General features: G+C 69.7%; 72 protein-coding genes and 1 riboswitch (1 of these 73 only partly in view). Of the genes, 32 read left to right on the forward strand and 40 right to left on the reverse strand.

Annotated features, from left to right (window positions below):
- Nucleotides 1-897: the 3' portion of a saccharopine dehydrogenase family protein gene (locus tag ACFVBH_RS18285; RefSeq protein ID WP_379002646.1), read on the forward strand. Its footprint begins 345 nt before the window's first position; only the last 897 of its 1,242 coding nucleotides appear in the window; its start codon lies beyond the left edge, outside the window; its stop codon occupies nucleotides 895-897.
- Nucleotides 898-1,135: 238 nt separating this feature from the next.
- On the opposite strand, the gene ACFVBH_RS18290 is transcribed toward ACFVBH_RS18285, so the two are convergent.
- Complete coding sequence (locus tag ACFVBH_RS18290; RefSeq protein WP_379002649.1) at nucleotides 1,136-2,635, reverse strand: hypothetical protein; 1,500 nt, start codon at nucleotides 2,633-2,635, stop codon at nucleotides 1,136-1,138.
- A gap of 299 nt (nucleotides 2,636-2,934) precedes the next feature.
- Between ACFVBH_RS18290 and ACFVBH_RS18295 the strand changes: the two genes are divergently transcribed.
- The 4 genes from ACFVBH_RS18295 to ACFVBH_RS18310 all read left to right on the forward strand — a co-directional run bounded on the left by ACFVBH_RS18295 (nucleotide 2,935) and on the right by ACFVBH_RS18310 (nucleotide 5,965).
- Nucleotides 2,935-3,612 carry an ESX secretion-associated protein EspG gene (locus ACFVBH_RS18295; RefSeq protein WP_354990035.1) on the forward strand — a complete coding sequence of 226 codons (678 nt, stop codon included), beginning with the start codon at nucleotides 2,935-2,937 and terminating at the stop codon, nucleotides 3,610-3,612.
- Between the two features lie 48 nt (nucleotides 3,613-3,660).
- Nucleotides 3,661-4,512, forward strand: a complete 852-nt coding sequence (locus ACFVBH_RS18300) for a polyphosphate kinase 2 family protein (protein WP_379002651.1) — start codon at nucleotides 3,661-3,663, stop codon at nucleotides 4,510-4,512.
- 131 nt (nucleotides 4,513-4,643) lie between these two features.
- A complete protein-coding gene (locus ACFVBH_RS18305; protein ID WP_379002653.1) occupies nucleotides 4,644-5,393 on the forward strand; it encodes a DsbA family protein in 750 nt (249 codons plus the stop codon).
- Nucleotides 5,393-5,965, forward strand: a complete 573-nt coding sequence (locus tag ACFVBH_RS18310) for a vitamin K epoxide reductase family protein (RefSeq protein WP_379002840.1) — start codon at nucleotides 5,393-5,395, stop codon at nucleotides 5,963-5,965. Before ACFVBH_RS18305 ends, ACFVBH_RS18310 begins: the two co-directional genes overlap by 1 nt.
- Nucleotide 5,966: 1 nt before the next feature.
- Here ACFVBH_RS18310 and ACFVBH_RS18315 read toward each other — a convergent pair whose 3' ends face one another.
- Both ACFVBH_RS18315 and ACFVBH_RS18320 read right to left on the reverse strand, forming a co-directional pair.
- Nucleotides 5,967-7,109 (reverse strand): S1C family serine protease, encoded by a 1,143-nt coding sequence (locus tag ACFVBH_RS18315; protein WP_379002656.1) that lies wholly within the window; start codon nucleotides 7,107-7,109, stop codon nucleotides 5,967-5,969.
- Between the two features lie 110 nt (nucleotides 7,110-7,219).
- On the reverse strand, nucleotides 7,220-7,954 hold the full coding sequence (locus ACFVBH_RS18320; protein WP_354990039.1) for a ZIP family metal transporter: 735 nt from the start codon (nucleotides 7,952-7,954) through the stop codon (nucleotides 7,220-7,222).
- Nucleotides 7,955-8,061: 107 nt separating this feature from the next.
- Between ACFVBH_RS18320 and ACFVBH_RS18325 the strand changes: the two genes are divergently transcribed.
- From ACFVBH_RS18325 to ACFVBH_RS18340, 4 genes are all read left to right on the forward strand, one after another.
- Entirely contained in the window at nucleotides 8,062-9,114 is a 1,053-nt protein-coding gene (locus tag ACFVBH_RS18325; protein WP_354990040.1) for an NAD(P)-dependent alcohol dehydrogenase, read from the forward strand.
- 71 nt (nucleotides 9,115-9,185) lie between these two features.
- Entirely contained in the window at nucleotides 9,186-10,373 is a 1,188-nt protein-coding gene (locus tag ACFVBH_RS18330; protein ID WP_379002659.1) for an AI-2E family transporter, read from the forward strand.
- A gap of 146 nt (nucleotides 10,374-10,519) precedes the next feature.
- Complete coding sequence (locus ACFVBH_RS18335) at nucleotides 10,520-10,798, forward strand: hypothetical protein (protein WP_379002661.1); 279 nt, start codon at nucleotides 10,520-10,522, stop codon at nucleotides 10,796-10,798.
- A gap of 362 nt (nucleotides 10,799-11,160) precedes the next feature.
- Nucleotides 11,161-13,557 (forward strand): WD40 repeat domain-containing serine/threonine protein kinase, encoded by a 2,397-nt coding sequence (locus ACFVBH_RS18340; RefSeq protein ID WP_379002663.1) that lies wholly within the window; start codon nucleotides 11,161-11,163, stop codon nucleotides 13,555-13,557.
- Between the two features lie 182 nt (nucleotides 13,558-13,739).
- Here ACFVBH_RS18340 and ACFVBH_RS18345 read toward each other — a convergent pair whose 3' ends face one another.
- The 4 genes from ACFVBH_RS18345 to aceA all read right to left on the reverse strand — a co-directional run bounded on the left by ACFVBH_RS18345 (nucleotide 13,740) and on the right by aceA (nucleotide 19,230).
- Nucleotides 13,740-13,937, reverse strand: a complete 198-nt coding sequence (locus ACFVBH_RS18345; RefSeq protein ID WP_379002665.1) for an antitoxin — start codon at nucleotides 13,935-13,937, stop codon at nucleotides 13,740-13,742.
- A gap of 195 nt (nucleotides 13,938-14,132) precedes the next feature.
- The gene (gene metE, locus ACFVBH_RS18350; RefSeq protein WP_354990157.1) at nucleotides 14,133-16,448 is read right to left on the reverse strand and encodes a 5-methyltetrahydropteroyltriglutamate--homocysteine S-methyltransferase; all 2,316 of its coding nucleotides are present in this window, start codon (nucleotides 16,446-16,448) and stop codon (nucleotides 14,133-14,135) included.
- A 317-nt stretch (nucleotides 16,449-16,765) separates the two neighbouring features.
- On the reverse strand, nucleotides 16,766-17,650 hold the full coding sequence (locus ACFVBH_RS18355; protein WP_354990156.1) for a 3-hydroxybutyryl-CoA dehydrogenase: 885 nt from the start codon (nucleotides 17,648-17,650) through the stop codon (nucleotides 16,766-16,768).
- Nucleotides 17,651-17,940: 290 nt separating this feature from the next.
- Nucleotides 17,941-19,230: an isocitrate lyase gene (aceA, locus tag ACFVBH_RS18360; protein ID WP_379002667.1), complete on the reverse strand. Its 1,290-nt coding sequence runs from the start codon at nucleotides 19,228-19,230 to the stop codon at nucleotides 17,941-17,943.
- 473 nt (nucleotides 19,231-19,703) lie between these two features.
- Here aceA and ACFVBH_RS18365 point away from each other — a divergent pair, with 473 nt between their 5' ends.
- Nucleotides 19,704-20,834, forward strand: a complete 1,131-nt coding sequence (locus ACFVBH_RS18365) for a lipase family protein (protein WP_379002669.1) — start codon at nucleotides 19,704-19,706, stop codon at nucleotides 20,832-20,834.
- Nucleotides 20,835-20,997: 163 nt separating this feature from the next.
- Here the strand turns inward: ACFVBH_RS18365 and ACFVBH_RS18370 are convergent, their stop codons facing one another.
- The 4 genes from ACFVBH_RS18370 to ACFVBH_RS18385 form a co-directional block, all read right to left on the reverse strand.
- On the reverse strand, nucleotides 20,998-23,892 hold the full coding sequence (locus tag ACFVBH_RS18370) for a molybdopterin-dependent oxidoreductase (protein ID WP_379002672.1): 2,895 nt from the start codon (nucleotides 23,890-23,892) through the stop codon (nucleotides 20,998-21,000).
- Complete coding sequence (locus ACFVBH_RS18375; protein WP_379002675.1) at nucleotides 23,889-24,707, reverse strand: FAD binding domain-containing protein; 819 nt, start codon at nucleotides 24,705-24,707, stop codon at nucleotides 23,889-23,891. The genes ACFVBH_RS18370 and ACFVBH_RS18375 overlap by 4 nt, the downstream gene beginning before the upstream one ends.
- Nucleotides 24,708-24,908: 201 nt before the next feature.
- Nucleotides 24,909-25,142, reverse strand: a complete 234-nt coding sequence (locus tag ACFVBH_RS18380; protein ID WP_354990152.1) for a hypothetical protein — start codon at nucleotides 25,140-25,142, stop codon at nucleotides 24,909-24,911.
- A complete protein-coding gene (locus ACFVBH_RS18385; RefSeq protein ID WP_379002678.1) occupies nucleotides 25,139-25,525 on the reverse strand; it encodes a hypothetical protein in 387 nt (128 codons plus the stop codon). Before ACFVBH_RS18385 ends, ACFVBH_RS18380 begins: the two co-directional genes overlap by 4 nt.
- A 222-nt stretch (nucleotides 25,526-25,747) precedes the next feature.
- Here ACFVBH_RS18385 and ACFVBH_RS18390 point away from each other — a divergent pair, with 222 nt between their 5' ends.
- On the forward strand, nucleotides 25,748-28,381 hold the full coding sequence (locus ACFVBH_RS18390; protein ID WP_379002681.1) for a tetratricopeptide repeat protein: 2,634 nt from the start codon (nucleotides 25,748-25,750) through the stop codon (nucleotides 28,379-28,381).
- A gap of 269 nt (nucleotides 28,382-28,650) precedes the next feature.
- On the opposite strand, the gene ACFVBH_RS18395 is transcribed toward ACFVBH_RS18390, so the two are convergent.
- The 3 genes from ACFVBH_RS18395 to uraD are packed head-to-tail and all read right to left on the reverse strand — an operon-like array spanning nucleotide 28,651 to nucleotide 30,842.
- Nucleotides 28,651-30,012 (reverse strand): 8-oxoguanine deaminase, encoded by a 1,362-nt coding sequence (locus ACFVBH_RS18395; protein ID WP_379002683.1) that lies wholly within the window; start codon nucleotides 30,010-30,012, stop codon nucleotides 28,651-28,653.
- A gap of 3 nt (nucleotides 30,013-30,015) precedes the next feature.
- Nucleotides 30,016-30,336, reverse strand: coding sequence for a hydroxyisourate hydrolase (uraH, locus tag ACFVBH_RS18400; protein WP_354990148.1), 321 nt, complete (start codon nucleotides 30,334-30,336; stop codon nucleotides 30,016-30,018).
- Nucleotides 30,333-30,842: a 2-oxo-4-hydroxy-4-carboxy-5-ureidoimidazoline decarboxylase gene (gene uraD, locus ACFVBH_RS18405; RefSeq protein WP_379002687.1), complete on the reverse strand. Its 510-nt coding sequence runs from the start codon at nucleotides 30,840-30,842 to the stop codon at nucleotides 30,333-30,335. The genes uraH and uraD overlap by 4 nt, the downstream gene beginning before the upstream one ends.
- A 77-nt stretch (nucleotides 30,843-30,919) precedes the next feature.
- Between uraD and ACFVBH_RS18410 the strand changes: the two genes are divergently transcribed.
- Complete coding sequence (locus ACFVBH_RS18410) at nucleotides 30,920-31,597, forward strand: NTP transferase domain-containing protein (protein WP_379002689.1); 678 nt, start codon at nucleotides 30,920-30,922, stop codon at nucleotides 31,595-31,597.
- A 14-nt stretch (nucleotides 31,598-31,611) separates the two neighbouring features.
- Complete coding sequence (locus ACFVBH_RS18415; protein ID WP_354990145.1) at nucleotides 31,612-32,634, forward strand: XdhC family protein; 1,023 nt, start codon at nucleotides 31,612-31,614, stop codon at nucleotides 32,632-32,634.
- Between the two features lie 6 nt (nucleotides 32,635-32,640).
- Here ACFVBH_RS18415 and ACFVBH_RS18420 read toward each other — a convergent pair whose 3' ends face one another.
- From ACFVBH_RS18420 to ACFVBH_RS18445, 6 genes are all read right to left on the reverse strand, one after another.
- Nucleotides 32,641-33,741, reverse strand: coding sequence for an ABC transporter substrate-binding protein (locus ACFVBH_RS18420; protein WP_354990144.1), 1,101 nt, complete (start codon nucleotides 33,739-33,741; stop codon nucleotides 32,641-32,643).
- A gap of 123 nt (nucleotides 33,742-33,864) precedes the next feature.
- On the reverse strand, nucleotides 33,865-34,671 hold the full coding sequence (locus ACFVBH_RS18425; protein ID WP_354990143.1) for an ABC transporter permease subunit: 807 nt from the start codon (nucleotides 34,669-34,671) through the stop codon (nucleotides 33,865-33,867).
- 16 nt (nucleotides 34,672-34,687) lie between these two features.
- Nucleotides 34,688-35,458 carry an ABC transporter permease subunit gene (locus tag ACFVBH_RS18430; RefSeq protein WP_354990142.1) on the reverse strand — a complete coding sequence of 257 codons (771 nt, stop codon included), beginning with the start codon at nucleotides 35,456-35,458 and terminating at the stop codon, nucleotides 34,688-34,690.
- The gene (locus ACFVBH_RS18435) at nucleotides 35,455-36,291 is read right to left on the reverse strand and encodes an ABC transporter ATP-binding protein (RefSeq protein WP_354990141.1); all 837 of its coding nucleotides are present in this window, start codon (nucleotides 36,289-36,291) and stop codon (nucleotides 35,455-35,457) included. The genes ACFVBH_RS18430 and ACFVBH_RS18435 overlap by 4 nt, the downstream gene beginning before the upstream one ends.
- Before the next feature lie 122 nt (nucleotides 36,292-36,413).
- Nucleotides 36,414-36,821, reverse strand: coding sequence for a hypothetical protein (locus ACFVBH_RS18440; protein ID WP_354990140.1), 408 nt, complete (start codon nucleotides 36,819-36,821; stop codon nucleotides 36,414-36,416).
- Nucleotides 36,822-36,895: 74 nt separating this feature from the next.
- Nucleotides 36,896-37,840, reverse strand: a complete 945-nt coding sequence (locus ACFVBH_RS18445; protein WP_354990139.1) for a hexose kinase — start codon at nucleotides 37,838-37,840, stop codon at nucleotides 36,896-36,898.
- 386 nt (nucleotides 37,841-38,226) lie between these two features.
- Between ACFVBH_RS18445 and ACFVBH_RS18450 the strand changes: the two genes are divergently transcribed.
- On the forward strand, nucleotides 38,227-38,622 hold the full coding sequence (locus tag ACFVBH_RS18450) for a DUF4254 domain-containing protein (RefSeq protein WP_354990138.1): 396 nt from the start codon (nucleotides 38,227-38,229) through the stop codon (nucleotides 38,620-38,622).
- A 353-nt stretch (nucleotides 38,623-38,975) separates the two neighbouring features.
- Here ACFVBH_RS18450 and ACFVBH_RS18455 read toward each other — a convergent pair whose 3' ends face one another.
- Nucleotides 38,976-40,520 (reverse strand): ATP-dependent DNA ligase, encoded by a 1,545-nt coding sequence (locus ACFVBH_RS18455; protein ID WP_379002695.1) that lies wholly within the window; start codon nucleotides 40,518-40,520, stop codon nucleotides 38,976-38,978.
- A gap of 93 nt (nucleotides 40,521-40,613) precedes the next feature.
- Here ACFVBH_RS18455 and ramB point away from each other — a divergent pair, with 93 nt between their 5' ends.
- From ramB to ACFVBH_RS18500, 9 genes are all read left to right on the forward strand, one after another.
- The gene (gene ramB / locus ACFVBH_RS18460) at nucleotides 40,614-42,023 is read left to right on the forward strand and encodes an acetate metabolism transcriptional regulator RamB (protein ID WP_354990136.1); all 1,410 of its coding nucleotides are present in this window, start codon (nucleotides 40,614-40,616) and stop codon (nucleotides 42,021-42,023) included.
- Nucleotides 42,024-42,141: 118 nt separating this feature from the next.
- A complete protein-coding gene (locus ACFVBH_RS18465; RefSeq protein ID WP_379002698.1) occupies nucleotides 42,142-42,753 on the forward strand; it encodes a hypothetical protein in 612 nt (203 codons plus the stop codon).
- Between the two features lie 404 nt (nucleotides 42,754-43,157).
- Entirely contained in the window at nucleotides 43,158-44,432 is a 1,275-nt protein-coding gene (gene urtA, locus ACFVBH_RS18470; RefSeq protein ID WP_354991465.1) for an urea ABC transporter substrate-binding protein, read from the forward strand.
- A gap of 159 nt (nucleotides 44,433-44,591) precedes the next feature.
- Complete coding sequence (urtB, locus tag ACFVBH_RS18475; protein ID WP_354991464.1) at nucleotides 44,592-45,476, forward strand: urea ABC transporter permease subunit UrtB; 885 nt, start codon at nucleotides 44,592-44,594, stop codon at nucleotides 45,474-45,476.
- A complete protein-coding gene (gene urtC / locus ACFVBH_RS18480; RefSeq protein ID WP_379002701.1) occupies nucleotides 45,473-46,693 on the forward strand; it encodes an urea ABC transporter permease subunit UrtC in 1,221 nt (406 codons plus the stop codon). Before urtB ends, urtC begins: the two co-directional genes overlap by 4 nt.
- On the forward strand, nucleotides 46,690-47,532 hold the full coding sequence (gene urtD, locus ACFVBH_RS18485) for an urea ABC transporter ATP-binding protein UrtD (RefSeq protein ID WP_379002703.1): 843 nt from the start codon (nucleotides 46,690-46,692) through the stop codon (nucleotides 47,530-47,532). Before urtC ends, urtD begins: the two co-directional genes overlap by 4 nt.
- A complete protein-coding gene (gene urtE / locus ACFVBH_RS18490) occupies nucleotides 47,516-48,208 on the forward strand; it encodes an urea ABC transporter ATP-binding subunit UrtE (protein WP_354991461.1) in 693 nt (230 codons plus the stop codon). Before urtD ends, urtE begins: the two co-directional genes overlap by 17 nt.
- Before the next feature lie 14 nt (nucleotides 48,209-48,222).
- On the forward strand, nucleotides 48,223-48,909 hold the full coding sequence (locus tag ACFVBH_RS18495; protein ID WP_379002706.1) for a GntR family transcriptional regulator: 687 nt from the start codon (nucleotides 48,223-48,225) through the stop codon (nucleotides 48,907-48,909).
- Between the two features lie 282 nt (nucleotides 48,910-49,191).
- Nucleotides 49,192-49,731, forward strand: coding sequence for a carboxymuconolactone decarboxylase family protein (locus ACFVBH_RS18500; RefSeq protein ID WP_379002708.1), 540 nt, complete (start codon nucleotides 49,192-49,194; stop codon nucleotides 49,729-49,731).
- Nucleotides 49,732-49,740: 9 nt separating this feature from the next.
- Here ACFVBH_RS18500 and ACFVBH_RS18505 read toward each other — a convergent pair whose 3' ends face one another.
- Nucleotides 49,741-50,358, reverse strand: coding sequence for a GNAT family N-acetyltransferase (locus tag ACFVBH_RS18505; protein ID WP_379002710.1), 618 nt, complete (start codon nucleotides 50,356-50,358; stop codon nucleotides 49,741-49,743).
- 348 nt (nucleotides 50,359-50,706) lie between these two features.
- Nucleotides 50,707-51,642 carry a TetR/AcrR family transcriptional regulator gene (locus ACFVBH_RS18510; protein WP_379002712.1) on the reverse strand — a complete coding sequence of 312 codons (936 nt, stop codon included), beginning with the start codon at nucleotides 51,640-51,642 and terminating at the stop codon, nucleotides 50,707-50,709.
- A 123-nt stretch (nucleotides 51,643-51,765) separates the two neighbouring features.
- On the opposite strand from ACFVBH_RS18510, the gene ACFVBH_RS18515 reads away from it, so the two are divergent.
- The gene (locus ACFVBH_RS18515; RefSeq protein ID WP_379002714.1) at nucleotides 51,766-52,143 is read left to right on the forward strand and encodes a VOC family protein; all 378 of its coding nucleotides are present in this window, start codon (nucleotides 51,766-51,768) and stop codon (nucleotides 52,141-52,143) included.
- A gap of 173 nt (nucleotides 52,144-52,316) precedes the next feature.
- Nucleotides 52,317-52,829: a transglycosylase SLT domain-containing protein gene (locus ACFVBH_RS18520; protein WP_354991455.1), complete on the forward strand. Its 513-nt coding sequence runs from the start codon at nucleotides 52,317-52,319 to the stop codon at nucleotides 52,827-52,829.
- A gap of 27 nt (nucleotides 52,830-52,856) precedes the next feature.
- Here the strand turns inward: ACFVBH_RS18520 and ACFVBH_RS18525 are convergent, their stop codons facing one another.
- Nucleotides 52,857-53,705, reverse strand: a complete 849-nt coding sequence (locus ACFVBH_RS18525) for an SDR family oxidoreductase (RefSeq protein ID WP_354991454.1) — start codon at nucleotides 53,703-53,705, stop codon at nucleotides 52,857-52,859.
- A 100-nt stretch (nucleotides 53,706-53,805) separates the two neighbouring features.
- On the opposite strand from ACFVBH_RS18525, the gene ACFVBH_RS18530 reads away from it, so the two are divergent.
- Entirely contained in the window at nucleotides 53,806-54,195 is a 390-nt protein-coding gene (locus ACFVBH_RS18530) for a helix-turn-helix domain-containing protein (RefSeq protein ID WP_354991453.1), read from the forward strand.
- A gap of 152 nt (nucleotides 54,196-54,347) precedes the next feature.
- Nucleotides 54,348-54,827 carry a nucleoside deaminase gene (locus ACFVBH_RS18535; RefSeq protein ID WP_379002717.1) on the forward strand — a complete coding sequence of 160 codons (480 nt, stop codon included), beginning with the start codon at nucleotides 54,348-54,350 and terminating at the stop codon, nucleotides 54,825-54,827.
- A 142-nt stretch (nucleotides 54,828-54,969) separates the two neighbouring features.
- Here ACFVBH_RS18535 and lpdA read toward each other — a convergent pair whose 3' ends face one another.
- The gene (gene lpdA, locus ACFVBH_RS18540) at nucleotides 54,970-56,373 is read right to left on the reverse strand and encodes a dihydrolipoyl dehydrogenase (protein WP_354991053.1); all 1,404 of its coding nucleotides are present in this window, start codon (nucleotides 56,371-56,373) and stop codon (nucleotides 54,970-54,972) included.
- 131 nt (nucleotides 56,374-56,504) lie between these two features.
- Nucleotides 56,505-57,497 (reverse strand): dipeptidase, encoded by a 993-nt coding sequence (locus tag ACFVBH_RS18545; RefSeq protein ID WP_379002720.1) that lies wholly within the window; start codon nucleotides 57,495-57,497, stop codon nucleotides 56,505-56,507.
- A 122-nt stretch (nucleotides 57,498-57,619) separates the two neighbouring features.
- On the opposite strand from ACFVBH_RS18545, the gene ACFVBH_RS18550 reads away from it, so the two are divergent.
- The 3 genes from ACFVBH_RS18550 to ACFVBH_RS18560 all read left to right on the forward strand — a co-directional run bounded on the left by ACFVBH_RS18550 (nucleotide 57,620) and on the right by ACFVBH_RS18560 (nucleotide 62,097).
- On the forward strand, nucleotides 57,620-58,642 hold the full coding sequence (locus ACFVBH_RS18550; protein WP_379002722.1) for an AraC family transcriptional regulator ligand-binding domain-containing protein: 1,023 nt from the start codon (nucleotides 57,620-57,622) through the stop codon (nucleotides 58,640-58,642).
- Nucleotides 58,643-58,959: 317 nt separating this feature from the next.
- Complete coding sequence (locus tag ACFVBH_RS18555; RefSeq protein ID WP_379002724.1) at nucleotides 58,960-59,973, forward strand: NADP-dependent oxidoreductase; 1,014 nt, start codon at nucleotides 58,960-58,962, stop codon at nucleotides 59,971-59,973.
- A 66-nt stretch (nucleotides 59,974-60,039) separates the two neighbouring features.
- The gene (locus ACFVBH_RS18560; RefSeq protein WP_379002726.1) at nucleotides 60,040-62,097 is read left to right on the forward strand and encodes a prolyl oligopeptidase family protein; all 2,058 of its coding nucleotides are present in this window, start codon (nucleotides 60,040-60,042) and stop codon (nucleotides 62,095-62,097) included.
- A gap of 9 nt (nucleotides 62,098-62,106) precedes the next feature.
- Here ACFVBH_RS18560 and ACFVBH_RS18565 read toward each other — a convergent pair whose 3' ends face one another.
- The 11 genes from ACFVBH_RS18565 to ACFVBH_RS18615 form a co-directional block, all read right to left on the reverse strand.
- Nucleotides 62,107-62,982: an alpha/beta fold hydrolase gene (locus tag ACFVBH_RS18565; RefSeq protein WP_379002728.1), complete on the reverse strand. Its 876-nt coding sequence runs from the start codon at nucleotides 62,980-62,982 to the stop codon at nucleotides 62,107-62,109.
- Nucleotides 62,983-63,168: 186 nt separating this feature from the next.
- Entirely contained in the window at nucleotides 63,169-63,801 is a 633-nt protein-coding gene (locus ACFVBH_RS18570; RefSeq protein WP_354991059.1) for a TetR/AcrR family transcriptional regulator, read from the reverse strand.
- Nucleotides 63,802-64,267: 466 nt separating this feature from the next.
- Nucleotides 64,268-64,390, reverse strand: a complete 123-nt coding sequence (locus tag ACFVBH_RS18575; protein ID WP_354991060.1) for a hypothetical protein — start codon at nucleotides 64,388-64,390, stop codon at nucleotides 64,268-64,270.
- Between the two features lie 230 nt (nucleotides 64,391-64,620).
- Entirely contained in the window at nucleotides 64,621-65,235 is a 615-nt protein-coding gene (locus ACFVBH_RS18580; protein ID WP_379002730.1) for a peroxidase-related enzyme, read from the reverse strand.
- On the reverse strand, nucleotides 65,228-65,752 hold the full coding sequence (locus ACFVBH_RS18585; protein ID WP_379002732.1) for a hypothetical protein: 525 nt from the start codon (nucleotides 65,750-65,752) through the stop codon (nucleotides 65,228-65,230). The genes ACFVBH_RS18580 and ACFVBH_RS18585 overlap by 8 nt, the downstream gene beginning before the upstream one ends.
- A complete protein-coding gene (locus ACFVBH_RS18590) occupies nucleotides 65,749-66,759 on the reverse strand; it encodes a putative FMN-dependent luciferase-like monooxygenase (RefSeq protein ID WP_379002734.1) in 1,011 nt (336 codons plus the stop codon). The genes ACFVBH_RS18585 and ACFVBH_RS18590 overlap by 4 nt, the downstream gene beginning before the upstream one ends.
- The gene (locus ACFVBH_RS18595; RefSeq protein WP_354991064.1) at nucleotides 66,756-67,562 is read right to left on the reverse strand and encodes an ABC transporter ATP-binding protein; all 807 of its coding nucleotides are present in this window, start codon (nucleotides 67,560-67,562) and stop codon (nucleotides 66,756-66,758) included. The genes ACFVBH_RS18590 and ACFVBH_RS18595 overlap by 4 nt, the downstream gene beginning before the upstream one ends.
- Nucleotides 67,549-68,772 carry an ATP-binding cassette domain-containing protein gene (locus ACFVBH_RS18600; protein WP_379002737.1) on the reverse strand — a complete coding sequence of 408 codons (1,224 nt, stop codon included), beginning with the start codon at nucleotides 68,770-68,772 and terminating at the stop codon, nucleotides 67,549-67,551. The genes ACFVBH_RS18595 and ACFVBH_RS18600 overlap by 14 nt, the downstream gene beginning before the upstream one ends.
- A gap of 103 nt (nucleotides 68,773-68,875) precedes the next feature.
- Complete coding sequence (locus tag ACFVBH_RS18605; protein WP_379002739.1) at nucleotides 68,876-70,711, reverse strand: ABC transporter permease; 1,836 nt, start codon at nucleotides 70,709-70,711, stop codon at nucleotides 68,876-68,878.
- Between the two features lie 4 nt (nucleotides 70,712-70,715).
- A complete protein-coding gene (locus ACFVBH_RS18610) occupies nucleotides 70,716-71,870 on the reverse strand; it encodes an ABC transporter substrate-binding protein (protein WP_379002741.1) in 1,155 nt (384 codons plus the stop codon).
- A 34-nt stretch (nucleotides 71,871-71,904) separates the two neighbouring features.
- Nucleotides 71,905-72,020: riboswitch (SAM riboswitch) on the reverse strand.
- Between the two features lie 248 nt (nucleotides 72,021-72,268).
- Nucleotides 72,269-72,913: an HAD family hydrolase gene (locus ACFVBH_RS18615; RefSeq protein ID WP_379002743.1), complete on the reverse strand. Its 645-nt coding sequence runs from the start codon at nucleotides 72,911-72,913 to the stop codon at nucleotides 72,269-72,271.
- Nucleotides 72,914-73,025: 112 nt separating this feature from the next.
- On the opposite strand from ACFVBH_RS18615, the gene ACFVBH_RS18620 reads away from it, so the two are divergent.
- Nucleotides 73,026-73,856, forward strand: coding sequence for a GNAT family N-acetyltransferase (locus tag ACFVBH_RS18620; RefSeq protein ID WP_354991069.1), 831 nt, complete (start codon nucleotides 73,026-73,028; stop codon nucleotides 73,854-73,856).
- 369 nt (nucleotides 73,857-74,225) lie between these two features.
- Here ACFVBH_RS18620 and ACFVBH_RS18625 read toward each other — a convergent pair whose 3' ends face one another.
- The 3 genes from ACFVBH_RS18625 to ACFVBH_RS18635 all read right to left on the reverse strand — a co-directional run bounded on the left by ACFVBH_RS18625 (nucleotide 74,226) and on the right by ACFVBH_RS18635 (nucleotide 80,678).
- Complete coding sequence (locus ACFVBH_RS18625; protein ID WP_379002745.1) at nucleotides 74,226-76,451, reverse strand: elongation factor G; 2,226 nt, start codon at nucleotides 76,449-76,451, stop codon at nucleotides 74,226-74,228.
- 611 nt (nucleotides 76,452-77,062) lie between these two features.
- Entirely contained in the window at nucleotides 77,063-79,213 is a 2,151-nt protein-coding gene (locus ACFVBH_RS18630) for a TerD family protein (RefSeq protein ID WP_379002747.1), read from the reverse strand.
- 43 nt (nucleotides 79,214-79,256) lie between these two features.
- Nucleotides 79,257-80,678, reverse strand: coding sequence for an MFS transporter (locus ACFVBH_RS18635; RefSeq protein ID WP_379002749.1), 1,422 nt, complete (start codon nucleotides 80,676-80,678; stop codon nucleotides 79,257-79,259).
- A 163-nt stretch (nucleotides 80,679-80,841) separates the two neighbouring features.
- Here ACFVBH_RS18635 and ACFVBH_RS18640 point away from each other — a divergent pair, with 163 nt between their 5' ends.
- Nucleotides 80,842-81,843, forward strand: a complete 1,002-nt coding sequence (locus ACFVBH_RS18640; protein ID WP_379002751.1) for a sigma-70 family RNA polymerase sigma factor — start codon at nucleotides 80,842-80,844, stop codon at nucleotides 81,841-81,843.
- Nucleotides 81,844-81,974 lie beyond the last annotated feature (131 nt).

The raw sequence follows: 81,974 nt of genomic DNA on the forward strand, positions 1-81,974 counted from the left end.
TTCATCCGCGAATGCATCGACCGCTTCGGCGAGCGGGCCGCCGAGACCGGCGCGAAGATCGTCAATTCCTGTGGCTACGACTCGATTCCGTCGGATCTGAGCGTCTACCAGCTGTACAAGCGCAGCGTCGCGGACACCACCGGTGAGCTCACCGACGTCACGCTGGTGGCCTGGCTCAAGGGCGGAATGAGCGGCGGCACCGTGGATTCGGGCCGCGCGATGATGGAGGCGATCGCCGCGGATCCGAAGAAGGGCGCGATCATGTCGCACCCCTATTCGCTGAGCCCGGACAAGGCCATGGAGCCCGACGTCGGCCGCCAGAGCGATCAGGCGCTGGAGAAGGCTGCCAATATCGATCCGAGCCTGAGCGGCTGGGTCGCCACCTTCATCATGGGCGCGCACAACACCAAGGTGGTGCGCCGCAGCAACGGTCTGCTGGGCTGGCCGTACGGCAAGAACTTCCGCTACCGCGAGGTCATGAGCGCGGGCTCGTCCGCGACCGCCCCGCTGGTGGCGGCCGGTATGGCGGGCGGAATCGTGGCGACCATGGCCGCGGGCGCGCTGCTGTCCCGGGTCGCGGTGGGCCGCAAGGTGATCGACCGCCTGGTGCCCAAGCCCGGCACCGGCCCGAGCGAGCAGGCCCGCCGCAACGGCTGGTTCACCATGCGCACCTTCGCCAACACGACCTCGGGCGCGAAATACGTGTGCACCTTCGCCGGCAAGGGCGATCCCGGTTACCAGGCCACCGCCGTGATGCTCGGCCAGTCCGGCCTGGCGCTGGCCTTCGACACGCTCCCCGAGATCGCGGGCATCCTCACCCCCGCCTCGGCCATGGGCGACACCCTGACCGACCGCCTGCGCAAGGCCGACATCACGATCGACGTCCAGCCCGCCTGACACACAACTCGATTCGGCCGGGGCGAGAATTCGCTCCGGCCGAATCGATGGACCTGCCCGCGCACCACCGATCGATTCCGCGGCGGACCCGGCACTCCGTATGAGGCCGCCTCCAATTCTCCGGTTCCCCCGGACGCACGCGCCCCGATACCGGCGTTCCCGCCACCGCCGAGGGCTACGACCTCTATCGCGCGCCGCCGGGTTTCGGCTAGCGGTCGCCGGCTCGCCCGGCGTCGGCTCAGTTGCCGTCGCGCAGGGAGATCAGGCCGCCGAGGGTGCCCAGGTAGGCCGCGCCGTCCGGGCCGATCGCCAGGCCGGCGTAGTTGTTGTTGTAGAGCGGTCCCGCGCCGGACAGGCGCTGCCACACCAGGTTTCCGGTGTGGAAGTCCAGGGTGGTCCAGTACCAGGGGTCGGTGGATTCGGAGCCCTTGGTGTAGGTGTAGATCAGGCCGTTGGCCAGCGAGAGCTTGGGCACCACGCTGGGGGCGGCGACGGTGGTGTTGGTCCACACCTTGGTGCAACCCGACCCGTCGGGGTTGATGTCGACGCGGGCGAATCCGGGCACGGTGGTGCGGCCCCCGAGCGTGGCCTCGGGGCCGGAGTAGCCGTAGTTGTTCTCCACGATCAGCGAATTGCCCGCGCCGATAAGCGAATTCTCGGTGTTGCCCGCGCCGGTCTCGAACACCGGCACCGAGCACACCTCGCGCTGCGCGGCAGCGCGCGCGGTGCGGTACACGACCACGTTCATGGGGTCGGCGTTGTCGGTGATCGCCACGTACCCGCCGGGCAGGATCGTCGGTGTGGTGCCGGTGCCGTCGTCGGTCTGGCCGGGCTTGTGCTGTCCGCTGTTGGCGTAGGTGACGCGCCAGGTGATCTCAGGTCCGCCGCCGGGTCCCGCGTCCAGGCGCAGCAGTTCGCGATTGGTGGCGATGTAGACGTCGCCGTCCGCGCCGACTGCGAAGGAGTTCTGGATCTGCCCCTCGGTCCCGTCGCCGAGCCGGATCACCTGTATCGCACCGGTTTCCGGGTCGATGGTGCCGACCACGCCGTTGCTCTTGGCGACGAACCACAGCCTGCCCGCGGCGTCGGGCAGCACCGAGTTCAGTTGCTCGCCGGGCCGCAGCACGCCGGTCAGGTCGTAGTCCCGTTCGAGGACGAAGCCGTCGGCGGTGGCGTTCTCGGCCAGCACCAGGACGTGCCCGGTGGCCGCGCCGACGATGGCGCGATCGCGGTCGTCGAGATAGAAGTAGGCCCCGCCGCCGAAGTTGGTGAAGGCGCCCGGGCGCAGCATGGCCCCGGGTTCGCGCCCGGGCAGCGGGTATCGGCCCAGCACCCGCATTCCGGCGGGATCGATCAGGTAGACACCGGGATTCAGGCCGGGGCAGGTGGCGACGATGCGACCGGCGCGGTCGAACGCGAGTGATCCGCATTCGCTGCCCAGCAGCAGCGAGTCGACCCGGGTGTCGATGCCGAGCGGCCCGGAGCGGACGTAGGTGTCGCTCATCCAGCCGTCGTTGTGGATGCCGGAGTCGCCGTTGGCCGCGAGCCCGGGATGATGCGGCACCGCCGGCACCCCGTCGACCGGTCGCGGTGTCGCGGGTGCGCCGAGGAATTCCGGCGCTCCGCCGGGTACGCCGGGAATCGGTGCGGCCGTGCCGGTTCCGGGGAGGCCGAGCGGCGCGAGCAGTACCGCGCCGCAGGCGAGCGCGGTCGCCGCCATGTTCCTGGCTCCGAGCATCGGTCCGTACCTCCGGGTGTGCGCCTGCGGCGCGAGCGCACCCGCGGATGCGCTCGCGCGAATTTGATCGATCGACCGGTATCGGATGATCGCACACCGCGGGGCCGGGCCCTACCGTGCGGTACGTCACAGTAAGCCCCCTTACACGACGGCTCACACCCGCCCTGACCCTCCGGTAAGGTCGCCAACGGGACGGAGGGTCGGACCGCAGAAAGGGGGACGCCCGATATGTCCGCACAGGACATCGGGTCAGACTCGCTCGGCCTCGCCGCCACCGGGGGCAGGCCACGGTGAAATGGATGCTGACCCCGGACGAATTCGCGCTGGTCTGGACCCGCGAAACCCATCTGGAGCGCCGCCCCTATCCCCTCGACACCATGCCCGCGCGCACCGAGAACCCCGCCGCCGCACCGCGTTTGCGGCACCAGTACCTGCATCGCACCGATCCGGAGCTGACCGCGGCGCTCATGCTCTGCGCGCGCACCGACCACACCACCGTCACCCTCTACGGCGAGCGCACCGGCGGCCCGGACCCGCGCCGGATTCTCGCCTTCGCCGCGATCGCGCAGCAGCGCGCGGGCATTCTGGTCGCGCTGCCCGACGCGGTCTCGGTGCAGATCTGCCCGGCCGATCAGCTGGGCCCGGAATTGGTGGAGATCATCGGCTCGGCGCCGGCGGGCACCCTGGCCGCCATGAGCCAGCCGCAGAACGCGGTGCTGCGCCCGGACGAGACGGACCCGGACCGCTTGGGCGGCGACGATTTCCGGCGCAAACTGCGGGAACCGGTGGATGGGCGCGGGTTCATCACCGTCTCGGTGGAGCCGGCCAACCCGTTCTCACCGCCCACCAAGCACCGCACCTGGCTCGACTTCTCCGGTGACGGCCGCTATCTGCTCACCACCGCGACCGATCTGACGCTGACCCCGGTCTCGGACGAAGAACTGGCCGAGCAGCTGGGGCGGCTGGCCCGAGTTTGATTCGGCGCGTTGCCGACACGAACCCGCGCCGCGTGTTACGCATGACGGATGGCGAAGGAAACATCCTGGGCTAAACCGGTCAGCAAGGCGCTGCGCGCGGCCGGTGTGCGGGTCAGTGCGATCGAGACGGCCGCGACCCCGGGCTTCAAGGGCGACAAGAAGGCCGGTGAGCGGTTGCTCGCCGAGCGCACCGCGGTGCTGTCCGATCTCCAGGAACGGCTGTACGCCAACGGCAGGCACGGTGAGACGCGCAGTGTTCTGCTGGTGCTGCAGGGCATGGACACCGCCGGCAAGGGCGGCATCGTGCGGCACGTGATCGGTTCGGTCGATCCGCAAGGCGTGCAGCTGGCGGCGTTCGGGGTGCCCACCCCGGAGGAAAAGAAGCACCACTTCCTGTGGCGCATCCGCAAGCAGCTGCCGCGCGGTGGCCGCATCGGCGTCTTCGATCGTTCGCACTACGAGGATGTGCTCGTGGTCCGCGTGCACGATCTGGTGCCGCCGGAGGTGTGGGGCAAGCGCTACGACGAGATCAACAAGTTCGAGCGCAAGCTCGTCGACGACGGCACCGTCATCGTCAAGGTCGCCATGTTCGTCTCGCTGGACGAGCAGAAGAAGCGCCTCATGCAGCGGCTCGAACGGCCGGACAAGTACTGGAAGTACAGCGTCAACGACGTCACCGAGCGCGGCTACTGGCCCGCGTATCAGGAGGCGTACCAGGCCATGCTGGATCGCACCGACACCGATTACGCCCCCTGGCACGTGCTGCCCTGCGATCACAAGTGGTACGCCCGGCTCGCGGTCACCGAACTGCTCATCGACGCGCTGGGTGGCCTGAAGCTGGAGTGGCCGCCCGCGACATTCGACATCGAGGAGCAGAAGCGGCTGCTCGCGAAGGCGTGAGCCCCGAGTGATTTTTCTCCCGCGGAACGGCCCTTTCGCCGGGCCGGTCCGGCTTGTCCAGGAATCTCTCAGGTTTGCGGGCGAAGATGGGCCCGCAGAGTCGTGACTATGGAAGGCGTGTGAGGGCACAGGTGAGCAAGAAACCGGCTGATCGCAAGAATCCGCTCGCCGATGCGCAGCGGTCCGAGCGCAATCGCAAGATCATGATCCAGGTGGGCGTCGCCGCGGTGCTGGTCGGCCTCGTCGCCGCTATCGGCATCGGCCTGGCCATGCGCGATTCCAAGGACGGCTCGGACTTCAATCCCGTGGTCACCCACGACGCCGCCGCCGGTGCGGTGCCGCCGAATGTCACCGAGGGCGGCGCCATCCGGATCGGCAAGCCGGACGCCAAGGCCAAGATCCAGATCGTCGCCGATCTGCAGTGCCCGGCCTGCAAGGGCTTCGAGCAGACCAACGCGAGCGTGCTCGACGACGCGCTGAGCAGCGGTGACGCCCGGATCGAGTACAGCATCATCTCGTTCCTGGACCGCGCCTCGCAGGGCAACCAGTACTCCACCCGCGCGGCGAACGCCGCCTACGTGGTCGCCTCCGCGGACACGGCCAACTTCCAGAAGTGGCTCGAGCTCATGTTCGCCAAGCAGCCCGCCGAGGGCGCGAACGGCATGACCGACGATCAGCTCATCGCCATCGCGGCCGAGGCCGGTTACACCGATCCCGCTGTGGCGCAGGGCATCCGGGACGGCAAGTACATCGCGTACGTGAAGGACGCGACCAAGGCGGTCTTCGACACCGGCCTGGATTCCACCCCGACCGTGTACGTGAACGGCAAGAAGGTGAATCCGCAGTCGCTGAAGTCGGAGATCGAGGCCGCGGCCAAGTGATGATCTCGGCTCCGCCCCGGTCCGCCTGGCCACTGCTGCTGGGCGGACTGATCGGCTGGGGTGCGTCGGTGACGCTGCTGGTCGAGAAGTTCAAGCTGTTCACCGATTCGAGCTACGTCCCCTCCTGCAATATCGATCAGGTGGTGGCGTGCACCGCCGTCATGCAGTCCGATCAGGCCGCGGCGTTCGGGTTCCCGAATCCGATCATCGGCGTGGTCGGCTTCTCGGTGGTGGTGACCCTGGGTGTGCTGTCGGTGGCCGGCATCGGCTTCCCGCGCTGGATCTGGGGCGGGCTGTGGACCGGGCTGCTGGCGGGGATGGGTTTCATCTTCTGGCTCATCTATTCGGCGGTGTTCCAGATCCGCGCGCTGTGCCCGTGGTGCATGGTGGTGTGGGCGGTGACGCCGATGCTGCTGGTCATCGTGACCGGCCAGCTCTGGGGCAGGTCCCGGGGGCTGTTGCAGGTCGTGGTGGAGTGGCGCTGGACGGTGGCCGCGATCTATTACGCGGTGGTCATTCTGATCGTCTACATCCAGTTCCAGGACCACTGGCGGGATGTGATCTCCGGTTAGCTCAATTCGGCGGCCCGACGGCGAGTTTCACGATCACCGTCCGGGTGCCGCCGCCGGGCGCGGAGATGTCCAGTCGCACCGTGTCCTCGGGCTTGCGCAGATTGAGCGCGGCCTTGAGGGCTCCGGTGGTGTCCACCGGCTGCCCGTCGATGGCCGTGATGACCTCCCCCTCGGTGAGCCCGGCCGCGTAGGCGGGCATGCCGTAGACGGCCACCTCGATCTGCGCGCCCGGTGTCCGGCGCGCGTCGGAGGTGATGATCCCCAGGGTGGCTGTCGGCCCGATGTGCACGGTGTCCGTCGGTGTGCCGGAACGTATTTGGCGCACGATCGCCATGGCCGCGTCGATCGGCACCGCGTAGCCGTTGGGCCCCTGCCCGAGGGCCTTCTGAATTTCTCCCGAGGCCGCGGTGACGACCCCGACCACCGCGCCGTACCGGTCCACCAGCGCGCCGCCGGACTGCCCGGCGCTGACCGCGGCGGACACTTCGATCAAGCCGTGCAGCGACTTCCGGGACAGGTCCGCGGAATTGCGGGCCACGATGGCGCTGTCCAGCCCGGTGACGGCCCCGCCGACCGCGGTCGGTGACCCGGTGCCGCCCGCGTTGCCGATCGCGAGGAGTTCGTCTCCGATCCGCAGGGTGCTCGAACTGCCCAGCCGGGCCACCGGAAGTCCTGCGGCCCCGGACAATTCGATGAGCGCGATGTCGGCGCCCGAGTCGTAGCCGAGCACCACGGCGGGGTAGACCGCGCCGGTGCCGACATCGGCGACGGTCACCCTGTCCGCGCCCTTGATGACGTGGTGACTGGTGAGCACCTGTCCCTGCGCGGTCAGCACGATGCCCGAGCCCGCGGCGCTGAGCCCGTACGGGCGGACGGCCGCGGTGATGTTCACCAGCGCGGGTTCCACGGCGTTCGACACGTGTTCGGCGTCCAGCGGCGGCAGCGGCGGGCCGAGCAGGGTGGCGGTGACCGAGTCGGCGCGCAGCGGCCAGTGCGTCAGCCCGCCGTTGTAGCCCAGGAACGCGGTGAAGCCGAGAATCGCCACCAGCAGCAGGGCGAGGGTGCGGCCGCCGTTGCCTTCGGAACCGGGTCCGCGCGCGGGATAGGGGCCCGCCGGACCGGTTCGAGACATGTCGTCGTACATGCGCGCTCCCGACTGCCGTGGGCGCCCGGCCAGCGGCCGCAGGCGTTTTCCGCACCTTCTGGTGTACCAGTTCCGGCGGGGAAGCGCGTTGCAATGACGGGAGGCCGGGCTCAGCCGTGCCCGAGCGCGGCCACGCCGAACATGAATCCGACCCCGGCCAGCGTGCACAGCAGCGGCGCCTTGGAGGGTTTGCCCGCGTGCGCCTCGGGCAGGATGTCGGCGGTGGCCAGGTAGAGCAGGAAGCCGGCGAAATAGCCCAGGTACATGCCCACGAATTCGGCGGGCACCCGCACGAAGGTCCCGACGATCGCGCCGAGTACCGGGGCCAGCGCGTCGGCGGCGAGCATGAGGAAGCCGCGCCGCCGGTCGTTGCCGTAGAGCGTGGTGAGGGTGAAGGTGTTGAAGCCGTCGGCGAAGTCGTGGCAGATGACCGCGAGCGCGACGGCCGCGCCGACCGCGGCGCCCGCCTGGAATCCGATGCCGATGCTGAAGCCGTCCAGGAAGCTGTGGAACACGAGCCCGCCGGCGGCGACGAGCCCGACCGAGGCGAAGTCGTGGTGGTGCGCGCCGAATTCGTCCTCGTGGCCGGTGTGCAGCGCCACGGCCTGTTCCAGGATGTGCACGGTGAAGAAGCCGACGACCGCGGCCAGCAGCGGCACCGGGATGCCGAGCGCCTCGCGGGTGTCCTGTTCGAGCGCCTCGGGCAGCAGGTCGAAGGCGACGACGCCGAGCATGACCCCGGCTGCCAGACCCAGGACCAGGCGTTTGCGCTCGCCGATGCGGTCGGCCGCGAGCCCGCCGATGAAGGTCGAGAGCATCGACACCAGGGACAGCAGAATCGCCATCCGCCCAGCATGGGCGATAGCGATCGGCTCTATGTCCACGCCGCGCCGGATGCGACATTCCGGACGAATCCTGGTGATTGATCGCGTGCGCAGGTAGGCATGTATTCATGAGCACCGCTGCCGCCTACGCCGTCTCCGCCCCCGATGGCCGATTCGAGAAGCTGACCATCGAACGCCGCGAGCTCGGCCCCCGCGATGTCCTGATCGACGTGAAGTTCGCGGGCATCTGCCACTCCGACATCCACACCGCCCGCGACGAATGGGGCGGCGCGAAATATCCGTGCGTGCCCGGGCACGAAATCGCCGGACTCGTCGCCGGTGTCGGCTCGGCCGTCACCAAGTACCAGGTCGGCGACCGGGTCGGCGTGGGTTGCATGGTCGATTCCTGCGGGGTGTGCGAACCCTGTCTGGCCGGTGAGGAGCAGTACTGCATCCCCGGCGCGACCATGACCTACAACACCAAGGTCGCACCCGAGGTGCAGGCCGACGGCTACACCATGGGCGGCTACTCCACCCGGGTCGTGGTGACCGAGAACTTCGTGGTCGGCATCCCCGAGGGCATCGGCCTCGACGTGGCCGCGCCGCTGCTGTGCGCGGGCGTCACCCTGTTCTCGCCGCTGCGGCACTGGAACGCCGGACCGGGCAAGCGGGTCGCGATCATCGGCATGGGCGGGCTCGGGCACGTGGGTGTGAAGATCGCGGCGGCCATGGGCGCGGAGGTGACCGTGCTCTCGCATTCGCTGAGCAAGCAGGAGGACGGCAAGAAGTTCGGCGCGCACCACTACTACGCGACCAGCGAACGCGAGACCTTCCGCGGGCTGCGCGGGCGCTTCGACCTGATCCTCAACACCGTGTCGGCCGATCTGCCCATCGACGACTACCTCAAGCTGCTGGCGCTGGACGGCACGCTGGTGATCCTGGGCCTGCCCGAGAACCCTTTGGCCGTCAAGCCTTTCACCATCGCCGGCTACCGGCGCTCGCTGGCCGGATCCATGATCGGCGGCATCGCGCAGACCCAGGAGATGCTGAACTTCTGCGCCGAGCACGGCATCGGCGCGGAGATCGAACTGATCTCGGCCGATCGCATCGACGAAGCGTACGACCGGGTCGTGGCCAGCGACGTGCGGTACCGCTTCGTCATCGACGCGGCAACGATGTAGCGGTCACCCGGGGGCGCGCGAGAACACGCCGCTCCCACCGCGATCCGCTCGGCGCGGTTACCTTTGCGGGTGTGTCCGAGGAACAGGATGACCGGCCGGACGACACATCGGACCGGCGCGATGTCACGACCATGATTCCGCCGTGGCTGCCGCGGGCGTATCTGCTGGCGGCGGCCGTCGTGGCCGGGGTCGTGGTCAGCTTCTGGGCGCTGCAGAAGCTGCAGAGCCTGATCACCGTGGTGGTGGTGTCGCTGTTCCTGGCGTTCGCCATCGAGCCCGCGGTGAACTGGCTGGCGGCGCGGGGCTGGCGGCGCGCGCCCGCCACCGGGCTGGTTTTCGTGCTGGTGCTGGTGGTGCTGGTCGGATTCGTCTGGACCATGGGCGAACTCGTGGTCGATCAGGTCAGCACGCTGGTGGACAACGCGCCGCAGTACGCCGGGAATCTGGTCGACTGGGTGAATTCCACGTTCAATCAGGATCTTTCGGGGGACGACCTCACCCGGTGGGCCACCGAGGCGAGTTCCTCGCTGCAGTCCTATTCCCTCGGGCTGGCCGGTGACGTGTGGGGTATCGGCACCACCGCCCTCGGGGTGCTCTTCCAGTCCCTGGGCGTGCTGCTGTTCACCTACTACTTCGCCGCCGACGGGCCGCGCTTCCGGCACGCGGTGTGCTCGGTGCTGCCCCCGGCCCGGCAGCGGCATGTGCTGCGGGCGTGGGACATCGCGGTCGAGAAGACCGGCGGCTACCTGTATTCGCGGGCGCTGCTGGCACTGTGCTCGACGCTGGCGCACTACGCGGCCATGCGCGTGCTCGGCATCCCGGCGGCGTTCGCGCTGGCGCTGTGGGTCGGCGTCGTCTCGCAGTTCATCCCCACCGTGGGCACCTACCTCGCGGGCGCGCTGCCGGTGATCGTCGCGCTGGCGCAGAATCCGCGCACGGCGCTGTGGATTCTCGGTTTCATCGTGCTGTATCAGCAGTTCGAGAACTACGTGCTGCAGCCGCGCATCACGGCCACCACCCTGGACATGCATCCGGCGGTGGCCTTCGGGGCGGTGCTGGGCGGAGCCGCGCTGTTCGGGGCGACGGGGGCGCTGCTGGCCATACCGGTGACGGCGACCGGGCAGGCGTTCATCGGCGCCTATATCCGGCGTTACGAGGTGGAATTGCCGCCGGAGCAGCCGGAAAGGCAACGACGCGAACGTAAGTCGCTGAAGGATCGGGTCAAGTCGGTGAAGCTCCCGGGGCGCTCCGGGAAGTGAGTCGCGGCCGCGCCGGCCCGATCTCGGAAGTGTCGGCGCGGGCACACTTCATGTGTCGAACAGCGGACAGAGAATATCCGCGCTGCTCAGCAGTATTGGTGCCAACGGGAAACACCTCCCGGGACATCGCATCAGGAGCAGACCTCATGAATCTCATCGCCAAGCGCGTCGCCACCGCGGCGGCGGCCGCCCTGTTCGTTCTTCCGGTCGGCGCGGGTGTGGCCGCCGCCGCCCCCGCGCACTCCGGCGGGATCGCGAGCGCGAGCAACGACCGCGGCTACGAGTGGTACTGCGACCGCAACAGCCGCGGCTGGGACTGGGACTACTGCTGGAGCCACTACAAGGATCGCTGGCAGCGCGAGCACAACAACGGCGGCGACAAGGGCGATCACCGCGGCGGCGGCAACGGCAATCGCGGCTGGTGACACAGCCGTCTCGCACGCCGTGCGGCGTTGAGTGCGACAGCCGGGGAACCACGCCGGATCGGAACACCGCCGGTCGCGTTCCCCGCGCCCGATCGGGGTGGGCCGGGGGCGAAATCATCGATCACGGTGAGGCGGTAGCGGATCCGGGGGCAGCGTAGCCACCGGGCGCTCGACGTGGAGCACCCCCCGCTACTCGAACCCGCGCCGCGAACCGGTCGTATCTCCCTCTCGGACTACCGGCGTCACGGGCCGGCAGGACGCCGGGCACGTGACCCCGGAGCGGCCTGCGGCGTACCGTTGTCTCACGGTGCCGCGCGGGAAACGGGGAGGTGGGGCCGCAGATGCGATTGCAGCCTGGCTCGATGTTCGCTGGCTACGCCATCGAAAGACCGCTGGGCGCCGGGGGTATGGGCGTGGTCTATCTGGCCCGGCATCCGCGCCTGCAACGGTCGGTCGCGCTCAAGGTGCTCAACGACGCGTTCGCGCACGATGCCAAGGCGCGGGCGCGGTTCGAGCGCGAGGCCGCGCTCATCACCGCCCTGGATCACCCGAACATCGTGCCGATCTACGATCGCAACTCCCCGGACGACGAAATCCTGTGGATCTCCATGAAATTCGTGGAGGGCGGGGACGCGGCGTCGGTGCTCGCGCACGCGGGCGGACGGGTCACGCCCGAGCGGGCGGTGCGCATGATCGGCGACGCCGGGCGCGCGCTGGATCACGCGCACCGGCACGGCGTGCTGCACCGCGACGTGAAGCCCGCCAACCTGCTGGTCGAGCACGGCGCGGGGACCTTCGAACGCACCATGGTCACCGATTTCGGAATCGCCCGCAGCGTGGAGGATTCCGAGACCGGCTCGCGGGTGAGCGCCACCCTGGCCTACACCGCCCCCGAACGCTTCGGCGGCGGCCCGGTCGATCACCGCGCCGACCTCTACTCCCTGGGCTGCACCCTGTTCAAACTCCTCACCGGCGAGCCGCCTTTCGCGCGTTCGGACGACGCCGCCGTGATCGCCGCCCACCTGCACGCTCCCCTCCCCCGCCTCACCGATGTCCGCCCCGGCCTCCCCGGCGGCCTCGACGAGGTGCTGGCGACGGTCCTGGCCAAGAACCCCCACGACCGCTATCCCGACTGCGAGTCCTTCGCCGCCGCGGCCCGCGCGGCCGTGGACCGCTCCGGCGAAACGGTTGTCGCTCGCCACCTGCCCGACCACACCCCGAGCACCCCGCGCCGCCTCTGGCTCGGCGAAGACGCCGAAACCGCCCCCGCACCCCGCCTCCCCTCGATTCCCGCTGCGAGCGAGCACGATTCGACCCGCGACACCGGCACGCACGCGACCTCCGCGAGCGGGCGAACGGACTCGGCCGCCGACCCCGGTCCCCCGCACGCGGGCGGCTCCTTTTCTCCTGTCGCAGAGCAGAAGTCAGCCGGCACCGCCGGAATCCACCCGGACCCTCGACCGGGCGGGCACGGCGACGACGCGGGTGACGCCACCGCGAGCGAACGGGCACGCCCGGCAGCCAGGCGGGCGTACACGCAACCGGATAGCGGGGACGGTGGCCTGTTCCCCGGCGGCGCATCCGCTGAGTTCGCCGGTGACGGACATTTCGCGGGCGGCTCAGCCACTGACCGGCCTTCTCCCCGCGGCGCATCCGTCGGATCCGCCGGTGGCGGACATTCGGCCGGCAGCACAGCCGCCGGCCGCACGGCACCGCGCGGGGTACTGACCCGGCGGCGGGTACTGCTGGGCGGGGTGGCGCTCGCGCTGGGGGCGGGCGGGGCGGCCGCGGGATACGCCGTATTCGGCTCGCGGGGAGGGGATTCCGCGTCGGACGGGTCGAATCCGGTCGCGGCGGGCGGGGCCGAGGCCTTGGCGGTGCCGTCGCAGGTGCTGGCGCTGGCGTTCACGCCGGACGGGTCGGTACTGGCCACCGGGTGCAAGAACAACTCCACGCTGCTGTGGAACGTCGAGACCCGGCAGGTGGACGGCAGTCCGCTGCTGGGGCACAGCAATTCGATTCGCGGCGTGGCCTTCAGCCCGGACGGCTCACAGCTGCTCACCGGCAGCGAGGACGGTTCGGCGCGGCTGTGGAACGCAGGCACCCGCCAACCCATCGGCAATGCGCTGACCGGACATACGAGCGCGCTGCGCGGGGTGGCGTTCCATCCCGGCGGCGCCCTCATGGCGACCGGCAGCGATGACGGGACCGCCCAGGTGTGGACGGTCAACACCCGGCAACCGGCGGGCGCGCCCCTGACCGGTCACACCGGATCCGTTCGCGCCCTGGCCTTTCACCCCGCCGGTCGGCTGCTCGCGACCGGCAGCGCCGACGGCACGGCCCGCCTGTGGCTCGTGGGCACCGGCACCCTCTCCCGCGAGCCCCTCACCGGCCACAACGGCTCGATCCGCACCCTGGCCTGCTCCCCCGACGGCGCCCTGCTCGCCACGGCGGGCGACGACGCCGTGATCCGCCTGTGGGACATCGTCTCCCGCGAGCTCTCCGGCGATCCCCTGGCCGGCCACGCCGAACCGGTTCTGGCCATAGCCTTCACCGCCGACGGCTCCCTGCTGGCCAGCGGCAGCCGAGACGGCACCGTCCGCCTCTGGAACACGAAAACCCGTCAGCCCCTGGGCAATCCCCTGACCGGCCACACCGCTTCGGTTCACACCCTGGCATTCACCCCGGACGGCGCGGTCCTGGCCACCGGCAGCGCCGACGGCAAGGTCTTCCTCTGGAAGGTCGCCGACCACCGCTGACGATCGCGCATGCGTCGCCATCGCGGGCGGTCACTCACCACCGAGTGCCACGAGCGAGAAGCTCCGATCAAGGTCTGCCGCCGCAGGGCCCGAACGACACCGACTGCACCCCACCGCGGGCAGTCCAGCCACGGCCGGCTCGCCCGCGCCGGAGCGAAGCCGGGCGGCTGTATCGCGGCGACTCAGCGCTTCTCGCGCAGTGCCTTCTTCGCGGCGGCCTGTGCCGCGTTGACCTGCCCGGCGTACTTCCCCTTGGTCTGCTTGTCGACCGCGTCGCCCACCTTGTCGACGAGAGGCTCCAGCTTGTCCGCGTGCTGTCCGGCGAGCTTGGCCGCCTTGGTCGCGGCCCCCTTCAGATTGTCGAACAACGCCACAGCCACACTCCCGCCTCGAAACCGATTCCGCCCCAGGTTATCCGGCAAAACCGTCCACGAACCGACAAGTGGCGACCGCCACCCGCCGCCGCCCGGACACCCGAGCCCACGGGCAAAGCGGCGGGCCACCGGCACACCGAAACGGCGACGGCGCCGGGGTCTTCCGAGACCCCGGCGCCGTTCGCATTGATTCGTACCGTACTACTCCCCGGCCGCCGCGGCCGCTTCCGCGCGGCGGCGGACGCGGCGGGCGGCCGCGACCATGTTGCGCAGGGAAGGATCGAGCTGCCAGTGGTGGCGCGTCTTCAGGCCGCCGTCCGGGTTGGCCCAGAGGCGTTGCGGGGTAACGGCTTCCGCCGCCGCGGTGAGGGCCTCGTCCAGCTCGTCGATGTCGGGGATCCGGGCCGAGCGGCTCTCGTAGACGCCGGGGCCGACGCCGTGCGTGAGGCCGTGGCCCTCGGCGCAGTCCTCCTTGAGGGAGTTCAGCACCCATTCGATGGAGCGGGTGGCCACGATCGCGGTCACATCGGCATCGAGCTCGTCGATGGCCTGCACCACGTCCTCGCGGCTGGAATAGCCGATGTGCGTGTGGATCTGGGTCTCCGCCTTGACCCCGGAGGTGGCGAGCCGGAACGCGGCCACCGCCCAGCGCAGGTATTCCGCGCGCCCGCGGGCCCGCAGCGGCAGCAGTTCGCGGATCGAGGGCTCGTCCACCTGGATGATGGAGATGCCCGCGCGCTCGAGATCCACGACCTCGTCCCGGATGGCCAGCGCCACCTGGTCAGCGGTGTCGAACAGCGGCTGGTCCTGGCGCACGAACGAACGCGCCAGCATGGTGACCGGCCCGGTGACCATGCCCTTGACCGGCTTGTCGGTCAGCGACTGCGCGTAGGTGGACCACTCCACCGACATGGGCGCGGGCCGCGACACGTCCCCGTACACGATCGGCGGTCGCACGCACCGCGATCCGTACACCTGCACCCAGCCGAAGTGGGTGGTGGCGAAGCCGTCGAGCAGCTCCGCGAAGTACTGGATCATGTCGTTGCGCTCGTGCTCACCGTGCACGAACACGTCGAGCCCGATGTCCTCCTGCAACCGGATGGTGCCCTCGATCTCGGCCTCGATCCGCTTGCGGTACTCGTCGTAGGACAGCCGCCCCTGACCGAGTTCGTAGCGCGCCTGCCGGCCCGCGTTGGTCTGCGGGAACGAGCCCAGCGTGGTGGCCGGCACCAGGGGCAGGTTCAGCTTGGCCTGCTGGGCAGCGCGCCGCACCTCATACGGCTCGCGCTCGCGCATCTGCGGGGTGACGTTGTAGACGCGCTGCCGCACCGCGTGCTTCTGCTTGAAGTGCACCGAGGTCGGCCGCTTGCGCCACTTCTCCGAAGGCCCTTCGGTGAGCGCCTTCGCCAGCGAAACCACTTCCAGCACCTTCTGTTTCGCGAAGGCGAGGCGATCGGCGACATGCTCCTCGAGCTCGTATTCCACGAGCAGGTCGTAGGGCACGTGCAGCAGGGTGGCGCCGGTGGAGACCACCATGTCCGGGCACACCTTGGCGAGCTCGTTCAGGTATTCCAGGGTCACGCGCCGGTCCGCGCGCCACACGTTGGTGCCGCTGATGACGCCCGCGTACAGCCGCTTGCGCCCGATGCCCGGGATCTTGGCCAGGTCCTCGGGGCGGATGCGGTAGTTGGCCAGGTCGAGCCCGACGGCCTCGACCTTGGTGCGCGCCAGCGCTTCCAGGGCCTCGCCGAAATCGCCGTACTGCCCGGTGACCAATAGTCGCGGCCGCAGCGGAGCCTTGGACAGCCGGTTGTACGCCTTCTCGAACACCTCGATGGTGGACGGCGACCGGTCGCTGGTGAAGCACGGCTCGTCCAGCTGCACGCAGGTCGCGCCGCGCTTGGCGAGCAGCTCGAAGAGCTCCTCGTACACCGGCAGCAGCTTGTCCAGCAGCACCAGCTTGTCGAACTCGGTCTCGCCGGGCACGTGCCCGGTCTTGGACAGCAGCAGCAGCGACAGCGGCCCGAGCACCACCGGCCGCAATTCGATGCCGGCGGCCTTGGCGCGATCGAATTCGTCGAGCAGCGCCTCGGGGTGCAGCGAGAATTCGGTGTCGGTGTCGAGTTCGGGCTGGCGGTAGTGGTACGGCGTGTTGAACAGCCGCACCAGTTCCAGCGGCGGCACGTCGGGGTTGCCGCGCGCCATCAGGAAGTAGAAGTCGAGCGGGTGCAGCCCCTCGCGGTAAGGCTCGAAGCGTTTGGGCACCGCGCCGAACAGCAGGGCGTTGTCGAGGATGTGGTCGTAGAAGGAGAAGGTGTTGCCGGGCACCTGGGTGAGTCCGGTCGCGGCCAGTTCGAGGTACTGGCTCTCCTGGATCTCGCGTCCTACGGCGAGCAGCTCATCGCGTTCCGACGTTCCGTGCCAATAGGATTCGAGGGCACGCTTGAGTTCGCGATGCGGTCCGATACGGGGATAGCCCAGGATGCTCGATCCGAAGCCGTCGGTGACGTTGGCCATGAGCGCGCCACTCCTCCTTTAAGTCACCTGCGCGGCGCCCACCAGGAGGGGTGGACGCCGCACAGTTGCGCCCTGATGTCGGATCGACTCGCGTCGACCCGGGTGGGCCGGCCGGTGTTACCGGCCCGTATTTGCAGCCTATGCCCCTGATGGGTTCGGAAGACCCGTACCCGCGTGCCATTCAGGAGCTGTCGTTCTGATAGAACGCGAGAACCGCTCTCGCAAGTTCCGGGCAACCGCCCGGACACCGCGGAGACGGGTGTCGCTCCCGATCGCCGGTCCGCGTGCACGACGCGGGCCGGCGCTCGGCCGGGCGGCTACTTCTTGGCCGCGGCGGGCGCGTTGTACTGGTAGAAGCCGGTGCCGGCCTTCTTGCCGAGCAGGCCCGCCTCGACCATGCGCATGAGCAGCGGCGGCGCGCTGTACAGCGGCTCCTTGAACTCGGCGTACATGGAGTCGGCGATGGACTTCACGGTGTCGAGCCCGACCAGGTCGGTCAGGGCGAGCGGGCCCATCGGGTGGGCGCAGCCCAGCACCATGGCCTTGTCGACGTCTTCCTTGGTGGCGAAACCGGATTCGACCATGCGGATCGCGGACAGCAGGTACGGCACCAGCAGCGCGTTGACCACGAAGCCGGAGCGGTCGGCCGAGCGCACGACCTGCTTGCCGAGCACGTCGGAGGCGAACTGCTCGGCGCGCGCGGTGACGGCCTCGGCGGTCTTGAGCGTGGTGATCAGCTCGACCAGCGGCAGCACCGGCACCGGGTTGAAGAAGTGCATGCCCACGACCCGCTCGGGGTTGTTGGTGGCCACGGCGATCTTCATGATCGGGATGGAGGAGGTGTTGGAGGCGAGCACGGCGTTGGGGTCGGTGACGACCTTGTCGAGCTCGGCGAAGATGGCGGTCTTCACGTCCTCGTTCTCGAGCACGGCTTCCACGACCAGCTGGCGGTCGGCGAAGTCGGCGAGGTCGGAGGTGAAGCGCAGCCGCCAGGCGGTCTGCTCACGCTCCCGCTCGGTGATCTTGCCGCTGGACACGGCCCGATCGAGCGACCGCAGGATGCGGGCGCGGCCGGCGGCGGCGAGTTCACGGGTCTGCTCGTAGACGAGGACGTCGACGTGCGCCCGGGCACACACCTCCGCGATACCCGCGCCCATCTGACCGGCACCGATGATGCCGACTCGCTGAATCTTCTCGCTCACGTCGCGCTCCGTTCCGCCTCCCCGCAACTCTTGCGGGCGGGCTATGTGCCGTTGCCGGTCGGACACCCGTACATTCGCCGGGCTCTCCATCAGGCTGGGTGAAGGCGTCGGAATGATCCTGACCCTGCGCCTTCTTAAGGTCTTTCGTTTAGGACAAAACCCTCCCCGCCGGGGCTGTCGACGGGAAGGGTCTGAGCCTCGGGGCGGCGTCTCCGCCGCCCCGAGGATTGTCTTTCGAAATCAGTTGTCACTCAACGCGACAACCAAGTTCGTAAGCGCTAGTTCCAAACTCAGTGGAACTGGCCTTCTTCGGTCGAGCCCTTCAGCGCAGCGGTGCTGGTGTTGGGGTCAACGGTGGTGGCGATGGTGTCGAAGTAGCCGGCGCCGACCTCACGCTGGTGCTTGACGGCGGTGAAGCCACGCTCGGCGGCGGCCTTGAACTCGCGCTCCTGCAGGTCGACGAACGCGGTCATGCCCTCGCGGGCGTAGCCGTGCGCCAGGTCGAACATGCCGTAGTTCAGCGAGTGGAAGCCGGCCAGGGTGATGAACTGGAACTTGAAGCCCATCGCGCCGAGCTCACGCTGGAACTTCGCGATGGTCGCGTCGTCCAGGTGCGCCTTCCAGTTGAACGAAGGCGAGCAGTTGTAGGCCAGCAGCTGGTCCGGGAACTCGCTGCGGACGGCCTCGGCGAACTTGCGCGCGACCTCGAGGTCCGGCACGCCGGTCTCCATCCAGATGAGGTCGGAGTACGGGGCGTAGGCCTTGGCACGCGCGATGCAGGGCTCGATGCCGTTCTTCACGCCGAAGAAGCCCTCGGCGGTACGGGTGCCATCGAGGAACTCGCGGTCGCGCTCGTCCACATCGGAGGTGATGAGGGTGGCGGCTTCGGCATCGGTACGGGCGATGATGACCGAGGGGACACCGGCGACGTCGGCCGCGAGGCGAGCCGAGGTCAGGGTGCGGATGTGCTGCTGGGTGGGGATCAGCACCTTGCCACCGAGGTGGCCGCACTTCTTCTCGGAGGCCAGCTGGTCCTCCCAGTGCACGCCCGCGGCGCCGGCCGCGATCATGGCCTTCTGCAGCTCGTAGGCGTTCAGCGCGCCACCGAAGCCGGCCTCGGCGTCGGCGACGATCGGGGCCAGCCAGTTGGCGACCGAGGTGTCACCCTCGACCTTGGCGATCTCGTCGGCACGCAGCAGCGCGTTGTTGATGCGACGCACGACGGACGGCACCGAGTTGGCCGGGTACAGCGACTGGTCCGGGTAGGTGTGGCCGGACAGGTTCGCGTCACCGGCGACCTGCCAGCCGGACAGGTAGATGGCCTTGAGGCCGGCGCGGACCTGCTGCACCGCCTGGTTGCCGGTGAGGGCGCCCAGGGAGTTGATGTAGTCCTCGTTGTTGACCAGATCCCAGAGGATCTCGGCACCACGGCGGGCGAGGGTGTGCTCCTCGACAACGGTGCCCTGCAGCTTCACAACCTGCTCGGCGGTGTAGCTACGGGTGATGCCCTTCCAACGGGGATTGGTGTCCCAGTCGTTCTGGATCTCCGCAGCGGTCTTCGGGGTGCCGACAGTCGACATCTCTGACTCCACTTCTTCGTTCGGTCTCGGTTGCCCCGCCGGTCGAACCCTCTCGCGATGATTCGGACACTGCTGGAGCGGCAATTTGCAGGCTTGCTATGCCCGCGAGGTGTACTTCCACACGATGGCACAGGAAAAAATGTGCGTCTACCTGTTGCAAGTGTGAATCCAGGCTAGCTTTCATCACGACTTTGCTAAGCCTGCGAAATTTGCTTGTTAATTGCAGCCGTGGAATCTACTTGCGAGTAGGCCTGACGTGCAGTTTTGCATAACGCCCGTACTGTTTGGGTGACGACGGCCACCGGCACGCGACGCGCCGGGTTCCGGCGAGCTGTGAGCACCTTCACAACCGATTGTGATCTTGATGGGTGTGGGGCGGACCACCCGGGGTGTCGAAAAGGACCTAAACTGGTCGCGCGCTCAGCAAGGTGCGGCACGTCGGAACACTAGGAGAGCCCGTGCGGAAACGCTGGATGTCCACTGCGGCCGTGGCCGTCACTTCGATCGCGGCCCTGGTAGGGGGCCCGCACGCGGCCGCCGAGCCCGGCGCCGAGCCCGGGGTGATCAGCTCGATCGAGCCGCTTCGGGCCGCCGCGACCCCGCCCGGTTCGGTGAATTCGGAACGCTTCCTCTACAGCAGCACCACCGCGGGTGACGCGGCTACAACAGCCAGCGGCGCCGTCTACTTCCCGCCGGGCGACGCCCCCGAGGGCGGCTGGCCGGTCATCGCCTGGGCGCACGGCACGCTCGGCCTGGGCGACGACTGCGCGTTCTCGATCGCGGGGCCGGGTGCGCGCGAACGCGACTGGGCCTACTTGGGCACCTGGCTGAAGCAGGGCTACGCGATCGTGGCCGCCGACTACGCCGGGCTCGGCACGCCGGGCGATCACCCGTACCTGAACGGCAGGGTGGAGGCGCACAACGTGGTCGACGCGGTGAAGGCCGCGACCCGTCACTACTCCTCGCTGTCGCGCAAATGGGTGGTGGTCGGCCAGTCGCAGGGCGGCGGCGCGGCCATCACCACCGCGCGGTACGCGACCGAATTCGGCGGCCCGGAACTGGATTACCGGGGCGCGGTGGGCACCGGCGTGCCCGCTTTCATCGAGGACGTCCTGCTACCCATCGGCCCGGGCGTGCCGCCGATCAAGCTGGGCGCGCACACCACGGCCTACGTGCTCTACATCCTCAACGGGCTGCGCACCACCTACCCGGAATTGGATATCGACTCCTACCTGAACGATTCGGGCCGCTACTGGCTCGAGCGTTCCAGCCAGTCCTGCCTGACCCCGATCGGCGAGGAACTGACCGCGAACAATGTCGTCATCGGCGATCTGTTCGCCCGCCCGCTGGCGCAGATCCCGGATCTGCTGACCCTGCTCAGCAACTACATGGGCATTCCCAATACCGGCTTCGACCGACCGTTCTTCATCGGCCAGGGCCTGCTCGACACCGACATCATCATGCCCGCGACCCTGGCGTACACCACGCGGTTGCAGGCGACCGGGGAGCCGGTCACGGTGCGCACCTATCCGACCGATCACGACGGTACGGTCAACGCCTCGCTGGTGGATTCGGTGCCGTTCGTGCGCGGGCTCTTCGCCTGAGCCACCCGCGGCTCGTCCCGCCCGCTGTGCGACGCCGCCTCGGTTCTCCCCTCGGACCGCACGACCGTGGCTCTTCGCGTGGATCCACACAGCCGCAGCTCTCCGGGCTGATCGCACGGCTGCGGCTCGACAGACCGATCACACAACCGCGGATCACACAGCCTCAGAGCACCGGGTGCGACGGGGTTTCGGTGACCGCACGGACCCGGCCGGCGAGTTCCCAGACCCGATCGGCGGTCATCGGAAGTCTGTGCGGGCGTTCGCCGATGGCGTCGCGCACGGCGTTGGCGAGCGCGGGCGCGACCGGGTTGTAGGGCGATTCGCTCATCGGCTTCGCTCCGAGCGGGCCCAGCGGATCACTGGTCTCGGCGAAGTACACCTCGGTGTACGGCACATCCCCGAACTGCGGAATGTGGTAGTGCCGCAGGGTTTCGGTGGTGACGACGCCCCGCGCGGTGCGCACCTGTTCGTACAGCGCGGTGCCGATCGCCTGCGCGACACCGCCTTCCACCTGTCCCCGGCACTGCACCGGGTTGAGCACCGTGCCCGCGTCGGCGGCCTGCACCGATTGCAGGATGCGCACCTGCCCGGTGCCGGGGTGCACCGCGACGCGAAAAGCGTGCACGTTGAACGAGACCGAGCGCGGGGTGCCGCCGTGTGTGGCCGCGCCTTCCAAAGGGCCGTCGGCCAGCAGTTCGGCGGCGGGCAGGAATAGGTCCCGCACCCGGACGCCACCCGGTTCCAGCACATGTGATTCGGCGGGCAGCCCGGTGAGCGCGGAGGCCCGGGCGAGGATGCGCTCGCGCAGCAGTTCGCAGGCGGCGTGGGTGGCCCGGCCCGCCACCGTGATGCCGGTGGAGCCGAACGCGCCCGTGTCGTGCCCGGCCACGTCGGTATCCGATTGCCGGACGCGGACGTGCGCGGGTGCGACGCCGAGCACGGTGGCGGCGAGCTGGGCGTGCACGGTGGTGGTGCCGTTGCCGAATTCGGCGGTGCCGACCCGCAATTCGTAGCCGCCGTCGGGCAGCAGGGCGACGTGCGCGGTGGAGTGGTGCCCGCGCGGCGGCACGGTGGCGATCATGGCGGGGGCCATGCCCTCGCCGACGAGCCAGTCCGGACCGGGCGCGGGCACCCCGTTGCCGCGGCGCAGCGCCCGCTGGGCGAGGTCCAGGCACTGGTCGAGTCCGTAGCTGACGATCTCCAGGTCGGGTTCGGGCTCGCAGTGCCCGCCGATGAGCGGATCGCCGAGCCGCACCACGTTGCGGCGGCGGAATTCGAAGGGGTCCAAGCCGATTCGGCGAGCGAGTTCGTCCAGCGCGCATTCCACGCCGAACATGACCTGCCCGAGGCCGTAGCCGCGGAACGCGCCCGAGGGCACGTTGTTGGTGTAGACCGCGCGCCCGTCGACCCGCTTGTTCGCGCAGGCGTACAGCGCGACCGATTCGCTCAAGCCGTGGAAAAGCACGCCGGCACTGTGGTTTCCGTAGGCTCCGGCGTCGGCGATCACGTCGACGGCAAGCGCGGTGAGCAGCCCGTCCCCGTCCGCGCCCGCGGTGACCTCCACCCGCATGGGGTGTCGGCAGGTGGTGTGGAACTCGTCGGTGCGGGTGAGTTCGTACTGCACGGGCTGCCCGGTACGCAGCACGGCCAGGGCCACCAGATCCTCGGTGAACATCTCCTGCTTCGCGCCGAATCCGCCGCCGACCCTGGCCGCGAACACCCGCACCGCGTCCCGGTCCAGCCCGAGGATCCGGGCGAGTTCGTCGCGGACCAGGAACGGCACCTGCGTGCTGGTGCGCAGCACCAGCCTGCCGTCGGCGTCGAGCCAGCCGATACTGGCGTGCGTCTCCAGGTGCACGTGCTGCACCCGCTGGGTCTCCCAGACCCCCTGCACCACTTCGGCGGCCGCGCTCAGCCCGGCCGCGACGTCACCGGCCCGCCCGTGCACCTCGGCGACGATGTTGCGCCGCACATCGGCGATTCGCGATTCCGGCCCCTTGCCCGCGTGCAGCACCGGCGCACCCTCCGCCAGTGCCGCCGGGGCCTCGAAAACCGCGGGCAGCACTTCGTATTCCACCGTCAGTGCCCGGCATCCGGCCCGCGCGGCACGCAGGGAATCGGCCACCACCGCCGCCACCCGCTGCCCCGCGAACCGCACCGTGCGGTCGAGCATGACGGTGTCATCCGGGTCGTCCTCCCGAATCTGGTGCCGCGCCGTGGAATACGCGACCGCGGGCACGTCGGCGTACGTCAGCACGGCCCGCACCCCCGGCACCGCTTCGGCCGCCGCGGTGCCGATCCGCACGATCCGCGCGTGCGCGTGCGGGCTCCGCAACACCTCGAGGTGCAGCACCTCCCCCACGGGCGCCCGCCCCGACCCACTGCCCTCCGCGGCGATATCCATCGTGAACGGCTCCGCCCCGCGCACGATGCGCGGCCCGGCGGGCGCGCCGACACCGTCCCCCACCCCGCCTCCACCCCGGCCCAGACCTCCGGCAGCGCTCGATGCGTCGGTTGATGATTCGTTTGTGCACTCGGCCCGAGCATCCGGGTCGGCGGCGGGTCGACCGGCACAGCCGCCGCGTACCGCGCCGGGGGTCGACTCGCAGGCGGCGGACTCCGGCGGGGGCGAGGTGAGGGCGTCGGCGATCGAGCGGTAGCCGGTGCAGCGGCAGAGGTTGCCCTTGAGAGCCTCGGGGAGACCCTCGGGGTCCAGGGTGCCGGCGGCGGCCAGCTCGGTGGCGGTGACCAGCATGCCCGCGGTGCAGAAGCCGCATTGGAACGCCGCGTTGCCGAGGAAGCGGCGTTGCAGCTCGGAGGGCTGCTCGGTCTCGGAAAGGCCTGCCGCGGTGGTGATCTCGCGGCCTTCGGCGCGGTGCGCCGGATAGACGCAGGAGTGCACCGCGCCGCCGTCGACCAGGACGGTGCACGCGCCGCAGTCGCCGGCGTCGCAGCCCTTCTTGGGCGCGGTGTGCCCCTGTTCCCGCAGCAGGGTGCGCAGGCACTGGCCAGGCCGAGCCGCGACTTCCACGGGTGTGCCGTCGACGTGGAATCTCACGCCCTGCCCCCGCTCAGTTCGGCCACGACCTCGACCGCCAGCAGCGTACTGACGTGCCTGCGCCAGCGCGGTGCGCCGTGCGGATCGTCGTACCAGAGCCCGGGATGGATCTCGGCGAATATTGCCGCCAGTTCGCGGGCGTCCGGGAGTCGGGCGAATTCGAGGACGACGGGCCGGGTGGTGGCGGCGCTGACGGTGAGCGTGCACACGCCCGTGGCATCGAGCCTGCCCATCACCACCGCGCCGGAGCGGCCCAGCGGCGACAGCGCGACCTTCCGGAAAGCGGTGCGGGAGCGCATGTTCGATTCCGGTATCCGCACCGCGCGCAGTACCTCCCCGGGCGCGACGGTGGTCTCCCCCGGCCCGAGTACCAAGTGCGACAGCGGAATCCACTGATCCCCGTCCGGCCCCCACAGCAGTGCGGCACCGCCGAGCGCGGTGAGCGCGGCCAGCACCGCACCCGCGGGCAGTGCCAGGCACACGTTGCCGCCGACGGTCGCCGTGCGCAGTATCTTGTGCGAGGCGACCAGCGCCCCGCAGGCCTGCCCGAACAGCGGGGCGGCGGTGTATCGCGCCGGATAGTCTGCCCCGGCGAGTTCGGCGAGCGTACAGGTCGCGGCGATTTCCAGCCCCGCGTCGTCGATCGTGATCGGCGCCCAGCCGAGCGTGGTGATGTCGACGAGACGTTCCAGCCCGGGCTGCGGTTCGGAGTAGAGCCACGTGCCGCCGGCCAGCACGGCCGTGCCCGCGCCGAGTCCCGCCAGGTCGGCGCGCCCGCGCGCGACGTGTATCTCGCGGATCGTGTCCAGATCCATCGGTATCACCCGCTCTCGGCCGGGGACCGCGTCCGGTGTACCCGGGCGCGGTCTCGACTCCCACAGTAGGAGCAACGGGTTGCGCGGAGATTGCGGAACGGTTCGTGTCTGTTTCACATTCGTTACTGTTCGCGCGAACCCGGGCGGCGGGTCCGTCCCGCCGCCCGGATCCCGGCCCCCGGTCACGGGTGCACGCCCCGCTCAGCCGGTACGCCCGTGCCCGCAGAACGGCTCACAGCTGCCCGGCGTCGCCGTGGCCGGGATGCCCGTCGTGCGCGGCCCGGTCACCGTCTCGACCCCGCCGCAGGAGGTGACCACCACCAGCATGACCAGCACCCCGAACCCGAGCACCGCGGTGAACACCCCGAGGAACCAGCCCGGATGCACCCTCGGCATCGACACCACGATCAGGAACGGCCCGGTATCGAAGATCATCGCCCGACCTCCTCGACCCCGCGCCGCCGCCGGCTGGCCCGCCGGGATACACAGCGCCCCTCCGGCTTACGCGCGTCCCAGATCTCTCGACCGGGTCCCCGCAACGCGAGCAGGCACATTGCCTCGGGCACCGTGATCCCCAGCACCCGCGCGTGCAGCCCCGCCGCGTCCCATTCGAGTTCCCTTCCCGGACAGAACAATCCGGCCAGGATCAACTCCGCCAGCACGATGCCGGCCAGCGCCTGCTCCCGGGTGACCCGGAACGAGCTCGGCAGGTACGACAGCACCCACCTCCCCCGACCCGGTTCGGGAACGTCGATCCGATACGCGACCTCGTGCGCCGCGTCGCTGGTGATCAGCCAGTCGGTGGTGAAGATTGCCATTGCCTCGATCCTTTACTGCCGCCCGGACCTCGCCCCGATTCCGGTCCCGGTGATGGCTCAATGATCGCGAGGAAACCCGCGGCGAACGATCCCAGCGCCGACGGAGATTTCTTGGCTTGTCCGATGTCCTTGACCAGCCGAAATCCGCGCTGTACCAAGGAAATATTCACAGCGGCGGCCGCGGGATCTCGGGCGGTCGCCCGGCTCGGGGGAGGCACGGCGGTGGCATCGGACGAGGATTCCTGCGACCCGGGCGATGTCGGCTCCGACGCCCGCAAACAACTGCGCGGATTCCTGCTCGGTCTCGGCCTGCGCGAGCACGAGTTGCTGGAGCCGCTCGCGGACGAATTGCGTTATCGCGGTTGCCGTCCGCGCAAGGCGTGGCGGCTGGCGAACGAGCTGACCCAGCAGGAGGTGGCCGGGGAGTTCAACCGGCTCACCGGAAAACCCACCGCACCGATGAAGGCCGCGCGCATCTCGGAGTACGAATCGTGGCCGGGTCCTCGCGGCGCGGGCCGTAATCGCCCGCGCCCCACCGTCGATGTGCTGAAGAACCTGGCCGCCATCTATCGCACCACCTGGGATCGACTCGTGGATCCGGCCGATCTGCGCGCGATGCCGCCCGCCGACCGGATCGCCTTCCGGGACGCGGTGGCGCGCCGCTGCACCGCGCGCCCGGCGGGCCGGGGCCTGCCCGCAGAGATCATGCCGTTCTTCGGGCGCGCGGAGCAGCGCGCCGAGCTCCATCGGCGCATCCGCGCCCACCTGGCCGCCGATCGTCCCGCGGTGCACGTCATCAACGGCCTGGCCGGGGTGGGTAAGACCGCGCTCGCCCGCGCGGTGATCAAGGAGCGTTCCGACCTCTTCCCGGACGGGTGGATCTGGGAGGATCTGCGCGGGCACACCGAGGGCCGCGAACCGCGCACCCCGGCGGGCGTGTTGGAGCAGTTGCTACTGCGCATCGGGGTGCCGCCGGAGACGATCGAGCCCGATCAGTCCCGGCGCGCCGAGCGCTGGCGCTTCGAGACGCGTGATCGCCGGATGCTCATCGTGTTCGACAATGTGCTGAGCAGCAAGCAGGTTCGCGATCTGCTGCCGCACGCGCCGGGCTGTTTCGTCCTGATCACCAGCCGGCACAAGCTGACCGGCCTGGCGGGTTCGGTCCCGCTGCAGCTGGACGCGCTGACCCGCCCCGAGGCCGAGGAACTGCTGGTGACGCTGAGTCACCTGCCGCCGGACTACGACGTGGGCGCGGTGCACCGCATTCTGGAGACGGCGGGCCGGCTGCCGTTGGCGCTGCGGCTCATCGCCGGGCAGCTCGCGCACGGCGGACCGCACATGCTGGCCGCCGCCGATCGCGAATTCCTGCAGCTGACAGAACGACTCAAGCACGCGCCCGCGACCGAGGAGTCCCCCGCCGCCGACATCCTGGCGCGCTTCTCCGCCGAGGGCGAGACCCTGCAGGCCGCCTTCGAGCTGTCCTATCGTCGACTGCCCGAGCCGGGTCTGCGCCGCGCGGTGCGCCTGCTCGGCTGGTTCCCCGGCTCGGAGATCACCGCCGAAACCCTCGCCGCCATGGCGGATCTGACGCCGGAGGCGGCGAACACCCTGATCCGCCGCATCTTCGAGGTGGGCCTGCTGGACTCCGCCGACACTGATCCGCGCGGGCAGCGCTATCGCATCCACGACGTGACGCGGCTGTTCGCCCGGGCCCAGGCCGCGATCGAGGACGTGCCGAGCGAGCACACGGTCGCGGTGGGCCGGTTGATTCGCTACAGCGTGCGCATGGCCGGCCTGGTGGGTGCGCCCCGGCCGTTCGACCTGGCCGGCACCTTCCCGAATCCGACGCCGACCGCGCCCGGTACCGAGCCCGCCGACGCCGCCCAGGCGCGGGCCTGGCTCACCCGCGAGCGGGAGATGCTGCTCGGCTGTATTCGCGCGTCCGGTTCGGGCGCCGAGACCGGTGAGCTGGCCCGGCTGCTCGCCTCGCATCTTTCCGGTCTGGGGCACTGGTCGGACGCGCGGTGGCTGTTCGTGCGCGCGCTGGATATCGCGCGCGGCGTCGGTGACCGGATCGCCGAATGCGATGTGCTGTACGGCCTGGGCACGGTGCACCGGATGGCCTGCGACTACGACATCGCCTCCACGTGCTTCCGGGAGGCCCACACGATCGCCACCGCGGTCGATGACCCGCTGCGCATGGCCTCCGCACTCTGGGGTTTCGCCGAGGTGACCCGGCACATCGGGGAGTACCACCGCGCCCGGGACGCCTACGTGGACGTGCTCGGCATCGCCCGGAAGCTGGAGAACCTGAAGTTCGAGGGCGATTCCCTGCGCGGACTCGGCCATATCGAGCGCATGGGCGGCGATCCGGTGGTGGCGGGCGGCTACTACCGGGCGGCGCTGGCGATCGCCGATCAGATCGGCGACCGCTACAGCCGCGGTTGGTCGCTGTGGGGCCTGGGCAACGTCGAACGCGCCCGCGGCGAATTCGAGGTGGCGCGTGCGCAATTCGACGAGGCGCACGCCATCGGCGGCGAGATCGGCGACAGTCTGCTGCGCGTGGACGCGCTGCGCGGTCTCGGCCATCTCGAACTCGATCTCGGCGATCTGGACGCGGCCCAGGGCTTCTACTCCGAGTCCCTGGACATCGCCCGCCGCAACGGCGATCCGCACGGGGAGGCCGACGCCTGGCGCGCCCTGGGAACCATCGCCGCCATGGCCGGTCCCCGCCATCGCCCCCGGGCCTGCGAGTTCCTGCGCAAGGCCCTGACCCTGTACACGGACCTGGGCGTCAAACTCGCCGCCCAGGTCCGCGTGGATTTGGCGGCCCTGAACTGCCCGCCCGGCGAATGACGGGCGGCCGCCCCGCGACCATGGCTCGTCCGAATCAGCCATCCGAGGCTTGACACTCCGCCATGACACCGAGCCGACGAATCCACCTCGGCGACAGCGGAATCAGCCTTCGGCCGGCCGGGTTCGGCAGGCGGCCCCGGCGATTCGCCCGCGCCTCTTGCCGGGCCCGGCCGCACCACTATCCGCGGCGCCGCGCAGGTGAACAGCCGCGCGCACGCACAGCCCGCGCCCCGGCGATCGAGACGCCGCACGGACCGTGGCGGATCGCGTCAGCCGGCCTTCGCCACCAGCTTCGCCTGGGCGGCGGCCACGTCGCGCCCCACCGATTCCTCGTCCACCGTGCGAATCTCCCCCTCCCGCACCACGATCCGCCCGTTCACCACCAGTGCCGCCAGCGGGGGCGCGGAGCCGAGGATCAGCGCCGTCACCGGATCGTCGATGCCCGCGTGGGCCGGGCCGTCCAGGCGCCACAGGGCCAGGTCGGCTAGTTTGCCGGGTTCGAGGGAGCCGAGCTCGTGGTCGCGGCCCAGGACGCGGGCGCCGCCCCGGGTGGCCAGTTCCAGGGCGGTGCGCACGGAGATGGCGCTGGGGCCGCCGCGCAGGCGGGCGTAGAGCAGGGCGTTGCGGGGTTCCTCGACGAGGGAGCCCGCCTCGTTGCTGGCCGCGCCGTCGACGCCGAGGCCGACCGGGACGCCGGCGGTGAGCAGGTCGGCGGTGCGGGCGATGCCCGCGCCGAGGCGTCCGTTCGAGGTGGGGCAGTGCGCGACGCCGGTGCCGGTGCGCGCCAGCGTGGTGATCGCGGAATCGTCGAGGTGGATGGCGTGGGCGTACCAGACGTCGGGCCCGACCCAGCCCAGGCGTTCCAGGTACTGCGCGGGGGTGCAGCCGTGGGTCGCGAGACAGTAGTCGGCCTCGTCCAGCGTCTCGGCCACGTGGGTGTGCAGCCGCACATCGAGTTCGCGTGCGAGCGTTGCCGATTCGCGCAGCAGGTCGGCCGACACCGAGAACGGCGAACACGGCGCGAGTCCGATGCGCAGCATGGAGTCGAACGACCGGTCGTGGTACCGGGCCACCGCGTCCTGACTCGCGCGCAGGATGTCGTCGAGGTTCTCCACCACCGAGTCCGGCGGCAGTCCGCCCGCGCTGCGGCCCAGGTCCATGGACCCGCGGCAGGGGTGAAAGCGCAGGCCGACCGTCGCGGCGGCGTCGATCTCGGCGGCGAGCAGATCACCGGCGTCGCGCGGGAAGACGTAGTGATGGTCGGTCGTGGTGGTGCAGCCGGTGCGCGCGAGCGCCGCCAGCGCGCCGGTGGCCGCGACTCGGGTGGCGTCCGCGTCGATGCCCGCCCACACCGGGTAGAGCGTGTTCAGCCATTCGAACAGGGTGGAGTCGGCCGCGAGCCCGCGTGAAATCCACTGGTACAGATGGTGATGCGTGTTCACCAGGCCCGGGGTGAGCAGGCACCCGCGCCCGTCGACCCGCTCGGCGCCCGCGATCTCGGGTGCGGGTCCGGCCCCCACGGCCTCGATCCGGGTACCGCGCACGACCACGTGCCCGTCGCGGTATTCGTTCCCCACCCCGTCCACCGTGGCGACGGCGCAGCCTTCGATCACGAGCACGGATTCGGTCACGGGTCAGCTCCCCCGATAGGTCGAGTAAGCGAACGGCGACAGCAGCAGCGGAACGTGATGGTGCCGCCATTCGGCGATGGTGAACGCGATGCTCACCTCGGGATAGAACGCCGCGACGCCCTGCCCGGCGAAGTACTCCCCCGTCGCGAAGCGCAGCCGGTAGTTGCCGATGGCGAGGTCGTCGGCGAGATTCGCGATCCGCCCGTCGCGGTCGGTGACGCCGGTGCCCAATTCCTTACCGTCCCAGTCGAACAGCGTGGCCGCCACGCCCGACGCGGGCAGTCCGCTCACCGCGTCCAGCACGTGCGTGCTCAGTGAGCTCATGCCGCCACCCCCGGGGTGATGAGCCGCCGCAGCCGGATCCGATTGATCTCCGCCAATTCCGTCCGCACGATCCGCCTTTCGACCGCTGGTTCGTGGCCGAGCCGCTCGCGCAGGATCGCGAGGAGCTCGGCCGGTGTCCGCCCGGTGGCGCACACCAGATACACGTGCCCGAATCTTGCCTCGTACGCGCGATTTCCCTCGGCAATCGCGGCCCGCACGGCGGTGTCGGCGTCGCTCATAGCCGCCTGCTCGCGCGCGGAGTTCGCGTTGTCCGGGCGATCCCCGATGCGCGGGTGCCCGGCGAGCGCACGATCGATCTCGTCCTCGTCCAGCGCGTCGAGTGCCCGGTCCGCCGCGGCCAGCAGGTCCGCGAGCGTGCCGTACGGTCGCCCGTTCGCCACCGCCCGCGCCCACGCGGGCGAGGAGCAGCAGCTCAGCAGGAGGTTCTCCGCCGCCGTGTCCGGCAGCGCGTCGAAGGCGTCGAGGCCTATCCCGGTGTCCGTCATCGTGTCCAGCATCGGCCATGGCAATCGGGTCCGCCACTCGAGGGGCGAAGCGCGGCATCCGGCGCTACCCTGCCCGCATGACACCCGAACACTGCGATGGCATCGTGCTGGCCGCGGGTTCCGGTTCGCGCTTCGGTATGCCGAAAGCGCTGGCCGAGGACGGCGCGTGGCTGGCGTCCGCGGTGCGCGCGCTGCGCGCGGGCGGTTGCGAGCGGGTGTTCGTGGTGCTGGGCGCGACGGGTCCGGCGCGATACGACGACGAATCCGGCCCCGGCGCGGCGCCGCTCGTCTCGCAAACCCCCCGCATCCCCGTGCCGCCGGGCGCCCACCCGGTGTGGGCCGCGGACTGGGCCGTCGGCGTGAGCGCCTCGTTCCGCGCGGGCCTGGCCGCCGTCGCCGCGGCCGATCACCTCGGCGCGGCCGCACCGGAACACGGCTCGCGGCGGCCACGGCTCGGCACGGCGGCGTACGCCGCGATCATGCCCGTCGACACCCCCGATGTGGGCGGTGCGGTCGTGGCCCGGGTGCTGACGGCCGCGCGCGCGAGCACGAGCGGGCTCGCGCGTGCGCTGTTCGATAGCCGGCCCGGGCACCCGGTGATTCTGGGCCGCGCGCACTGGGCTGGAGCGCTGGCCGGTGCGGCGGGAAATTCCGGGGCGGCCACTTATTTGGACGGCCGAACGGATATGGTGTGCGTCACGTGTGATGATCTCGCGTCGGGGATCGATCGGGACTACCCGTGCGGCACACGGTGATCGGGAGCTGAGACATGCGCGATATCGTCGACGACCTACTACGGGTATGGCACAGCGGACGCACGGGGGGATTGGCCACGCTGGTGCGCACGGTCGGTTCGACCCCCCTGCCGATCGGGGCCGCGATGGTGGTGGACGCCGAGGGCCGGGCCTTCGGATCGATCTCCGCCGGCTGCGCCGAGGCCGCGGCCTACGAGGCCGCCCTGGAGTCCGCGCGCACCGGCCGCCGCGGCCTGCATCGTTTCGGCCCGGGCAGCGGATTGGACGCGGGCTCGGATTGCGTGGGCACCCTGGACGTCTTCACCGAGCCGTTCTCCCGCCGGCATTTCCCCGAATTCCCCGACGTGGCAGCCGATATCGCCGCGCAACGGCAGGTGACGGTGTTCACCGTGGTGTGGCATTCGGATCCCGACGTGATCGGCCAGCACCTCATCACCGATCGCAAGCACGGCACCGAATTGGTCTCGCTCCCCGATTCCGACGTGTTCGTCTCCTCGTTCGTCCGCCCGCAGCGCCTGATCATCATGGGCGCCAACGCCATTGCCGGCGCACTGGCCATCCAGGCCCGCATGCTCGGCTACCGGGTGACGGTCTGCGACGCCCGCCCGACCTTCGTCTCGGCCGAGGCGTATCCGGGCTGCGAGGTGGTGGTGGACTGGCCGCACCGGTACCTGAACACCCTGGCCGCGGCGGGCGAGATCGACCGTTCGACCGCGGTGGTGCTGGTCTCCAACGACGCCAAGTTCGAGATTCCGCTGCTGACCATCGCGCTGCGCCTGCCCGAGCTGGGTTTCCTGGCCGCGCTCGGCGGCGGCCCGGCGCACGAACGCCGCCTGGAAGCGTTGCAGGCGGGCGGTTTCGACGATGACACCCTGTCCCGGCTGCACGCGCCCGCCGGCCTGGATCTGGGCGCGCGCACCCCCGCCGAGACGGCGGTCGCGGTCACCGCGGAGATGCTGGCCGCGCGCAACGGCACGACCGCCGAACCGCTGTCGGCCGCGGGTGGCTCGCGCCGGCACGCCACCCTGGTCACCTAGACCCGGCTACTTCTTCAGGCCGGGGTTCTCCGCGTAGACCTCCTTCAGCACCGACAGATCGAACAGCCGGTCCGCCTCGATGGTGATCCCGGCCTTGCCCAGCGCCGCGATGTTCCGCGCGATCAGGTCGTCGGTCATGGTGAACAGCCCGTTGGCCTGCGTGTCGGGCGAGACCAGCAAACCGTTCTGCGCCTGCGCTTCCCGCGTTTGAATCGCCAGATCCAGCTGTTGATCCTTGCCGTACACCTCCACCGCCAGGCGGGCGGATTCGGCCGGATCGGCGATGGCGTCCTGCCAGCCCCGGATGTCGGCGCGCAGCCACGCCTTGAGCTTGTCGCGCTCGTTGTCGATGGTGTTCCGGTGCACGGTCAGTGTTTCCGCGACCAGCGGCAGCCCGTAGTCCGCGAACAGGAAGTTGAAGTTCTGGAAACCCTTGGCGGCCAAGGTGATCGGCTCATTGGTGACATAGCTGACCCAGCCGTCCACCTCACCGTTGGCCAGCGGGGTCGGATCGAATTGCGCGGGCACGATGGTGACGTCGGACGGTGTCATGCCGTTGGCGGTGAGCAGGGCGTTGAAGATGAGCTGGTTGGTGTCCTGCACGCCGATCCGGCGGCCCTTCATCTCCTGCGGGGTGCGAATGGCCTTGCCCGCGGCGCTGACGATGCAGAACGGGTTCTTCTGATAGGTCGCACCGACGATCTTGGCGTCGAGTCCCTCCAGCACGGCGGGCGCGGTCGTCTGCGGCGCGGACATGCCGATCCAGATCTTGCCGGTGCTCAGGCCCGCCTCCACCGAGGTGCTGGCCGCGCCGCCCGCGATGAGGTTGCTCGCCCCGAAACCGGCTTCTTTGTAATAGCCCTTGGAATCGGCGAAATACTCGCCGGCGAATTCGATGTTCTTCAGCCACGACAGCTGCACCGCGACGCTGCCGTACTTGGATCCGTCGTCGACGGTGCCGTTGCCCGGACCGGCGGCGTCGTCCCCGCAGGCGGCGAGCACACTCGCACCGCCGAGAGCGAGACCGGCGAAGCCGGCGTAGCGCAGGAAGGATCGCCGATCCACGGCCGGGAGTGCGGCCGACAGCGGCCGGGAATTACGACTCATGAACAGAATCTAGGGCGTTTCGATTTCGAATATTTTGCTTTCCCGCACTCATTTGTATGCGGCAGGTTAACTCGTGCGGCACAAAGCTATTCGCGCTCGCATCGAGAACGGGAACTGCCCGCCTCAGTTTCGCCCGCGCTGCGGCGCGAACCGCGCCAGCACCAGATTCTCGAGCACCCCGACGATCGCGTAGAGCACCACCGACACGACCGTCACCAGGGCGATGGAAGCCCACAGCCGGTTGTACTGGAACGTGGGTATGGCGCGGATCAACCCCGCTCCCAATCCGCTTCCGCTGCCCAGCCATTCGCCCAGCAGCGCGCCGATGAGCGCACCCGGCACCGAGACGCGGGCGGCGGCGAAGACCGCGGGCAGCGCGGCGGGCACCGCGACCAGGCGCAGCGCGGTCCACTGCGAGCCGCCGTAGGCGCTCACCAGTTCCATGGCCTGGCGCGGTGCGGCCCGCAGCGCGGTCATGATCATGACCAGCGCGGGGAAGAACACGACGATGGCGGCCATGGCGGCCACCCCCAGCAGCCCGCGCCCGCAGATCAGCACGATGATCGGGGTCAGGGCGACCAGCGGCACCGAACGCAGCAGCATGGCCACCGGCATGAAGACCTGGGCCAGCGCCGGTACGCCGACGAACAGCGCGGCCACCACCAGCGCACCGCCCATCCCGGCCAGGAATCCGATTCCCGCGTCGCGCAGGGTGATTCGCATCTCGTCGAAGATCACCCGGCGGGCGCCCGCGGAGTTGGGGCCGGTCATGAGATAGGCCCAGACATCGCCGGGGCTCTTGCCGACCAGCCCTACCTGCGGGTACAGCTCCAGGAATCCGTACCAGAGCGCGATCAGCAACAGCAGCGAAACCACCAGGGGCAGCAGGAATTTCCCGATGGGACGCAGTACGTTCAGGGTCCTGCTCATGCCGTGATCGCCTCTCTCACCACTGATCGACCCGGGTCCAGGGCACGACGAACCGCGCCACCAGCGCGACCGCGGCGTAGCCGAGCCCGGCCAGCGCCGCCGCGGCCAGCGCCATACCCCAGACCCGCGGCACCTCGTATTGGTTCTGCGCGGCGGTCAGCGCCATGCCGATGCCGCTGTCCACCCCGCCCAGGTACTCCCCGATGATCGCGCCCAGCACCGCCGACGGCGCGGCGATCTTCAAGGCCGCCAGGGTGTTCGGCAGCGCGGCCAGCAGGCGCACGCGGCGCAGCTCCTGCCAGCGTCCGCCGCCGTAGGCCCGGATCAGGTCCAGGCTCGCGGCGTCGGCCGAGCGCAGGCCCGCGACCGTGCCGACCATCGTGGTGAAGAAGCAGTACATGGCGGCCAGGAACACCGAGGGCGTGCGCCCGCCGAACACCACCAGGATGAGCGGGCCCAGCGCCAGCAGCGGGGTGCAGTAGCTGAGAATGGCGAGCTGGGTGACCAGCATCTCGATGGGCGGAATCAGCAGCACCAGCACGGCCAGCGCGATGGCGAGCACGTTGCCCCACAGGAACCCCTGCAGCGCGACCCAGGCCGTCACGCGGAAGTTGGGGCCGTAGAGCGCCCAGCCGTCGGTGTACATGGTGTGCACCACCTGCCACGGGCTCGGCACGGTGCCGTTGGCGACGCGCAGCGCCGCCAGCAGCCACCAGGCCCCGATCAGGGCGAGCAGGCCCGCGAGCCCGCCCCAGCGGCCGGCGGCGGCGCGGCGCACGGCGCTCATCCGGTCACCACCCCGCCGTGCCCGCCACGCCCGAAGAGCAGTTCGGACAGGTAGTCGCAGAGCTTGTGGAACTCCGCGGTGCGCATCATGTCCGGGGTGCGCGGGCGCGGGAGGTCGATCTCCACCAGTTCCACCACCCGGCCCGGCCGCGGGCTCATGACCGCGACCACGTCGGACAGGAACACCGCTTCGGCGATGCCGTGGGTGACCATGAGGGTGGTGGCCGGGCGTTCGGTCCAGATGCGCAGCAGTTCCAGGTTCAGGCGCTGGCGCGTCATGTCGTCCAGCGCGCCGAAGGGTTCGTCCAGCAGCAGCACGCGCGGTTTGACGACCAGGGCGCGGGCGATCGAAACCCGTTGCCGCATACCGCCGGAGAGCTGGGCGGGCTTGGCCTTCTCGAACCCTTCGAGGCCGACCAGCCGGATCAGATCGGCCACCAGCGCCGGATCGGCGGGCAGACCGGTCACCTGCAGGGGCAGCTTGATGTTGGATTCGACGGTGCGCCAGGGCAGCAGCGCGGCGTCCTGGAAGGCGATGCCGAAGTCGTGCCCGCGCCGCAGTTCCGCCGGGGTCTTGCCGTCGATGAGCGCGGTGCCCGCGGTCGGGGTGTCCAGGCCCGCGAGAATGCGCAGGATGGTGGACTTTCCGCAGCCGGAGGGGCCGAGCAGGGACAGGAACGCGCCCTGCGCGGTGCGCAGTTCCACGGCGTCCAGGGCGGTGACGGCGCGTTTTCCGGACCCGAAGACCTTGCTCAGCCCGGAGATGTGCACTCCCGTGCCGGGCCCGTCCGGGTCCTGCGAGCCCGCGCGCACCGGATCGATTTCCGCACTCATGGGGCAGCAGCTTCCGAACTCATAGGGCAACAGTAGGAGTCCGCAATTGCGCGCAGATTGCGAATCGGCCCAAGAGATTTCGTGATTGTTACCCGCGGGCGGCCGATCCGGTTACCGGGAACTCACCACCCGGCGGGTTCGAACCAATCGCGCGCCTCGCGCCGGAACAGCAGCACGATCACCACGAGTGCGATCGCCGGCCCGAGCGGCCCGGGCGGCCGGCCCTCGGTGATGGACGGCACGGTCCAGAGCATGGTGAGCACGGCCAGCAGGATGCCGCCGATGCGCACGGACTGGCCCACCGAGTTGAAGGTCAGGGCGACCAGGCCCAGGAGCCAGGCGGGAATGAAGGGCAGGGCCGTCTGGATCGCGGCGGGGGTGCCGAGCAACCACCCGGAGGTAGCCGTGCAGACCACACCGATGACCGCCAGGAGCACGGCGAAGACCTGTGCCGCGCGCACGACCCGCGGCATTCTATAGGTGTCGCCGACTTCCAACCCGGGATCGGGCGGCATTCCCAGCTCCGACATCCCGCCGAATTTACCCCGCCGACCGGCCGGATTGTTGTCACCACGCCGCCGCGTCCACCCGGCGCCGGCGCTTCCTACCGGCGGGCGGCCACCGGTTCCAGTTCGCGCACGCGGACCGTCGGCGCCAGCCGATCGCGCAGCACCCGGTCGATTTCCCCGGCGACCGGGATGACGACGGCCGCGGCCGACGTGGCGACGGCGTCGGTGAGCAGGGCGGGCCAGTGCGGGGCCGGCGCGGCCGACAGTCCGGCGATGACGGCCGCGACGGCGGCGTCCCCCGCGCCGGTGGGGTTGCCCGCCAAGGGTTCCGGCAGCGCCGCGGACCAGGCCCGGGTGCCGGTGACCGCGACCATGCCGTCACCGCCGCGGGTCACGATGACCGCCGCCGCGCCGCCCACGATGAGCGGATCCACCGCGGCCAGCAGTTCCGGCACGGTCCCGGCCGGTTTACCGGTGAGCCGTTCCAGTTCCTCGGTATTGGGCATGAGCACCACGCCCGGCACCCGCGCCGATAGTTCCAGCGCCGGGCCGTCCAGATCGCAGATGGTCGGCACGCCCGCCCGCACCGCGGTCCGCGCCAATTCCGCGGGCAGGCCCGGATCCACGCCCAGCGGAAGCGAGCCCGCGATCACCATGCCGCTCATGTCCGACAGCATCCCGGACACGCGCACGCGCAGTTGATCCACCGCGTGCGGTTCGGAGATGCGCGGTCCCGGCTCCCACAGAGCGGTGGCGGTGCCGTCGGCGGACTCGCTGATCACCACGGTCCGGCGCACCCACGGCAGCGCGTGCACGAAATCCACCGACATCTCCAGCTCCGCGGCCGCCGCGAACGAATGGTCCGAGAACCCGGTGGCCCGCGCGTACTTGCCCAGCTGGTTCAGCACCCGATTCACATTGATCCCGCGCCCCCCGATGCGCTGATCCACCGACGCCACCCGATGCGCCCGCCCCCGCTCGAAATGCTCGACCCGATACGTCATGTCATACGCGGGATTCATGGTCACGGTGAGAATCACCGCACTAGCTAGTCCACGTCGGACCGCCCGGCGCAACCCCCTGTTCCCCCGGTCGCGCCGAACCGGGGCGACCGGCCGGACGGGGAGACTCGGGTCCGCACCCCTCGGAAGAGAACCCGAGACCACCACGCCGCATGACGCCGGAGCGGATCGCCGCTGTGCGGACACGGCCGGCATGCCGCGGCCCGGTCGATCGACTCCGCTCCAGGCTCCCACACGGCGGCCTTCCCGCCGGGGGAAATCGCGGATCAGAGGGCGCCGCATGACACCGAGTGCCGGTTGTGGTGGGAATGAATGCCGTTGCCATTCGGAGACATTCGCGGGGCAAACTGGCCGCCGTGCCTTTGCTTCCGCCGAAACAATTGTTGCTTCAAGCCTGTCGCGGTTTGCCCCCCGAAGATCATCCGGTACTGCGCTGCGCGGGGTTATTGGCGGATCTGCACGAACGGCGGTTGACGGCGGCGGCGGGGGCGACCGGGCGGATCGATCACGATCGGGCGTGCATGGTGCTCGACATCGACCGGTGGGTGGCGATCGAAATGCCCAAGGCCGCACGGGACGCGCACCTGCACACCGAAACCGTCGGGACCGTGGTGGACCGCCTCGCGCAGTTCTCGGCGCTGGCCTACCTGACCCTGGCCAACGCACCGGAGGACACGGTGAACGACGCGGCGCTGCGATTGACCGAACTCGCCACCGCCTACGAACACCTCGCCGGGGATCTGGCGGCGGGCAGGCGCAGGCTGCCCAACCTGACCGGCAATCGCGAATACGAGTACTGACCGAATCGTGTTGCCGGGGGCGCCCAGCGAGGAAGTGGGCGCCCCGGCAACACCGGTGGAGCAGCGCGTTCCACCATCGCAGCCGGATGCGGCGGGACCGGGGCGGTATCCGCGCGAACGCGGTGGCAGCGTGCCCGCTCCGGTCGCCTGACCACCGAATCCGAACTTCGACACCCGAATCCTGCCCGCGAATCCTCCGAAGGAGCCCAGTTCCGGCTGGGAGTTGGCTGGGAATCGGATCCCGCCACGGCAATTGCGGGCGGCCGAGTGGAACGACGCCAGCCGTGCCGGGTGCTGTCGTGCGGGCCGGACGCGCGGGCGGCGGGAGAACTTCGCCCTGGATCAGCAGCGAATCAGTCCCGCGCGGATTCCGCTGCCGCGAGCGGGGTTTCGGGGAGCAGGGCGCGGATCGCGTCGATCGTGTCGGCGTCGCCCGGTTCCTTGTCGGGGCGGTAGCGGACCACCCGGGCGAAGCGCAGCGCCACCCCGCCCGGATAGCGCGGGCTGACCTGCACCCCGTCGATGGCCACCTCGACCACCAGCTCCGGGCGCAGGTAGAGCGTGTGGTCGTCGCGTTCGCGCTCGTGGCGCGGGAACTCCGCCGTCTGCCACTGCAGCAGCGCGTCGGTCAGGCCCTTGAAGGTCTTGCCGACCATGATCGGCTCGCCGCCCTCGGGATCGCGCGCGCCCAGGTGCAGATTCGACAGGTATCCGGTGCGGCGGCCGTACCCCCACTCCGCGCCCAGCACCACCAGATCGAGGGTGTGCGTCGGTTTGATCTTCTGCCAGGCGCGGCCGCGGCGGCCGGCGGCGTAGGGGGCGTCCAGGGCCTTGATCATGATGCCCTCGTGGCCCGCGGCCAGGGCGCCGTCGAAGTATTCGGCCGCGGCCTCGGCGTCGGGGGCGATGAGCGCCGGAATGCTCAGTCCCCCGGCCACTTCGGTGAGCGCGGCCCGGCGTTCACGCAGGGGCGCGTCGAGCAGGTCCGCGCCGTTCAGGTGCAGGCAGTCGAAGAAGTACGGGTGCAGCAGCAGTTCCTGGGCGGTGGTCGCCCCGAACCTGCTCATGGTCTCCTGGAAGGGACGCGGGCGGCCCGCGTCGTTCAGGGCCAGGGTTTCCCCGTCCAGCACCACGCTCGTACAGTCCAATCCCCGTACCAGCTCGACCAATTCGGGTACCGCGCCGGTGATCTCGCGCAGCGTGCGGGTGAACACCCACACCCGGTCCCCGTCGCGATGGACCTGGATCCGCGCCCCGTCCATCTTGTGCTCGACGCTCACCGCGCCGTCGAACTCGGCGAGCACCGCGTCCAGGGCCTGGCCGGGCGAGGCCAGCATGGGCTGGATCGGCCGCCCGACCTCGAGCCGGAACGCGGCCAGTGCCGCGGCCCCGCCGGTGCGCGCTGCGAGCGCGGTGACCGGCAGGCGGCCCGAGAGCATGTGCGCCCGGCGCACGTCGGCGATCGGCACCTCGAACGCGGCCGCGACGGCCTCGGCGACCACCGCGGTGAGCGCGCCCTGGCGCATCTCCCCGGTCAGCAGGCGCAGCAGGAAATCGTGCTCCGCCGCGGTGGCGGTGGTGAACAGTTCGGTGAGCAGGTCGCGGCGGTCGTTCGCCGAACCTTTGCCGGTGAGTGCGCCCAGGTCGGTGAATGCGCGGTCCACCGCGGCCACGGTCAGGGTGGGCGCGGCGGCCGGCTCGACCTCCATCGCGGTGAGCGTGCGCCACCCGGCGCCGATGCGGCCCTGCAGCAGCTCGCCGGAAATCCACGCGACGACCTGCGCCAATTCCGCGGGATCGGCGTCGGCGAGCAGTTCGGCGAAGGCGGCTGTCTTCTTTTTGCGGGAGGACGTGGCACGGGCGGACTGTGACGCTTGAACTACTCGGGACAAGAGCACCGTTCGACGGTAACCCGGCGGTGTGACAGATAGCGCAGATGTGCTGCTAATTCCGGGTTGGCAAGCCTGCTAATTCGCCCATAAACTGGGCGCATGGCCAAGACTTTCGTCGGCGCACGGCTGCGGCAGTTGCGCACCGAGCGCGGGCTGAGTCAGGTCTCGCTCGCCAAGAAGCTCGAGATTTCGGCCAGCTATCTCAACCAGATCGAACACGACGTCCGCCCGCTCACCGTACCGGTGCTGCTGCGAATCAGTGAAGTGTTCGGCGTCGACGCCGGATTCTTCTCCTCCCAGGACGACACCCGGCTCATCGCCGAGCTTCAGGAAGTGGTGATGGATCAGGAGCTCGGCATCGAGGCCGACGCCCAGGAGATCGCCGAAATGGTGTCCGCGCACCCGGGTTTGGCGCGCGCGATGGTGAATATGCATCGCCGCTATCGCAATACGACCGCGCAGCTGGCCGCGGCGACCGAGGATCGCTTCTCCGACGGCAGCGGCTCGGGGGCCATCTCCAAACCGCACGAGGAAGTGCGCGACTACTTCTATCAGCGGCAGAACTACATTCACGAATTGGATACCGCCGCCGAGGAACTCGCGAATCGCATGCGCTTCCACGGCGGCGATCTCAAACGCGAGATCGCGCGCAGACTCACCAGCGCGCACGGGGTGCAGATCGTCGAGCGTATCGACCTCGGGGACGGGGTGTTGCACAGATACGACCCCGAGCAGCGCCGGCTGGAGATCGCGCCCCATCTGTCCGGCGGTCAGCGGGTGTTCAAACTCGCCGCCGAACTCGCCTACCTCGAATGCGGCGAGCTGATCGAGAAGCTGGTGGAAGAGGGCAATTTCTCCAGCGCCGAATCCAGAGTCCTGGCCAAACTCGGCCTGGCCAACTATTTCGCGGCGGCCACGGTCCTGCCCTATACGCACTTCCACGAAATGGCCGAGGACTACCGCTACGACATCGAGCGGCTCTCGGCCTTCTTCACCCAGTCGTACGAGACCATCTGCCACCGGCTGTCCACCCTGCAGCGACCGCGCCTGCGCGGGGTCCCCTTCTCCTTCGTCCGCGTCGACCGCGCCGGCAATATGTCGAAGCGCCAGTCCGCCACCGGTTTCCACTTCTCCTCCAGCGGCGGCACCTGCCCGCTCTGGAATGTCTACGAGACCTTCGCCTATCCCGCGAAAATCATGACCCAGATCGCCCAGATGCCGGACGGGCGCAAATACCTGTGGGTGGCGCGCACCGTCGAACGCCGCGCGACCCGGTACGGCGAACCGTCGAAGGTCTTCGCCATCGGCCTGGGCTGCGAACTCCGCCATGCCAATCGCGTCGTGTACGCCGACGGCCTGGATCTCAACGAGCCCAAGGCAACCCCGATCGGCGCCGGCTGCCGCGTGTGCGAACGCTCCAATTGCCCGCAGCGCGCGTTCCCGCCGCTCGGCAAATCCCTCGACATCAGCGAACACCGAAGTTCCATCTCCCCGTACGTCATTCAGTGACCGATCCGGTGACCCATTCACCGAATCCCGGGATTTGAATCATTGTCGGTTCACAGTGTTACGTTCTCTCCCGCGGCATCCAGGCCGCGTCGGGGAGAACAAAGGAACCACACACACGATGCAGATCAGAAAGTTCGCCGCGACGGCCATTCTGGCCATTTCCGCCACGGCGATCACCGGGGGAATCTCGTACGCGGCTCCGGCCCCGGCGGACACCTCGGTCACCACCCTCGCGGGCACCGAGCACGGCGTGCGCTACGACATCACCCGCTCGGAGACCGCGAAGACGGTCACCGCCACCCTCGTCGGCGGAACCTTCGCCCTCACCGAGACCGGCGTGCAGGTCGTCGACGCCGCGGGCGCGGTCACCGCCACGCTCCCGCTGGCGATCAACGACGGCGCCAATACCGTTGCCCTGCAGCCGAAGATCTCCGAGGACGGCGCCACGCTGGTCGCCGAACCGGTCTTCCGCCCCTACGGCGACTGCACCCCGTCCTCGCCCCGCCAGCGCAGCATCCAGACCGGTGTCGGCCTGGGCGGCGCGGCCGGCGCCCTCACCGGCGGCGTGATCGGCTTCGCGATCGCCATCGCCACCATGGGCCTGGGCCTGATCGCGGTGCCCTTCACCGCGGTCATCGGCGCCCTGATCGGCTCCGCCCTGGGCGGCGCGGCCGGCGCGGCGGTCCCCAACTCGGACCTCCAGGACGGCTGGCTGTGCCGCGTCCCCTAGGGCGCGAAAACTGAACACCGGACCCCAGCGGCCCGGCCGCGGCGACCGCCGCGGCCGGGCCGCTTTTGTTACCTCCGGGTAAGGCTTCTCACCGCGGCGGAAATTCGGCCGTCAGGTCGGCGGATCGGTAATTCGATCTTCGAAACAGGTACTCACCTGCGGTGATAGCCGAAACTCCGCGACCCGAACACGCTGCGGTGAGCCTAAATTCACGCCGCTGAAACATAGGCAATCGGACTGTCACCGAGAGTCATTCCGGCGCAACACTTCCCGTTTACCGTTCGCACCACGAATACAGCCGTTGTATACGCGGCGGTATTCGCACAGAAGGTTGGCGGCGCACGCGGCGTCGCCGGGCAGGTTCGGTCAGGGCCGAACACCGTGAAGTGAGAAGGGTCCGCCCCATGCAAGATTCCATCCGCCGAGATCGCTCGCGGCGCCTGATCAAGGCGATCACCATCCCGACGGCGCTGGCGCTTTCCGCGGTGCTGATCACCGGCTGTGGGTCGCGCGACAGCGACACCGCGTCCGGGTCGAACGCCAAGTCGTGCGTGGACACTTCCAAGGACACCATCAAGATCGGGTCGCTGCACTCGCTCACCGGCACCATGGCCATCAGCGAGGTGACCGTCGCCAACTCCACCAAGCTGGCTGTCGAGCAGATCAACGCCGCCGGCGGCGTGCTCGGCAAGAAGATCGAGCTGGTGCTCGAGGACGGCGCTTCGGACCCGAAGACGTTCGCGGAGAAGGCCGAGAAGCTCATCTCCTCCGACTGCGTCGCCGCGGTGTTCGGTGGCTGGACCTCCTCGAGCCGCAAGGCCATGAAGCCCAAGTTCGAGAACCTGAACAACCTGCTCTACTACCCCGTCCAGTACGAGGGCCTGGAAGACAGCAAGAACATCTTCTACACCGGCGCCACCACCAACCAGCAGATCGTCCCGGCCCTGGACTACCTGAAGCAGAAGGGCGTCACCTCCCTCTACCTGGTCGGCTCCGACTACGTCTTCCCGCAGACCGCCAACCGCGAGATCAAGGCCTACGCCAAGGCCAACGGCATCGAGATCAAGGGCGAGGACTACGCCCCGCTCGGCTCGACCGACTTCTCCACCATCGTCAACAAGGTCCGCAGCGCCAAGGCCGGAGCGGTGTTCAACACCCTGAACGGCGACTCCAACGTGGCGTTCTTCCGCGAGTACTCCAACGCCGGCCTCAAGGCCGCCGAGATGCCGGTCGTGTCGGTATCCATCGCCGAGGAAGAGGTCGCGGGCATCGGCGCGCAGAACATCGTCGGCCAGCTGACCGCCTGGAACTACTACCAGACCGTCGACAGCCCGGCGAACAAGAAGTTCGTCGCCGACTACAAGGCCGCCTACGGCGCCGACAAGCCCACCTCGGATCCGATGGAAGCCGCGTACGCCTCGGTCTACCTGTGGAAGAACACCGTGGAGAAGGCCAAGTCCTTCGCCGTGGCCGACATTCAGGCCGCCGCCGACGGCGTGAGCTTCGACGCCCCCGAGGGCACCGTCACCATCGACGGCTCCAACCACCACATCACCAAGACCGCGCGCATCGGTGAAATCCGTGCCGACGGCCTCATCTACACCGTCTGGGACTCGGGCAAGGCCATCGTGCCGGACCCGTACCTGAAGTCCTACGACTGGGCCAAGGGCCTGAAGTAGTCACGATGCGCCGGTAAGCGCTTCGGTACCGCCTATGAGGGGCGGCCGGTGCGGGACTCACCTCCCGCACCGCCCGTTACGGCGGTACCGGAGCGCCGACGGCGTTCGCGGCACCCGATCCCCCCACCCCGAGCGCGCGAGAACACAGAGGTATTCACAATGGAAGTCGCTGTCGGACAGCTGTTCACGGGCCTGAGCCTCGGCTCTATCCTGCTGCTCGCCGCGCTCGGCCTGTCATTGACATTCGGCCAAATGGGCGTGATCAACATGGCGCACGGCGAGTTCATCATGGCCGGTTGCTACACCACATTCGTTGTGCAGCAGGTCATATCGTCGACCGGCGTCGCCCTGATCGTGTCCCTGTTCGCCGGCTTCCTGGTCGGCGGCCTGCTGGGCGCGGCCCTGGAAATGGGCCTGATCCGCTGGATGTACGACCGCCCGCTGGACACCCTGCTGGTCACCTTCGGCGTCGGCCTGGTGCTGCAGCAGATCGCCCGCGACATCTTCGGCGCCCCCGCCAAGAACGTCGTGGCCCCGGACTGGCTGACCGGCGGCATCGAGATCGCCGGCACCGTGGTCCCCAAGACCCGCATCTTCATCATGATCCTGGCGGTGAGCGCGGTCATCGCGCTGGCCACCGCCCTCAAGACCACCTCGCTGGGCCGCCGCATCCGGGCCGTCGTGCAGAACCGCAGCCTCGCCGAAACCTCGGGCATCTCTTCGCGTTTCACCGACATCAGCACCTTCTTCATCGGCTCCGGCCTGGCCGCGGTCGCGGGCGTCGCGCTCACCCTGATCGGTTCCACCAGCCCCACCATCGGGCAGTCCTATCTGGTCGACGCCTTCCTGGTGGTGGTCATCGGCGGCCTCGGGCAGATCAAGGGCACCGTCATCGCGGCCTTCGGCATGGGCCTGCTCAATTCCTTCGTCGAATACTCGACCACCGCGTCGGTCGCCAAGGTGATCGTCTTCGTGGTGATCGTGATCTTCCTGCAGGTACGCCCGCAGGGCCTGTTCACCGTCCGCACGAGGAGCCTGGCATGAGTGTCTTGCAGCGCCTGGGCGCACTGTCTCCGTTCAAGGCCGCCGGCGGTTTCGCCCTGGCCGCCATCATTCTCTTCGGCATCGCCCCCGCGGTGCTGAGCGACTTCCGCCTCAGCCTGCTCGCGAAATTCCTGTGCTTCGCCATCGTCGCGGTCGGCATCGGCCTGGCCTGGGGCCGCGGCGGCATGCTCACCCTCGGGCAGGGCGTGTTCTTCGGCATCGGCGCGTACATCATGGCCATGTACATGCAGATGGCCGACGCCGCCAGCGCCGGTGAGGACGTCCCGGAGTTCATGGTGATCTCCGGCATCTCCGAATTGCCCTCGTACTGGCAGCCTTTCGCCTCCGCACCGGTGGCCATCCTCGGCATCCTGGTGCTGCCCGCCGCGGTGGCCGCGGTGCTCGGCTACGGGGTGTTCAAGCGCCGGGTCAAGGGCGCGTACTTCGCGATCCTGAGCCAGGCGCTGGCCGCCGCGCTCGCGATCCTGCTCACCGGTCAGCAGACCATCGGCGGCTTCACCGGCCTGAGCGACTTCCGCACGTTCTTCGGTTTCCGCCTGGACGATCCGGTCAACCGCCGCATGCTGTTCTTCATCGCCGCGGGCGCGCTGCTGGTGGTGGTCGCCATCGCGCGCCAGCTCATGAACAGCCGCTACGGCGAACTGCTGGTCGCGGTGCGCGATCAGGAGGAGCGCGTGCGCTTCCTGGGCTACGACCCGGCCAATATCAAGATCGTCGCCTACGTGGTGGCCGCGTTCTTCGCCGGTATCGCGGGCGCGCTGTTCACCCCGATCGTCGGCATCATCTCCCCCGCCGACATCGGCGTGGTCCCGTCCATCGCGTTCCTGATCGGCGTCGCCATCGGCGGCCGCACCACCCTGCTCGGCCCGGTGCTGGGCGCGATCGGCGTGGCCTGGGCGCAGACCGCGCTGTCCGAGGAGTTCCCCTCGGGCTGGACCTACCTGCAGGGCCTGCTGTTCATCGTGGTCGTCGGCTTCCTGCCCGCCGGTCTGGCCGGATTCGGGCCGCTGGCAAAGCATCTGGCGGGTCGCGTACGACCGTTCAAGGGCGGCGCCACCGCGGGTGAATCGATCACCGCCTCGGTGCTGTCCACGGGCGCACCGGTGGAATCGGCCGACGGCAAGACCGGCACGGCCGCCGACACCGATGCCGACGCATCCGAAACCCCCGCGGACGAGGAGAAGGTGAAGGCATGACCACCGCCGTGCACGAACCCAAATTCGGCGGCAACGCCGGCATGGACAGCGAATACCTCGAAATTCGCGGCCTGTCCGTGAGTTTCGACGGCTTCAAGGCCGTGCAGGACGTGGACCTCACCGTGCTGCAGGGTGATCTGCGCTTCCTGATCGGCCCCAATGGCGCGGGCAAGACCACCCTCATCGACGCCATCACCGGCCTGGCCGCGGCCACCGGTTCCGCGCAGAAGTCCGGGCACGAGCTCATCGGCCGCAAGGTGCATCAGATCGCCCGCCTGGGCGTCGGCCGCACCTTCCAGACCGCGAGCGTGTTCGAGCAGCTCACCGTGCTGCAGAACCTCGACATCGCGGCCGGGTCCGGGCGTTCGGCGCTCACGCTGCTGCGCAGGCGCAAGAGCGTGCTGCCCGCGATCGAGGAGGCCCTGGAGATCACCGGCCTGACCGCGTTGCGCGACAAGCCCGCCGGGGTGCTCGCGCACGGACAGAAGCAGTGGCTGGAGATCGGCATGCTGCTGGTGCAGAACTGCTCGGTCCTGCTGCTCGACGAACCCGTCGCGGGCATGAGCGCCGAGGAGCGCGAGGAGACCGGAAACCTGCTGCGCCGCATCGGCGGTGACCGCATCGTCATCGTGGTCGAGCACGACATGGACTTCATGCGCGCCTTCGCCACCTCGGTGACCGTCCTCGCGGGCGGGAAGGTCCTGAGCGAGGGCACCGTCGAACAGGTGCAGGCCGATCCGAAGGTGCAGGAGGTCTACCTCGGCACCGCCGCGGCCGGGCATCTGCCCGCCGCCGACAGCTCCGACGCCGAGGAGGCAGCGCATGCTGGAGATCACTGACATTCACACCGCCTACGGGCGCACCGAGGTGATTCACGGTGTGACGCTGACGGTTCCGGACGACGGTGTGGTGGCGATCATGGGCCACAACGGCGCGGGCAAGACCTCGCTGCTGCGCGCCGCGGTCGGCCTGCTGCCCGCCAAGGCCGGCAAGATCCGCTTCGACGGCAAGGACATCACCAAGCTGTCCCCGTCGCGGCGGGTCAAGCAGGGCATCGCGTACGTGCCGCAGGGTCAGCAGTCCTTCGGGCAGCTGACCACGATGGAGAACCTGCAGGTGGTGGCCGACGGGCGCAAGCGCGGTAAGGAGCTCATCGCCGAATCGCTGGACCTGTTCCCGGCGCTGCGGGAACTGCTGTCCCGCAAGGCCGGACTGCTCTCGGGCGGTCAGCGTCAGCAGCTGGCGATCGCCCGCGCGCTCATCACCGAACCGAAGCTGCTGATCCTGGACGAGCCGACCGAGGGCATTCAGCCCTCGGTGGTGGCCGAGATCGAGCGCACCATCATCGATCTCACCAATCGCGGCGGGCTGAGCGTCCTGCTGGTGGAACAGCACATCGGCTTCGCGCTGCAGGCCGCGCAGCAGTACTACGTGCTGCAATCGGGACGCATCACCTCCCAGGGAGCGGGCGGCGCGGGCGCGGAATCCGACGTCCGCCTGGCCATGGCGATCTGACCGGGCGAACCGACATGGCGCGCAGGGGGCGTATTCCATTGTCCGAGCGGGTCTACCTGGACCTGCGACGGGATCTGGCCGGCGGGGTGCTGGTCCCGAACGAACGGCTCGGCGAGGAAAGGCTCGCCGAGACCTACGGGGTGTCCCGCACCCCGGTGCGCGAGGCGCTGGCGCGGCTGTACGCGGACGGCCTGCTGGAACGGCACGCGGACGGGCTGTACCCGTACCGCCCGCGCGTGGAAGAACTCGGTGACCTGTACGAGCTGCGAATCGTGCTGGAGGTCAGGGGGATTCAACGCCTGCACAGCGGTGCCGCGGATACCGCGGCGGTCAAGGCCGAGCTGGAGACCTGGCAGCGCCTGCGCGAGAACCCGCCCGAGCCCGGGGCCGAGCTCATCGCGGCCGACGAGCGCTTCCACACCGCCCTGCTGGCCGCGGCGGGCAACAGCGCGCTCGCCGACATGCTCGAGACGGTGCACGCCCGGGTCCGCCCGGTCCGGGCCATCGACATGCCGACCCCCGAACGCGTGGCGACCATGACCGCGGAGCACATAGCCATCGCCGAACACGTGCTGTCCGGCGACCTCGATCCGGCCCTGACCGAGCTGCTGGCCCACCTCACCAGCTCGCGCGCCCACGTGCTGGACCGCGCCCGCCGCGCATTGAAACTCACCAAACTCGCACAGGCCGTGCGGGAATGAACCGAACGCCCGGACGGCGGAACGGGCTGATTCATCCACGGTCGCGCGAGCGGTGCAACCGTGGAGTCCCGGGGATGGATCACCGCACCGCCGCGCGACCCGCGTGAACGAGGGGCGACCCGGCCGCGGCGAGTCGCACGCGTGCGCACGACGAGATTGTCCACAGTTCCACACAGGCGCCTGTGGATCGCTGTGCACACCCCGCCGGAGGCGCGTGCGCACCGCCCCCGACTGGCGGGCCGGGACCTGGTGGGCGGCTCGCGGCGACTGTTAGCGTGAGGCATGGTGTCGAAGCAGCCACGTATCGCGCCCGGCCGGCTCCGGGAACTGGGACCGATCAATTGGACTGTCTGGCAGGTGCTCTCCCGCGCGGCGGGCACCGAGGACGCGCATCTGTTCAGCACCCTGGGCCGCACCGGCGGACTGTTCCGCGGCTGGCTGCACTACTCCGGCAAGCTCATGCCCGGCGGGCGGCTGCGCCGCTACGAGTCGGAGATGGTGATCCTGCGCGTGGCGCACCTGCGCGACTGCGAGTACGAGACCGAACACCACATCCGCCTCGGCCAGCGCGCCGGCATCACCCCGGAGATTCTGGACCGCATCCGCGTCGGCCCCGGCGCGCCGGGCTGGACCGCCCAGGAGCAGGCCCTGCTCAACGCGGTGGACCAGCTCGTGGCCACCCGCGACCTGACGGACGAGGCCTGGCAGCTGCTCGCCGAGCACTACGACGAGCGCCGCCTGATCGAAATCGTCCTGCTGACAAACCAGTACGAGGGCCTGGCCAGCACGATCACCGCCCTGCGCATCCAGACCGACCACTGACCCGAGCGGTCAGTCCGCGCGGGCGTGGCGGCCCACCCCGGGCGGCGGATCGCCGCGGACCCGGGCGTGCAGGTGCATGTCGTGCCAGCCGTCCGCGTGCAGTCCCGCACTGCGATTCACGCCTTCGAGCGCGAAGCCGGCCTTGCCCGCGACCCGGCACGACTGGGCGTTGTGGACCGAGTGCTGTAACTCCAGGCGGTGGAAACCCGCCGTCTCGAAGGCCCATTCGGTCAGGGCGGTCACCGCGCGCGGGGCAATGCCCTGCCCGCGCGCCTCGGGCGCGACCCAGTACGCCACCCCAGCCGTGCCGTGCGCGGCCCGCATGATCTGCAACGACGCCCGGCCGGCGATCCGGCCCGTACTACTGTCCGCCACCGCCCAATTCGCGTAGACGCCCGCGCGCCAGGTGCTCGCCCAGGCCGCGACCCATTCGGCGGCCTCGTCCTCGGACTCGGCGGTGCGCACGTGCCAGCGCTGGATCGCCGGGTCCTGAAAGGCCGCGTAGACCTCGGGCGCGTCCCGGCGCAGCCACGGCCGCAGCACCAGCTCGTCGCCGACCGGAATCACCGGTTGTGCGGCCTTGGTGAACAGGTCGGCGGCAACGACTGCCGGAATCGATTGCGGCATAGCTGAAATTCTGCTCCTCGGACTCGCGCACCGGGTGCTGTCGGCTCGAACCGCCGCGATGGGACGCCCGCACCCCGCGCGGACCGCCCGGCAAACACCCCCTACGACATTCGACTCCCCACACACCACCACGTTACCGCCGTGCCGGACCGCCCGCGCGAATGTGCCGCTACCGCACGACGACAGCCATCGTGGCCGCACGCCGCGACCGCTCCGGCAGCATTCGCGGGCGCACCGCACCCGGGTGAATTCTCGGCCCGGGGTCGTCGGAGAAGCACGCGCGCACGGCCGCTTTCACCGCCTATCCGCCCCGGGCGAAGCCACCGGGTTCCGCGTACGGCGGGGTCCTCACCGCCGCGGACGATCACCGATGAGCATCGCCAATCCGTCCAGCACCCGCGCCAGCCCGAATTCGTAGGCGAACTCCGCGCTGTACGCACCCTCGTGCGCCTGCCCGGCGGCCGACCCGACCCGCGCGGCCAGCGGAAAGCGCTCGGGCGTGAGGACCCGCTCGAGCAGCGGCGCGGCGCGCTCCCACCATTCGTGGTCGCTCACCCCGCTGTCGGCGGTCGCGCGCGCGGTGTCGATGGCGATGCGCGCGACCGAGTTCACGAAGCCGAGCACGTGCGTCAGCGCCGCGTCCATGGTCACGTCATCGAGCCCGAGTCCCTCGAAGGCCCCGAGCTCGTGGTCGTATTTGGCGGTGACGCCGGGACCCAGCGGCGGCCGGGTGGTCGGCAGGTACGCCACCCACGGATGCGCGTCCAGCAGGGCCCGGTTCGCCGCCGCGATCACGGAAACCCGTTCTCGCCAAGGCTTTCCGGTGAGGTCGGCGCGCGGCATGACCCGATAGACCCGATCGAGCATGAGGTCGAGCAGTTCGGCCTTGCCCGGCACGTAGGTGTAGGTGGCCATGGGCGTGACCCCGAGCTTGGCCGCCACCGAACGCATCGTGAGCGCGTTCAGGCCCTCGGCATCGGCTATCTCGATCGCCCCCGCGACCAGTTCGTCGAGGCTGATCCGCTGCTTCGGCCCGCGCGCGCTGCCGCCGCCCGGTTCGCGCCAGAGCAGTTCGAGGGTGCGCACCGGGTCCCCGGCGCTGCTGCGCTCGCCCCCGGTGCGCTGCTTTCGCGCGCCCCGCCGCGCCGGGCCGGACCCGGCGCCGTCCGCGCTCGTGCCGTCCGCGCCCGTGCCCGTGCCCGTAGCGTCCGGGCCGCCGCTCGCCGCACTCGGCGTCCCCGGCCCATCCTCGATATGCCCGCCTCGACCTGCGTCGACACTCATCGCGCACCCACCTCCGCGTCGATCGTATCGATGTGACGCCCATCACCTGGCAACCACTCGGGAATTTACGTACAAAGTACAGCGTACTTAGTACAGCAATGTTCGGCAGCCCAGGAGGCCCCCATGAAGATCACCTCGTCCGCCATTTCCCTGAACGTCGCCGATCCCACCGCGTCGGCGAAGTTCCTCATCGACCACTTCGGCTTCACGCAGGAGATGGCCGCCGAGGGCTTCGTCTCCCTGACCCGGCCGGACGCCGGCGTCAACGTCATCTACCTGAAGACCGGCCTGTCGACCTTCAAGCCCGCGCGGATCGCGGGCGACGCGGGACAGGGCCTGCTGGTGGTCTTCGTCGTCGAGGACATCGACGGCGAGTACGAGCGCGTCCGCGCCGAGGGCGTCACCATCGAGACGCCCATCGAAACCGAGCCGTGGGGTGAGCGCTATTTCCAGATGACCGATCCCAACGGCGTTGTCATCCAACTGGTGCAGTGGGTCTGAGCAGCGACGATAACGAGCGCGGCGCGTCGTCCCGGATCGGGCGACGCGCCGCGCGGGTCCACCGCGCGCCCGGCGCGATGCAGTAGCGTCACAGCGAACCGAACTGAGCAGTCCATTCTCTATGGCCCCTCGGGACGCGTGTTTCCCGCCGGGCCGACCCGGAAGGACACGCCTTGGATACCGCCGTCAGTTCCAAGTCTCCCCGCTCGCATCGCCGGTCGATCCGCACCATCACCTTCATGACCCTGCTCGCCGCCGCCGTTCCGCTGGCCACCGCGCAGGGCACCGCCGCGCCGGATCCCGTCGCCGCGCCCGGTCTCATCGACCAGGGCGCCGAGCTGCTCCCGAAGGCGGCCTCCACGCTGCCGCGCATCGTCAATACCGCCTCGCTCGCCTCGACCATGGCGCTGAAGGGGCTGGCGCTCAGCATCGTTCCGCTGAACCAGTTCTGGGCCTTCGATCAGATCATCACCATGGAGAGCAGCTGGCAGATCTTCGCCGTCAATCCCAGCTCCGGGGCCTACGGCCTGCCCCAGGCGCTGCCCGCGGACAAGATGGCGACCGAGGGTCCCGACTGGCTCTTCAATCCCCTGACCCAGCTCCGGTGGGCCTACCGGTACATGAACTCCCGCTACGGCAGCCCGGCCGCGGCCTGGGAGTTCTGGCAGGCCAACCACTGGTACTGAATCAGATGCGCCGCAACGATTCTCGCCTCAGCTCAGCGCCGCGCGGAACACCTCGACCGCCGGGGTCGCCGGACGGCCCAGTAGTCGCCGCAGATCGCCGGTGTCGAGGTCGAGCACGCCTGCCGCGATTCCCGCGTCGGCGTCCGCGAGGACCTGGGCGTAGCCCTCGGGAAGTCCGCCCGCGACCAGGGCCGCCGCGTATTCGGACTGCGGAATGTTCTGGTACACAACCGTTTTGCCCGCCGCCTCGGAAATAGCGGCGGCCAGCTCGTCATACGTGAGGCGATCGCCGCCGAGTTCGTAGACCTGCCCGGCGTGGCCGTCGGTGCTGAGCACCTTGGCGGCGGCCTCGGCGTAGTCGGCCCGCGCCGCGCCCGCCACCCGGCCGGTCCCGGCCGCGCCGTGCAGCACGCCCGTCTCGACCGCGTGCGCGAGCCCGCCCAGGTAGTTCTCCCAGTACCAGTCGTTGCGCAGCAATACGTGCGGCACGGTGGCCTCGGCCAGCACGGCCTCGGTGCCCGCGTGCTCCTGCGCCAGGATGAGCGGATTGGCCGGCGCGCCCGGAATGCTGGTGTAGGCCAGCAGTTCCACGCCCGCGCGCTCGGCGGCCCGAATCACGTTGGTGTGCTGGGCTACTCGCGCGCCGAATTCGTTGCCCGAGACCAGCAGGACGCGGTCGACGCCGGCGAACGCGCTGTCCAGTGCGGCGGGATCGTCGTATCCGGCGACGCGCACCTGCACGCCCCGCTCACTCAGATCGGCGACCTTGGCCGGATCGCGCACGACGGCGATCGGAGTCGCGCCCTCCTTCAGCAGGGCTTCGACGACCAGGCGGCCCAGCTGGCCACTCGCTCCGGTGACGGCGACAACGGTCATGACTTCCTCCAGATGAACTGCCTTATCGGGTTGTACTAACTAATAGTAAGCACATGCTATTCCGCCATCGCAACCCGAACGGTTAGGTAATCTCGATCCCATGAACGACCCGGCCGACCCCTCCTTCGACCCCACGCTGGAAGCCGACGTCTTCGCACGCCACTGCGCTTCCCGCCCGGTCCTGCAGGATGTCGCCAGCCGGTGGGGCGTACTGGCCATGGCCGCGCTGCGCGAGGGTCCCTACCGCTTCAGCGCCCTGCGCCGGCGGGTCGACGGCATCAGCGAGCGCATGCTCTCGCAGACCCTGCAGAACCTCGAACGCGACGGCATGATCCACCGCGAGGTCCAGCAGTCCATCCCGCCGGTGGTCGAGTACACCCTGACCCCGCTGGGCGCGCGGGTCGCCGAACATCTGGCCGGTCTCATCGACCTGTTGGAAAGCAATATCGGGGAAATCCGCGAGGCCCAGGATTCGTACCATCGCGAGTGACCCCGGGATAGCGCGCCGGGCACACGGCGAGGGACCCGCCTCACCGCGCCGGGCGCGACCCGGGCCGGTTCCGCCGCGAATCACCGTGCGCCGACAGGCTTCCCGCACATCAGATCCACGCTCGAATGCCCACCACGACGATCGGAGCACCGATGCGCGAGCACCTCGAATATCTCGAACGCTGCGTCGAATTGGCGGAGCAAGCCCTCGAAGCCGGTGACCAGCCTTTCGGCTCGATCCTGGTGGCCGCCGACGGCACCGTCCTGGCGCAGGACCGCAACCGCATAGCGGGCGGCGATCAGACGCAACACCCCGAATTCGCGCTCGCCCGCTGGGCCGCGGACAACCTCTCCCCCGCCGACCGCGCCACCGCCACGGTCTACACCTCCGGCGAGCACTGCCCGATGTGCTCGGCCGCGCACGCCTGGGTCGGCCTCGGCCCGATCGTCTACGCCGCCTCGACCGAGCAGTTCACCGCCTGGCTGACCGACCTCGGCGTCCCGCCCGCCCCGGTCCTGCCGCTGGCGATCCCGCAGGTCGCCCCGGGCATCCCGGTCACCGGTCCGTTCCCCGAATTCTCCGGCCGCGTGCACGACCTGCACCGCCGCTACTTCGAGCGCCACGCGGGCTGATTCACCGCGGGCTTCGGCGGAGCGGCCGATCGGCTCGGAGCGCGCCCGATCCCGCGCTGTCACACGACGTGAAAAAGGCCCGGCCGCAGTCGATTCGACTGCGGCCGGGCCTTTTTCACGCTCTCGGCCGGGCGGGCCCCGATCAGAAGTTGATCATGTGGCCCGCGAGGCCGTGGATCGCCTCCTGGAGCGCCTCGCTCAGGGTCGGGTGGGTGTGCACGTTGCGCGCGAGCTCGTTGACGGTCAGGTCCCACTTCTGGGCCAGGGTCAGCTCGGGCAGCAGCTCGGAGACATCGGGGCCGATGAGGTGGCCACCGAGCAGCTCACCGTGCTTGGTGTCGGCGATGAGCTTGACGAAGCCCTGGGCGTCGCCGAGGCCGTGCGCCTTGCCGTTGGCGGTGAACGGGAAGGTCGCGACCTTCACGTCGTAGCCCTCGTCCTTGGCCTGCTGCTCGGTGAGACCGAAGCTGGCGACCTGCGGCTGGCAGAAGGTGGCGCGCGGCATCATCCGGTAGTCGCCCAGCGCCATGGTCTCGGCGCCGCCGATGGTCTCCGCGGCCACCACGCCCTGCGCCTCCGCGACGTGCGCGAGCTGCAGCTTGGCGGTGACGTCGCCGATGGCGTAGATGCCGGGGACGTTGGTACGCATGTAATCGTCGATGGCGATGGCGCCGCGATCGGTCAGCTGCACACCGGTGTTCTCGAGGCCGTAGCCCTGCACGCGCGGCGCGAAGCCGACGGCCTGCAGCACCTTGTCCACGGTGACGGTCTCGACGTTGCCGGACTTGTTGTCCTTGATGGCGACGGTGACCTTGGAACCGTCGTCGTCGATGGACTGCACGGCCGCACCGGTGGTGATGGTGACACCGAGCTTCTTGTACGCCTTGGTGATCTCCTTGGAGACGTCGGCGTCCTCGTTCGGCAGTGCGCGGTCCAGGAATTCGACGATGCGAACGTCCACGCCGTAGTTCTTGAGCACGTACGCGAATTCCATGCCGATGGCGCCCGCGCCGACGATCAGGATCGAGCCCGGCAGGTCGCGGGTGAGGATCTGCTCCTCGTAGGTCACGACGTTGGCCGACAGCTCGGTGCCCGGCAGCAGCTTGGTGGTAGTACCGGTCGCGATGATCACGTTGTCGAACGTGAGGGTCTCGGTGCCGCCCTTGGTGAGCGCGACGGAGATCGTCTTGGCGTCGACGAAGGTGCCCGCACCGTCGAACTCGTCGATCTTGTTCTTCTTCATCAGGAAGTGGACGCCCTTGACGCGGCCGTCCGCCACCTTGCGGCTGCGATCGAACGCGGCCCCGAAGTCGAAGCTCGCCTCACCGGAGATACCGAAGGTCTTGGCTTCTTTATGGAAGATATGGGCCAGCTCCGCGTTTCGAAGCAGGGCCTTGGACGGAATGCAGCCCACGTTCAGGCACACGCCACCCCAGTATTTCTGCTCGACGATCGCTGTTCGCAGGCCGAGTTGAGCGGCACGAATCGCGGCGACGTAACCGCCGGGACCAGCACCGAGAACGACGACATCGTAGTGGGAAGTCACGCCCCCGAGCCTAACCCCGGCGGGCGGATCGCACTCAGCCACTCCCCGCCTCGGTGAGATCCCGCCGCCGGGGTTCGGGCTGCGCGGGTTGTCCGGTTTCGAAGCCGCTGATCACACCGGCACGCGGGTAGCTAACGCCAGACCCGTGCCGCTACGCGTGCGAAATTGCCGCCGAACAGCGCGGCGCGCTCGGTCTCGGAGAAGCCGCGCCCGGCGAGGATCTCGTCCAGGCCGGGAACCTCCGAACGCCCCAGCAGATCCTCGGGCGGCGTCCACTGAATGGGACCCCAGCGGGTGAACTCCGCGGAGAAACTCTCGGGATTGTCGGCGATCTCCTGATTGAACTGGTCACCGTCGAAGGAGAAGTCCGAGCTGATCCCGATGTGGTCGATGCCGAGCAGCTCCACGCCGTACACGATGTGGTCGGCCATGGCCGCGACGCGTGCGGCGCGCTCGTCCGGGCCGTTGTGGCCGAGGAAGATGCCGACGCCGTTGATGCCGATGACGCCGCCGGTCGCGGCGCAGGCGCGGGCCTGATCGTCGGTGATATTGCGCGGATGCGCCCAGACGCCCGCGAAATTGGAGTGGCTGTAGATCGTCGGCGCGGTGGTGACAGCGGCGATGTCCAGGCCGGTGCGCGCGGCGCAGTGCGAGCCGTCGGCGAACATGCCGACCTCGTTCAGCGTGCGGATCAGGTCGCGCCCGTAGGCGGTGAGACCGGTGTCCGAGGCGTCGAGGCAGCCGCCGCCCGCGGCGTTGGCGAAGTTGTAGGCGGGCAGCAGTGATCGCACGCCCAGGTCGTAGAAGACCTTCACGTTGTCGAGGTCACCGCCGAGCGGGGCGGAGTCCTCGAGGTCGAAGGCGAGGGCCAGGGTGTCGCGGGGCGTGGCGGGCCAGGCGTCCCCGAAGCTCTCCACGAGGTGAAAGCGGCCGTCCGCCAGGGCTTCCCGGCGGAATCGGTGCAGCAGGGCGAGCGAGTCCGCGGTGCTGTGCAGCGAGTAGCCGACGTTGACCGAGAGGTACGAGCCGAGCGGATACCTGGCCAGCTCGGTGATATCCGCGCTCGGCAGCAGCGGCAGGCAGCAGTGCTGCTCCCAGAGCCTGGGCGCGGACTTCTCGGGCACCGCGGAACCTCCTCGCTCGGACGGCATCGAACCAGCAATCCTACTGACCGCCACGACGACGGCGCCCCCGCTCACACGCCGTGGTCGAACGCGCTCGGCCGCGTGTCACTAGGGTGGGACGCGTGGAACCCGGGGCAGCGATCAACGGCACGGTCTCCACCCAGCTGATTCGGCTCGTGCGCGATTCGGCGCTGCGCGCCGGGGCCGACCCGGGACAGCTCGCCGCGATCGCCGGCACCGACGACGCCACCCTGTCCGGGGAACTGAATCGCATCCCCATCGGGTCGCTGATTCGCCTGTGGGAGTTGGTCTCCCACAGCGGGGGTGGCACGGGCGCGGGCATCGCGGTGGTCGAGGCCGCGCCGCTGGGCACCCTGAGCACCTGGGACTACCTGGTCACCACCGGCCCGACGCTCACCGAGTCGCTGCGTGCGGCCCAGCCCTATCACCGCCTGGTCACCGCGGCCGAGGAAGGTTTCGACCTGCACGCCGACGGCGACCTCACCGTCGGATTCCGCACCACCGCGGGCGATCCCGCCGTGGTCTCGGTGGTCAACGAATACGTCCTGGCCTACTACCTGCGCCGCGCCCGCGAGGCCACCGGCCGCGACGTCCGCCCCACCCGCGTCACCTTCGCCGACGCCGCCCCCGCCCGGCACGCGGAGCTGATCACCGCCTTCGGCACGGAGAACATCGAATTCGGGGCCGACGCCGACTCGATCACCTTCGCCGCCGCGGACGCGCACGCCCCGCTGCTGCGCGCCGACCCGACCCTGGCCGCGCTGCTGCGCAGTCACGCCGATCTGGTGCTGAACAGCTCGAAGGCCGTCGCCGGCCCCCTCGACGCCTTCCGCACCGCCCTGACAGCGGCCCTGGCCGAGGCCGACCTGACCCTCGACACCGTCGCCCACCGCCTCCTGCTCGGCCGCCGCACCCTGCAACGCCAGCTCTCCGATCACGGCACCACCTGGCGGCAGGAGGTCGACCGCTCCCGGCACGAGCAGGCCGAATACCTACTGGCACAGGGCAATCTGACCACCGCCGCCATCGCCACCCGCCTCGGGTTCACCGACGACCGCGCTTTCCGCAAAGCCTTCCACCGCTGGACCGGCGCCTCGCCCTCCGCCGCCCGCACCGCCCACTGACCCCGCCCAGCACGCCCGCTCCGGCTGCCCGGACAGCTGCCGCGGGCGATCGGCACAGGACAGCGATGCTGCGCCGACCGGAAACCCCTGTGCCAAACGGAATCCCCGTCCCACCGGGAAGTTCACGGCCGAGGCACGCGAGTCCGAGCCGGTTCCGGCGGAAGTCACGGCCCGGTGGCCGGTCGCCGTCCCGAACACCTGGCACGTGCGGACCGGTCGGTGACACCGAGGGACCTGGGACGGGGCCCCGCACCGCCATAACGTTATCCACAACGAAGCGGACAGGCCGCCTCGGATGGCGAAAAGGTAAGTGCGACATGACCTCTCAGACTCGTTCCGCCCGTGAGATCCAGCTCGCCGCGCGCCCGGACGGCGTGCCGACGGCCGCGAACTTCGCGCTCGTGGAGCGCCCGGTGCCCGAGCTCGCCGCGGGGCAGATCCTGGTGCGCAACACCTGGATGTCGGTGGACCCGTACATGCGGGGCCGCATGGATGACAAGGAGTCCTACATCCCGCCGTTCGAGCTGGGCGCGGCGCTGGAGGGCGCGGCGGTCGGCGAGGTGATCGAATCGCGTTCGGCGGCAATCCAGGTCGGCGCCCGGGTCTCGCACTTCGCGGGGTGGCGCGAGCATGCCGTGGTCGACGCGGAGTACGCGACGCCGATCGATTCCGGCCTCGCGGCCGAGCACCACTACCTCGGCGCGCTGGGCACCACCGGCCTGACCGCCTACGCCGCGCTCACCGATGTCGCCCCGATCCGCCCCGGCGACACCGTCTTCATCTCCGCCGCCGCGGGCGCGGTGGGCAGCGTGGCCGGGCAGATCGCCCGGGCGCTGGGCGCGGGGCGGGTGATCGGCTCGGCGGGCGGGCCGGTCAAGACCGCGCTGCTGCGCGCGGAATTCGGGTTCGACGCCGCGATCGACTACCGGGCCGGGGATCTGGCGGGGCAGCTGGTCGCTGCCGCACCCGAGGGCATCGACGTCTACCTCGACAGCGTGGGCGGCGAGCACCTGAAGGTCGCCATCGAGGCCATGCGCCGGGGCGGGCGCATCGCGCTGGTCGGCGCGATCAGCGGGTACAACGGCGGGCAGGCGGCTGCCGTGCCCGATCTCTACCTGGCCGCCACGAAGGAGATCACCCTGCGCGGCATGCTGGTCAGCAGCTATTTCCCGCTGTTCGGCGAGTACATCGGCAAGGCCGCGGGCTGGCTGGCCGAGGGCGCCCTGCGCACCCGCGAGACGGTGTACGAGGGGCTGGAGCAGGCCCCCGCCGCTTTCCTCGGGGTGCTGGCCGGAGCGAACACCGGGAAGATGCTCGTCCGGCTCGGCTGAGCGGTGCGAATGGGCGGGCGGCGGCACAGTCCCCACCTCCGGCACCATGTCGGCAACAATATGGGCATGACCGGTGTTGGAGAGACCGTGACGGATCCGTACCTGTGGCTGGAAGAGGTAACCGGTGAGCGCGCGCTGGATTGGGCGCGCGCACACAACGAGGTGGTGATGGACCGGTTCGCGTCGTCGGACCGGTTCACCGACCTGCAGGCCCGCATTCTGGCCATGCTCGACACCGATACCCGCATCGCCTATCCCGGCCGGCGTGGCCGGTGGCTCTACAACTTCTGGCGTGACGCCGAACACCCCAAGGGTCTGTGGCGGCGCACCAGTTTCGCCGAATACACCCGGGACGACCCGGACTGGGAGGTCCTGATCGATCTCGACGCCCTCGCCGAGGCAGAGGACGAGAACTGGGTGTGGGGCGGCGCGGCGGTGCTGCGCCCGGAGCAGTCGCGGGCGCTGATCAGCCTCTCGCGCGGTGGCGCGGACGCCAAGGTGATCCGCGAATTCGACGTCGACGCGAAGGTCTTCCTGGATCCGGCGGACGGCGGCTTCCACCTGCCCGAGGCCAAATCCGAGATCCGCTGGATCGACATCGACACCGTCTATGTCGGAACGGATTTCGGCCCCGGCTCCCTCACCGATTCCGGCTACCCGCGCATCGCCAAGCGCTGGCGGCGCGGCACCCCGCTGACCGACGCCGAGACGGTCTACGAGGGCGCGGCCACCGATATCGCGGTCTCGGCCGGATACGACCGGACCCCGGGCTACGAACGGCATTTCATCGGCCGCGCCACCGACTTCTTCAACGAGGAGGTCTACCTGCTGGAGGCCGGCGGCGCCCTGCGCCTGCTCGAGCTGCCCACCGACGCGTCCGAATCCTGGTACAAGGACTGGCTGCTGGTGCAGCTGAAGTCACCGTGGGAGGCCGGCGGAGTCCTGCACCCGTCCGGTGCGCTGCTGGCCATCGACTTCGAGCGATTCCTCTCCGGCGCACGCGATTTCGAGGTGCTCTTCGCACCCGACGCGCACACCGCGCTGCACGGCTACGGCTGGACCGAGAACCATCTGCTGCTCATCACGCTGCAGGATGTGCAGACCAAGCTGCAGGTGCTGACCCCCGGCCCCGGGGGCTGGACCCGCGAACCGCTGGCCGACGCCCCGCCGATGGCAACCACGAGCGTCATGAATCTCGACCCGCTGGAGGGCGGCGACGAATTCATGCTCTCCACCAGTGGTTTCACCAGTCCCACCACCCTCATGTCGAGTTCGGTGGGCGGGCGCACCGAGGTGCTCAAGCGGGAACCGGAGTTCTTCGACGCCGAAGGCGTTGTGACCGAACAGTTCTTCGCCACCTCCGCGGACGGGACGCAGGTGCCGTACTTCGTCATCCGGCACCGCGATCATCTGGGCACGCCCGGACCCGCGGTCATGTCCGGCTACGGCGGTTTCGAGGTCTCGCGAACCCCCGCCTACAGCGGCGCCTCCGGTATGGGCTGGCTCGAACGCGGCGGGGCGTGGGTGATGACCAACATCCGCGGCGGCGGCGAGTACGGCCCCGACTGGCACACCTCGGTGCAGAAGGCCAACCGCTACAAGGTGTACGAAGATTTCTCGGCCATCGCCCGCGACCTCGTCGCGCGCGGCATCACCACCCACGCGCAGCTGGGCGCGGTCGGCGGCAGCAACGGCGGACTGCTGATGGGCGTCATGCTCACCCGCTACCCGGAGCTGTTCGGCGCCATCGTCTGCCAGGTGCCGCTGCTGGACATGAAGCGCTACCACCTGCTGCTGGCGGGCGCGTCCTGGGTGGCCGAGTACGGCGACCCGGACAAGCCCGAGGAATGGGAGTACATCGCGAAGTACTCCCCGTATCAGAACACCGATCCGGACGGCGCGTACCCGCCGATCCTGCTCACCACCTCCACCCGCGACGACCGCGTGCACCCCGGTCACGCGCGAAAGATGGCCGCGCTCTTGGAATCCCAGGGCCATCCGGTGTGGTACCACGAGAACATGGAGGGCGGGCACGGCGGCGCGGCGGACAACAAGCAGTCCGCCTTCCAGGCCGCGCTCATCTACGAGTTCTTCACCCGGAATCTCGTCGAACGCGACGTCTGACGCGCGAGATCAGCGGTCCCGCAACCACTTCTCGACATAGTCGAGGGTGCTCTCGGGATCGCTGATCCAGCCGTTGTGTCCCAGTGGTTCCGGGTTGTGCCAGCGGGTGATCTCCGCCCTGGGCAGCTTCGCCAGCAGATGCGCCGCCGAACTCGGCGGGGTCATGTCGTCACCGGCCAGGGTCACCGACAGCACCGGCAGTTTCAGCCGGGAGATCCGCTCCTCGTAATCGATGTCCGCACCGGCCGGTTCGAAGCGACCGGTGCGGGCCAGGCGCGCCAGGTCGGCGATGAGCACCTTGGACTGCGGCCCGAACCCGCCCGCGTTGATCCGGTCGCCCGGCCACAGCCCCGCGAAGTTCCCGGCGACCGCCAGCGCGGCGCTGTTCAGCAGGAAACCGGGCGTGGACAGCCCGCGCACCCCGCGGTGGTACGGCGTGCCCGAGGCCACCAGAATCAATCCGCCGAGCCTGCCCCGAATCCGCGAGGCGTACATGACCCCCAGTTGCCCGCCCATGCTGTGCCCCAGCAGATAGGGGGTGCTGTCCGGGAACCGCTGCCGCACCACCTGGAACATGGCGGGAAAATCCACCGCCACCAACTCCTGATACCCGTAGGTGCCGCCCGGATGCGGCCGGTACCCCAGCGATCCCCGGGGGCGGCCGCCGTTGCCGCGCAATTCGAGCAGCGCCACGTCGAATCCCCGGGCCGCCAACGGCTTACCGAACAGCGAGTAGAACTCACCGGGCACCCCGAGCCCCGGCGCGATCACCACCACCGGGCGCGGCGCGTCCGGCGTGATCGGATGCCGGTGCGCACCCTGCGCCGGCAGCAGCCACACCGAGACGGTCGAGCCGTCCGGCATCTGAATGGGCACCGTCTCCATGCGCCGAACCTACCCGCTTACACCATGACCGCCCGGCAGCCGTCCGCGGTGGGCCCTGACCGGTCCGCAGACGCGCCGAAAACGCCCGGGCGGGGCCGGGAGAGGCCACGCGGGCGTTTCCGGGGCAGCGGCCGCCACAGCCCGTTCGGGATGCGAAACCCGGTGGGACCGGCGGCGGTTCGTAGGTCAGGCGCTGACGGCGCCCATGATGACGCGGCGCAGGACGCTGATGACCTCGTCCAGCGGCGGGCGCGGCTCCGAGCCGCTCCAGGCGTCCACGACGTAATTGACCGCGCCGATGATGGCGAGCACGCGCATCTCGTAGTCCCCCGGCGGAATCTCCCCGTGCATGGCGGCGTCCTCGGCGGCACTGGCCAGCAGCGCTCCCCAGGCCCGGCGCAACTCCAGCCGGAATTTCTCGACCTTGGGGCCCGCGCCGACCACCTCGACCAGGGCGACCCGCGCCTTGCGGGGATCCCGGCCGATCGACTCGATATAGGCCCGCACGGCGGCGTCGATGATATCGATGGCGTTGGCGTCGGACTGCTCGGCGATGGTGGCCGCGACGGCCTCCCGAGATTCCCGGTCGATCTGCTCGTAGAGTTCGAGCAGCAACGATTCGCGCCCGGTGAACTCCTCGTAGAACTGCCGCGACGAGAGGCCGGCGTCCTTGCAGATCGCGCCGACCGAACTGTTCGCGTAGCCGTCTCGCGCGAAGACCGTCAGCCCCGACTCCAGAAAACGCGCACGACGCTGCCGTTGCCGGTCTTCTACGGGCTGCCCGGCGTACATTCTTCCCGCGTTCGTTTCCTGTGACATTGCGCCAGACAATACCGAAGGGCCCGATCCCCTCGTCATGGATCGGGCCCTTCGTTTGCACCTTCGACATCCCGCGCGATAGCCGAAAGTTGGCTCAGTGTCTCGGGTCGCCACAGCGCACCGGGGACGGCGGATATAGGCAGGGGAACCGTCCCAGGTTCGGAACGCGAATCCGGGGGGAGATTCACGTTCCGATGCCGCATTGGCCCGAAAGTCACTGATCGTTTGCCACTCAACACGATACAGAGCGGACGAACTGGACGGAATACTTTTGAAGGAGTTTTTTCAGATTTATTAGCGCCACCCCGCCGACCTCGGCCGGGGCCACCGGCGCCCACCTGGAATCTCCTGCAAAGTACCCACTCGACCCGGACATGACACGGGGCTCGATCCATGGGTCATGGATCGAGCCCCGCGGGTTCTGCTTCGGCCTGCGCGCAATAGCCGAAAGGTGGCACTCGGACGGCTACTTGGCGGAACCGCTCGCCGAGCCGGTCGCGAGCAGCTTCAGGATGGTCTGGGCGAGGATGTCAGAAATGATGTCGGTCATGGGGGTGCTCCGATTCAACCAGGTCGCCAGTGCCGTCACTGACTGTTTGCCACCGGGACGTTACCCAGCCGCGGGCGGCCTGCGGAAGCTTTTGAAGGAAAAATCTAGGGTAAATTCCAGACAGATCTAGATCGTTTCCTACCTGCGGTTTCACCCCCGGAACGCGATCCGGGACGCCACGCCGAGCGACTCGCCGGACCCACCACATCTTCCGGTTGCCGCGATCTCCCCGCAACCCCGAAATCGGACCGGTTTCGTGCCGGCCGGTCTCATCCGGCGGCGGGCACCTCCGGCTCCCCCAGGGTCAGCATGAGGCGGTTCGCCCACGAGAACGACGCCGTGGACAGCACCAGATCGTGGATCTCGGAGCCGGTGAAACCGAGCTCGCGCAGTCGGTCGATGTGCGACCGCTCGGCCCGCGGCGGATTGGCCGCCAACGCGTCCACGAAATCGATTATGGCGTCCCATCTTTCATCGATGCGAACGCTATTTCCGGCGTCCAGCAATCGCTGCACGTCCGCTTCGCGCTTGGACAGCGCGGAGGTGAATCGGGAATGCACCGAGGCGCAATATTCACAGCCGTTGTGCCGCGAGGTGACGGTGGCCGCGAGTTCCCTTTCGGCGCGGCCGACCCCGGCGCGACCGTAAAAGATCTCCTTGTCGTTGCCGCTGCGATGCTCCAGCACATTGACATTGCGCGCCAAAAGCCGGAAATACGGCCCGACGCCCCGATCACCCGCCAGCAAAGGGGCTTGGCGCTCATCGGCTTCGGCCAGTTTTATGGGTTCCACCCAGGGCACCCAGTCCAGTTGTGCCTGGGTGAAACCCGCGGGGCGGCGGGCAGTGTCGACGCTGCGCACCTCGGAGGCAAGGTTCTCACTCATGTGCCGCTCCGATCAGGGTGAGACCGGCCAGCAGCCGGGCCTGGAAATGGACGTAGCCGATGAGCTGGGCCACGGTCACGATGTCGGCGGCGGTGAGTCCGGCCGCGCCCAGCGCGTCGATATCCGCCCGGGTCACGGTGGCGGGGGCGGTGCTGACCTGCGCCGCGTGCTTCAGGATCGCGGCCAGCACCGCGTCGCCCGCCGCGGGCACGGTGCCGAGTCCGGCGTAGTGCGCGGCCAATTCGGGTGCGCCCGCCAATTCGGCGACGGCCACCGCCGCCGCTATGACGCGCTCTCGGCCCAGGACCGCGGTGGCCGGACCGTCCAGCAGGGCTTCGAACACGCCCTGGGTGTGCTCGACCACCGGCGGGCGCGCCTGCCGCAGTTCCCGCACGCCGGCCGCGCGGTCGCCCAGCACGGTGTCGATCACGTCGGCGTATGCCGGTGCGCCGCCTGCTTTTCCGGTGCCCACCACGGACGCTGTCGCGTCGGGGGCACGGTCGCTCACCTCGGTCACTGTGTGTTTCCTTCCCGCCAACCCAGTTGCGGGGCAACCTTCGTGGCAATGAGTTCGATGGAGCGCAGGGTGGCCTCGTGGCCGGGATCGACCGGGTGCACCTGCACGATGAGGTCGGTGGCGTGCCGCAGCGCGGTGTCGGCCGACAGCCGGGCCGCCACCTCGTCGGGCGTGCCGAAGTACGTGTCGCGCAGAATCTCTTCGACCGATCCCGCGAAATCGGCATCGTGATTGCGACGGAACTGATCCAGGAATCGCTGCGCACCGCGTTCGGCCAGGGTGCGCGCGGCGGCACCGTCGTCGGCGACGAAAACGCCCCGGGAAGCGCCGATTCGGGGCTCCGCGCCGGCGGGCAGCGCCGCCAGGTAGGCGTTGACCAGGGGTTCCTGAATCTCCCAGAGCGCGGAGTTCGCGGTGGCGGCGTCGCGCGGCTGCGCCTTGGACAGCAGCAGGCCGTCCCCGGCCAGCCCGGCCCGGCGCGCCCCCGAGGCCGAGAAGGTCGCCTGCCACAACCGGTTTCGCAACTCCGGCGCGGGCGGATTGAGACCGCGACCGCCCACCAGGGGCGTCCCGGTCAGGGCGGCGGTCACCCGGGCGAGCTTGTCCGCGTACACCTGCTGCCGATCCGCCGACCCGAGCTCGAACAGGTCGAAGGCGTGTCTGGAACCGCCCGCCCCGAACCCGAGTTCGAGCCGGCCGCCGGTGAGCACGTCCAGCACCGCGGCGTCCTCGGCGACCCGGACCGGATCCTCCAGCGCGAGGGTGACGATGGCGGTTCCCAAGCGCAGCTTCGGGTTTCGCGCCGCGGCGTGGGCCAGGAAGACGAACGGCGACGGCAGGCCGCCCTCGTCCGGGTCCAGGTGGTGCTGCGCGACCCAGGAGGTGTCGTAGCCGAGTCGTTCGGCCGCGTCGAACTGTTCCAGGGCGTGCCGGTACACCGTGGCCGCGTCCTGGTCCGGATCCGAGCGGACCAGGCGGGTGAAGAAGCCGAGCCGTCGTGTGGTCATACCGTCGCCTTTCCCAGATAGGCATCGCGCACGGCCGGATTGTCGATGAGTTCGGCGGCCGGTCCGTGCAACACGATCTCACCGGTGCGCAGCACATTCGCGGAATGCGCGATGCTCAGGGCGAGTTCGGCCTGCTGTTCCACGATGAGAATGGCCAGCCCCAGTTCCCGGTTCAGCCGGGCGATCTCGTCCAGCACCCGATCCACGAACAGCGGCGACAGGCCCATGGTGGGCTCGTCCATGCAGATCAGCCGCGGCTTGCTCATGAGCGCACGCGCGAACGCCAGCATCTGCTGTTCGCCGCCGGACAGGGTGCCCGCGCGCTGCGCGCGCCGCTCGGCCAGGCGCGGGAAGTGCTCGAAGAGTTCGGCGGCCCGCGCGGCCAGCACCGACCGCCGCTCCTTGCGGATGTAGCCGCCGACGAACAGGTTCTCCTGCACCGTCATGGCCGGGAACACCCGCCTGGCCTCGGGCACCGACGCCAGCCCCGCGGCGATCCGCGCCGACGGCGGCGTCCTGCTCACGTCCACCCCGTCGATGCGCACCGCGCCGGAGGTCGGCTTCAGCAGTCCGAGCGCGGTCTTCATGGTGGTGGACTTACCCGAGGCGTTGCCACCGAGCAGCGACACGATCTCGCCGGGGCGAACTCGCAGCGATACCTCGTTCAGCGCTCGGGACGCGCCGTAATGTACGACCACCTTGTCGAATTCCAGTATGGGAGCCGCACTTTCGTCGAAGCGCGCCGCACCGGCGAGCTCGGAGGCGACCGCCGCCCCGGCACCGGCGGTATCAATGACCGGCATCCGCGGACACCTTCCCTTTCACGTCTGCGTCGCCCGGGTTCTCCGAACCGGCCGTTGCCGTGGGCTCGTCCGCACCCCCGGCACCGTCTTGCCGCTCGGCGACAGTGGCTTCGGGGTCCGCGACGGCCTCGGAGTCGGCGGTGACATCGGACCCGGAGGCTCGGGAGTCGGCGTCGGCCACAGCGTCGACGGTGGAACCGGAGTCGGCTACGGGATCTGGCTCGGCGACGGGGCCCGAGTCCGCGACAGGGTTCTCGGCCGGCGCGACCGTACGCCTGCCACCCCGTCTCCTGCCCAGATACGCCTCGATCACCCGGGGGTCCTCGAGCACCTCGTCCGGCGTTCCCTCGGCGATGACCCTGCCCTCGTCCAGCACCAGCACGCGATCGGACAACTCGTGCACCAGATCCATCTTGTGCTCGACCAGCAGCACCGTCTGGCCCTGCGCCTTCAATTCCGCCAGCTGCCTGCCGATTTCGGCGGTCTCGGTCTGGTTCATGCCCGCCGCGGGCTCGTCGAGCAGCAGCAGGCGCGGCTCGAGGGCCAGGGCGCGCGCGATCTCGGTCCGCCGCCGATTGGCGTAGGACAGGGTGAAGGCGGAGTTGTCGGCGCGCGGGGTGAGCCGCTCGCCGAAGCGCGCCAGCTGGGCGTCGATGCGCGCGGCGGCCGCCTTGCGTTCGGCCCGGGCGGCCGGGGTCGGCACGAGCGCCACTTCGAGCTCCGCCAGCAGGGATACCCAGCGCAGCAGCGGAATTCCCGCCAGTGCCCGCAGCGGGCGGGACGCGCGCAGGGTGGTCTGCAACCCGACGTCCACGTTCTCGCGGACCGTCATGTTGCCGAACACCCGCCCGTTCTGGAAGGTGCGCGCGATACCCGCGTCGGCGGCCGCCTCCGGCTTACCGGGCCGAATGCGCTTGCCGTGCACCAGGATCTCCCCGGAGTCGGGCTTCAGCACCCCGGAGATGAGGTTGACCGTGGTCGACTTACCGGAGCCGTTGGGCCCGATGATCGACACGAACTCCCCCGGCGCGATGGTGATGTCCAGACCGTCCACCGCACGCACGCCGCCGAACGCCCGGTGCAGACCCCGGACCGACAGCACCGCCTGGGCCGCGGAGTCTCCCGTCCCGGCCACCGGCCCGCTGGGCCGAGCCGCCGGTTCGCTCGGCCCGACCGCCGGTTCGCTCGGCCCGATCACCGGGTCGCTCACCACGACTGCTGAATCGGGCTGCTCGACTGTCGAATCACGCTGCCTCACTGCAGAATCGCTCTGCTCGACCGGCATAGGTTCGCCGAGCGGGCCGGATGCGGTCTCAGACGGTGACTTCGGCACGTTCCCTCCTCACCAGAATGCCCTGCGGCCGGAACCGCACGACCAGCAGCAGCACCACGCCGTACAGCACGATGCGCAGTTCGGGAGCCAGCCGCAGCGCCTCGGGCACCCCGATCAGCACCACCGCGCCCAGCACCGCGCCGTACGGCGACGCCGTGCCGCCGAGCACCAGGATGGTCACCACCAGCAGTGACATCGGCAGGTTGAACACGGTCGGATCGATGTAGGAGTACTGGTGCGCCAGCAGCGCACCGCCGATCCCGGAGAAGAACGCGGCGATCGCGAACGCCAGCGCCTTGTAGTCGCGCACCGGCACCCCGGCCGACCGCGCCGCCACCTCGTCCGCGCCGATGGCCCGGATCGCGGTGCCCAGCCGGGACCGCTGCACCGCGAGCATGACCGCCAGCGTGATGGCCAGCACCACCAGTTCGAGCCGGAAAATCTCGGTGTGCGTGGTGAATTCGACGCCGAAGATCTCCGGCGCCGGAATGCCGAAGATGCCGTAGCTGCCCCGCGTCACCGGCTCCCAATTGCGGATCAGCGCGACCGTGACGATGCCGATGCCGAGCGTGGCGATGGCGACGTAGTGCCCGCCGAGCCGCCACAGCGGCGCGGCCAGCACCGAGGACACCACGGCGGCCAGAATCCCCGCGACGACGATCGCGGGCAGGAACGACCAGCCGTGGGAGACCGTCAGGACCGCCGAGGTGTACGCGCCGATCGCGATCGGCCCGGCCTGCCCGATGGCGAGCTGCCCCGCCGAACCCGCGACCAGCGTCATGGACACGGCGATGATCGCGTAGGCCAGGATCTGGGTGCCGACCGAGATGCCGTAGTCGTCGGACACGGCCGGAATCACCAGTCCCGCAACGGCGAACGCGATGAGCGCGTGCCACCACCGCACCCGCAACTGCCGGCCCGAGCCCAGGAAGGTGCCGGTCAGCGGCTCCGATTCGATGGCGGGCGGGCGCGCGAGCAGACCGCCCGGCCGCAGCACCAGGAACACGACCAGCAGCCCGAAGGTGATCAGATCGCGGTACCCGTCCCCGAAGGTGTAGATGCCGAACGCCTCCACCAGCCCGAGGACGAAACCGCCGACCACCGCGCCGGGAATCGAGCCGAGCCCGCCGATGGTGGCGGCCACGAAACCGGTCATGCCGACGACGCCGCCGCTGGTCGGGGAGATGTTGGAGTTGTAGAGCCCGACGAAGATGCCCGCCAATCCGCCCAGCCCCGAGGCGATGGCGAAGGCCAGGGACTGGATCCGCCCCACCCCGATGCCCATCTGCGCGGCGGCGTCGGGATCCTGTGCGGTGGCGCGAATGGCCAGCCCGTACCGGCTGTACCGCAGGAAGCTCCAGAGCCCGGCCATCACCGTGACGGTGATGGCGAACATGACCACGTCCGAGGTGCCGAACCGGATGCCGCCGACCTGAAAGTTGTTGGTGGGCAACACCTGGGGGAACGGGCGGGTATCCGGCCCGAAGACCAGCGCCACCACGTTCTCCAGGATCAACCCGACCGCCACCGTGGCCAGCAGCGCCGCGATGGCCGGTGCGCGGCGCAGCGGCCGCACCGCCAGCACGTCGATCGCCACCCCGAGCAGCGCGGTGCCGCCGACCACGATCGCCAGGGCGAGCCAGAGCGGCAGCCCCTGCTCGGCGATCAGCCACCAGCCCAGCACCGACCCGAAGGCGAAGATGGCGCCGTGCGCGAAATTGATGACGTTGCTGACCCCGAAGATCAGGGTGATGCCCACGGCGATGAGTGCATACGCATTGCCGTGGACCAGACCCGCTATGAGCGTGTCGAACATGTCGCTACTTGTTGCCGGTCGGCACGAACGCGCCGTTCTTCAGGATCAGCTCGATCGGCTTCACCCCGTTCGGTCGGCGCGTCTGCTGATCGAAAGCGAAAGTGCCCAGGCCGATTCCGTCGAAGTCCTTGACCTCGCGCAGTCCCTTCAGGACGCCCTCGCGGGTCGCGCCGCCGTGCTCGGCCGCCTTGACCAGGACGTTGATCGCGTCGTAGGCGTACACGTTGAAGTCGCCGGGATCGACGTTGAACTTGGCGCGGAACTTCTTCACGAAGTCCACCACCTTGGGGTTGGTGTCCGCGGCGGTGAAGACGCCGTTCACGATGTCACCCTCGGCCGCGGCGCCCGCCAGCGAGATGAACTGCGGGGTGTTCTGGCCGCCGAAGAACTGGCCGCTGTACCCGACGTCGCGCAGCTGCTTGACGATGAGCGCGCCGTCCGGGCCGTAGCCCAGGTGCACGAACGCCTCCGGGTTCGCATCGCGGCCCTTGATCAGCACCGGCCGGAAGTCCTGCGAGTCCGGCAGGATCGGCGAGGAGTAGACGATCTCCACGCCCTTCTCCTTGGCGGACTGCTCGAAGAACTTGAAAGCCTGCTTGCCCCAGTCGGTTTCAAGGTAGACGACCGAGACCTTCTTGGCCTTGGCGGACACCCACTGCGCATTGCGCTCCTGGAAGACGTCCAGGGTGATCGAGGGGCTCCACGAGTAGTCGCCGGCCTTGGTGAAGTCCACCGCGGAGTTCGTGAACCCGTACTGCACCAGCTTGCCGCGGTTGTACACCGGCGACGCCGCGATCGAGGCCGGGGACGAGAAGTCGCCCAGCTCGGCGATGATCGACTCGTCACCCACGAACTTCGTGGCGATCGGCACCGTCTGCTTCGGGTCGGATTGCGAATCCTCCCACTTCAATTCGACTTTCTTGCCGTTGATCCCGCCCGCAGCGTTGATCTCGTCCAGCGCCAGATCGAAACCCTGCTGCCACAGCCGCCCGTACTCGGCCGACGGACCCGATTTCGGCCCGGAAACACCGAAGTACACTGTGCCGCTGTCACTCTCGGATGACCCCCCGCACGCGGACACCAGCCCGGCCACCAGGGCCGCCGACGCGATACCCACCACTACCCGGAGTCGACGCGACCCGGACCACTGCTTACTCATCTGATTCCTCTGAACTCACCGGAACAGCCCGGCCACAACGCGCTTGTGATGCCCGGCGGGCACCACCTGGTCGTCACCCGGGGCACCCCACCGCTGCGCGAGGGTTGCCGATCAGCGAGCCGGGGCTCATCTGTGCTGATACTCGTGACCGTGCGTGCAACGCTAATGAGACGCCCCGCGCGCCGACAGCGTTCGAATCACCGTGAAGCCAAAAGCGCACGCGAACAGCGCTGCGCGGCAGAGATTCCGGGACGTAGGGACACGGCATCCGATCGAATCGCGGGCTCGGATCCCGCCGAGGTCGGATCCGGATGGCAGCGGTACTCGCCGGAGGATTTCGCCCGGCCGGACCGGCCGCTGCGCCGAGCCGAGCACCCGGCGACGCGGTCAGCGCGAGATCAGCGCGACGCCGTCAGATGCGCCTCGAACCAGTCCGGGAACTCGGTGAGATCGGTCAGCACCACGTCCGCGCCCTCGGCGGAGAGTTCTTCGGCCGAATAGGGCCCGGTCGTGACGGCCACCGAGAACGCGGCGGCGGCCTTCGCCCCGCGCACGTCCCCCAGATGATCACCGACATAGATCGACACCCCGTGCGCCCGCAACGCGGTGCCCTTCGCCTCGGCCCACACGTCGCCGACCACCTCGTCGACACCGAGCCCGAGGTGTTCCAGGTGCAGCCGCGCGAAGGACTCCTTCTTGGCGGTGATGACGAGCGTCCTGCCGCCGGCGCGCCGCACCGCCGCCAGCGCCTCGACCACGCCCGGCAGGCGATCGGCGCCCGTGATCGCCAGGTCCGGGTACAGCTCGCGGTAGCGGGCCACCACCCCCGGCACCCGCTCGCTCGGGAACCACTCCGCGGCCTCGATCGCCAGCGGCGGGCCCAGCCGCGAGACCGCCAGCGCGGAATCGACGTGCACGCCCGTCTCGGCGGCGACCGCGTCCCAGACCGCGGCGATACCGGGCCGGGAATCGATCAGCGTCATATCCAGGTCGAACCCGACGACGGGTCCGGACGAGGTGCCGGCGAAAGCAGTGGGGGCCACGCTCCGACCATACGGACCGCACGGTCCGGAGCCGCGTGCGGTGGCCTCGAACTGCCGAATTCGGTTGCCGCCGCGAACTAGGCTCGAAGCCATGCCCAACGATCAGCGATCCCTGTTCTGCAGTGTCGAGCTCGGCGCCCGCATCGAGGGGGTGGAGCGGGACCTGATCACGGCCGGAGCGACGGCCGCGGCGGACAGGCTCGGCGCGGACAGCGGTTTCCTCGTCCCGGTGGCCGGCGGCGTCGCGGCCTTCGCCGAACCCGGCTCGCCGCTGAACAAGGTCGCGGGCCTGGGCTTCGACGGCGTTCCGAGTGCGGACGAGTTCGAGGCGCTGGAAAAGCGATTCGCGGAGCGGGACACCCCGGTACAGGTGGAGCTCGCCCACCTCGCCGACCCGGCCATCGGCGAGTTCCTCACCGCGCGCGGATACCGGCTGCTGGGATTCGAGAACGTCCTCGGCATCGACCTGCGCGGCGTAACCGCCGCCGTCACCCCGCCCGAGATCGCCATCCGCCCGAGCGGGGACGACGAATTCGATACCTGGCTCGACGTCGTCGCCGACGGCTTCGCCCAGCCCGACACCCAGGGCGTCGCCTCGCACGAGGAGTTCCCGCGCGAGATCATCGCCCGGGCCATGCGCGACCTCACCGGCGCGGCGGGTGTCCAGCGCTACATCGCCCTCTACAACGGGCAGCTCGCGGGCGCGGCCAGCCTGCGCATGTCGCACGGCGTAGCCCAATTGACCGGTGCGGCAACGCTGCTCGCCCACCGCCGTAAGGGCGTGCAATCCACCCTGCTCACCAACCGCCTCACCATGGCCGCCGCCGCGGGCTGCGACATCGCCGTCATCACGACCCAGCCCGGCTCCAAATCCCAGCAGAACGCCCAGAACCGCGGCTTCGATCTGCTCTACACCCGCGCGGTCCTGGTGAAATCGGCCTAGCACCGGAACTGCTCACTGCCACAACCCCACTCGGACCGCCAACGCGAAAGGCCGGTTCACGTCGAGTGAACCGGCCATCCGCCGCCCCGTCGGTCCGCCGATCCACCCGCCCCCGCGAGCACGCCGACCGACTTCCCGTCATCCCGCTAGCCCGCCGGGGCGGGCGCGTAGCCCAGCCGCCCAGCCGCCTGGCACCTGGCACCTGGCACCTGGCACCTGGCACCTGGCACCTGGCACCTGGCACCTGGCAAGTCGAACCCGCCCTCGGCCCGACGGCAAGGCCGAGGGCGAGGGCAACCGAGCCGCCACCCCAGCCCGGCAAAAGGACCACCGGGGGAACCCAATCGAGCCGCGGCCGCCGGCGACCCGCTAGCTCGCCGGGGCCGGCGCGTAGCCCAGCGGCCGGGTCGCGAACGCCCCGCGGCCGTGCGTCCGGCTGCGCAAACGCGTTGCGTAGCCGAATATCTCGGCGAGCGGTGCGATCGCGGTGACGACCGCCGTGCCGCCGTGCACCGCCGACTCGGTGACCCGGCCGCGGCGGGCCGCGAGATCGCCGAGCACCGCGCCGATGTCGTCCTCGGGCGCGGTGACCGTCAGCTCGACCGTCGGCTCCAGCAGCTGGAGCGCGCTCCCCTGCAACGCCTCCCGCACCGCCTGCCGAGCCGCGATGCGGAATGCCCGCTCAGAGGAATCGACCGGATGGGTCGCACCGTCGGTGAGCCGGACCCGCAGCCCGATCACCGGGTGCCCGCCAAGCGGACCCGACGCCAAGGCATCGCGGCAACCGGCTTCGACCGCCCGCACGTACTCGGGCGGCACGCGCCCACCGGTCACGGTGGACTCGAACTCGAAATCCGCTGCCGGATCGAGCGGTTCGACATCGAGCACGATATCGGCGAACTGCCCCGGACCGCCGGACTGCTTGGCGTGGCGGTACCGCAGCCCCGCCACCCCGCGCACCACGGACTCCCGATAGGCCACCTGCGGGCGGCCCACCGTCACCGCGATCCCGCGCTCCCGGCGGATCTTCTCCACCGCGACCTCCAGATGCAGTTCACCCAGCCCGGACAGCAGGGTCTGACCGGACTCCGGATCGGTGCGCACGACCAGCGACGGATCCTCGTCGACGAGCCGCGTCAGCGCCGTCGTCAGCCGCTCGACGTCGGCGGAAGCCTTGGCCTCCACCGCCACCGACACCACCGGCTCGGTGACCGCCGGCGGCTCCAGCAGCACCTGCGCCTCCGGCGGGCACAGCGTCGCTCCCGCGCGCGCGGACTTCGGGCCGATCACGGCGACGATGTCACCTGCCACGGCCTGCTCGATCTCCGTGTGCCGATCGGCCTGCACCCGCAGGATGCGCCCGATCCGCTCGGATCGGTTGCCGAGCACATCGAGCACCACATCGCCCTTGCGGAGCGTGCCCGCGTAAACCCGCAGGAACGTGCGCCGGGCCGACCCGACGCCCTGGACCTTGAACACCAGGGCGACCAGGCGTTGCGCCGGATCGGGGGCGATCACGCAGTCCCCGGGCTCGCCGCATTCCCACTCGCCGCGCGCCGGCGGGCGATCCAGCGGCGATGGCAGGAAGTCCACGATCGCGTCCAGCAGCGGCTCGACCCCGATGTCCCGGTACGCGGCGCCGCACAGCACCGGCACCACTTCGCCGGACAGCGTCAGTTCCCGCAGGGCGGTAGCCAACGTCGTATCCGACAGCGCCGCGGCTGTTTCGGGCTGACCCGAACCGCCACCGACGACCGCGTGCCGGTCGAATCGGCTGTCGTCGGCGCCGGACTCACCGCGCAGATCGGCTGGAGATCCGGCGCCGACCCGCGCCGACCCGGCATCGGTCCGAGCGGAGTCGATGACGGACGCCGCCGTGGCGGCCCGGGTGAGCTGCGGCCGTGCGTAGAGTTCTTCCAGCGCACCCGAATGCCGCTCGGCCACCGCTTCTTCCAGCTCGCGCCTGAGTTGCCGGGCGCGTTCGGCGAGCTCGGCCGGAATCGGGCCCGCCGTGAGCGTGCCCGCCGTCCAGACGAGCGCCCGCATGCCGAGCAGGTCGACGACACCGGTGAACCCGTCCTCCGCGCCGATCGGCAGCTGCACCGCCAGCGCGGCCGGATGCAGCCGGGCGCGGATGGACCGGACGGCGGCCTCGAAATCGGCTCCCGCCCTGTCCATCTTGTTCACGAACGCGATGCGGGGCACCCCGTAGCGATCCGCGCGCCGCCAGACCGATTCGCTCTGCGGCTCGACACCGGCCACCGCGTCGAACACCGCGACCGCGCCGTCGAGCACCCGCAGCGACCGCTCGACCTCGTCGGAGAAGTCCACGTGCCCGGGGGTGTCGATCACGGTGAGACGGTGCGTGTTCCACTGGCACGCCACCGCGGCCGCGAAGATCGTGATCCCGCGCTCGCGCTCCTGGGCGTCGAAATCGGTGACGGTGGTGCCGTCGTGCACCTCCCCGCGCTTGTGAATGGCGCCCGCCAGGAACAGCATTCGCTCGGTGACCGTGGTCTTGCCCGCGTCCACGTGCGCGAGAATGCCGAGGTTGCGAACGGCGGCGATGGATTGTCGAGAAGTGTTGGTACGCAAAGTCTTGGCCCTTCGTGCTGATCCGAATCAGATACAGCGCGATTGCCCGGCGCGGCCGACGCCCGCCCCGCGGTCGGGCGGGAGCGTCATCGGCCGCGAACACGCCACGACGGGAGCCTCCGGGCTCCCGGTGGAAGTCGCGAAAATGCGCCGGGTACTCAGTACCGGCCGCGCAGCCGGCACCGAACCGGCGAGGACACCAGGATCACGTCGAACCGCGAACGGGCAGCGACGCGCGGACGAATGTCACGCATGATCGACTCCCTTCCGGCTCGCACCGTGCGGTGCGAAAAGCGTTGCGGTGTAACCGCGTAGTCCCCGATCGGAATCGGGGCCACGCGAGCGGCGAGGAGAGCGGAGACGCTGGATTCTTGAAGAGAGATTTAGAAGGAAGCATCCCCATGGCCTCGCCTCCGGCAACGCTAGCAGAGGCGGCCGGACGGAGTCACCGGGTTTTCCACGCGTCCGGGCGGCGAAGCGCGAAACCCCCGATCACAGCGGATCGGGGGCGCAGAGGGAGGAAAGCGGTGACGCTGGAGTGAAATCCAGCTCCGAAGAGCCTTCTTGAGAAGGAAGCGCCACCATGGCCTCGCCAGCAGTTACCGTAGCAGTCAGGCGGGAATCAGGTCGCGCAGATTCTCCGGGGTTACAACCGTCGAGCCGGCGGGCAGACCATCCGGCCGGGCAAGACCGATGAAGGTCACCGGTTCGGCGATCGGACCGCCGTCCCACAGGACCGATTCGGTTGTCGCGGAAAGCAAGCCGACCAGATACGCGACGGTCAGATAGCGGCGTTCCACCACCGCCCGCGCCAGCGTCGCCGTCGTCAGCTGGTTCGACTCCACCCGGTTGAACTCCGGAGACCCGGACAGGTGCAGGTGCAGCCACTTCGCCCGCCAGCGGCCGTCCGCGTGCCGGAAGAAGGCCAGCGGCAGCGCGGTTCGGCCCGCACCGCGCAGGTCCGACTTCGCCCGCACCGTACGCGGCTCGTACGGCGCGCCCTGCTGATAGGCATCGCGGGACATGTAGCCGAAGAACGACTCCCGCACCTCGTCGAAGCCCTCGCCGGTGTAGATGTTCACCTGCGGCAGCACCAGGGCGGCCTCGACCTTGTCCAGCCGGATGTCGATGAACTCCGACGCGCCATCCGGAGCCGCGGTGATATCACCGGAGTGCACGCCGCCGACCTCGGTCAGATTGGTGTAGGAAAGCCAGCCGATACTCGTGAAATCCCGGTCCAGCAGCACGGCGGACAGATCGAAATCGGTCCGCACCGCACGCTCGTGCCAGTACACGAAGAACCGCAGCAGCTCCGCGTCGACGGTGGTGACCGACCCGCGCGGCAGCACCCCGAGACCGTCGCCGATGCCCTTGCCGCTCAACGGCAGCGCGACCTCGAGGATCTCCGGATCGATGACGAGCGGCAGCGGCACGTCCAGCCGCCGCGTGATCTCGCGATCGATCATCTCCCGCAGCAGGTCCAGCACCTCCGGCGCGATCGGGTACCGCTCGTCGGGCAGAACGGCGCCCCGGCCCGAGCGATTCGCGAAGATCCGCATCTCCCCGGACTCGCGATTGTCCAGATGCTCACGCACCGACAGCAGCACCCGGCCGGACACCTCCTCGACCGCGCCGTTCAGCTCGAGCAGCACGCCCTCGCGCTCGAGGTCACCGAAGGCCTTGCGAAGCAGATTGTCCATCGACCGGAACAGCATCCCCGGCGCGGAACGCAGCAGCCGCGCCGCGCCCACCACATCACCGTCCGCGAGCATCCGCTCCAGCCGGGAGGCGAAGGACGGAGCCGCCAGCTCACCCCGAGCCACCGCGAAAACCTGTGCCGCGGAGTCGTATCGCGGGTACTCGTGCGGATGCAACCGCTCCCCGAGCCGCTTCCACGCCTCACGGCGCACCCCGACATCGCCGAGCTTGGCCGGCTGGGCCGCGATCACCCCGTCGAGCGCGGCCAGCAGGGCCCGGCGCACCGGACGCCGGAAACTCCGGAACCGGGTCGGCTCGAGCAGCGAGACATCGCCGTCCGACAGCAGACAGGCGAGCCGCAGCACATCGGTCACGGTATCGACCAGCAGATCCGCGCCGGCGGCCAGGCGCACCTCGTTGAGAATCGCGCGGTGCTCCCGGACCGGAACGGCTGCGGGCTGGGGACCGGTCGCGCAGTGCAGCGCCAGCTCGCGCAGCACCGCCACGTCCTCGGTCCCGAACGGGGTCACACTGCCCGCCATGGACAGGTAGAGCGCCGAAACCTCCTCGGACAGAGTCATTCCCGCGTGCAGGACGGTCACCCGATCCCGCACGCTCGCGATCAGCTCATCGTGCGCGGCGATCATCTCGGCGTAGTCGTGCTGATAGGTCCCGTAGCCGGGGAGCGCCAGCAGATTCACCGCACCCGAACGGATGGACGCCTCGGCGGCGAGCTCGTCACCGAGCGCGCGCACCAGGCATTCGGTCCAGAACTCCACGGTGCCGGGCACATTCGCCGGGAAGTCCCGGAAGTAGACGTTGTGCTCGACGTGGTCGCCGACCAACCGGCGCACCATGGGCAGCACCCGCACCGCGGTGTCGATGACCGTCCCCGCCGCGAGCCCGGACAACCGCGCGAACAACTCGCCGGACAGCTTGAACCCCGCCGACATCAGGACCGCGTCGAATTGCCTCGTCGCCATCGTCCCGTCCCCGGCCGGTCCTTCGACCGCCGGCACCCGGAACGTACGGCTGACAACGAGCTCCTCGAGATCCATACTCATCCGCAGATCTTCGCAGTCGAACAGCCTTGCAGGCCAGGCAATATCAGTCCACGGACGGCTCGCGAACCAGCTCTCGCACGGGAGCCGCGGCCACCGCCCGGCCCGGCAGCGCCAGCGCCACCACCGCGCCGAGCAGCGACAGCCCCGCACCCACCGCGACCCCGGGCACGAACCCCGCCACGAACCCCGCTGCCGTGCCGTAGCCGCCGAACCCCGCGAAAACCGCGACCACGACCGCGATTCCGAAGACACCGCCCAACTCCCGCATCATGCTGTTCGCCCCGGCGGCCTTCCCGATGGCCCCGTACTCGACCGCGCCGACCACCGCGCTCTGTGCGGTCGGAATCGCCATCGACACCCCGACCCCCGAGAGCACGAGCGGCACAACCAGCGCGCCGTACGACATTCCCGGATCGGCGATCAGCGCGATCCAGCCCATCCCGGCCGCCTGCAGGGTCAAACCCGTCGCCATGATCGGCCGCTCGCCCACCCGATCCGCCAGCGCCCCTGCCAGCGGTGCGCAGCAGAAGAGAGTGAGCGTCCACGGCAGCAGGCGCAGCCCCGCGCCCAGCGGGCCGTATTGGAAGACGATCTGCAGGAACTGCGCGTAGAAGAACACTGCGCCGAACAGCGCCGCGAACGTCAGGAAGATCGCGGCATTGCCCGCCGCGAACCCGCGCGAGGTGAACATGCGAATCGGGAACATCGGTGTGCGCGTGCGTGATTCCCAGATCGCGAACGCCACCAGCAGGCCGAGTCCGCCACCGAGCGCCAGCAGCACCTCCGGATCGGACCACCCGGCCACATTCCCGCGCACCAGACCCCACACCACACCCAGCGCACCCCCGGTGATCAGCAGCAGACCCGGGCCGTCGAACGCCGTGTCCGAGCCGTGGCTCTCGGGAATCATGCGCAGCACCAACGGAATCGCCAGCAGTCCCAACGGCACGTTCACCCAGAAGATCCACTGCCAGGACAATCCCTCGGCGATCGCACCGCCCACCAGCGGACCACAGGCGACCGCCAGGCCGGTCACGCCCTCCAGCACGCCGATCGCCACGCCACGCCGCTCCGCCGGGAACGCCGCACTCACCAATGTCAGCGCCAGGCTCATGATGAGCGCCGCACCCACACCCTGCACCACTCGCGCGGCGATCAACTGCCCGACCGTCCCCGCCATCGCGCACGCCGCCGAGCTCGCGACGAAGATCCCCAGCCCGGCCGCGAACATACGCCGCCGCCCGAACCTGTCACCGACCACCGCCGCGGTGATGAGCAGCACCGCGAAACTGAGGTTGTAACCGTTGACCGTCCACTCCAGGGTGGCCAGCGACGCGTCGAGATCCGCTCGAATCGTGCCGAGCGCGGTCGCCACCACCAGGGTGTCCAGTGCCGCCATCATCGACGCCACCGCACCCAGCGCCAGCACCCAGCGCTGTGTCGTCCTCGAAACCGCCGCATCCATGAGATGTCCTTCCGATCGATCCGGACCCGCACAGATACCGACCGCCGAGCCGCCGGAACTCATCGGCCGCACGCCGATGAATTCCGGGACCGCGGGCGGTCGACACTCGTGGGGGCCGCACCGCACCCGTGGGGCCACACCGCGCCCGGCCGGAAGGATTCGATTGACCCGCACCGACGATTTCGCCGCGCGCACCATGCCCTACCGGCGTGAGCTGCTCGCCCACTGCTACCGCATGCTCGGCTCGGTCGACGACGCCGAAGACCTCGTGCAGGAAACCCTGCTGCGCGCCTGGCGGGGCTACCCGGAGTTCGAGGGCCGCGCCTCGCTGCGCACCTGGCTCTACCGGATAGCGACCAACGCCTGCCTCAACGCCCTCGCGCACAGCAGCCGGAAGGTCCTGCCGTCCGGCCTCGGCGGCCCCGCCGATCACCGCGATCCGCTCGGACCCGACGCCGACCGGGTGCCCTGGCTGCAACCCGTGCCGGATGTGCTCATCACCCCCGAAACCACCGACCCCGCCGCGATCGTCGACCTGCGCCACGGCACCCGCCTGGCCCTCGTCGCCGCGTGGCAGTACCTCCCGCCGCGGCAGCGCGCGGTCCTGATCCTGCGAGATGTCCTGCGCTGGAAAGCAACCGAGGTGGCCGCCCTCCTCGACACCACCGTCCCCGCCGTCAACAGCACCCTGCAACGCGCACACGCGACCCTCGCCGGCCTGCCCGCCGTCGCCGAAGAGGTCACCGAACCAGACGACCCGGAGGTACGCGCCCTCCTCGATCGCTACGCCGCCGCCTTCGAAGCCTTCGACATGGACGCGCTCGCGAAACTCCTGCTGGCCGATGCGGTCTGGGAGATGCCCCCGATCCTGGAATGGTTCGCCGGCCGCGCCGATGTCATCCACCTGATCGGCACCCGCTGCCCCGCCCGAGCCGGCCGCATTCGCATGATCCCCACCGCGGCCAACGGCCAGCCCGCCTTCGCCATGTACCAGAACGGCGAGGCGCACTCGATCCAGGTGCTGACCCCCACGCCCGCCGGCATAGCGAAGGTCGTGGCGTTCCACGGCCCGGAACTCTTCGCTTCCTTCGGATTGCCGAAGTCCCTCGAAGGGTCCGAATACAACGAACCCCCTGACCGAAGTCAGAGGGTTCCAGGGTCGTGAAACGACAAGAACCCCCAGCCCGAAGGCTGGGGGTTCTTGTGAATGATGTTCCGGCGGTGACCTACTCTCCCACACCCTGTCGAGTGCAGTACCATCGGCGCAGGTGGCCTTAGCTTCCGGGTTCGGAATGG

It is taken from the genome of Nocardia sp. NPDC057668 (assembly GCF_042799795.1).
Taxonomy (GTDB): Bacteria; Actinomycetota; Actinomycetes; order Mycobacteriales; family Mycobacteriaceae; genus Nocardia.

What these genes read in the sequence shown, in the direction of transcription:
- urtA (WP_354991465.1), top strand. Translation starts at nt 43,158, where the DNA reads ATGCAAGATTCCATCCGCCGAGATCGCTCGCGGCGCCTGATCAAGGCG.
- ACFVBH_RS18535 (WP_379002717.1), top strand. Translation starts at nt 54,348, where the DNA reads ATGCGCGAGCACCTCGAATATCTCGAACGCTGCGTCGAATTGGCGGAG.
- ACFVBH_RS18315 (WP_379002656.1), bottom strand. Translation starts at nt 7,109, where the DNA reads ATGTACGACGACATGTCTCGAACCGGTCCGGCGGGCCCCTATCCCGCG.
- ACFVBH_RS18375 (WP_379002675.1), bottom strand. Translation starts at nt 24,707, where the DNA reads ATGGATCTGGACACGATCCGCGAGATACACGTCGCGCGCGGGCGCGCC.
- ACFVBH_RS18580 (WP_379002730.1), bottom strand. Translation starts at nt 65,235, where the DNA reads ATGAGTGAGAACCTTGCCTCCGAGGTGCGCAGCGTCGACACTGCCCGC.
- ACFVBH_RS18295 (WP_354990035.1), top strand. Translation starts at nt 2,935, where the DNA reads ATGCTGACCCCGGACGAATTCGCGCTGGTCTGGACCCGCGAAACCCAT.
- ACFVBH_RS18380 (WP_354990152.1), bottom strand. Translation starts at nt 25,142, where the DNA reads ATGATCTTCGATACCGGGCCGTTCCTGATCGTGGTGTCGATGCCGAGG.
- ACFVBH_RS18410 (WP_379002689.1), top strand. Translation starts at nt 30,920, where the DNA reads ATGACACCCGAACACTGCGATGGCATCGTGCTGGCCGCGGGTTCCGGT.
- ACFVBH_RS18560 (WP_379002726.1), top strand. Translation starts at nt 60,040, where the DNA reads ATGACCGGTGTTGGAGAGACCGTGACGGATCCGTACCTGTGGCTGGAA.
- ACFVBH_RS18555 (WP_379002724.1), top strand. Translation starts at nt 58,960, where the DNA reads ATGACCTCTCAGACTCGTTCCGCCCGTGAGATCCAGCTCGCCGCGCGC.
- ACFVBH_RS18420 (WP_354990144.1), bottom strand. Translation starts at nt 33,741, where the DNA reads ATGAGTCGTAATTCCCGGCCGCTGTCGGCCGCACTCCCGGCCGTGGAT.
- ACFVBH_RS18340 (WP_379002663.1), top strand. Translation starts at nt 11,161, where the DNA reads ATGTTCGCTGGCTACGCCATCGAAAGACCGCTGGGCGCCGGGGGTATG.
- ACFVBH_RS18415 (WP_354990145.1), top strand. Translation starts at nt 31,612, where the DNA reads ATGCGCGATATCGTCGACGACCTACTACGGGTATGGCACAGCGGACGC.
- ACFVBH_RS18605 (WP_379002739.1), bottom strand. Translation starts at nt 70,711, where the DNA reads ATGTTCGACACGCTCATAGCGGGTCTGGTCCACGGCAATGCGTATGCA.
- ACFVBH_RS18505 (WP_379002710.1), bottom strand. Translation starts at nt 50,358, where the DNA reads ATGCCGCAATCGATTCCGGCAGTCGTTGCCGCCGACCTGTTCACCAAG.
- ACFVBH_RS18300 (WP_379002651.1), top strand. Translation starts at nt 3,661, where the DNA reads ATGGCGAAGGAAACATCCTGGGCTAAACCGGTCAGCAAGGCGCTGCGC.
- ACFVBH_RS18290 (WP_379002649.1), bottom strand. Translation starts at nt 2,635, where the DNA reads ATGCTCGGAGCCAGGAACATGGCGGCGACCGCGCTCGCCTGCGGCGCG.
- urtD (WP_379002703.1), top strand. Translation starts at nt 46,690, where the DNA reads ATGACCACCGCCGTGCACGAACCCAAATTCGGCGGCAACGCCGGCATG.
- ACFVBH_RS18465 (WP_379002698.1), top strand. Translation starts at nt 42,142, where the DNA reads ATGCAGATCAGAAAGTTCGCCGCGACGGCCATTCTGGCCATTTCCGCC.
- ACFVBH_RS18500 (WP_379002708.1), top strand. Translation starts at nt 49,192, where the DNA reads ATGGTGTCGAAGCAGCCACGTATCGCGCCCGGCCGGCTCCGGGAACTG.
- ACFVBH_RS18525 (WP_354991454.1), bottom strand. Translation starts at nt 53,705, where the DNA reads ATGACCGTTGTCGCCGTCACCGGAGCGAGTGGCCAGCTGGGCCGCCTG.
- ACFVBH_RS18365 (WP_379002669.1), top strand. Translation starts at nt 19,704, where the DNA reads ATGTCCACTGCGGCCGTGGCCGTCACTTCGATCGCGGCCCTGGTAGGG.
- ACFVBH_RS18565 (WP_379002728.1), bottom strand. Translation starts at nt 62,982, where the DNA reads ATGGAGACGGTGCCCATTCAGATGCCGGACGGCTCGACCGTCTCGGTG.
- aceA (WP_379002667.1), bottom strand. Translation starts at nt 19,230, where the DNA reads ATGTCGACTGTCGGCACCCCGAAGACCGCTGCGGAGATCCAGAACGAC.
- ACFVBH_RS18635 (WP_379002749.1), bottom strand. Translation starts at nt 80,678, where the DNA reads ATGGATGCGGCGGTTTCGAGGACGACACAGCGCTGGGTGCTGGCGCTG.
- ACFVBH_RS18385 (WP_379002678.1), bottom strand. Translation starts at nt 25,525, where the DNA reads ATGGCAATCTTCACCACCGACTGGCTGATCACCAGCGACGCGGCGCAC.
- ACFVBH_RS18320 (WP_354990039.1), bottom strand. Translation starts at nt 7,954, where the DNA reads ATGGCGATTCTGCTGTCCCTGGTGTCGATGCTCTCGACCTTCATCGGC.
- uraD (WP_379002687.1), bottom strand. Translation starts at nt 30,842, where the DNA reads ATGACGGACACCGGGATAGGCCTCGACGCCTTCGACGCGCTGCCGGAC.
- ACFVBH_RS18595 (WP_354991064.1), bottom strand. Translation starts at nt 67,562, where the DNA reads ATGCCGGTCATTGATACCGCCGGTGCCGGGGCGGCGGTCGCCTCCGAG.
- ACFVBH_RS18590 (WP_379002734.1), bottom strand. Translation starts at nt 66,759, where the DNA reads ATGACCACACGACGGCTCGGCTTCTTCACCCGCCTGGTCCGCTCGGAT.
- ramB (WP_354990136.1), top strand. Translation starts at nt 40,614, where the DNA reads ATGGCCAAGACTTTCGTCGGCGCACGGCTGCGGCAGTTGCGCACCGAG.
- ACFVBH_RS18515 (WP_379002714.1), top strand. Translation starts at nt 51,766, where the DNA reads ATGAAGATCACCTCGTCCGCCATTTCCCTGAACGTCGCCGATCCCACC.
- ACFVBH_RS18610 (WP_379002741.1), bottom strand. Translation starts at nt 71,870, where the DNA reads ATGAGTAAGCAGTGGTCCGGGTCGCGTCGACTCCGGGTAGTGGTGGGT.
- ACFVBH_RS18325 (WP_354990040.1), top strand. Translation starts at nt 8,062, where the DNA reads ATGAGCACCGCTGCCGCCTACGCCGTCTCCGCCCCCGATGGCCGATTC.
- ACFVBH_RS18530 (WP_354991453.1), top strand. Translation starts at nt 53,806, where the DNA reads ATGAACGACCCGGCCGACCCCTCCTTCGACCCCACGCTGGAAGCCGAC.
- metE (WP_354990157.1), bottom strand. Translation starts at nt 16,448, where the DNA reads ATGGCCAACGTCACCGACGGCTTCGGATCGAGCATCCTGGGCTATCCC.
- ACFVBH_RS18435 (WP_354990141.1), bottom strand. Translation starts at nt 36,291, where the DNA reads ATGAGTGCGGAAATCGATCCGGTGCGCGCGGGCTCGCAGGACCCGGAC.
- ACFVBH_RS18570 (WP_354991059.1), bottom strand. Translation starts at nt 63,801, where the DNA reads ATGTCACAGGAAACGAACGCGGGAAGAATGTACGCCGGGCAGCCCGTA.
- ACFVBH_RS18425 (WP_354990143.1), bottom strand. Translation starts at nt 34,671, where the DNA reads ATGAGCAGGACCCTGAACGTACTGCGTCCCATCGGGAAATTCCTGCTG.
- ACFVBH_RS18310 (WP_379002840.1), top strand. Translation starts at nt 5,393, where the DNA reads ATGATCTCGGCTCCGCCCCGGTCCGCCTGGCCACTGCTGCTGGGCGGA.
- uraH (WP_354990148.1), bottom strand. Translation starts at nt 30,336, where the DNA reads ATGAGCTCACTGAGCACGCACGTGCTGGACGCGGTGAGCGGACTGCCC.
- ACFVBH_RS18430 (WP_354990142.1), bottom strand. Translation starts at nt 35,458, where the DNA reads ATGAGCGCCGTGCGCCGCGCCGCCGCCGGCCGCTGGGGCGGGCTCGCG.
- ACFVBH_RS18495 (WP_379002706.1), top strand. Translation starts at nt 48,223, where the DNA reads ATGGCGCGCAGGGGGCGTATTCCATTGTCCGAGCGGGTCTACCTGGAC.
- ACFVBH_RS18440 (WP_354990140.1), bottom strand. Translation starts at nt 36,821, where the DNA reads ATGTCGGAGCTGGGAATGCCGCCCGATCCCGGGTTGGAAGTCGGCGAC.
- ACFVBH_RS18510 (WP_379002712.1), bottom strand. Translation starts at nt 51,642, where the DNA reads ATGAGTGTCGACGCAGGTCGAGGCGGGCATATCGAGGATGGGCCGGGG.
- urtE (WP_354991461.1), top strand. Translation starts at nt 47,516, where the DNA reads ATGCTGGAGATCACTGACATTCACACCGCCTACGGGCGCACCGAGGTG.
- urtB (WP_354991464.1), top strand. Translation starts at nt 44,592, where the DNA reads ATGGAAGTCGCTGTCGGACAGCTGTTCACGGGCCTGAGCCTCGGCTCT.
- ACFVBH_RS18630 (WP_379002747.1), bottom strand. Translation starts at nt 79,213, where the DNA reads ATGAGTATGGATCTCGAGGAGCTCGTTGTCAGCCGTACGTTCCGGGTG.
- ACFVBH_RS18335 (WP_379002661.1), top strand. Translation starts at nt 10,520, where the DNA reads ATGAATCTCATCGCCAAGCGCGTCGCCACCGCGGCGGCGGCCGCCCTG.
- urtC (WP_379002701.1), top strand. Translation starts at nt 45,473, where the DNA reads ATGAGTGTCTTGCAGCGCCTGGGCGCACTGTCTCCGTTCAAGGCCGCC.